At 52.2% G+C, this 115,343-nt stretch carries 117 protein-coding genes (2 of these 117 cut by a window edge); 14 read left to right on the forward strand and 103 right to left on the reverse strand.

Annotated elements, in window-relative coordinates; all coding sequences use genetic code 11:
- From purH to rlmN, 69 genes are all read right to left on the reverse strand, one after another.
- Positions 1 to 1,537, reverse strand: partial view of a bifunctional phosphoribosylaminoimidazolecarboxamide formyltransferase/IMP cyclohydrolase gene (gene purH / locus HPY52_05970; GenBank protein NPV79808.1) — the 5' portion only. Its footprint begins 41 nt before the window's first position; 1,537 of the gene's 1,578 nt are visible here — the first part of the coding sequence; it begins with the start codon at positions 1,535 to 1,537; the stop codon falls past the left edge of the window.
- Between the two features lie 5 nt (positions 1,538 to 1,542).
- The gene (locus tag HPY52_05975) at positions 1,543 to 2,181 is read right to left on the reverse strand and encodes a phosphoribosylglycinamide formyltransferase (GenBank protein ID NPV79809.1); all 639 of its coding nucleotides are present in this window, start codon (positions 2,179 to 2,181) and stop codon (positions 1,543 to 1,545) included.
- Positions 2,174 to 3,196, reverse strand: coding sequence for a phosphoribosylformylglycinamidine cyclo-ligase (locus HPY52_05980; protein ID NPV79810.1), 1,023 nt, complete (start codon positions 3,194 to 3,196; stop codon positions 2,174 to 2,176). Before HPY52_05980 ends, HPY52_05975 begins: the two co-directional genes overlap by 8 nt.
- Positions 3,197 to 3,231: 35 nt before the next feature.
- Positions 3,232 to 4,635 (reverse strand): amidophosphoribosyltransferase, encoded by a 1,404-nt coding sequence (locus HPY52_05985; GenBank protein ID NPV79811.1) that lies wholly within the window; start codon positions 4,633 to 4,635, stop codon positions 3,232 to 3,234.
- Positions 4,613 to 6,934 (reverse strand): phosphoribosylformylglycinamidine synthase subunit PurL, encoded by a 2,322-nt coding sequence (gene purL / locus HPY52_05990; protein ID NPV79812.1) that lies wholly within the window; start codon positions 6,932 to 6,934, stop codon positions 4,613 to 4,615. The genes HPY52_05985 and purL overlap by 23 nt, the downstream gene beginning before the upstream one ends.
- 51 nt (positions 6,935 to 6,985) lie before the next feature.
- Complete coding sequence (purQ, locus tag HPY52_05995) at positions 6,986 to 7,675, reverse strand: phosphoribosylformylglycinamidine synthase subunit PurQ (protein ID NPV79813.1); 690 nt, start codon at positions 7,673 to 7,675, stop codon at positions 6,986 to 6,988.
- Positions 7,676 to 7,708: 33 nt separating this feature from the next.
- A complete protein-coding gene (purS, locus tag HPY52_06000; protein NPV79814.1) occupies positions 7,709 to 7,960 on the reverse strand; it encodes a phosphoribosylformylglycinamidine synthase subunit PurS in 252 nt (83 codons plus the stop codon).
- Positions 7,944 to 8,687 carry a phosphoribosylaminoimidazolesuccinocarboxamide synthase gene (locus HPY52_06005; GenBank protein NPV79815.1) on the reverse strand — a complete coding sequence of 248 codons (744 nt, stop codon included), beginning with the start codon at positions 8,685 to 8,687 and terminating at the stop codon, positions 7,944 to 7,946. The genes purS and HPY52_06005 overlap by 17 nt, the downstream gene beginning before the upstream one ends.
- A 68-nt stretch (positions 8,688 to 8,755) precedes the next feature.
- The gene (locus HPY52_06010; GenBank protein ID NPV79816.1) at positions 8,756 to 10,054 is read right to left on the reverse strand and encodes an adenylosuccinate lyase; all 1,299 of its coding nucleotides are present in this window, start codon (positions 10,052 to 10,054) and stop codon (positions 8,756 to 8,758) included.
- Positions 10,055 to 10,264: 210 nt separating this feature from the next.
- Positions 10,265 to 10,771, reverse strand: a complete 507-nt coding sequence (purE, locus tag HPY52_06015; protein ID NPV79817.1) for a 5-(carboxyamino)imidazole ribonucleotide mutase — start codon at positions 10,769 to 10,771, stop codon at positions 10,265 to 10,267.
- Between the two features lie 26 nt (positions 10,772 to 10,797).
- Positions 10,798 to 11,400 carry an orotate phosphoribosyltransferase gene (locus tag HPY52_06020; GenBank protein ID NPV79818.1) on the reverse strand — a complete coding sequence of 201 codons (603 nt, stop codon included), beginning with the start codon at positions 11,398 to 11,400 and terminating at the stop codon, positions 10,798 to 10,800.
- A gap of 261 nt (positions 11,401 to 11,661) precedes the next feature.
- Complete coding sequence (gene pyrF / locus HPY52_06025; protein NPV79819.1) at positions 11,662 to 12,405, reverse strand: orotidine-5'-phosphate decarboxylase; 744 nt, start codon at positions 12,403 to 12,405, stop codon at positions 11,662 to 11,664.
- Positions 12,378 to 14,177: a dihydroorotate dehydrogenase gene (locus HPY52_06030; protein ID NPV79820.1), complete on the reverse strand. Its 1,800-nt coding sequence runs from the start codon at positions 14,175 to 14,177 to the stop codon at positions 12,378 to 12,380. The genes pyrF and HPY52_06030 overlap by 28 nt, the downstream gene beginning before the upstream one ends.
- A 63-nt stretch (positions 14,178 to 14,240) precedes the next feature.
- Positions 14,241 to 15,518: a dihydroorotase gene (locus tag HPY52_06035; protein ID NPV79821.1), complete on the reverse strand. Its 1,278-nt coding sequence runs from the start codon at positions 15,516 to 15,518 to the stop codon at positions 14,241 to 14,243.
- Positions 15,502 to 16,443, reverse strand: a complete 942-nt coding sequence (locus HPY52_06040; protein NPV79822.1) for an aspartate carbamoyltransferase catalytic subunit — start codon at positions 16,441 to 16,443, stop codon at positions 15,502 to 15,504. Before HPY52_06040 ends, HPY52_06035 begins: the two co-directional genes overlap by 17 nt.
- A 188-nt stretch (positions 16,444 to 16,631) precedes the next feature.
- Positions 16,632 to 17,216, reverse strand: coding sequence for a bifunctional pyr operon transcriptional regulator/uracil phosphoribosyltransferase PyrR (gene pyrR / locus HPY52_06045; protein ID NPV79823.1), 585 nt, complete (start codon positions 17,214 to 17,216; stop codon positions 16,632 to 16,634).
- A 27-nt stretch (positions 17,217 to 17,243) separates the two neighbouring features.
- Complete coding sequence (gene plsY / locus HPY52_06050) at positions 17,244 to 17,849, reverse strand: glycerol-3-phosphate 1-O-acyltransferase PlsY (GenBank protein NPV79824.1); 606 nt, start codon at positions 17,847 to 17,849, stop codon at positions 17,244 to 17,246.
- Positions 17,846 to 18,811 carry an RluA family pseudouridine synthase gene (locus tag HPY52_06055; protein ID NPV79825.1) on the reverse strand — a complete coding sequence of 322 codons (966 nt, stop codon included), beginning with the start codon at positions 18,809 to 18,811 and terminating at the stop codon, positions 17,846 to 17,848. Before HPY52_06055 ends, plsY begins: the two co-directional genes overlap by 4 nt.
- Before the next feature lie 64 nt (positions 18,812 to 18,875).
- Complete coding sequence (lgt, locus tag HPY52_06060) at positions 18,876 to 19,646, reverse strand: prolipoprotein diacylglyceryl transferase (protein NPV79826.1); 771 nt, start codon at positions 19,644 to 19,646, stop codon at positions 18,876 to 18,878.
- 66 nt (positions 19,647 to 19,712) lie between these two features.
- The gene (gene lspA / locus HPY52_06065; protein NPV79827.1) at positions 19,713 to 20,177 is read right to left on the reverse strand and encodes a signal peptidase II; all 465 of its coding nucleotides are present in this window, start codon (positions 20,175 to 20,177) and stop codon (positions 19,713 to 19,715) included.
- 133 nt (positions 20,178 to 20,310) lie between these two features.
- Entirely contained in the window at positions 20,311 to 20,988 is a 678-nt protein-coding gene (locus HPY52_06070; GenBank protein NPV79828.1) for a conjugal transfer protein TraR, read from the reverse strand.
- 70 nt (positions 20,989 to 21,058) lie between these two features.
- Entirely contained in the window at positions 21,059 to 21,358 is a 300-nt protein-coding gene (locus HPY52_06075) for a hypothetical protein (GenBank protein ID NPV79829.1), read from the reverse strand.
- A gap of 152 nt (positions 21,359 to 21,510) precedes the next feature.
- A complete protein-coding gene (locus HPY52_06080; GenBank protein NPV79830.1) occupies positions 21,511 to 21,810 on the reverse strand; it encodes a hypothetical protein in 300 nt (99 codons plus the stop codon).
- Between the two features lie 5 nt (positions 21,811 to 21,815).
- A complete protein-coding gene (locus HPY52_06085) occupies positions 21,816 to 22,292 on the reverse strand; it encodes a cell division protein SepF (GenBank protein ID NPV79831.1) in 477 nt (158 codons plus the stop codon).
- A gap of 14 nt (positions 22,293 to 22,306) precedes the next feature.
- Positions 22,307 to 22,999 (reverse strand): YggS family pyridoxal phosphate-dependent enzyme, encoded by a 693-nt coding sequence (locus HPY52_06090; GenBank protein ID NPV79832.1) that lies wholly within the window; start codon positions 22,997 to 22,999, stop codon positions 22,307 to 22,309.
- A 19-nt stretch (positions 23,000 to 23,018) separates the two neighbouring features.
- A complete protein-coding gene (locus HPY52_06095; GenBank protein ID NPV79833.1) occupies positions 23,019 to 24,236 on the reverse strand; it encodes a hypothetical protein in 1,218 nt (405 codons plus the stop codon).
- Between the two features lie 102 nt (positions 24,237 to 24,338).
- Positions 24,339 to 24,809, reverse strand: coding sequence for a transcriptional repressor NrdR (nrdR, locus tag HPY52_06100; protein NPV79834.1), 471 nt, complete (start codon positions 24,807 to 24,809; stop codon positions 24,339 to 24,341).
- Positions 24,810 to 24,980: 171 nt separating this feature from the next.
- Complete coding sequence (locus HPY52_06105; protein ID NPV79835.1) at positions 24,981 to 25,247, reverse strand: YlmC/YmxH family sporulation protein; 267 nt, start codon at positions 25,245 to 25,247, stop codon at positions 24,981 to 24,983.
- Positions 25,248 to 25,312: 65 nt separating this feature from the next.
- Positions 25,313 to 26,029, reverse strand: a complete 717-nt coding sequence (gene spoIIR / locus HPY52_06110; GenBank protein NPV79836.1) for a stage II sporulation protein R — start codon at positions 26,027 to 26,029, stop codon at positions 25,313 to 25,315.
- A gap of 34 nt (positions 26,030 to 26,063) precedes the next feature.
- On the reverse strand, positions 26,064 to 26,837 hold the full coding sequence (sigG, locus tag HPY52_06115; protein NPV79837.1) for an RNA polymerase sporulation sigma factor SigG: 774 nt from the start codon (positions 26,835 to 26,837) through the stop codon (positions 26,064 to 26,066).
- Between the two features lie 169 nt (positions 26,838 to 27,006).
- Complete coding sequence (sigE, locus tag HPY52_06120; GenBank protein ID NPV79838.1) at positions 27,007 to 27,708, reverse strand: RNA polymerase sporulation sigma factor SigE; 702 nt, start codon at positions 27,706 to 27,708, stop codon at positions 27,007 to 27,009.
- A 109-nt stretch (positions 27,709 to 27,817) separates the two neighbouring features.
- Entirely contained in the window at positions 27,818 to 28,702 is an 885-nt protein-coding gene (locus tag HPY52_06125; protein NPV79839.1) for a sigma-E processing peptidase SpoIIGA, read from the reverse strand.
- Between the two features lie 186 nt (positions 28,703 to 28,888).
- The gene (gene ftsZ, locus HPY52_06130; protein NPV79840.1) at positions 28,889 to 29,929 is read right to left on the reverse strand and encodes a cell division protein FtsZ; all 1,041 of its coding nucleotides are present in this window, start codon (positions 29,927 to 29,929) and stop codon (positions 28,889 to 28,891) included.
- Between the two features lie 26 nt (positions 29,930 to 29,955).
- Entirely contained in the window at positions 29,956 to 31,236 is a 1,281-nt protein-coding gene (gene ftsA, locus HPY52_06135) for a cell division protein FtsA (protein ID NPV79841.1), read from the reverse strand.
- A 51-nt stretch (positions 31,237 to 31,287) separates the two neighbouring features.
- A complete protein-coding gene (locus tag HPY52_06140; protein ID NPV79842.1) occupies positions 31,288 to 31,632 on the reverse strand; it encodes a small basic family protein in 345 nt (114 codons plus the stop codon).
- Positions 31,629 to 32,309 (reverse strand): DUF881 domain-containing protein, encoded by a 681-nt coding sequence (locus HPY52_06145; protein NPV79843.1) that lies wholly within the window; start codon positions 32,307 to 32,309, stop codon positions 31,629 to 31,631. The genes HPY52_06140 and HPY52_06145 overlap by 4 nt, the downstream gene beginning before the upstream one ends.
- 148 nt (positions 32,310 to 32,457) lie before the next feature.
- On the reverse strand, positions 32,458 to 33,156 hold the full coding sequence (locus HPY52_06150; protein ID NPV79844.1) for an FtsQ-type POTRA domain-containing protein: 699 nt from the start codon (positions 33,154 to 33,156) through the stop codon (positions 32,458 to 32,460).
- Complete coding sequence (gene murA / locus HPY52_06155) at positions 33,153 to 34,403, reverse strand: UDP-N-acetylglucosamine 1-carboxyvinyltransferase (GenBank protein ID NPV79845.1); 1,251 nt, start codon at positions 34,401 to 34,403, stop codon at positions 33,153 to 33,155. The genes HPY52_06150 and murA overlap by 4 nt, the downstream gene beginning before the upstream one ends.
- Positions 34,404 to 34,422: 19 nt before the next feature.
- Positions 34,423 to 35,283, reverse strand: a complete 861-nt coding sequence (murB, locus tag HPY52_06160) for a UDP-N-acetylmuramate dehydrogenase (protein ID NPV79846.1) — start codon at positions 35,281 to 35,283, stop codon at positions 34,423 to 34,425.
- Between the two features lie 58 nt (positions 35,284 to 35,341).
- A complete protein-coding gene (locus HPY52_06165) occupies positions 35,342 to 36,745 on the reverse strand; it encodes a UDP-N-acetylmuramate--L-alanine ligase (protein NPV79847.1) in 1,404 nt (467 codons plus the stop codon).
- A 90-nt stretch (positions 36,746 to 36,835) separates the two neighbouring features.
- Complete coding sequence (murG, locus tag HPY52_06170) at positions 36,836 to 37,996, reverse strand: undecaprenyldiphospho-muramoylpentapeptide beta-N-acetylglucosaminyltransferase (GenBank protein NPV79848.1); 1,161 nt, start codon at positions 37,994 to 37,996, stop codon at positions 36,836 to 36,838.
- Positions 37,993 to 39,063: a stage V sporulation protein E gene (spoVE, locus tag HPY52_06175; protein NPV79849.1), complete on the reverse strand. Its 1,071-nt coding sequence runs from the start codon at positions 39,061 to 39,063 to the stop codon at positions 37,993 to 37,995. Before spoVE ends, murG begins: the two co-directional genes overlap by 4 nt.
- Before the next feature lie 65 nt (positions 39,064 to 39,128).
- The gene (locus tag HPY52_06180; protein ID NPV79850.1) at positions 39,129 to 40,103 is read right to left on the reverse strand and encodes a phospho-N-acetylmuramoyl-pentapeptide-transferase; all 975 of its coding nucleotides are present in this window, start codon (positions 40,101 to 40,103) and stop codon (positions 39,129 to 39,131) included.
- The gene (locus HPY52_06185; GenBank protein NPV79851.1) at positions 40,090 to 41,550 is read right to left on the reverse strand and encodes a UDP-N-acetylmuramoyl-tripeptide--D-alanyl-D-alanine ligase; all 1,461 of its coding nucleotides are present in this window, start codon (positions 41,548 to 41,550) and stop codon (positions 40,090 to 40,092) included. The genes HPY52_06180 and HPY52_06185 overlap by 14 nt, the downstream gene beginning before the upstream one ends.
- A gap of 63 nt (positions 41,551 to 41,613) precedes the next feature.
- Entirely contained in the window at positions 41,614 to 43,107 is a 1,494-nt protein-coding gene (locus HPY52_06190; GenBank protein ID NPV79852.1) for a UDP-N-acetylmuramoyl-L-alanyl-D-glutamate--2,6-diaminopimelate ligase, read from the reverse strand.
- Positions 43,108 to 43,121: 14 nt separating this feature from the next.
- Positions 43,122 to 45,218, reverse strand: coding sequence for a stage V sporulation protein D (locus HPY52_06195; GenBank protein NPV79853.1), 2,097 nt, complete (start codon positions 45,216 to 45,218; stop codon positions 43,122 to 43,124).
- 76 nt (positions 45,219 to 45,294) lie between these two features.
- The gene (locus tag HPY52_06200; protein ID NPV79854.1) at positions 45,295 to 45,810 is read right to left on the reverse strand and encodes a hypothetical protein; all 516 of its coding nucleotides are present in this window, start codon (positions 45,808 to 45,810) and stop codon (positions 45,295 to 45,297) included.
- A 2-nt stretch (positions 45,811 to 45,812) separates the two neighbouring features.
- A complete protein-coding gene (gene rsmH, locus HPY52_06205; protein NPV79855.1) occupies positions 45,813 to 46,733 on the reverse strand; it encodes a 16S rRNA (cytosine(1402)-N(4))-methyltransferase RsmH in 921 nt (306 codons plus the stop codon).
- A gap of 17 nt (positions 46,734 to 46,750) precedes the next feature.
- On the reverse strand, positions 46,751 to 47,179 hold the full coding sequence (gene mraZ, locus HPY52_06210; GenBank protein ID NPV79856.1) for a division/cell wall cluster transcriptional repressor MraZ: 429 nt from the start codon (positions 47,177 to 47,179) through the stop codon (positions 46,751 to 46,753).
- Positions 47,180 to 47,425: 246 nt separating this feature from the next.
- On the reverse strand, positions 47,426 to 47,986 hold the full coding sequence (locus HPY52_06215) for a GNAT family N-acetyltransferase (GenBank protein ID NPV79857.1): 561 nt from the start codon (positions 47,984 to 47,986) through the stop codon (positions 47,426 to 47,428).
- Positions 47,987 to 48,133: 147 nt separating this feature from the next.
- Positions 48,134 to 48,394 (reverse strand): stage V sporulation protein S, encoded by a 261-nt coding sequence (locus tag HPY52_06220; protein ID NPV79858.1) that lies wholly within the window; start codon positions 48,392 to 48,394, stop codon positions 48,134 to 48,136.
- A gap of 74 nt (positions 48,395 to 48,468) precedes the next feature.
- The gene (locus HPY52_06225) at positions 48,469 to 49,254 is read right to left on the reverse strand and encodes a TIGR00282 family metallophosphoesterase (GenBank protein ID NPV79859.1); all 786 of its coding nucleotides are present in this window, start codon (positions 49,252 to 49,254) and stop codon (positions 48,469 to 48,471) included.
- Between the two features lie 31 nt (positions 49,255 to 49,285).
- A complete protein-coding gene (locus HPY52_06230; protein NPV79860.1) occupies positions 49,286 to 49,792 on the reverse strand; it encodes a hypothetical protein in 507 nt (168 codons plus the stop codon).
- A gap of 130 nt (positions 49,793 to 49,922) precedes the next feature.
- Positions 49,923 to 51,503, reverse strand: a complete 1,581-nt coding sequence (gene rny, locus HPY52_06235; protein ID NPV79861.1) for a ribonuclease Y — start codon at positions 51,501 to 51,503, stop codon at positions 49,923 to 49,925.
- A 110-nt stretch (positions 51,504 to 51,613) separates the two neighbouring features.
- On the reverse strand, positions 51,614 to 52,132 hold the full coding sequence (locus tag HPY52_06240; GenBank protein NPV79862.1) for a regulatory protein RecX: 519 nt from the start codon (positions 52,130 to 52,132) through the stop codon (positions 51,614 to 51,616).
- A 66-nt stretch (positions 52,133 to 52,198) separates the two neighbouring features.
- The gene (gene recA, locus HPY52_06245; GenBank protein ID NPV79863.1) at positions 52,199 to 53,257 is read right to left on the reverse strand and encodes a recombinase RecA; all 1,059 of its coding nucleotides are present in this window, start codon (positions 53,255 to 53,257) and stop codon (positions 52,199 to 52,201) included.
- 186 nt (positions 53,258 to 53,443) lie between these two features.
- Positions 53,444 to 54,028, reverse strand: a complete 585-nt coding sequence (gene thpR / locus HPY52_06250; GenBank protein NPV79864.1) for an RNA 2',3'-cyclic phosphodiesterase — start codon at positions 54,026 to 54,028, stop codon at positions 53,444 to 53,446.
- A 66-nt stretch (positions 54,029 to 54,094) separates the two neighbouring features.
- Complete coding sequence (locus HPY52_06255) at positions 54,095 to 55,540, reverse strand: hypothetical protein (protein NPV79865.1); 1,446 nt, start codon at positions 55,538 to 55,540, stop codon at positions 54,095 to 54,097.
- Positions 55,541 to 55,542: 2 nt separating this feature from the next.
- Positions 55,543 to 56,811 (reverse strand): competence/damage-inducible protein A, encoded by a 1,269-nt coding sequence (locus HPY52_06260; protein NPV79866.1) that lies wholly within the window; start codon positions 56,809 to 56,811, stop codon positions 55,543 to 55,545.
- 90 nt (positions 56,812 to 56,901) lie between these two features.
- On the reverse strand, positions 56,902 to 58,401 hold the full coding sequence (locus tag HPY52_06265; protein ID NPV79867.1) for an AAA family ATPase: 1,500 nt from the start codon (positions 58,399 to 58,401) through the stop codon (positions 56,902 to 56,904).
- Positions 58,398 to 58,991: a hypothetical protein gene (locus HPY52_06270; protein ID NPV79868.1), complete on the reverse strand. Its 594-nt coding sequence runs from the start codon at positions 58,989 to 58,991 to the stop codon at positions 58,398 to 58,400. The genes HPY52_06265 and HPY52_06270 overlap by 4 nt, the downstream gene beginning before the upstream one ends.
- A 135-nt stretch (positions 58,992 to 59,126) precedes the next feature.
- Positions 59,127 to 59,870 (reverse strand): ribulose-phosphate 3-epimerase, encoded by a 744-nt coding sequence (locus tag HPY52_06275; GenBank protein ID NPV79869.1) that lies wholly within the window; start codon positions 59,868 to 59,870, stop codon positions 59,127 to 59,129.
- Positions 59,821 to 60,735, reverse strand: a complete 915-nt coding sequence (gene rsgA, locus HPY52_06280; GenBank protein NPV79870.1) for a ribosome small subunit-dependent GTPase A — start codon at positions 60,733 to 60,735, stop codon at positions 59,821 to 59,823. The genes HPY52_06275 and rsgA overlap by 50 nt, the downstream gene beginning before the upstream one ends.
- 15 nt (positions 60,736 to 60,750) lie before the next feature.
- Positions 60,751 to 62,688: a Stk1 family PASTA domain-containing Ser/Thr kinase gene (gene pknB / locus HPY52_06285; protein NPV79871.1), complete on the reverse strand. Its 1,938-nt coding sequence runs from the start codon at positions 62,686 to 62,688 to the stop codon at positions 60,751 to 60,753.
- Positions 62,689 to 62,744: 56 nt separating this feature from the next.
- Complete coding sequence (locus tag HPY52_06290) at positions 62,745 to 65,447, reverse strand: FtsW/RodA/SpoVE family cell cycle protein (protein ID NPV79872.1); 2,703 nt, start codon at positions 65,445 to 65,447, stop codon at positions 62,745 to 62,747.
- Positions 65,448 to 65,479: 32 nt separating this feature from the next.
- Entirely contained in the window at positions 65,480 to 66,178 is a 699-nt protein-coding gene (locus HPY52_06295) for a Stp1/IreP family PP2C-type Ser/Thr phosphatase (protein ID NPV79873.1), read from the reverse strand.
- A 5-nt stretch (positions 66,179 to 66,183) separates the two neighbouring features.
- Positions 66,184 to 66,669, reverse strand: coding sequence for an FHA domain-containing protein (locus HPY52_06300; protein NPV79874.1), 486 nt, complete (start codon positions 66,667 to 66,669; stop codon positions 66,184 to 66,186).
- Complete coding sequence (locus HPY52_06305; GenBank protein ID NPV79875.1) at positions 66,670 to 67,488, reverse strand: DUF3662 and FHA domain-containing protein; 819 nt, start codon at positions 67,486 to 67,488, stop codon at positions 66,670 to 66,672.
- On the reverse strand, positions 67,485 to 68,606 hold the full coding sequence (rlmN, locus tag HPY52_06310) for a 23S rRNA (adenine(2503)-C(2))-methyltransferase RlmN (GenBank protein ID NPV79876.1): 1,122 nt from the start codon (positions 68,604 to 68,606) through the stop codon (positions 67,485 to 67,487). Before rlmN ends, HPY52_06305 begins: the two co-directional genes overlap by 4 nt.
- Positions 68,607 to 68,753: 147 nt before the next feature.
- Between rlmN and HPY52_06315 the strand changes: the two genes are divergently transcribed.
- Complete coding sequence (locus HPY52_06315) at positions 68,754 to 69,380, forward strand: histidine phosphatase family protein (GenBank protein NPV79877.1); 627 nt, start codon at positions 68,754 to 68,756, stop codon at positions 69,378 to 69,380.
- Positions 69,381 to 69,571: 191 nt separating this feature from the next.
- Here the strand turns inward: HPY52_06315 and HPY52_06320 are convergent, their stop codons facing one another.
- The 10 genes from HPY52_06320 to HPY52_06365 all read right to left on the reverse strand — a co-directional run bounded on the left by HPY52_06320 (position 69,572) and on the right by HPY52_06365 (position 79,591).
- Positions 69,572 to 71,056, reverse strand: a complete 1,485-nt coding sequence (locus tag HPY52_06320) for a hypothetical protein (protein NPV79878.1) — start codon at positions 71,054 to 71,056, stop codon at positions 69,572 to 69,574.
- Positions 71,057 to 71,072: 16 nt separating this feature from the next.
- On the reverse strand, positions 71,073 to 73,178 hold the full coding sequence (locus tag HPY52_06325; GenBank protein ID NPV79879.1) for a cellulosome anchor protein: 2,106 nt from the start codon (positions 73,176 to 73,178) through the stop codon (positions 71,073 to 71,075).
- Positions 73,179 to 73,197: 19 nt separating this feature from the next.
- On the reverse strand, positions 73,198 to 74,283 hold the full coding sequence (locus tag HPY52_06330) for a TonB family protein (protein ID NPV79880.1): 1,086 nt from the start codon (positions 74,281 to 74,283) through the stop codon (positions 73,198 to 73,200).
- Positions 74,284 to 74,289: 6 nt separating this feature from the next.
- Positions 74,290 to 74,700: a biopolymer transporter ExbD gene (locus tag HPY52_06335; protein NPV79881.1), complete on the reverse strand. Its 411-nt coding sequence runs from the start codon at positions 74,698 to 74,700 to the stop codon at positions 74,290 to 74,292.
- Entirely contained in the window at positions 74,660 to 75,322 is a 663-nt protein-coding gene (locus HPY52_06340; GenBank protein ID NPV79882.1) for a MotA/TolQ/ExbB proton channel family protein, read from the reverse strand. The genes HPY52_06335 and HPY52_06340 overlap by 41 nt, the downstream gene beginning before the upstream one ends.
- Positions 75,323 to 75,476: 154 nt before the next feature.
- Entirely contained in the window at positions 75,477 to 76,820 is a 1,344-nt protein-coding gene (rimO, locus tag HPY52_06345) for a 30S ribosomal protein S12 methylthiotransferase RimO (protein NPV79883.1), read from the reverse strand.
- Positions 76,817 to 77,821 carry a diacylglycerol kinase family lipid kinase gene (locus HPY52_06350; GenBank protein NPV79884.1) on the reverse strand — a complete coding sequence of 335 codons (1,005 nt, stop codon included), beginning with the start codon at positions 77,819 to 77,821 and terminating at the stop codon, positions 76,817 to 76,819. The genes rimO and HPY52_06350 overlap by 4 nt, the downstream gene beginning before the upstream one ends.
- Positions 77,822 to 77,857: 36 nt before the next feature.
- On the reverse strand, positions 77,858 to 78,580 hold the full coding sequence (locus HPY52_06355; protein NPV79885.1) for an HAD family hydrolase: 723 nt from the start codon (positions 78,578 to 78,580) through the stop codon (positions 77,858 to 77,860).
- A gap of 30 nt (positions 78,581 to 78,610) precedes the next feature.
- Positions 78,611 to 79,114: a metallophosphoesterase family protein gene (locus HPY52_06360; GenBank protein ID NPV79886.1), complete on the reverse strand. Its 504-nt coding sequence runs from the start codon at positions 79,112 to 79,114 to the stop codon at positions 78,611 to 78,613.
- Between the two features lie 102 nt (positions 79,115 to 79,216).
- Positions 79,217 to 79,591, reverse strand: a complete 375-nt coding sequence (locus tag HPY52_06365; protein ID NPV79887.1) for a hypothetical protein — start codon at positions 79,589 to 79,591, stop codon at positions 79,217 to 79,219.
- A gap of 112 nt (positions 79,592 to 79,703) precedes the next feature.
- Here HPY52_06365 and HPY52_06370 point away from each other — a divergent pair, with 112 nt between their 5' ends.
- From HPY52_06370 to HPY52_06410, 9 genes are all read left to right on the forward strand, one after another.
- On the forward strand, positions 79,704 to 80,075 hold the full coding sequence (locus HPY52_06370; GenBank protein NPV79888.1) for a hypothetical protein: 372 nt from the start codon (positions 79,704 to 79,706) through the stop codon (positions 80,073 to 80,075).
- 7 nt (positions 80,076 to 80,082) lie between these two features.
- Complete coding sequence (locus tag HPY52_06375; protein NPV79889.1) at positions 80,083 to 80,739, forward strand: F0F1 ATP synthase subunit A; 657 nt, start codon at positions 80,083 to 80,085, stop codon at positions 80,737 to 80,739.
- A 101-nt stretch (positions 80,740 to 80,840) separates the two neighbouring features.
- On the forward strand, positions 80,841 to 81,110 hold the full coding sequence (gene atpE, locus HPY52_06380) for an ATP synthase F0 subunit C (protein NPV79890.1): 270 nt from the start codon (positions 80,841 to 80,843) through the stop codon (positions 81,108 to 81,110).
- A gap of 11 nt (positions 81,111 to 81,121) precedes the next feature.
- On the forward strand, positions 81,122 to 81,628 hold the full coding sequence (gene atpF, locus HPY52_06385; GenBank protein ID NPV79891.1) for a F0F1 ATP synthase subunit B: 507 nt from the start codon (positions 81,122 to 81,124) through the stop codon (positions 81,626 to 81,628).
- Complete coding sequence (gene atpH / locus HPY52_06390) at positions 81,625 to 82,182, forward strand: ATP synthase F1 subunit delta (GenBank protein NPV79892.1); 558 nt, start codon at positions 81,625 to 81,627, stop codon at positions 82,180 to 82,182. The genes atpF and atpH overlap by 4 nt, the downstream gene beginning before the upstream one ends.
- A gap of 12 nt (positions 82,183 to 82,194) precedes the next feature.
- Positions 82,195 to 83,793 (forward strand): F0F1 ATP synthase subunit alpha, encoded by a 1,599-nt coding sequence (locus tag HPY52_06395; protein ID NPV79893.1) that lies wholly within the window; start codon positions 82,195 to 82,197, stop codon positions 83,791 to 83,793.
- 825 nt (positions 83,794 to 84,618) lie between these two features.
- A complete protein-coding gene (gene atpG, locus HPY52_06400) occupies positions 84,619 to 85,572 on the forward strand; it encodes an ATP synthase F1 subunit gamma (protein NPV79894.1) in 954 nt (317 codons plus the stop codon).
- Positions 85,573 to 85,583: 11 nt separating this feature from the next.
- Positions 85,584 to 87,029: a F0F1 ATP synthase subunit beta gene (gene atpD, locus HPY52_06405; GenBank protein NPV79895.1), complete on the forward strand. Its 1,446-nt coding sequence runs from the start codon at positions 85,584 to 85,586 to the stop codon at positions 87,027 to 87,029.
- An 11-nt stretch (positions 87,030 to 87,040) separates the two neighbouring features.
- Positions 87,041 to 87,301 carry a F0F1 ATP synthase subunit epsilon gene (locus tag HPY52_06410; protein ID NPV79896.1) on the forward strand — a complete coding sequence of 87 codons (261 nt, stop codon included), beginning with the start codon at positions 87,041 to 87,043 and terminating at the stop codon, positions 87,299 to 87,301.
- Here the strand turns inward: HPY52_06410 and HPY52_06415 are convergent.
- The 20 genes from HPY52_06415 to HPY52_06510 form a co-directional block, all read right to left on the reverse strand.
- Positions 87,279 to 88,979: a diguanylate cyclase gene (locus HPY52_06415; protein ID NPV79897.1), complete on the reverse strand. Its 1,701-nt coding sequence runs from the start codon at positions 88,977 to 88,979 to the stop codon at positions 87,279 to 87,281. The genes HPY52_06410 and HPY52_06415 overlap by 23 nt on opposite strands.
- A 257-nt stretch (positions 88,980 to 89,236) precedes the next feature.
- Complete coding sequence (locus HPY52_06420) at positions 89,237 to 89,515, reverse strand: HU family DNA-binding protein (GenBank protein NPV79898.1); 279 nt, start codon at positions 89,513 to 89,515, stop codon at positions 89,237 to 89,239.
- A 171-nt stretch (positions 89,516 to 89,686) separates the two neighbouring features.
- Positions 89,687 to 90,691 carry a helix-turn-helix domain-containing protein gene (locus tag HPY52_06425; protein ID NPV79899.1) on the reverse strand — a complete coding sequence of 335 codons (1,005 nt, stop codon included), beginning with the start codon at positions 90,689 to 90,691 and terminating at the stop codon, positions 89,687 to 89,689.
- Between the two features lie 36 nt (positions 90,692 to 90,727).
- Positions 90,728 to 93,115 carry a DNA translocase FtsK gene (locus tag HPY52_06430; GenBank protein NPV79900.1) on the reverse strand — a complete coding sequence of 796 codons (2,388 nt, stop codon included), beginning with the start codon at positions 93,113 to 93,115 and terminating at the stop codon, positions 90,728 to 90,730.
- A 61-nt stretch (positions 93,116 to 93,176) separates the two neighbouring features.
- Positions 93,177 to 94,007 carry an undecaprenyl-diphosphate phosphatase gene (locus HPY52_06435; protein ID NPV79901.1) on the reverse strand — a complete coding sequence of 277 codons (831 nt, stop codon included), beginning with the start codon at positions 94,005 to 94,007 and terminating at the stop codon, positions 93,177 to 93,179.
- 30 nt (positions 94,008 to 94,037) lie between these two features.
- On the reverse strand, positions 94,038 to 94,964 hold the full coding sequence (locus HPY52_06440; protein NPV79902.1) for a Na/Pi cotransporter family protein: 927 nt from the start codon (positions 94,962 to 94,964) through the stop codon (positions 94,038 to 94,040).
- A 79-nt stretch (positions 94,965 to 95,043) separates the two neighbouring features.
- Entirely contained in the window at positions 95,044 to 95,280 is a 237-nt protein-coding gene (locus tag HPY52_06445) for a hypothetical protein (protein NPV79903.1), read from the reverse strand.
- On the reverse strand, positions 95,277 to 96,017 hold the full coding sequence (locus HPY52_06450) for a translocation-enhancing protein TepA (protein ID NPV79904.1): 741 nt from the start codon (positions 96,015 to 96,017) through the stop codon (positions 95,277 to 95,279). The genes HPY52_06445 and HPY52_06450 overlap by 4 nt, the downstream gene beginning before the upstream one ends.
- Positions 96,018 to 96,187: 170 nt before the next feature.
- Positions 96,188 to 97,888 (reverse strand): ribonuclease J, encoded by a 1,701-nt coding sequence (locus HPY52_06455; GenBank protein ID NPV79905.1) that lies wholly within the window; start codon positions 97,886 to 97,888, stop codon positions 96,188 to 96,190.
- Positions 97,889 to 97,987: 99 nt separating this feature from the next.
- Positions 97,988 to 98,878, reverse strand: a complete 891-nt coding sequence (gene dapA, locus HPY52_06460) for a 4-hydroxy-tetrahydrodipicolinate synthase (GenBank protein NPV79906.1) — start codon at positions 98,876 to 98,878, stop codon at positions 97,988 to 97,990.
- A gap of 37 nt (positions 98,879 to 98,915) precedes the next feature.
- Positions 98,916 to 100,148, reverse strand: a complete 1,233-nt coding sequence (gene dapG, locus HPY52_06465; GenBank protein ID NPV79907.1) for an aspartate kinase — start codon at positions 100,146 to 100,148, stop codon at positions 98,916 to 98,918.
- A 43-nt stretch (positions 100,149 to 100,191) separates the two neighbouring features.
- Positions 100,192 to 101,226, reverse strand: a complete 1,035-nt coding sequence (locus tag HPY52_06470; protein ID NPV79908.1) for an aspartate-semialdehyde dehydrogenase — start codon at positions 101,224 to 101,226, stop codon at positions 100,192 to 100,194.
- Positions 101,227 to 101,273: 47 nt separating this feature from the next.
- Entirely contained in the window at positions 101,274 to 101,867 is a 594-nt protein-coding gene (locus tag HPY52_06475) for a dipicolinate synthase subunit B (protein NPV79909.1), read from the reverse strand.
- Positions 101,868 to 101,897: 30 nt separating this feature from the next.
- Positions 101,898 to 102,791, reverse strand: coding sequence for a dipicolinate synthase subunit DpsA (dpsA, locus tag HPY52_06480; GenBank protein NPV79910.1), 894 nt, complete (start codon positions 102,789 to 102,791; stop codon positions 101,898 to 101,900).
- Between the two features lie 106 nt (positions 102,792 to 102,897).
- Entirely contained in the window at positions 102,898 to 103,707 is an 810-nt protein-coding gene (locus HPY52_06485) for a 4-hydroxy-tetrahydrodipicolinate reductase (protein NPV79911.1), read from the reverse strand.
- A gap of 96 nt (positions 103,708 to 103,803) precedes the next feature.
- Entirely contained in the window at positions 103,804 to 104,262 is a 459-nt protein-coding gene (locus tag HPY52_06490) for a hypothetical protein (protein NPV79912.1), read from the reverse strand.
- Positions 104,263 to 104,300: 38 nt separating this feature from the next.
- Positions 104,301 to 104,567 (reverse strand): YlmC/YmxH family sporulation protein, encoded by a 267-nt coding sequence (locus tag HPY52_06495; protein NPV79913.1) that lies wholly within the window; start codon positions 104,565 to 104,567, stop codon positions 104,301 to 104,303.
- Positions 104,554 to 104,820 (reverse strand): Spo0E family sporulation regulatory protein-aspartic acid phosphatase, encoded by a 267-nt coding sequence (locus HPY52_06500; protein NPV79914.1) that lies wholly within the window; start codon positions 104,818 to 104,820, stop codon positions 104,554 to 104,556. The genes HPY52_06495 and HPY52_06500 overlap by 14 nt, the downstream gene beginning before the upstream one ends.
- A complete protein-coding gene (gene dut / locus HPY52_06505; protein ID NPV79915.1) occupies positions 104,784 to 105,296 on the reverse strand; it encodes a dUTP diphosphatase in 513 nt (170 codons plus the stop codon). The genes HPY52_06500 and dut overlap by 37 nt, the downstream gene beginning before the upstream one ends.
- Before the next feature lie 17 nt (positions 105,297 to 105,313).
- Complete coding sequence (locus tag HPY52_06510) at positions 105,314 to 106,576, reverse strand: insulinase family protein (GenBank protein ID NPV79916.1); 1,263 nt, start codon at positions 106,574 to 106,576, stop codon at positions 105,314 to 105,316.
- A gap of 277 nt (positions 106,577 to 106,853) precedes the next feature.
- Here HPY52_06510 and HPY52_06515 point away from each other — a divergent pair, with 277 nt between their 5' ends.
- Positions 106,854 to 108,287 (forward strand): SH3 domain-containing protein, encoded by a 1,434-nt coding sequence (locus HPY52_06515; GenBank protein NPV79917.1) that lies wholly within the window; start codon positions 106,854 to 106,856, stop codon positions 108,285 to 108,287.
- A 36-nt stretch (positions 108,288 to 108,323) separates the two neighbouring features.
- Here HPY52_06515 and HPY52_06520 read toward each other — a convergent pair whose 3' ends face one another.
- Positions 108,324 to 109,367 carry a polysaccharide deacetylase family protein gene (locus HPY52_06520; protein ID NPV79918.1) on the reverse strand — a complete coding sequence of 348 codons (1,044 nt, stop codon included), beginning with the start codon at positions 109,365 to 109,367 and terminating at the stop codon, positions 108,324 to 108,326.
- A complete protein-coding gene (locus HPY52_06525) occupies positions 109,333 to 110,175 on the reverse strand; it encodes a polysaccharide deacetylase family protein (protein NPV79919.1) in 843 nt (280 codons plus the stop codon). The genes HPY52_06520 and HPY52_06525 overlap by 35 nt, the downstream gene beginning before the upstream one ends.
- Before the next feature lie 243 nt (positions 110,176 to 110,418).
- Between HPY52_06525 and HPY52_06530 the strand changes: the two genes are divergently transcribed.
- On the forward strand, positions 110,419 to 111,480 hold the full coding sequence (locus HPY52_06530) for a uroporphyrinogen-III decarboxylase-like protein (protein NPV79920.1): 1,062 nt from the start codon (positions 110,419 to 110,421) through the stop codon (positions 111,478 to 111,480).
- A gap of 138 nt (positions 111,481 to 111,618) precedes the next feature.
- Positions 111,619 to 112,767 carry an aldo/keto reductase gene (locus HPY52_06535; protein ID NPV79921.1) on the forward strand — a complete coding sequence of 383 codons (1,149 nt, stop codon included), beginning with the start codon at positions 111,619 to 111,621 and terminating at the stop codon, positions 112,765 to 112,767.
- Positions 112,768 to 112,799: 32 nt separating this feature from the next.
- On the opposite strand, the gene HPY52_06540 is transcribed toward HPY52_06535, so the two are convergent.
- Both HPY52_06540 and HPY52_06545 read right to left on the reverse strand, forming a co-directional pair.
- Positions 112,800 to 113,885 (reverse strand): ABC transporter permease, encoded by a 1,086-nt coding sequence (locus HPY52_06540; protein NPV79922.1) that lies wholly within the window; start codon positions 113,883 to 113,885, stop codon positions 112,800 to 112,802.
- Complete coding sequence (locus HPY52_06545) at positions 113,882 to 114,796, reverse strand: ABC transporter ATP-binding protein (protein NPV79923.1); 915 nt, start codon at positions 114,794 to 114,796, stop codon at positions 113,882 to 113,884. The genes HPY52_06540 and HPY52_06545 overlap by 4 nt, the downstream gene beginning before the upstream one ends.
- A 166-nt stretch (positions 114,797 to 114,962) precedes the next feature.
- Between HPY52_06545 and HPY52_06550 the strand changes: the two genes are divergently transcribed.
- A protein-coding gene (locus HPY52_06550; GenBank protein NPV79924.1) for a nucleotidyltransferase domain-containing protein crosses the window boundary here: on the forward strand, positions 114,963 to 115,343 show its 5' portion. The gene runs 96 nt beyond the window's last position; 381 of the gene's 477 nt are visible here — the first part of the coding sequence; its start codon is at positions 114,963 to 114,965; its stop codon lies off the right edge, out of view.

Here is a 115,343-nt window from a genome sequence, read left to right on the forward strand (position 1 = left end):
TCTTGTGTTCTTCGCACGCCTGGATGGAATCCTCATCCCGGATAGAACCTCCGGGCTGCACGATGACCGAAATGCCCGCCTCAGCCGCTGCATCCACCGTATCTCTCATCGGCAAAAAGCCATCAGAAGCCAGCACAGCGCCCCTTGCCTCATCCCCGGCCTGCGCTATAGCGATCCTGGCTGACCCTACCCTGTTCATTTGGCCGGCTCCAACGCCCAAAGTCGCCTGGTCGCGCACAAGGACTATGGCATTGGACTTGACGTGCTTAACCACCTTCCATGCAAATACAATATCTTTCCACTGGTCTTCAGAGGGAGATAAAGAGGTCACGACCTTCCACCCTGAAGAGTCATCCCCGCCTATGACATCTGTATCCTGCACCAAGATTCCCCACGGAGTCCTCTTGTAATCCAGGCTGCGCCGCAAAGAAGCATTGCTGACTCCGGCGGCAGGAAGCGGGGATTTGATGACACGAAGATTGCGCTTCTTGGCGAGGACCTTCAAAGCCTCCTCATGAAAATCAGGGGCGACGACAACCTCAAGGAATGTTTCCGTCAGAGCCTCAGCCGTTTTTGCGTCGATCGGCACATTAAACCCGACTATGCCCCCGAAACTCGAGACGGGATCAGCGGCATAGGCGCGTCTGTAAGCATCATATGAAGACTTCTCGATAGCCGCGCCGCATGGATTCATATGCTTTACAATTACACACGCCGGTTCATCAAATTCTGCCACAAGTTCATAGCAGGCCCCGCAATCGGCGATGTTATTGAAAGAAAGTTCCTTCCCCTGGAGCTTCTCCATCGGAAGAAATGCGCTGCGATCCGGTCCCACAGGAACGTAAAAAGATGCACGCTGGTGAGGGTTCTCGCCATACCTGAGGTCCAGGTTCTTTTCCAGGAAGACGTCCAGCATCTCAGGAAGACCCCCCGCGCCTGAATCCTCCTCCGCCAACCCGGCAAAATATCGCTCTATCACTGCATCATAGCGCGCCACATGCAAAAACGCCTCATAGGCCAGGCCACGTCTGGTCTTCAATGAAAGCTCCCCATTGCCAGCCCTGAGTTCTTCGAGGACTCTTTGATACTGGCCGGGTGAAGTGACACATCCTACATCGGCGAAATTCTTGGCAGCCGCCCGTATCAAGGTAGGTCCCCCTATATCGATATTCTCAATAGCATCAGCTTCTTCAACATCAGGCTCTGAAATCACCTGCTCAAATGGGTATAAGTTGACCACCACAAGATCTATAGGCCTTATCCCTAATTCCTCCAGGGTTCTCATATGATCCGATCGCGAGCGTATGGCAAGGATGCCAGCCAAAACGCCTGGATGCAAAGTCTTGACCCTTCCATCGAGGATCTCCCTGAAATGTGTGACATCCTCCACCGGCGTCACTTGGATATTGTTATCCCGCAGCACCCTCTGGGTTCCGCCTGTAGCGACGATCTCAAAGCCTATTTCACAAAGGCCCCTCGCGAACTCTACGAGTCCGGACTTATCAGAGACACTCATGATTGCCAGCTTCTTGCCCATTCAAATCACCTCATTATCCTTACTCTCCGGCCTTCCACCCGCACCCTACCTTCGATGACCAGCTGGATCGCCTTAGAATAAATTGCATGTTCATGCTGGAGTATCCGGGCGCTCAGCGTTTCAGGCGTGTCATCCTCGAGGACCTCGCAGCATTCCTGGAGTATGATGGGCCCGGAGTCCACCCCTTCGTCCACAAAATGCACCGTGCACCCGGATACCTTTACGCCATAATTCAGAGCCTGTGCCTGCGCGTTTATTCCAGGGAAGGCAGGAAGAAGAGCCGGGTGGATGTTCAAGATGCGTTGAGGAAATCTACTCACAAATTCCTTTGAAAGAATTCGCATATAGCCCGCCAGAATCACAAGATCAACATCCCGCGCAAGAAGGGCGGACAATATGGCCTTTTCATGTTCCTCTCGAGATGGGAAATCGCGAGGCGAAATAACGATAGCCTCGACTCCCCGTTCTCTGGCCCGGTCGATGGCCGGGGCCTGCTTCTTATCGCTGATCACGATAGCTACCTGAGCTTGAAGCTCTCCCCTATCTATAGCATCCATGATGGCCACAAGGTTGGATCCCCTTCCGGACACAAGCACACCCAGGCGCGCCTTGCCGCCCTGCGCCCATGAACCTTCTCTACACAATGCTGATCCCCCGCTCTCCGGCAATGACCTCTCCAATCAAGAAAGCATCTTCCCCCATGGAACGAAGGTGCGCCATGATCACCTCGGCTTCGTCGCGCGGCACGATCAGGACCATGCCGATCCCGAGATTGAAAGTCTTTACCATTTCCTTGTCGGGAATCCTACCTATCTTCTGGATGAAAGCAAATATAGGATGTTCAGGCCATGTGCCACGCCTGATCCTGGCATGAACGCCTTCTCTGAGAGCCCGGGGGATATTCTCGATGAATCCGCCGCCGCTTATGTTGGCTATCCCATGAATCTCGTGGGAGTCCACCAGCGTGGTTATTGCCCTGGCATAAACCTTCGTCGGTTTCAAGAGCTCTTCACCCAGGGAGGAACCCAATTCCGGAATATGATCGTCAACGCTCAGCCGTCCAATATCAAAAAGGACCTTGCGTACCAGAGAAAAGCCACTGCTCTGAAGCCCGGTGGATGCGATTCCAATGATCGAATCCCCCGGCTCGACACGTGACCCGTCTATGAAGCGGTCTCTCTCCACTACGCCAACAGCGAAGCCAGCTAAATCATATTCCCCATCAGGATAAAACCCTGGCATCTCAGCAGTCTCCCCGCCTATCAAGGCGCATCCTGCTTGCCTGCAGCCCTCCGCAACCCCCGAGATGACCTCTTCAGCGACTTCCGGAACAAGACGGCCAGTCGCGAAGTAGTCGAGGAAGAAGAGCGGGGCGGCCCCATGGCAAATGATGTCATTGACGCAATAAGCCACGACATCGATCCCCACTGTATCATGTTTCCCCATCATAAATGCGATCTTGAGCTTGGTGCCCACCCCGTCGGAGCCAGAAACCAGGACGGGATTTTTGAACTTGCCCGCAGGGAAAAGGAATCCAGCGCCGAACCCTCCTACCCCTGCCAGGACCTCAGAGCCATATGTGGCCTCAGACAACCTTTTGATTCTCCGGACAGTCTCGTATCCGGCCTCGATATCTACGCCTGCAGCCTTATAATTCATTCCCTCTGCAGCGGAATCATCTCTCATAGATGAAGTCATTTCAACGCGCCTCCCTCGGTGTCAGGTAGCCTGGTGGGGTATTCCCCGGTAAGGCAGGCAAGACAGAATTCCTCTCTCGGACCCACAACGGATAGGAGGCCATCTACACTCAGATAGCTCAGCCGGTCAGCCCCGATCAGCTGCGCGATCCGGCCCGTGTCATATTGCGCTGCAATGAGTTCGCGCCGGTCCGGTGTATCGATGCCATAGAAACACGGGTATTTGATTGGCGGAGAAGCCACATACATTATGACCTCCCTGGCGCCCGCTGCGCGAAGCATGGATAGTGCCTTGGCGCTGGTAGTGCCTCTGACAATGGAATCATCGACAACAACTACCCTCTTGGATCTCACTAGATCAGCGATGGGGTTCAGTTTAATCTTGACCCCCAGCTCCCGCAGTTCCTGAGTCGGCTGGATGAAAGTCCTTCCGATGTACCTGTTGCGGGAAAGCCCTGTATCATATGAAATACCCGACTCCTCGGCAAAGCCTATGGCTGCGGATATGCCCGAATCAGGAGCCGCAATCACCATATCAGCTTCGCACGGCGATTCCTTTGCCAGGGTCTCACCTAGCTTTTTCCTGACAAGATGAACATTCTTACCACCTATGACGCTATCTGTTCTGGCGAAATATATGAATTCAAAGATGCACATGGCACGGCGAGTTGAGGGCAGAGCTTGGATGAAATTGATGTGGCCATCGCGAAAGGCGGCCATCTCTCCCGGAGCCAGTTCCTTGACATAGCTTGCTCCTACCGCATCGAGGGCGCAGGTCTCAGATGCAAAGAAATATGCATCCTGATTTTCCCCCACGACCAGCGGTCTCATTCCGAGAGGGTCTCTCAGGGAGACCACGGCTTCAGGGGAAAGAACCACCAGTGAATACGCGCCTTCGATAGCCTTCGTCGCATGAAGGACAGCCTCTTCCAGTCTGTCCATCCCTGACCGGGCTGCCAGATGGAGAAAGAATTCGCTGTCACTGGAGGATTGAAATACAACCCCTTCCCTTTCCAGCGAAGACTTGAGATACTGAGTATTCACAAGATTGCCATTGTGCGCGACAGCTATCTTCCCCAGCCGGGATGTCCCAACGATTGGCTGCGCATTTTCGATCTGGCTGTCCCCTGTTGTCGAATACCTCACATGGCCAATGGCCAGATGACCCTTGAGTTCGTCAAATTCCCTTTCCCTGAATACCTCGGAGACCAGTCCCATGCCTTTGCGATACGTAAGGATATCGCCATTCGATGACGCGATGCCGCAACTCTCCTGCCCCCGGTGCTGCAGAGCGTACAACCCGAGATAAGCATAAGATGCAGCAGGCACGTCCTGGGATTTTCCAGCTACTGCAAAGACACCACATTCTTCACGGGGTTTATCCACGTCCGTCACCGCCATTCACATCGCCATCATCATCGAACAAGCCAGGAATAGTCCCCTCCCAGGCCTCGCGCAGTTCATCCACGGATATCTTCAGGGATTTGTGAGATCCACCTGAGACGACATCGATGACGAGCGGATCATCCTCCCCTGACACTTTCCCCGCCACTCTCACAGGAACACCGGCATTTCGCGCCTGTTCCTCGAACCAACCCTGATCCGCAGGGCTCAGTGTCACAATAGCCCTAGACTGAGTTTCCCCAAAGAGGATGAAATCGGCTCTCCCTTTTTCCTCGAGGATAATCCGGGCGCCCCGATCTCCCTGAATACAGCATTCTGCGATGGCAACTGCCAGGCCACCCTCGGCACAATCGTGGGCGGATTTCACTTTCCCATCCCGGATAGCTGATCTTATCAGAGCCTGAACCTTCGCCTCAATAGACGGAATGGCTGCCGGAGGCAGGCCTCTCACTTCCCCTGTGACCATCTCGAGGTACTCACTGCCCCCGATTTCCCCGCCTTCTTCTGCCCCACTGCCTGGAGTTTCCCATGCTGAGTTTTCCCCGGCGAACGGAATTAGGCCAGACGCCATGGGTCCCACGAGAAATATGATGTCACCCTCATCTTTGAAAGCAGAGGAGGCGATACGCCTGACATCTTCGACCTCTCCAACCATGCCAACGGCTGGCGACGGGAAGACGGCGCGCTTGCCCCCGTCACATTCATTGTAAAAACTTACATTGCCGCTGACCACAGGAATTCCTAAAGATTCCGCCACATGAGCAAGTCCCCTGATGCTTTCTTGAAATTGCCAGTAGACCTCGGGGCGTTCCGGATTTCCGAAGTTGAGGCAATCAGTGATGGCGATGGGCTCCGCGCCCACCATGGAAAGATTGCGGGAGGCTTCCAGAACCGCCTGCATGGCTCCTCTCCGTGGATCCAGGAAACAATATCGCGAATTACAATCTATGGTTACCGCAACCCCGTATTCCGTCCCAGCCGCGTCGCCCGAATCCTTGATCCTGAGCACCGCCGCGTCCGCCGCGCCGGGAGATGCCACTGTATCAGTGCCAACGAGATAGTCGTATTGTTCATAAACCCATCGCTTACTGGCAATGTTTGGCCGGCCCATGAGCCTCTTGAGGGCTTCTCCGAGGTCATCGGGCGCCGGAATCTTCGAGGTGTCGAGATACTGGATCTCATCCATATATGCAGGCCTCTCCGCAGGTGGGTCATACACGGGCGGGGAAACCAGCGGGTCAACCGGAATATCAGCAACCTGCGCGCCTTTTTCCAGCAACCTCAGCCGGCCATCGGCGGTTACCTTACCAACAACCGCCGCATCCAGCCCCCATCTCTCAAAACACTCCATGATGGCCTGCACCTTTTCTTGTTCGGCGACAATAAGCATTCTCTCCTGGGATTCGGAAAGCATGATTTCATATGGAGTCATGCCTTCCTCTCTTTTTGGCACTAGATCCAGATCAATGATCATGCCAGTCCCTGACCTGCCTGCCATCTCCGAAGCCGAGCTTGTAAGCCCCGCAGCTCCCATGTCCTGAATGCCCACTATGAGGCCCCTGGCGATAACCTCGAGGCAGGCCTCGATAAGGAGTTTCCCGGTAAATGGATCTCCTATTTGCACAGAAGGGCGATCTTTCTGGCTATCCTCGCTGAGCCCGAGGGAAGCGAAAGCCGCGCCCCTGATCCCGTCCCTTCCTGTCTTTGATCCAACCACCATCACAACATTGCCTGGATCGCCTGTCACGCCTCTTGCCATACTATGCGGGTCAGGGATGACCCCGACGCACATGACATTTACCAGGGGGTTGCCCCTGAAGGATTCATTGAAGAAGACCTCACCTGCTACTGTGGGAACGCCAACGCAATTGCCATAAAAAGATATGCCCGATACCACCCCATCCATCAGGTACCGCACGATCCCGTCATCAGCCGGGCCAAATCGTAGAGAATCCAAAAAGCAGATGGGCCTTGCGCCCATTGTGAGAATGTCCCGGAGTATTCCGCCTATCCCCGTCGCAGCGCCTTGAAATGGTTCTACTGCCGATGGGTGGTTGTGGCTCTCGACCTTCAGCGCCACCCCGGTCCCATTTCCCAGCAACACAACCCCGGCATTCTCTCCAGGCCCTTGAAATACGCGTTCTGACCTCGATGGCAGTAAGCGGAGATATTTCTTGGAATGTTTATAGCCACAATGCTCAGACCACATCGCGCTGAATATGCCAAGCTCTGTCTCATTGGGCTCTCGCCCCAGGATCTCCAGAATTCTTTCATATTCAGACAAACGAAGCCCCATTTGTTTCCACAACTCTTCCCCGGCCTGTCTCAATGGATCCTACCCCCAAACTTATACGCCGCATAATGACGCCAGAGAGCGGAAAAGAACAAGCCCGGAGACGCCCCCCAGGATATCTTGCGTCGCTCTTTCTGGATGCGGCATCATGCCAAGCACGTTACCTTGTTCATTGCATATACCCGCGATATTTCCCAAAGACCCGTTTGGATTTGCACTATCACAAACCTCTCCATGGGCATCGCAATAGCGAAAGACGATCTGACCACTCTCTTCGAGTTTCTTCATCGTATCTGGGTCTGCATAGAAATTACCCTGGCCATGAGCTATCGGAAGCTCTATGACTTCACCCATCTTGTAACCACGGCTAAATGGAGTTGAATTATTCTCTACCCTCAGGTGAACCCTCTTAGAGATGAATCTCAAGCCCCTATTGGGCAGCATAGCCCCGGGCAGAAGTCCCGCTTCAAGCAGTATCTGAAATCCGTTGCATATGCCAAGCACGAGCCCGCCCTTTTTGGCGAAGCTGATCACTTCCTCTACTATCGGAGAAAACCTGGCTATGGCCCCTGCCCTAAGGTAATCTCCATAAGAAAAACCTCCTGGCAGGATCACGCAGTCGATCCCGGAGAGATCTCTGGCCTGATGCCAGAGGAAAGTTGCCTCTAGCCCCGCCAGCTTCGCCGCAAATAGGCAGTCGCGGTCACAATTTGATCCAGGAAATACTACAACACCGCATTTCACACGAACCCACCCCGATGCTTTACCAACCCAAAGTCAGGCTGGCATAATCTCGGCCTCATAGTCTTCGATTACAGGATTAGCCAGCAGGCGTTCACAGGCTTCTACCACAAGCCTTCTCGCATCGTCCTCCGTATCAGCGACAAGACGAATCTCCATAAATTTTCCATAGGACAAACCGGTGATCTCCTTGTACCCAAGCCTTCGCAATCCCGCCTCGATGGCCTTTCCCTGGGGATCAAGTATCCCCTTCTTTAGAACCACCTTTACCTTAGCGCGCCATTCCATGTGCTGATTCCACCCGCCTCATAACTTCCTGGTAGGCCAGCTCTACATTCCCCATATCACGCCTGAAGCGATCCTTGTCAAGCCGGTCGTGAGAATCAATGTCCCAGAGCCGGCAGGTATCAGGGGATATCTCGTCAGCCAGCAAGATCATATTTGATTCACCCTCAGGCGAATCATAAGGTACGCCAAATTCTAATTTGAAATCTACCAGCAGCAGTCTCGCAGCCTCAAAGAACCTCAGAAGATATTCATTGATCTTGAGGCTCAAATCCTCGAGGACCGCGATCTGCTCTAGAGTCGCAGCTTTCAAAGCCGCAAGATGATAGTTGTTTACCAGAGGATCTCCGAGGGCATCTGATTTGTAATAAGTCTCAAAAACCGGCTGACCGAGCGCCTCTCCCTCGGCAAGACCAAGCCGTTTTGCCAGACTGCCGGCAACAATGTTCCTCACTACAGCTTCTACAGGGAGTATACGAAGCCGCCTCACCAGCATATCCTGCGGTCCAAGGCGAGAGACAAAATGGGTCTTGATGCCATGGGTGGATAGAAATTCGAAAGCCTTTGCGGAGATAGCATTGCATACCTCGCCCTTACCCTGGATGGTCCCCTTCTTTTTGCCATCGAAAGCGGTCACGTCGTCCTTGAACTCAACGATGACAAGACTGGGGTCATTGGTCTCATATATAATCTTCGCTTTTCCTTCATAAATAGGTCTGATCTTTTCCATATTTCGCAGGGAAACCCCTCGAGCGCCCTCCTTCATCCCACATAATCCAAACACAACTTAAGTCCCAGTCAGCCTGAGATTCCCAGGCGCTGGAATATTCCATCGACCTTATATAGCAGGTCCTCGTACGAGAAACATTCTGCAAGCTCATCAGGCTTGAGATATGCCTGGATTTCAGGATCCGCCGATATGAGTTCTTTAAAAGGCCTGCGCGCATCCTGAGCCTCGAGCGCACAGCGCTGCACAATGGCGTACGCGTCTTCCCTGGGCAGACCCTTTTCCACGAGCTTGAGCAGCACCCTCTCCGAGTAGATGATCCCACCGCTGGCGTCAAGATTTTCAAGCATTCTGTCCTCGCGGACTACCAGATCGGTCATGATTGCCGTGAAGCGACGAAGCATATAGTCAATCAGGGTAGTGCTATCAGGCAGGATGACCCTTTCCACTGATGAATGGCTTATATCCCTCTCATGCCACAGGGCCATGTCCTCAAATGCCGAAAGCGCATACCCCCTGACAAGTCTCGAAAGCCCGGAAATGCGCTCACATAGTATTGGATTTCTCTTGTGGGGCATTGCCGACGACCCTTTCTGGCCCTTTCGGAAAGGCTCCTGGAGCTCCCCGATTTCGGTCCTCTGCAGGCCCCGAATTTCTACAGCGAACCTCTCAAGGGAACCAGCAAGAATGGCGAGGCTTGAAAGGAATTCGGCATGGCGGTCACGTTGCAAGATCTGAGTTGATATGGGTGCCGGGTTGAGGCCAAGTTTCTCACATACATATTTTTCTACACGCGGGTCGATATTAGCATATGTCCCCACGGCCCCGGAGATTTTCCCATAGTTTATAGCCTCCCGGGCATGCTCCACTCTTTCTAGATCCCGGCGAAGCTCTGAGATCCACACCGCAAATTTGAATCCCAGAGTAATGGGTTCCGCATGAATCCCATGGGTACGCCCTATCATGAGCGTATGTTGATATTGCCTAGCCTTCTGTTCCATAACGTCGAGGAGCTTCCTCATGTCCGCCAGGATCACATCACATGCCTCCCGGAGAATCAGGGACAATGCAGTGTCAACCACATCTGAGGAAGTCATGCCAAGATGGATGAACCTCGACTCCTCTCCCACGTTCTCTGCAACGCACGTGAGGAAAGCGATAACATCATGGTGTGTCATTTCCTCGATTTCTTGGATCCTCTTGATGTCAAACCTGGCCTTTTCCCTGATCCGGGGCGGGACATCCCTGGGGACTCGCCCCAATTCAGCCCATGCCTCAACGGCCAGGAGCTCTATCTCGAGCCATTTCGAAAACCGATTCTCGTCGCTCCAGATGCGACGCATTTCAGGATAACTGTATCTTTCGATCAACTATGGTCCCCCCAAGATTGGCCAAAAGCGAAAATGAGGGTGCCCGAAGGAACCTGATGGGAGAGGCAGGTGCAAACCTTTCCGGGGAGGCGGTTTGCGCTCCGGGCACCAGGCGGAAAATGTTCGCCTTTTGGACTCCTTCTGACCTGATTTTATCAATAAAGAAGCCGAATGTCAATAAAAATCCGAACGCTTTTCACATCTTATTTACTATCGTTCGGGAGAATGCCCCTTCAAGACATCGACTGCTTTTAGACGCTCCAAGCGCTCCGTCTGAGCCTTCCGCATCTCTGCTAGCCTGGCTGCTATGTCAGCATCCTTTAACGCGAGAATCTCGCAGGCAAGGATCGCGGCATTGCGAGCGGCATCTATGCCGACGGCGGCTACAGGGACACCAGGAGGCATTTGCGAGATGGATAGAAGGGCATCAAATCCGGCTAGAGCGCCTGCCTTGATGGGCACACCGATGACAGGCAAGGTTGTCCATGCGGCCATGACGCCTGGAAGATGTGCGGAAAGTCCGGCGCCGGCGATGATCACCTCTATTCCTCTATCTTTGGCGGTAGATGCATATTCCTTGGCGAGCTCAGGCGATCTATGAGCCGAAATGACCCTGGCCTCCCATTCCACCCCAACCTGATCCAGGACATCAGCCGCCTCGCGCATGATTTCCTTATCACTTTCACTTCCAAATATGATCCCAACCCTTGTCGTCATTCAACACACCTCCCATAGACCAGATATTATGATCCTTGGATGGGAGAACTTCCAGGATGCAAAAGTGGGACCCCAGCTTCACAGAGGGGACATTCGCCAGGCGCATATGTCTTGAGTGACAGACGAATCAAAGGCTCATACCTTGGCTCGAACGATACCGATCCGCCGCTTCTGTCAACCAGGACACCGACCCCTACCAGTCGCCCTCCGTGACGTCTGACCACATCGACCACTTGCGCGCAAGACCCGCCGGTGGTGACCACATCCTCAACCACCAGGACATTCTCCCCCGGGGTTATATGAAAGCCACGGCGGAGCTCCCTGCCATCTCCTTCCCTCTCTGCAAAGATCGCCCGGGCCTCCGGCAGATGTCGGGCTACTTCATATGCCACTATGATCCCACCGGTAGTGGGTCCTATCACGCAGGTGATTCCTTCATCCCGGAACTTGTCCGCGAGTCGCCTGCATAATCTCTCTGTATAGAAAGGCCTCTCGAGCACCCTGAATTTCTCTATATATGCATCACTATGAAGCCCCGATGAGAGTAGAAAATGCCCCTTCTGATACGCGCCAACCTCACCCAGAATTTGCATAACATCCTCTTCATACGTGACTCTTTTTCCCTCCATAGTAATCCTCCTTCTAGCTCCAGGCCTTATTCGTAAGTTTCATCTTGCCCGACACGGCCCTTTGGGTGTGGGTGGTATCGTCCCAGCGACTTTGATCCGAGGCTCTTAGATCTGGGGTAGGATACTCCGATCGGCGGCATTGATCCGAGGCCTTATAGCCTGAGGGCCGAGGATCACTGAGCAGCCTCTCAGCAAGGCTGCGTCCGCCGAGAGGAGTATCCACTCCCCAGGACTGTCGCGTCCGATGGGACGATACCACCATCACCCGCAAGGCCGCATCCGATGGGAGGAGATCTCCTCAATGATGCTCTGGCACGCCGCCCTGGGATCACTGGCCATAGTTATGGGCCTGCCCACCACCAAGAAGTCTGCCCCGGCAAGCACCGCATCACCCGGGGTAGCAAACCTCTTCTGATCAGCTGATTCGGTTCCGCCGGGCCTGATCCCAGGAGTCACGATCAGAAATGACGGATCCAGGATCCCCCTTAGATTTTGGGCCTCTCGAGGGGAGGCCACCACCCCATCGAGCCCCGAGGAGGCGGAGAGCTTAGCCAGGTTCACCACCTGATCATCTAGGGAACGAGCGACACCGAGTTCAACGGACAGAACATCCTGCTCAATACTTGTCAAAACAGTAACTCCCAGCAGCTTCGGAGGAGGAAATTCCCCTACACGACAAGATCTGCGTGCCGCGTCCGCCGCTGCCCTCATCATGGCGCTGCCGCCGCTAGCGTGGATCGTGAGCATGAAAGGCTGAAGAGCACAAAGAGTCATGACGGTCTTCGCTACAGTGTTGGGTATATCATGTAACTTCAAATCCAAAAACACCCTGGCTCCGAGACCCTGTATCCTCCTCACGACCTCTGGGCCTCCGCTGGAAAAAAGCTCAAGCCCCACTTTGAAAAAAGGCGTAAACTCTATCAGCTGTTCCACCAGCTTCTCGGCTTCTGCTGAATTACCGCAGTCCAGAGCCACTATCAACCCTGGCGCCTTTCTTTCCTCCATACAAATCCCACCATATCGTTTATTGATGCGAATCCCTTGGATAGCATGTATTCCTGAATTCCGCGGACGATATCCACGGCGCATCCCGGGGCTACGAACAACCCCGTTCCCACGCTGACGGCCGTAGCCCCCGCCAGCATGAATTCAACTGCATCTTTGCCGCATACGATGCCGCCCATGCCAATTATCGGAATCTTTACCGAGTTGAACACATCTCCCACCATTTTAACCGCAAGAGGCCTTATAGCAGGGCCAGAGAGGCCTCCAGTCTTATTGGCAAGGGAAAAAGACTGGCGGTCTATGTCCACGGATGTTCCAATGAAGGTATTGACCAGCGAGATTCCATCCGCCCCACCCATCTCGGCCGCCCGCGCTATTCCCGCTATATCACTCACATTTGGAGAGAGTTTTACGATGAGGAGTTTTGAGGTTCTCCTCCTGGCGAGGCGCGTCAGATGATAGACGCTTTCGGGATCCCTACCGAAGGCAAGTCCACCCGCTGCCACATTCGGACAAGAGACATTCAACTCGAAGCCGGTCACGGAAGGTTCGGCATCGAGCCTATCCAGCATGATGGAAAAATCATCATAAGTCTCGCCCGCCAGGTTCACGATGACAGGCACGCCAGTCCTGGCAAGGAAGGGAAGGTGATCTCTTACGAAACCGTCCAGCCCGGGGTTTTCGAGGCCGATAGAATTCAACATTCCTGATGGGGTCTCCATCACCCTGGGGGGCGGATTGCCCGCTTTTGGATCGAGGGTTATTCCCTTGGTCACTATCGCTCCTAACTCGGAGATATCAAAGGTCTCCGCGTATTCTTCACCAAATCCGAAGGCCCCAGAGGAAACCATAACCGGATTCTTCAGAATGATCGGCCCCAGTCTGACCCTGAGGTCCGGGGGCTGGCACGCTTCACTCCGGGACGCACTTCGGCCATGATTGTCGCCTGCATCGGCGAAATCCTGTTGAAAGGACTGCCCACCTACATCGATGAGATCCTGAAGCTGAAATACTGGCCCATCTTTGCATACACGGCGAGGCCCATGCTTGGTGAAGCACGTACACCCACGGCAGGCGCCGATGCCGCAGGCCATACGCTCCTCCAGGGAGACCTGACAGGGGAAAGACCCCGCCATCATCAAAGGGTTCAACGCCGCTATCATCGGCAGTGGACCGCAGGCAAAGACATGTTTCCAGGGCCGCTTTATAAGGCGAGCTACCACATCTGTGGCCCTGCCAGTCTCCCCCTCACTCCCATCTTCCGTTACAGCTATCGCTTTGAACCCGAGGGTTTCCAGCTTATTGCTGCCCAACAGGAGGCTCCCGGTCCGCGCGCCAATGACCGCGGTTCCCCATATCCCGCGCCGTGACAACTCCTCGGCCAGAAACAGCAGGGGAGCTACGCCAGTGCCGCCAGCCACCAGCAACACAGGCCCAGATACTCCATCGATGGTGAAACCGTTTCCCAGGGGACCCATGACATCAAGGAAATCCCCAGGCTTTCTTTCGGCAAGATAGCGGGTGCCCAAACCTCTTATCTGATAGATGATGTCAAAATACCCATTTCGTTGATTTGCGCCGGCGATGCTAAATGGCCGCCTCAGAAGAGGATCTGACGGGGCTTGCCAAAAGTCCGGCACTTTTGCCGAACACAAAATATGCACGAATTGCCCCGGCCTTGCGCTACTTGAGATCTTTTCAGATTCCAGTGTCATCTGAAAAAGTCCCGGCGCAACGGGAAAGCTGCGTATGATCTTTACTGGGTCTGCCATCAAAGCGCCATCACCGCCCTAATGTAAACTCGCCCTCATGATTGCCCGGACGGCACAGCAGGTTTATGCCGGAAATACTATCCTTCCTCCAACTATGGTATAGCAGACTTTCCCCCGGACCTTCCTGCCTTGGAATGGGGAGTTCCTTGACATGGAACGAAAATCGCTGACATCTATAGTAAATTCTCTATCCAGATCGACCACAGTAATGTCTGCATCGGCTCCCGGCCCGATCCATCCCTTGTTCTCGAGTCCGAGGATCCTGGCGGGCGCATATGACATGAGGCGCCCCAGGGCCACAAGTGATATTTCTCCTCTATGGATAAGCTCAGTTACGGCGAGCGGGACCGCTGTCTCAAGCCCTATGATGCCGAATGGCGCGAGATCGAATTCTACTTCCTTTTCCTCCAAGGTATGAGGCGCATGATCAGTAGCGATCACATCAACCGTGCCATCTGCTATGGCCGCCCTTAAGGCCGCCACATCTCCTTCCGTCCTGAGAGGCGGGTTCATCTTAGTATTGGTATCATAATCCCTGACGGCTTCCTCTGTCAAAGTGAAATGATGCGGAGTGACTTCACAGGTCACTTTGACGCCGCGTCCCTTGGCCTCTCTTATCAGCTCGATTGAACGCGCTGTAGATACATGGGCTATATGAATTCGTCCACCAGTCATCTCCGCCAGTATGAGATTCCGCGATACGGCTATCTCTTCACTGGCCGCGGGAATGCCGCGCAATCCCAGTTCAATGGAGAGAGCACCCTCATTCATCGCGCCGCCTGAGGAAAGATCGTTATCTTCAGCATGGGAGATAAATGGCATATTGAACATCCTCGAATATTCCAGGACTCTCCGCACGACCTTTGAGCTAGATATGGGAAAGCCATCATCAGATAAGGCGACGGCCCCTGCCCGGAATAGCTCCCCGATCTCGGAGAGCTCTTCCCCTTGCATGCCGCGCGTTGCCGCGCCGATAGGAAATATGTTCGCCAGACCGCAAGCACTGCCCCTGACTTTTATAAACTCTATGAGAGGGGCGCAGTCTAGGGGAGGATCTGTATTGGGCATGCATGCAATAGATGTGAATCCTCCAGACACGGCAGCCGCGCTGCCAGTCTCAATGGTCTCTTCGTCCTCCCGGCCGGGTTCCCTGAGGTGGACATGCATATCAATGAACCCGGGGAAGATGACAAGCCCCGCGACATCTAGCGTTTCAGCCCCATCCATCACTAGATCATGCCCCACCTCGATGATTTTGCCATCTTCTATAGCTATGTCGGCTATGTCATCAGATCCGCTCCGAGGATCTACGACCTTACCACCCTTAAGAAGTAATTTCACGTGGATCACCCCCGCCAGAAAGGAGATATAATAATGCCATCCTCACAGCCACTCCATTTGTCACCTGTTCCCGTATGACAGATTGAGGACTGGATGCCACTTCCTCTGTTATCTCAACGCCCAGGTTTGCGGGCCCGGGATGCATGAGCATGGCATCTTCCCGAGCAAGCTTGAGCCTTGTTGAATTCATCCCCCACAGCGCCGAATATTCCCTGAGGCTTGGCAAAAGTCCGCCCTGCTGGCGCTCCTTCTGTATCCTGAGCACATTTATGACATCCGCCCCCTGAAGGGCTTTATCCAGGTCATACTGCACCTCTGCGCCCATATGCTCAATATCAGGCGGCATGAGCGTCGGCGGTCCAGATAGGACGACCCTTGCTCCCAATTTGACCAGTCCCCAAATATCCGACTTTGCCACCCTGCTGTGCAAAATATCCCCTATAATCACCGCCTTGAGCCCTTCTATTCGCCCCTTATGCCTCCTTATTGTAAAAAGGTCCAGAAAGGCTTGGGTCGGATGCTCGTGCATACCATCACCGGCATTGATCACAGAAGCTTTTACTGTACGAGCCACGAAATGCGGGGCGCCAGCCATCTGATGCCTCATGACGATTACATCTGCAGCCAGGGATTCCAGGGTCCTGACCGTATCTTTCAAGCTCTCGCCTTTGGCTACACTACTAGCAGATACTGTGATATTTATCACGTCAGCGCTCATCCACTTGCCTGCCAGTTCAAAGGATGTCCTCGTCCGGGTGCTCGGCTCGTAAAAGAGATTTACCATTGTCTTTCCCCTCAATGTCGGAAGCTTCTTGATTTCGCGAGCAAAGATCTCCCGGCACGGTTCGGCAGTATCCAGGACGAGCTCGATCTCCTCTCTGGAGAGCTCCCGGATGCCAAGCAAATCCTTATGTCTCCACATCATACTCTCACCTTGCTTTCGAATTCCAGTCTATGAGCCAGCCCCATTCTGATACTTGCACGGAATCAAGACGCCGGGTCATCCAAGACGCCGTACACCAAAAGCTCCCTGCCGGCACAGGCCGACAAGGAGCGAACTCTTTGGTTCTTCCCTTGCCAGCCTCTCTGGACTGATTTAAAGGGTCTCTATTTTTACCTGGATCTTGATCCATCATCTTTAGCTCCTGTATCATCCTCTAGCTCCTGTATTATCACCTTGTCTTCCCCATCGATTTCCCTCACCTTGACGCTGATTACCTCCCTTTGGGAAGTGGGGACATTCTTCCCCACGAAGTCGGCCCGAATAGGCAATTCTCTATGCCCTCTATCAATAAGTACAGCTAGCTGAATCCGCTGAGGCCGGCCCAGATCCATGAGGGCATCGAGCGCTGCCCGCGCTGTTCTCCCGGTATACAAAACATCATCAACCAGGACTATTCTCTTGTGGGTGACGTTGAATGGTATCTCGGTCTTGTGAACAACAGGCTGGACAGAGATCAGGCTGAGATCATCCCGGTAGAGAGTTATGTCCAGAACCCCCACAGGAACATCTTGACCCTCGATCTCCTTAATGGCCGCCGCAAGCCTTCGAGCCAAAGGGAACCCCCTTGTCCTGATGCCTACCAATGCAAGGCCCTGTGTGCCTTTGTTTCGCTCTATGATCTCATGAGCCATGCGCACACAAGCGCGTCGCATAGTATCCTCATCCATTATCTGAGCTTTTTCTATGAGGGTCATATTTATCCTCCCCTCGGCCATAAGACCCTAGTTTGTAGGCTTCTTACTCGCTGTCTTCTCTCCCAGACGATGCTCAGTGCCAGCGTGAATCCTCTGGATATTCTTCCAGTGTCGGATGACGATAAAGGCCCCGGCCACCACCGAAAAGACTATTATGGCGGCGGGGAGGTGAAGAGCATATGAGATGAATGGGGCCAGCGCTGCAGCTGATACCGATCCCAGGGACACATACCTCGTCGCTGCCACCACAAACACGAAGACCAGTATGACCGCTACTGTTAGAGCTGGAGATAGCATCAAGGCAACCCCGAGGGAGGTCGCTACCCCCTTGCCACCTTTAAATCCGAGAAATATCGACCAGTTATGCCCCGCTATAGCCGCAAGCCCTGCCAACATTACGGCCCATTGATTCACCAGGATTCTCTTTGCCAGGAACATGGCCAGCAGCCCCTTTCCTACGTCTCCCACCAGCACCACGACGGCCGCCGGGATTCCCAGCACCCTGAGGACATTGGTGGCCCCGATGTTGCCGCTGCCATAACGACGCACATCCTTGCCCAGGACCTTACTTGCCAGCACACCGAACGGTATCGACCCCAGAAGATACCCAAGGCATAGAACCAGTAGAGTCATAACGTCCCAGACTCCTCCTTACCAGCTCGCGCTCTCAAAAGAGAAACAATTGTCATCATATCATCCGGAAGGCCAGATTCAAAGCTCACAGGCTCGCGAGTCCTTGGATGGTAAAATGAAAGCGACTTGGCATGAAGAGCCTGGCCCTGTATGTCTAGATCTCTCGTCTTCCCGCCATACAGAGGATCTCCGACGATCGGATGGCCGATGGACGCAAGATGAACCCTTATCTGGTGTGTACGCCCTGTCGCGGGATGGATCTCCAGGAACGAATATCCAGGGAATATCTCGATTGTCTTGTACCCCGTAATCGCAGGTCTCCCCTTCCCATCGGAAATAATAGCCATTTTCTTTCGATGAACCGGATGTCTGCCGATAGGCGCATTAATGACCCCGCTCCGGGGATGTACAACCCCGCGTACCAGCGCAACGTATACCTTTTTTACTTCCCTCGCTTTAAATTGACGGGCAAGCTCGAGATGGCTCATGTCGTTCTTTGCTATAACCATCACCCCTGAGGTATCCTTATCCAACCTGTGGACTATCCCCGGGCGGAGGACCCCCCCAATGCCCGATAAATCCTTGCAATGGCCAAGCAGGGCATTTACGAGGGTTCCTGAAGGCTTGCCGGCGCCGGGATGGACCGTCATCCCCCTTGGCTTATTTATGACTATTATGTCTCCATCTTCGTAAAGCACATCCAATGCGGTCTTCTCAGCCTCGACCTTGAGCGGCTCTGGCTCCGGGATTCTCCCGGATATCAAGTCCCCAGCCCGCACCCTGTAGCTGGGACGCCTGGAAACGCCATTGACGAATATCTGCCCATCATCTATCAGCTTCCGGATGAAAGATCTTGACAGATCGCCATAATCTGAGGAAAGACGTTCCGTCAGAAAGACATCAAGCCTCTCTCCATCATACTGGCCGACATTTATCTCAAAAGATCTGCCCTTAGTTATCATGAATATCAATATCCTTCGAATTCGCCCGAAAATGCTCCCCGCCGTGAGCAGCTGATGCCGAGGACTATCTGCCCTGCGCAGGTAATTTCTCTTCCGGCTTCGCAGCCTGATTGCTCAAGATTGATATGCAGAGGAATGAACCCAACGCCAGGACGATACTTACCACTTGCGTTATGGACAATGGTCCCAGGAATCTCGGCACATCTCTGAAGATCTCCACCACAAACCGAAGTATGGAGTAGAGGAATACATAGAAAAACATGAGATATCCGGGAAAATGACGTGACTTTCTGGAGATCATCAGGATCGCGAAGATCATGAGACTGCCGATGGCTGCATATATCTGCGTCGGGTGACGAAGGGATTGGTCATAGGCGGCGCACTTGAGCGCCCACGGGAGATTGGTTGTAACTCCAAAGCAGCATCCATTTAGAAAGCAGCCTATGCGGGCGATGGAATAACCCAATGCAACGCTGGGCGCAGCGATATCAGCAATCTCCCAAGCCGAGACCTTGTGCCTCCTGCAATACCAGATGCCCACTAGAATAGCAGTGAATAGTCCTCCATGAAAGGACAGGCCCCCATCCCTGAGCCTTAAGATCTCCATAGGTTCACTTAGGTAAACAGGAAGATCCAAGAGCACATATACGATCCGCGCCCCAACGATCCCGGCAATGCAGCTGTATAGGGCTATATCGATTATAGCCTCGATGCTGATCCCCCGTCTCTTGGCCTGGATAATGCCAAAGATTGTGCCGACGACAAAGGCGACTGCGACAAAGAAACCATATGAATATACCGGCGCACTGCCAATATGAAACAGAATCGGCCTCAAATCAATTCCCCCAATTCGTGCATCGTGGCAATCATATCATACCGGGTGGCAATCATATCATATTAATCACTGCCGCCTCGAAGCTATGACCACGCCATACAGAATCAGCCCTGCTCCAAAAACTATCGCCACATCCGCGAAATTGAAGATAGGCCATACGCGAAAATCTATGAAATCAATGACCCTGCCTATCCGGATACGATCGATGAGGTTTCCGAGAGCCCCAGCCAGCACGCCGACGGCCCCGATCAGGAAAGATCCGTTCGTGAGGACCAACCGGCTCGTCAGGAGGACAAGAGCGGCGGCAATCAAGACCGTAATGATGAGCGCCAATCCATTGCTGCCAGCAAAGAGCCCGAAAGCTACGCCTGAGTTCTTCACATAAGTGAGATGAAGCACACCTCTGACAATTGGAATCGATTCCCCTGGCATAAGCTTGGCCATGACCCAGGCCTTAGTCATCTGATCCACAGCGATGATCAGGAGCCCAAATGGAAAATATCTTACAGCGCTGGACGCCAGTGCGCTCATGAGACTCCCCTGACTCTCATCATTTATGTGTCGTTTCATGCCCTCCTTATCTTAACACATAAGAACGCGACAGTCACCAGGTAGGGCTAAATGGACACATGGCTCCCGCTCCCCCTATGCGCCGAGAAAGATTTTACTTCGACCTTAGCCTATGCCGGTGCCTGTAGATATCAGGAAGCGGCGGGATTTCCTCACCTTCCTCATCGCCTTCAATGATAAGGTCAGTCTCTTCTGCCGCCCCCCGGAGTTCATCGCCTTCTATATAGCTATTCCCTATATCATCAGGACCACCAAGGTCCTGCGGCGTGTTGGAGGTGCCGTAGCGGGCGACATCCTGCCATATATCCTCCCCGTCAATCCCAGGCGTACGCCCATCCATGAAATGCCGATCATAGGACACTAGGGCGGATTCCTCTATCGGTCTATTGAATCTATCTGGCACGGAGATTTCCTGCTCTCTCGCGCATCCGGCACAGAGAGCTACATATGGCATGATCTTCAGCCTCTCCTCCTCGATTTCCCCGCCACAATGCTCACAAACACCATATGTGCCCTTCTCGATTCGTTCCAGGGCATCATTTACACGCTTGATCAATCCAGCAAGGTCAGCCCTTGTCCCGACATCCCTCTCGCGTTCAGCAACATTCGAGCCCTCATCCGCCGGATGATTATCATAGCTGGAAAGCTCTCCAATCGCGTCTTTTGCCGCTATTCCGAGCCCTGTATCGTTTATCGAGTCTATCATCTCCTGAAGTCGAGCCTTTTCCTCAATGAGGGCGGCCTTGAAACCGGATAGTTTATCTTTATCCATGCGCTTTCACCCCTGCAGCAACTCCCGTAATGCCACCCCGGGGCGTGAAAAGAAATCATCGTAATAGACATCAACGGAGGTGGAGCTGCACTATGCCAACTATCTCAGCGATGAATTTCCCGATCACCGGGAGATTCCACTTCACAACCAGGGTCATCAGGTAAAGAAACAAAGCGGCGAGTACCGTGGCACCCACGCCAATGCCGAAACCTCGAGCAAGCCCACCCAGTAGATTGGCGTAAATGATCCTCCTGGGATTTCTCAGGAACTCCACGTATTCCGCAATGCTGGCCTTTTCCAGACGTGATGATAGTTCATTTATCCGGATTATCAATGTCTCAACAGTTCCCTGGTCAAGTTCCTTCTTCATGCGCAAAGACGCCGGCACTGAAGTGCCTCGTTATGCCTCCTAACCCGGGGTCCGATATTCCTTTGACTTAAATAGTCTTTCCAGAAATCGCCCCCTGGTATCCTTGCGTATCTCTGGCGTCAGGCGGGGAAAGCGCTATATTTTGGGATCTATTATAGATTCCCAATATCTTCCGGATGGCACTGGGATCTTGAAACCACTATGCCCAGACGCCCTTTCTTGGTCTGGCCCGTTACTTCCTCGAGCTTCACTAGTGTCCTGCGCCCTTTTGCGGTGATAGTATCTCCAAGTTTCACCGGCTTTGATGGGTCCGTCACTGGCACGGAATTTACGCGCACTCTTTCTGCCTTTATTTCCTCAGCTATCTTAGACCTCGATGTCGAGAAACCAAGCGCTGCCACTGCATCGAGGCGCAAGCTGGCCACCGTTCCCCTTATAATGACTGGATCCATAGATATCATCCCCTAAAAGGAGGTTTTGGCGAGAAAAATGGTGTCTCATCCTCGGCCTTATCATCGATCTCGCCAGTTACCTCGAAATTGTTTGGGGTAAATAGAAAGATGCCGTCCCCTATCCTCTGCATAGCGCCATCAATGGCATAAGTCACTCCGCTCGCCACATCGAGAATGCGCCTCGCGACATCCTTGCCCAACGCTGAAACATTCACAATTACCGGACGCCTGCTCTTGAGATTATTCGCTATCTCCTGCACATCATCAAAAGCCTTTGGCTCGGAGATGACTAGCCTCGCCTGCCTAGCGGACCGGAGTGATACCAGCTTCCTGGATGATTTCGACTCGGGAAGATCCGCCAAGAACTCATCCTCATCGGCAGTCTCCACTGGTTCGTCCACTGTTTCCTCCTTTGATTCTGCCGTCTCTCCCGCATCGCCAAATCCCATGAAATCGAGGACTCTATCGACAAAGCCCTTCATTTTTGATCCCTCCGCTATGTTGTATCCCCTGAAAAGATCGCCCTGCCAATTCTCACCATATTCGCCCCTTCTGAAATAGCGACTTCAAAATCATGACTCATTCCCATTGAGAGGTACTTCATCGAAATCCAGGGGAATTTCGTCTCACGCGCTTTATGAAAAAGATCCCGGGCCATAGCAAAATATGGCCTTGCTGCTTCAGGGTCGCCGAAATACGGAGCCATGGCCATAAGCCCTTCGATTTCAATGTGATCATAATGCGCGGCCTGTTCCAAAAACGCGAGAACTTCTTCACGCGGGAAGCCAAATTTCGTGGCTTCGTGAGATACCTTGACTTCAACAAAGGCCTTGACCTTTTTCCCGAGCTTCGCAGCAGTGATATTGAGGGCCTCGGCAAGCCTTACGCTATCAAGGGATTGAATCACATCAAACAGTTCGATGGCGCGTTTCACCTTATTAGTTTGTAGATGCCCTATCATGTGCCAACTGACGCCGGACCCAAGCGTTGTTATCTTCGGGTATGCCTCCTGCACCCTGTTCTCTCCCAGAATATCCACGCCGCAGGCCACAACCTCCCTGATGGAGGCCACATCCGCATTTTTCGTGACCACTACAAGGGCGACATCGCCGACCGGGAAGCGAGAATTTTGCCGGGCTTTCTCTATTCGTTCTCTCACTTTCATAAAGTTTTCTCTGATTCTTGACATTTTTCTCCCCCTGATGAGATCATTTCCCCATACCATTCAGCATCCAGGGATTACAAATCACCCTGGAGCCTTCAGGAACCCCATTCAGGATCACGTACTCCCCATCACTGGCCCCTGGCGATACTTTACGCTCGACCGCCCTTTCCCCACGAATTAAATATACATAATGATCCAGCCCCTTCTGGAATACCGCTTCGACAGGCACTGCGACACCCTGAAAGATCCCTTTGACTAATTCCAGCCTCACCACGCGCTTATTATGAACCTCCGGCAGGAAAGCATCGATTCTCAGCGCGGCCGCCACCTGGCCGGAAGGGTTCCGGATTATCCTGGCCGGCCAACGAGACTGGCCAAATTCCGGAAATCTGACCCATACCTTTCCATTCTCACCTCTGTCTATACTCAAATCTGCCAAGGGTATAGCAGTCATCCCCACAGTTTGTATGATCTTGAAGATCTCCTGCCCAGCATCTACTGCCTGTCCATCTATGACTCGCATAGTCTTACTGCCCGAGCGCAGCCAAGATTCAATCTCCTGGGTCTTGCCGCCAGCGAGGATTTTACCTGTCATGCCTTCCATACCGTCAAAGGTGAAAGAAACTATCCCGGGGCTGTCGGACATGATCACCGAAGATACGAGTCCTAACATCTTTTCTTTTGAGTCTTTTTCCTTCTCCAGGCCCCTCGCGATTTTCCTGGCCTTGGCCTCTTCAACGGCCAGCCTTTGGGTGAGCTCGTCGATTCCCTCTTCGATCCGCCTGAGGGATTTCTCGAAAGACCGCGCTCCCCAGATATTACGTTCGGCCCTACGCTGCCTGAGCTTTCTTTCAAGATCCTTCTTTTCCATTTGCAGCGCCAGAATCTGATCTTTTATCCTCTCTATATTGATAGTTGAGACTAGCGTAAAATCGTCAAGAGTCCGCTTTGCCTCGATATATTCGCCCTCGACCCGAGATTGCGCCGGGTCATTCACGATCTGGGCAACAGGTGTGCCTACACGCACAGCTGTTCCTTCGGGCACGATCTTTTCAAGATGCCCCTGAATAGGCGCGATAAAGACCTTCTCGTCCGCTGAAACAAAGGCATCGAAAGTCTCCGAAACTTCGATCACGCGCCTCTCGCATGTGGCGAGCTTGACTGCCTCCGGGACCAGCGTAGATTTCGTGCCGGTATATAGTGACCAGAATATTACTACGGCCCCCAGTAGGATAGCCCATGAGAAAACACTAGATAACACCTTTTTGCTGCGCCGCGGAGTTACCATCTTCCTGCGGCGATGCAGCCTCAAAGGACGGAGATTCCTTGCTCCTATTTCCCTCACGCTCCCACATAGAAGAAATCAATTCTGGTCATTCGGCCTTTCCTTCAACAGCCGCTGCAACTCCTCGAGAAATCTATCAATATCTTTGAACTGCCTGTAGACCGAAGCAAATCTTACATAGGCCACCTCATCTAGTGATCGAAGCCTGTCCATGACCAGTTCACCGATTTCCTGACTTCTCACCTCTCCTTCTAGCTTTCCTCTGAGTTCCCTTTCAACTTCATCCACCAACGATTCAAGCTGCCTGAGGGAGACAGCCCGTTTCTCACAAGCCTTGATGAGCCCGCCCATGATCTTGGCGCGGTCAAAAGGTTCACGCCGGCCATCTTTTTTGACAACGATCAGCGGAATTTCCTCGATGACCTCATATGTAGTAAAACGGCGCTCACATCTTATACACTCCCTCCGGCGCCTGATGGCGGTTCCATCATCGGTGGCCCTGGAGTCGATTACCTTACTGTCAGGAGCGCCACAATAGGGACATTTCATGGTGCGCTTCGCCTTCAATCACGATTGGCCAAATTAGAAACAGGCCGCTGCCAACATGATGATTTCGATGGTCACGGCACGGCTGTCTACTTAAAGTATAAAGATTTGCCGCTGACAGCGCAACAACTCGGGCGGGCATAAAGTTGGCTGATAAGAGGCATATTATGATAGCTAGTCTACGAGAACGCCGCGGGGGTCCACAAGCTCATTCATCTCTACCAATATCACGTCCAACCCTATCTTCTTAATCCTTTCCCATGGGATGACATAATCTTTATACTTGCCAAGAGCCCTCAAAAACCTTCCGGGAGCAGGCACCATGATCGCCTTTATCCTCCCGGTCTCGAGATCAATCTCCAGGTCAGTGATCGGCCCAAGCCTTCGACCATCAATGGTATTGACCACATCTCTCACCCGGAGCTCCGATGTTTTGACAATCATAGGTTCACCCCCGTGCAGCTCACACAGACATTATATGCTGCAGGGGTCGGCTGTGTTACCCATCACTTATTATGTTTAACACTTGATATCACTAGGTCATGATAGAACAATGTAAGTGGGCTCATGAACCGGCTGAGGTTCTTGCTTGAAAAAATAAGGAGATTCTCTCGGGGCTGAAGGCCGGATGTGTTTACCATCGTCCCGAACCGCAGTTTGAGATCTTCAAGGTTGAGTTCGGGGCTGGCTCCGATCCTCATGCTTCCGGAATTCGCAGCTGTCTTCTTATCGCCATTTCTGTCCACAAAGCAAAGGGGTGGAAACAGAATGCACCACCAATTGGCGCCCTGCCCTTTTCCCAGAACGATGCGGAGGGCATCATAATCACCCTCAGGTAAAAAGACATCTCCATAGGCCTTCGCAGGAAAATGCATCCTGCCTATTTCAGCACTTACAGGGTATTTGTCTCCCTGTTCATTCACTACCTGTGCAGCAGCCTGTGAGAATTCCTCGAGATGCTGCTGCAAAACCCTTTGAGCCTGCTCCTTGCTGCTTATTTCATCGAACAGATCATATGCCTTCTCCAGGACAGCATCCCGCACTTTCAGTTTCACCTCTTGATCGTGGGGAAGATTGCTATTGGCGACTACATGAAGACGGATGAGATTGTCCCAGGTGTAGGCACAGTCCGATGCGCTATTCGTTCCCGGACGGTATGTCAATATAATCAACGTCAAGGTTATGAAAAGAATTAGTGCAGCCGTGACTACTCTGATTTTCACGCCGACCTACCTCCATAGATGATTGCGCAGCCACCTACATACACTTGCGCATATGTTTCAGAGCCGCTTTCTCGAGCCTCGAGACCTGGGCTTGCGATATTCCGATCTCTTCAGCTACCTCCATCTGTGTCTTGCCTTCAAAGAATCTGAGTCTCAATATGTTCTTTTCCCGCTCCGACAGTTTTTCCATTGCTTCTCGAATGGCAATTCCTTCAAGCCAGTTGTTGTCCTGATTCTTCTCATCTTTCACCTGATCCATCACGAAAATCGGATCACCCCCATCATGATAGATAGGTTCAAAGAGAGAAATGGGATCCTGGATGGCATCCAGGGCATAGACCACTTCTTCCTCTGGGAGTCCTAGCTCATTTGCGATCTCATTTACCGACGGTTCCCTAGAATTTCTTGTAACCAACTGATCTCGTACCTGCAGCGCCTTGTAAGCCGTGTCCCTCAGAGACCTGCTGACCCTGATGGAATTATTATCCCTGAGATACCGTCTTATCTCGCCTATTATCATCGGAACGGCATAGGTAGAGAACTTGACATTTTGATTAAGATCAAAATTGTCAATCGCCTTTATGAGACCGATGCACCCTACCTGAAAGAGGTCATCCACATATTCTCCTCTGTTGTTGAACCTCTGGATGACGCTCAGCACAAGCCGGAGATTGCCATAAATCAGCTTGTCCCTGGCAGAAGTATCCCCTTTCTGGGCTCTGGCCAGTAATTCCCTCATTTTTTGGCTGGATAATACTGGAAGCCTTGAAGTATTAACACCGCAAATCTCTACTTTGCTGACCAGCATATTGGATCCCCTCCGGCCATTTCCAAAATCTCTCATTCATATTACAAGTATTGCCTTTGAGAACCCTTTTTATACTTTACAGCTGTAGAGAATAGGAGTGAATCGCGTGGGGAGGCTTCCCAACTGAGGATGAGGAAGGAAAGCGGGGAAGGCGGGCAGAAGATGGGCCCTATTCTGCTCGTCTTATCTCCCGCCGCAGCTTTCGAATAATTCTCTTCTCAAGGCGAGATATGTATGATTGAGATATTCCAAGGAGATCGGCTACCTCCTTCTGCGTCTTTTCAACTCCGTCACCAAGACCAAACCTGAGCTCCACTATCTTCTGTTCGCGCCCTGTGAGTCTCTTCATGGCAGTATTGAGCAAAGACTTCTCGAGCTCTTCCTCCAGCCTTCTATAAACTATATCGTTATCAGTCCCCATCACATCGGAAAGCAAGAGTTCATTTCCGTCCCAATCGACGTTGAGTGGTTCATCAAAAGATACTTCTGAGCGTATCCTAGAATTTCTTCTGAGATACATCAAGATCTCATTTTCTATACAGCGCGACGCATAAGTGGCGAGCTTGATCCGCTTTCTCGGGTCGAAGGTGTTTACCGCCTTGATGAGGCCAATTGTCCCAATGGAAACAAGATCTTCAACCCCGATGCCTGTATTCTCAAATTTACGCGCAATATATACAACCAGGCGCAAATTGCGCTCTATCAATTCTCCTCTGACACGCTTATCCCCGACAGCAAGGCGCCCCAGGAGCGCAACCTCCTCGTCAGGAGAAAGCGGCGGTGGCAGTGCCTCACTCGAGCCAATATATAGGATTATCGGCCTAGGCGCCAGTCCGCACCGCATGGCGAAAATGGTCAATCTCAGTCGCATCGAGGGACCGATCTTCTTCACACGTTTTTTAATTCGCGAAAGGCTACGCGTAACCCATGCATAGACACGATATGCTGAATACATTTTGATCTCCCCCCGACAATTCATGTCATGACGCTGACTCAAGCACCTCGGGGTGCAGCAACGCAGAAAAGCCCCCTTCAGATGACAGAGAACGCGTATGGATTCCGATCACTACATTACGGTTTACCATGCCTCTCCTTCCCTCTAGCAGTTTGACACTGTCGGCGCGGAACCCGACTAGCATCCCCTTTTCCTTGCCAATAGAAGAAAACGGTATCAAACGAAATCTAGATGACCATCCTGAAGAAAGGATGCACTCGGAGGCCGTTCCCAGGTCACCAGACTCAAAGGCCATAAAGGCTCTCCGTATCGCGTCCGGCAGGATATACACTATCGCCTGATATTCCAGGATTATCACAGGCGCCCCAGTGATAGGGTCACGCAGCCGGTTACCTGTATCAATTAAAGCGTTGACAGATATCTTTTGTTCGCCAAACCATATTTCTATGGGGACAAAGAAAAGCCAGTCCCGAATCCGTCGGTGGACCAGACCCCACCCTAACTCCGCTACGATGAGGATGGTCCCCAGCGCTCCTATGAACGCGGGTATGCTAGCTCCGCCGGTCAGATATGAAACGGCCATCCCACCTCCGCCGCCGATGATACTGACTACATAGACATAAGCGCATGCCACGCAGAAGCGATCGATCCCCATGTAGCCGAGGCTGATCCACGTTGCGGGAATTATGGTCACAAGAGCCAGGATAGCAGCAGGAGGTATTCCGATGATGTCCATAAAGATCAGAGAAAGCAATATCACATCTACTATAGACGCGAAAAGTGAGCCCAGCAGGAGAGAACCGCATTTGGTTTTGAGTCCTAAGATCCCCGAGCTCGCCCACAGGACTAAATAGTGCATGATGAAGCTCAACCCGCCGCTAATAGAAATATCAGAGAAGAATGCCGGCACTCTACCGCCCCCAGTTGACACCGACTTCCTCTCTTAATTATACGGGTCGGCATACGCGAAATATGTCATTCGCTGAAGAGAGCCAGGACTTCAAATTCAAACAAAAAGAGAGGCATGGATGCCTCTCCTCGCTATAATTCGATTATTCGGACTAACCTGCCGGATACCGGACTCGAGGCCTATCTTCTATCTACGACCTCGCCTCAAGAAGGCCGGGATCTCAAGATCATCCGTGGCAAAAGGCTTTATCTGAACCTCCTCGAGCCCGATATCATCGCTCCTTCGCTCCTCAAATCCCGTGGCTATCACGGTAACTCGGACTTCATCGCGAAGACTCTCATCTATCATAGCCCCAAAGATTATATTGGCATCAGGGTCGGCCGCCTCTGCCACTATTTGCGCAGCGTCATTGACCTCGAACAGCCCGAGATTCGACCCGCCGGTGATATTCAGAAGAACACCCTTGGCGCCCTCTATCGACGCCTCGAGGAGCGGACTCGATATAGCTGCACGGGCCGCCTGCACTGCGCGATCGTCGCCGCTTGCGACTCCAATGCCCATGATGGCAGAACCTGCATTGCTCATGATAGTGCGAACATCAGCAAAGTCCACGTTGATCAGGCCGGGTACAGTTATAAGGTCAGAGATTCCCTGCACTCCCTGACGCAGAACATCATCGGCAATTCTGAAAGCTTCGAGCATCGATGTCTTTTTCTCCACTACCTGAAGAAGGCGATCGTTAGGGATCGTTATCAATGCATCAACCTTATCGTGCATATTGTCATACCCCTTCTGCGCTTGAGCCATACGCCGCCGTCCTTCAAACGAAAAGGGTTTGGTCACCACGCCTACCGTGAGACAGCCGATCTCCCTTGCAATAGCCGCGATCACTGGCGCAGCCCCGGTGCCCGTTCCCCCGCCAAGGCCCGCCGTGAGAAAGATCATATCAGCGCCTTCCATGGCACGCTTAAGGACTTCCTTCGATTCCTCCGCAGCCTCTTGACCTATCTCGGGATTCGATCCAGCACCCAGGCCCTTCGTACGTTTCTCTCCTATTTGTATCTTCGTCGGAGCTTTGGAAAGAGTAAGAGCCTGGGCGTCTGTATTGACTGCTATGAATTCTACTCCTGTCAATTCCGACTCTATCATTCGATTTACTGCATTGGACCCTCCACCGCCGACGCCAATAACCTTTATGTTTGTGAACTGTTCCATCTGTAATTCCATATCGAACACGACCCTACCCCTCCCGATCAAAAAAGCTCCTTGAGCCAATCAAGGAATTGATCGAAGATATTCCCCGCCCTGGCGCGAGCCAGGGGCCCGGTATTATTGCCTGCATGCATGCGGGCGCCATATTTGGCAACCCCGATCCCCCCTGCAAGAGAAGGATCCGACGCTAAATCAGAAAAGCCTATGACATTTCTGGGAGTGCCCAATCTCACCGGCAGGTGGAACACCTCTTGGATCAGTTCCAGCGCGCCGGGCGTATTCACGACGCCGCCCACCGCCAACACTCCACATGGGACCATACCACGGACTATGAAGGAATGCACTTGCTGTTCAGCCATTTCCACCAATTCCCTGAGCCTGGCTTCAATGATATAAGAGAGCATCTCGCCCTTTCCGGCCGGCTGCTGCCTGCCCCTACCTTTGGGAATAAAGTCGCTTCTACCATGATCTGGCTCATTCACGACCAGAGACGAATCAATGATCCTTTGCCTGGCAGACGCTATCTCCTCTTGCGCCCGACGATATTCGCGCTTGAGCCGCTCTGCATCCGCCAAAGGGATACGGAGCCCGACAGCTAGATCGCTTGTGATATTCTGACCGCCGGCAGGAATCACGGATTGATGCAGGAGACGCCCGTCACCCAGCACAGCCACGTGGGTAGCGCCCCCGCCTATATCCAGAATGATTACACCGGCATCCTTTTCCTCAGGATCCAAGATCGCTTCGCCGGTGGCCATTATCTGGAGCACCTTCCCATAAACCTCAAGCCCGGCCAGCTCAACGCTCTTCTGGATATTCTGCGCCATAGTGAGCATTCCCGTGATGATCTGGACCTCCACCTCGAGTCTGGTGCCCTTCATCCCGACAGGTTCCCTTATTCCTCTACATCCATCGATTATGTATTCTGAAGGCAAGATATGTAAAATCTCACGATCCGGCGGCACCAAAGAAAGCTTTGCCGCATGCAATACCCTCTCCACGTCCCTGGAGCTGATCTCATGGTTATCATGGGTAATGGCTATCATGCCATGGCTGTCCTGGCATGTCACATGCAAAGAAGGAACGCCCACATAGACGCCTTCGATATCGACGCCTGACATGCGCTCAGCTAGCTCCACAGCTTCGGAGATTGCCTGAGCGGCAGATGCCAGCTCTACCACGATGCCCTTCTTGACGCCTTTGGAAGGGGCGACACCGATGCCGATGATTTCCGCGTCTCCTGTCTGCCCTGACTCGATTATAACAACTGCAGTCTTCGTGGTTCCGATATCCAGTCCCGCCATTATTTCCCTGCCAGGCAAATCAAGCCCCCCCTGGCCAGACTCACATCAAAGACTACATTCAACAAGGCCTTATGATTTCCTTCTGCTGCCCTCCAGGAGGTGTCTCCTTATGTAGCCCACATTAGTGAATATTCGAATGCTGAATGCCACCGTTGCCCCCAGAAGCAGGTCAACACCCAGCTTATCGCCAGCATATGTCAACAGCGCGGCAAGGAATGTATTAGTAAAAAAACCGCTAAGAAATATAACTCCATCAAATGTCCCCTCTTGCCCGGATCTTATGCCGCCGAAAATCGAATCCAGAGCCGCAAGGATGGCTATGGCCATATAATCAGCATAGCCAGTGGGAAGTTGGACGGGGGTAAATATGCCGATGATGATACCAATAATGAGACCCAGAACCGCAAGGATCATTGAACCTCGCCCCCTGGACTAACAGGTTTCGCATACTTGAAATAAAGACTTCCGTTGTAACCCGGGACAGTGATACTAGCTGATTGCGTTATCTTGACTTGGATACCCCAGGCCTTGAGAGTGTCAATTATGCCATCTCGCATATGAAGCGCGCTATCTAGGGTCTTCGGGTCTCCAATGGCCATTATCAAATAAGGGGGCCCGATACGAGTATTGTTTACTGATATGGTAGGCCCGGCACAGCGGATCTCACTGGTCGCGATGAGTCTCTGGCCATTGACCGAAATCGCCTCGGCCCCTGCTGCAAAGAGTTCATTTGTCACCTTCAGGATATCTTCGTCGTGGACAAGGAAAAGATCGGCGCCTTCCCCGGGCTGAGCCTGTTTCCTGCTATCATCCAGGGTTACGATGACGCCCGGTCCCGTCACTTTCACAAGCCCCGCCACCATTTCCACCCTTGCCAACTCCTGGCGGACCGTCTCGACCGCATGCTCACCTTCCCAGGATTTGACCAGCTGCTGTCTCAGGACAGCTACCTCGTTCTCCAACGCCTCTCGCTGCGATTCGGCCTTTCTCAGCATATCGGTCAAATCCTCGAGCCGCCTTGTAGGGACCATACTGGTCTCGATATATTCCTGGGTGCGAATCTGTGCAACAAGCAAGACTCCTAAGACTATGCAAACAATGGCGACATATAACTGCCATTTTTTAGCGCCCACTCCCGGTACCCTCCCCAAAGAAAGAGAGATTGCTCACTTGAACTAATTATATCGTTCCAGGAGCTTTTGTCGAGGGGAAATGAAGGGGAAGATATGAGGCCCGAGCCTATCTCTCCCTTACCACCGGCCTATCTGTGGCTCTAAGGTCTATCAACCTCACGCTCCGCCCTTCTTCATGTATCTTCGACAAAAGCGCCTCAAAAATGACGGCCTTCCGTTTCATCTCCGAAGCCGGGGCCAAGCCGAATATTGCCCGGACGCCTTCAGGAAGTATCACTTCCACCCCACCGGCATCGGTCACACAGACCTGCGAGATTCTCGAACGAAATGAAGGAGTAAAAGAATCGAGCAAGGACAACGCCTCCTTGTCTCCATGAAATCTGATTTGCGCGCCAACCCTGGCGCTTTCCACATTCACTCCTGCCAGAATAGGCATGGTGGCAAGCTTCACGGTGCTGGATACGCCTAGGACCACGCCATCAGAAGCGATTTCAAGATAATATCCACCATGAGGGACCATTAGCAACGGGTAGCGCTCCTTGATGGTGACCAGAATAGTAGAAGGAAGCTTCCTCCTCACGCTGGCGCTGGAAATGCGAGGGTTTTTCATCAAAAGAGAGGCTACTTTGCTAGGGCTCACTTCAAGGATATTCTGCCCCATTTTCAGCGAGGAATCCAGGATCACTTCCTCTCGGGATAGAAAGCTTGTCCCATTCACTTGTATCTTTGAAATATTGAATAATGGAGAACGGAGAAAACTGAACAAGGCAAGAACGCCCAGGGAAATGATGGTAAGCCTTATCATGCCACTCTTACGATCTTTGCGCCTAGAGATGCCAGTTTCTCTGCCATACGTTCGTATCCGCGTTCGATGTGCCATATATTACTCACCCTCGTCACGCCATCAGCTGCAAGGCCTGCTAACACAAGAGCAGCGCCTCCGCGCAGGTCTGGGGCCTCCACATCCGCCCCGAGAAGCTTGCTTTTGCCATGTATTATCGCAACCCGGCCCTCGAGCTTTATGTCAGCACCCATCCGCCTGAGCTCTTCAATATATCTGAACCTGTTTGGGAAGATATTTTCCGTGATGATGCTCGTTCCCTGGGCAAACGATAGGAGGGCCGACATCTGGGGCTGCATGTCAGTAGGGAAACCAGGGTATGGTAGAGATCGGATGCTTATGGCCTTTATGGGTCCCCTTGCCATCACCCTCATCCTTGAATCTTCTTCTATTATTTCGACCCCTGCTTCCCTGAGCTTTGATGTTACCGCGTTTACATGCTCTGGTATGACATTTTCAACCCAGGCATCTCCGCCGGTGATGGCAACAGCAACCACCATTGTACCCGCTTCGATCCGGTCCGGAATCGGCTGGTACTCTGTTCCAATAAGCCGTTTTACACCATGGATCTTGATAGTATCGGTTCCCGCCCCCTGCACCTTCGCTCCCATTTTATTGAGGAAGTTCTGCTGGTCGACGATCTCCGGCTCGCGGGCGGCGTTACGTATTATGGTGGTACCTTCTGCAAGACATGCTGCCATCATAATGTTCTCCGTGGCGCCAACACTGGGGAAATCTAAGTGGATCTCGGCGCCGGTAAGCTTGCTGGCAGACGCGCAGATGAATCCTCTCTCATCATTAATGTTCGCTCCAAGTGCCCGAAACCCTTTCAGGTGAAGATCTATAGGACGGGGTCCGATATCACAGCCGCCGGGCTGTAAAACCCTGGCTCTGCCGAGACGAGCTAGGAGTGGCCCTAATACCTGGATCGAGGCCCTCATCTCACGCACGAGATTCTCTGGAGCCTCCCATGACGATAGCGCCGAGGGATCGACTATGATTGTATCACTGCCTTTGTATTCTACCTTGGCCCCCAAACCACGCAGCACTCCTATCATAGTCTTGACATCTGTTATATCAGGCATGTTCGAGATCATCGACGGGCTCTCAGCAAGAAGAGAAGCAGCCATCAATTTGAGCGCCGAATTCTTGGCGCTGCTCACCCTGACCGCGCCATGAAGTGGAGCGCCCCCAGAAATTTCATATCGCATTTGATATTCGCACCTCCGGTCAAGTCCCTGGAACTCTCAATTTGGGCCCAACCAATCTGATCTCCGGCTGCAATGTCACACCAAAGCGCTTTCGCACGGTTTCTATGGCGAAAGACATTAATTCCAGGACATCTTGACAGGTGGCATTCCCCAGATTGACTATGAAGTTGGCATGTTTCTCTGAAATCTGAGCACCGCCTATTCTGAAACCCTTGAGACCAGCCCAATCGATATACCTTCCGGCGCCGCCCTCGGTCGGGTTTTTAAAGACGCAGCCAGCGCTCGGATACTCGATAGGCTGCTTCTCGCGCCTGATATCAGAGAGCCGTTTCATCTCCGCTTCGATTTCTTCCCTGATCCCTTTTTCCATCTGGAAGGTAGCTGATATGATCGTCTCATCGCTGTCCTGAAAACGGCTTCCTTTTGTGCGAAATCCAATGGAAGCGCGGTCCAGGATCAAGAAGTCACCTTTGGATGTGAGAACTTCGCATGAGATAACCACATCTTGCATGAATTTCCCATAGGCCCCTGCATTCATAGAGATAGCCCCGCCAACGCTTCCGGGAATCCCTGAGGCAAACTCGAGCCCTGTCAGCGAATGCTCTGCCGCGATCCTACACAAATGAGGAAGGCCGACGCCAGCCTGAGCAATGATGCGAGTCCCCTGTACCTCGATACCATTCAAGAGGCCGCCAGTCCTTATGACGGCGCCCCTGATCCCATCATCAGAGACCAGCAGGTTCGTGCCATTCCCAAGAACCATGAAAGGCATACTAATGCTACTGAGATACAGGATACACTTCTGGAGGTCGGCGACATCCTTGGGTTCGATGAATAGATCCGCGGGGCCTCCGATGCGGAATGATGTATGATCGGACATGGGCTCTGATGTGATGACTTTGCCCCTGATCAATTTTCGTAGTTCCTGGGCTGCTGTTTCAAATTCCACTATGATTCCCCCGGACAGAGAATCGGTTCCTTTTTAGCATCTCAGCTAGACGAAGGCCCGCCTTCCATATATCTCCAGCACCCATGGTTACTACCAGATCTCCGGGTTTTACAATCTGAAGAATTTTTGAGATCAGATCTGAAAAATTTGGAGAAAAAAAGACCTCCCGCTTCTCATATTCGCGTACGGCCTGAGCCAATCGTTCCCCCGATACCCCGGGTATTGGAGATTCTCCCGTGCCGTCACTATAGATCTCGGTTATGAAGATCTTATCTGCATCCGAAAAAGCTCGAGCAAACTGGTACATCAAAAGCCCGGTCCTTGTGTAACGTTGGGGCTGGAAAACGGCCAAGATCCGGCGATTGGCGCCATGTCTCAGAGCTGCCAGGGTAGCCATGATCTCCGTAGGATGATGAGCATAGTCGTCTACTATCATCACACCCCCAACTTCATCGATGAGCTGACATCTGCGCTTCGCTGCGCGGAAACCCTCAAGAGAGGATGCCACCTTTTTGAAATCGATGCCCAATTCCATCGAAACCGCTATACATGCCAGGGCGTTAGATATATTATGCAATCCAGGCACATTGAGTGACACCGATCCAAGTTCCTGGCTTCCTCTCCTTACAGAGAACCTGGACCCAAATCCAAGGGTGGATATGGAATCCGCCGTGAACTCGACCGGCTGCTTCAAGCCAAAAGAGACGATTCGCCGTGGGAGATCCTGCATGATCTCCCTCAACCTCGCATCGTCTGCGCACAGGACTGCACATCCATCCTGCGGTAGATTCAACAGGAACGTCCTAAATGCCTGTATGAGGGTCTCCACATTCCCGTAATAATCAAGATGATCGTTATCGACATTCGTTACCACCGCTATTGTAGGATACATCTTCAGGAAAGATCCGTAGGCCTCATCTGCTTCAACAACCATATAGCGACTTTTGCCGAAACGGGCTCCTATACCGAGGTTGCTGATTTCTGCGCCGATCAATGTGGTAGGGTCAAGTCCTGCATCTATCAAGACCGTGGCGATCATGGCGGTGGTAGTCGTCTTGCCATGGCTGCCAGTCACTGCTATCGAGAATCTGTCCTTCATGAGAGATCCCAGAAATTCCGCGCGGGACACGACTGGAATGCCGAGTTCCTTTGCCCTCACCACCTCCACATTGCCCTGGGAGACCGCATTGGTCACCACGACCAGATCAGCGTCACCGATGTTTCCTGCATTATGCCCTACTGCCACTTTTGCGCCGAGTTTACCCAATTGCTGCAACCTGGGTGAATCCTTCATGTCCGACCCGGTAACCTCATACCCCATTTCAAGAAGGATCCGGGCCAGAGAACTCATCCCGTATCCACCTATTCCAACAAAGTGAATCTTTCTGTGCACGCGGCTCTCCCCTTCCCCTAAAACTAATGGAAACCGCCTCATGCCTTATGACCTGATTTTATGTTCAGGCCCCGGTCGGTATATCTCATCCTATGATCCCTTTTTCTGATGTGTGCTAGAAGACCGGGCGCGGCTTGTCCTGGAAATGATTTTCTCCACAGCATCCACTATCTGCCACACCGAATCCGGCCTGCCTATAGCCTTGCTGGCCGAGGCCATCCGGGAGAGCCTGGAGGGGTCCATAAAGAGGGAGACAATGGTTGATGCCAGGACCTCCCCTGAAAGCCTCTCCTGAGGGATTACGATAGCCGCCCCAGCCTTTTCGAGAACCTGGGCATTACGTTCTTGATGAGCGCCAGGCGCTCCTGCAAGCGGTATCAGTATAGCCGGAAGTCCCCGGGCAGTCACCTCTGCGACACTGCCCCCGGCGCGCATCACCACCAAATCCGCTGCGGCAAATGCAGATGGTATATCATACAAATACGGCGTCAGTACAATATCTCCACCAGGTCCTGCATTTATTCCCTTTTCCTGAAGCACTCCCTTCACCCGTTCAAAGTCCCTAGGCCCGGTTTGGTGGATTATCTGTATCCGGGGGATCTTGAGGATGTCAGGGTAAGCATCACATATGGCATTATTTATTGCTGCCGCGCCAAGGCTGCCTCCATAGACGAGGATCGTGGGGCGATCGGGTTTGAGGCCCAAAGATGATGCCCCATCTCCACGTTTCCGCAGGATGATCTCGGGCCTCACCGGGTTCCCAACCACAAGGACCTTGCGCGGATCAGGGAAATAGCTTTTGGACTCCTCGAAGCTCGCGAACACCACCTTCGCGATACGCGATAAAACTCTGTTGGTAAATCCAGGCACTACATTCTGTTCCTGTATCACAACAGGAATTGACAACACCCTGGCTACCGGCAGCACCGGGCCACAGATATACCCTCCGGTGCCGATCACTATATCTGGGCGAAATCTCAAGAGAAGGCTTACGGCGCTTATTAAGCCCAGGGATGCCTTTCCCAGGGCCGCCAGAGACTTCGCCGACACACGGCGTTCAAGCCCCATCATATCTATAGTGGTTATCTCAAATCCTTCTCTTGTCACGAGATCCCTGTCCGGCCCCCTGCGGGAACCGATGAAGTGTATCTCGGCATCTGGATGGCGAGATTTGATGGCTTTAGCGATGGTGAGAGCCGGGTATACATGCCCCCCGGTCCCCCCACCAGCAAATAGTATTCGCAAGGTCATGACCTTCCCCTCACATATCGCGAGATATTGAGCAGAATTCCTATCGAAGACAGGGTCACTACCAGTGATGATCCCCCAAAGCTTATAAGGGGAAGAGGTATCCCGGTGATCGGAAGTATCCCGGAGACTACCCCGATATTTATCACCGCCTGGAGGACCACCATCGATGTAATGGCTGTAGCCAGGAGGCTGGCAAAAGGATCTGATGTAGCCAGGGCGACCCTGAACCCTCGCCAGGCGAAAATGAAAAACAGAATTACAACTGTCGCTGCGCCGACAAAGCCTAATTCCTCCCCGAGCACGGCAAAGATAAAGTCGGTATGCTGTTCAGGCAGGTATAGAAACTTCTGCCTGCTACGTCCAAGGCCAAGACCGAATATTCCACCAGATCCCAAGGCAAGCAGTGATTGGATGATATGAAAACCTGATCTCAAGGGATCATCCCATGGATGAAGGAAGGCCAGAAATCTCCTCCTCCGATAGTCTTCGGCGAAGACAGCCGCGATAAATGCTGGAATCCCCACAATCCCAAGCCCGATCAGGTGACTTGTGCGTGCTCCGGCGACGAACAGCATGACCAGAGTGACTCCGGCGATGGAGGTGGCAGTTCCAAGGTCTGGTTCGAGCATTATCAGTCCGAAGACGATTCCAAGGAGCAACAGCACAGGGACTACCCCTTTGAGAAAGCTCTTTACTTCTTCGGGATCTCGGGAAAGATAAGATGATAAAAAAACCATCATGCCTACCTTTGCCAGTTCCGATGGCTGGAAAGTGAAGATCCCCCTCACCCCTAACCAGCGTCTCGATCCACTGATCATCAGGCCGACTCCGGGAATGAGCACCACTATCAAGAGAACCAATGTCACCACCAGTATAGGGGCGGCGAACCTCCTAAGAAGCCGGTAATCAATATGCATCATGAATATCATGGCGATTACCCCGATCACCGACCAGAGTAACTGGCGCTTCAGGAAATAATAAGAGTCACGATAGTATTCATAGGCCCTCACCGAACTTGCGGAAAAAACCATGACTACACCGATTCCCAGGAGGATAAGAGTAACCATGAAGAGTGTCAAATCGGGCGCAGCGCCAGGCGCGGCCACCCTATTCCGATGTCGCCTCACTCATCTCACCTCCCAAGGCCTTTCGTTGCAATGATCCCGAGGACGGCAAAAACTGCGGATATGATCCAAAAACGAACCACCACCTTCGGCTCGAGCCATCCCGATAGTTCAAAGTGGTGATGAATGGGGCTCATCTTGAAGATCCTTCTGCCTTTCGTCACCTTAAAGAATGCAACCTGAATCATGACAGATAGGGCTTCAAGCACAAAGACGCCCCCCACAATAGCTAGCGCCAATTCTGTTTTCGAGAGAAGCGCGATGGCCCCAAAGGCGCCTCCCAATGCCAGAGATCCCGTGTCACCCATGAATACCTGAGCTGGATGGGCATTGAACCATGAAAAGCCCAGGCAAGCCCCCGCGATACTGGCAGCAAACGCGGCGAGGCCTGTGTATCCCAAGGAATGGCATATTACCACGTAGGCCAGAGCTGCTATCGCAGAAGTGCCTGCAGCCAGTCCATCCAGACCATCTGTAAGATTCACGGCATTTGACGATCCTACGACTGCAAAAATGGCAAGAGGAATATAAAACCATCCGAGATCTATAGTCTGATTGATAAATGGTATCCAAATGGCAGAGCCAAGCTCAGGTCTGGAAAGACAGTAGAGAGAGAGTATGCCTGCCAGGAACACCTGGCTCGCCAGTTTCGCCCGTGCCCTGAGTCCCAGGGAACGATGGGTAATGATAGCAAGGAAATCATCCGCCAGACCAATTATGCCAAATCCCAGAGTAATAAAGAGAGCCCAGAGCACGGATGTATCATCACGCGCCACAGCCAAAATGGCGGCAGCGATGCTGAATAGAATTATGACCCCGCCCATAGTAGGGATCCCTGATTTCTTCAGATGCTCTTTGGGGCCGTCAAGTCTTACATTCTGGCCAAATTTGAGTATAGTAAGCCTCCTGATGACAGGAGGCCCCAGAAGTAGACTGATGATGAAAGCAATCGAGGCCGAGATGAGAGCCTTATCCAATCTCATCGCCGCCCTTCAGATACCGTATTACGCTATCCGCTACCTCGTCTAGATGGAGCTTCCGTGATGCCTTTACAAGGACTACATCCCCGGGCTCCAGGATCCTGATAAGCATCGACGCAGCATCAGACGGCACATCGAAGGAATAGGCATTCCCAGAGAAAGCAGGAAATTCGCCAGACTTCATCGCGTCCGTATACCCCTGGGCCATTCCGCGCCCTCGCTCCCCAACTGTTATGAGCACATCCACCCGCAGCTCGGCCGCCAGACGTCCTGCCTCAATGTGGGCCATTTCGCTTGCCGCGCCAAGCTCGAGCATGTCCCCCAAGACCGCGATCCTCCTCCTGCCCTTCCCAAACTCCGCTTGAGTTTTCAGGGCAGCCTCCAGCGACGCGGGGCTCGAATTATATGCGTCATTAATGATCATGATGTTCCGAGGAAGCTCGGTGATCTCCATCCTCATCTTGCTAGGAAGGAAATTCATGAGCCCCTCCTCGACCTCCTGAGCGCCAAACCCTAGGGCAAAGGCTGCAGCTGCCGCTGCTAACGCATTCACAACATTGTGGACTCCCGGCATAGGTATTCTAAACCTCCCGGACCAGAGAGGAGTGACAAATGTGGCTATGCTCCCCGCCTTCCCCGCGCTTTGAACATCCTTCGCTCTTATATCAGCCATTTCACTCATTCCATAAGACAGGACCCTCGCTGCCGTGCGATTTCGCATGGCAAGGACCCTGGGGTCATCGGCATTTAGTATGGCAAATCCATCGTGGGGCAAGGATTCCACAAGCTCTGATTTCGCCCTTGCGATATTCTCTATGCTTCCAAGGAGTTCTAAATGCGTCAAACCGACATTAGTCACAACCCCAACCTTGGGGCATGCGATCTCCGCCAGCGCCCGGATTTCACCAAGTCCCCGCATTCCCATCTCCACCACGCAGCAATCCGTTGCCCTATCGAGACGAAGGAGTGTGAGAGGCAGCCCGATTTCATTGTTGAAATTGGCCTCGTTCTTGATCACGTTGAATCTTGTGCCGAGAATGGCTGCGATCATGTCCTTCGTCGTGGTCTTTCCAGTGCTTCCCGTAACGCCGATAGTGAGGATATCAAGCTGTTTCCTTATATATTGGGCCAGAAGCTGAAGAGCCTTAAGAGTATCCGAGACCCGAATCATACATGGGCCGGCCGTAGAAGCCCCCACCCCGATATATTGACCCATTCCGGGGATATCCTGAAGCTCGCGGGAGATTACTGCCCCAGAAGCTCCCCTTTGGAGCGCGCTATGGACATAATCATGCCCATCATGCTTCTCACCGCGAAGGGCAAAGAAAAGATCCCCACATCTCAGCGTACGAGAATCTATGGAGACACCCTTGATTTGCCCCTCCATATCTCCAGATATGAGCCTACCATTGACTGCATCCAGCAGCTGCGAAATAGTGATCTCCAGCATAGCACGTGAGCTGCCTCAAACCCTTCCTGTATCTTCCCAGGTTCGCGGGTCATCCAGCGGAACTCAGACCCTCCCCTCCTGCAATATCTCTCTGGCAACCAATCGATCATCAAAGTCAATGGTGCGATCCCGGAAGATCTGGTAGGTTTCATGTCCTTTACCGGCGATGATAACCGTATCCCGGGCCGCTGCCAGGCCGATGGCCCTCCGGATGGCTTCTTTCCTATCCAGGATGATCTCATAATCTTCAGGGCTCTTTCCTGCAGAGACTACGCCAATCTCTATCTCTTTCGCAATTGCCTCCGGGTTCTCGCTTCGGGGGTTGTCTGAGGTTATGACAATATGATCCGCCAGGCGGGACGCTATTGCTCCCATTATTGGGCGCTTCCCCCTATCACGGTCCCCCCCGCAGCCAAAGACGACGATTACCTTTCCTCTCGTAAACTCCCTGGCCGATCTCAAGATATTCTCCAATCCATCAGGAGTATGAGCATAATCAACTATCACGGTGAAATCCTGGCCGTTATCCACTGTTTCGAAACGACCGGGAACGCCGGCAGCCCCGTGGAGACCCTTTTCTATATCAGCCAACGGGATTCCCAATGTGACCCCCGATGCCACCGCGGCAAGGGAATTATAGACATTGAAACGCCCGGCCAGTTTCATATCTATCTGTACCTGGCCCTGAGCCGTCTTTGCCTTATAGGATAGCCCATGCATGGACAATCTCACATCTTCAGCCACCACATCCGCTGATCTTTCCAGGCCATATGTCACCACAGGAACGGTCGCGCGCTTCATGATAGTATCACTGTTAGGATCATCGACATTGACGATAGCATATTTCTTTCCGGACTTGCTGCCCTCCTGGGTTCCGAGATCTTGAAAGAACCTGGCCTTAGCATCGAGATAATTCTCGAATGTGCCATGGAAGTCCAGATGATCTTGAGTGATGTTGGTGAAGACGCCGATATCGAAGTCCAGGCCTCGTATTCGCTCCAGGACTATTGAATGCGAGGAAACCTCCATCACAGCATGGCTGATCCCGAGATCCAGCATCCGCCGGAGAAGGGCCTGGAGGTCTGAAGACTCCGGTGTCGTATGGATGGCCTTTTCTACTCTATCTCCCAGCATATTGTGTATGGTGCCTATCAATCCAGTGGGGTGGCCACCTGCTTCAATAATGGCTTTGATAAGATGCGTGGTAGTAGTCTTGCCATTGGTCCCGGTAACACCGATGAGTTTCATTTTGCTAGAAGGATTATCCCAAAAGGACGCAGATAGATCAGCCAGGGCCTTCCGGGAATCCCCGACCTTGACCACCGTGACTGATTCGGGGACTGAAACGTCCCGCTGGACCGCTACTGCAACCGCCCCCCGGCCTACCGCCTGGTCGACAAAATCATGCCCATCACGCTTTTCCCCGGGGATGGCCACAAATAGGTAGCCCTGCTCGACTCTACGTGAATCATATGTTATTCCCTGGATGGGCACATCCTTGTCCCCGGATACATGGACCACATCTGCATTCCCCAGTATCTCATGCAAGAGTTTCATAGTCACGACGCTTCTCAATCTCCTTCCTGAAAATATGCGCGTATCGTCGATTTTCGGGGAACCATGACCCCAGGGACAGGATCTTGTCGTTGGCACCAGCCGGCACCCTCAGGCTGGACCCGGAGATCAGAGCTACCGGCAACAATTATGGCTGAACGCATGTCGAGCCCCTTGAGATCCGGCACCTTGACCTCCTGGTTCTCCTTATCATTATATGGTAGAGCGTCATTGAAATAAAGAATGATACAGGTTTTTTCTGCCACCTTCACTCCAGGTTTGGGAACTTGCTCTGCCACTATCTCTCCTTCGCCTTCCGTGCGCACGAGGAATCCTTTAGAGGTAAGGACCTCCTTGGCTTCATTGAAGGTCAATCCGCGCACATTGGGCACCTCAACTTGCTCCTGTTCTTTCCCTTCATCTTCTTTGACGATCGCCGCTGGAACCTTCAAATATCTCAGGGAGTCCTCGACTATGCTCTTGAAAACAGGGGCAGCTATTACACCGCCATAGGATATTCCACAATCGGGTTCATCGAGGACCACCAACACGGCTATTCTCGGGTCGTCCACCGGAGCGAATCCCAGGAACGATGATATTCTTTTTTCACCATAGCGCCCCGCCTCAGGCTTCTCCGCCGTCCCAGTCTTGCCTGCCACCCTGTAACCCTTAATCTGCGCACGGGTGCCAGACCCATTTACTACCACCGACTCCAATATCACCGAGAGTTCCTTAGCGGTCTCCGGACTTATAACCTGGCGAACGGGCACAGGCTGAAATTCCTTTACCAGATCTCCATTCGAATCTACTATCTTTTGAACCAAATACGGCCGCATGAGCATCCCGTTGTTAGCAATGGTGCACAGCGCGCTTAGCAATTGAAGAGGTGTTACAGAAATGCCCTGGCCAAAGGAAATATTTGCAATCTCTACAAGACCTACCTTCTTTTCCTGTTGTAGCATACCCGAAGCTTCGCCGGGAAAATCCACATTCGTTCTCTCTCCGAATCCAAAAGCGCGAATATACTGGTAAAATTTCTCCTTCCCCAGCTTAAGTCCTATGCTGGCAAATACGGGGTTGCAGGAGTTCTCAGTGGCTTCGACGAAAGTCTGGCTTCCATGGCCACCAGCCAGCCAACACCTGACATACCTATCTTCCACCTTTATGTAACCTGGATCGAAAAACGGCGTTTCGGGACGGACCACTCCCTCATTAAGGGCCGCAGCTGCCGTTACGATCTTGAATGTAGAGCCGGGCTCATATGCATCAGTCAAGGCTATATTACGGCGATTGACTGCCGGGTAATCAGAGTATCTATTGGGGTCATATGTGGGCCTGCTGGCCATTGCTAGGATTCCGCCGGTCTTGGGATCCATCGCAATGATTATGCCTCTCTTTGACTTTGTTTCCTTCATGGCCCTATCCAATTCACGCTCGGTTATATATTGTATGACTTCATCTATCGTCAGGTAAATATCACAACCATCAACTGGAGGAACAAATCTATGGATCCCTCCGGGGATTTCTCGGCCAGTGGCATCGCGTTCAGCCTCTATCTCGCCTCTCTTCCCCGAGAGGTATCTGTCATATTCCAATTCCAGCCCTTCCAGGCCCTGGTTATCAATGCCTGCAATACCCAGGACATGGGCGCACAGGCTTCCTTTGGGGTAAAATCGCTGCCCCTTTTCTGTAAATCCAATGCCCGGAAGCTCTAGTTGTTTCACTGCATGAGCCTTGTCCTCATCTACCTTACGTTCAATCCAGACGGTAGCCTGTTTCCGGGTGAGCTTATCGAGGATCTCCGCCCGTGGTAGCCCAAGGGCTCTTGAGAGAGCCTCAGCTGCGGCATCGGGATTCTTCACCTCTGCAGGCACCGCATATATGGAATCAGCGCTGACGCTGACCGCCAGCTCGCGTCCGTGACGGTCGCGAATAGTCCCTCTCCGCGCGTCAACAGGCACAGGGTAAAGCCTTTGGTCGAGGGCAAGGCCCTTGAAATGGTCATATTGTATGACCTGTACATAAAACAGACGTCCCTCCAATATCGCCATGAAAAGGACGACCCCTAGAAATAAATAGGCTGTACGCCTTCGCATCAACAAGGTCGTGTACATGATAACCCCACCCACTTCGAGAGTCCATGAGGGCGGAAGATTCTCCATAGGTCAATGCTCCGCCGCGCTCCCGGCATCAAAACCATCTGGCGACAAAGACCGACATGAGGCCCAGGATCGAATCTCTGGATGAGGAGCCGAGAACCGTCAAAAGGTGGGCGACCAGCGGTCTCTGGTTCTTTCTCGCCTCGCTGGCAATGGCTGTATTTCCATTTGACGGTGGGGAGATCACGATGTATTCAACCTTATCTGGATCAATCATGCCGAGCCGAGCGCGAGCCTCTCTTTCGACCCGCTCGAGAGAAGATAATTGAGATGCTAGAAACCTTAAACGCTCATGTTCTGTCCTGACTTCATGGAGCTTTCTCTCCACCTGGGCAAGACGATACCCTTCCACGATAGTTGCCGCTTCTATGGATAAGAAGGATAGAGCAAGGGCCGCGCATAGCCCAATGGCGACTCCTCGTACGACCATAGGATTGAGTCTGATACTGGTTGCGGGCTTTGCCCGTCTTAGACCACCTTCAGTTCGACGAATCGGTTGCTGCACCATATCCAGAGTTCTCAGCTGAGCAGCATTAGCCCTACCCATAATTATTCCTCCTCAAAAGCTGGTAGAACCCTTTCCGCAACCCTTAGCCTGGCGCTGCGAGCCCTGGGGTTCTGGCTTGACTCGTCCGGACTCGGGGTCACAGGCTTCTTAGTAATGGGAGACAAGAGGGGTTCTGCAAGAAATGCTCTCTTCACGATCCTATCTTCAAGAGAATGATACGAGATCACTACAATACGTCCACCCGGGAACAATAGGCCAGGCGCTGATTTCAGAGTCTCCTCCAAAGCCCCGAGTTCGTCATTTACCGCGATTCTGAGAGCCTGGAAGGTGCGTCTTGCCGGATGAGGACCTCTCCTCCGATATGCCGCCGGGATGGCCGCCTTGATGATGTCTACCAACTGCCCTGTGGTCGAAATCTCATGAAACCTGCGCTTCTCCACGATGAACCTCGCTATACGACGCGCAAATCTCTCCTCCCCGTATTTATCTATGATCCTTGCCAGCTCTTCCTCCGGAAGGCTGTTCACTAAGTCCCTGGCAGTCACAGACGCCTCTTGATTCATTCGCATGTCCAGAGGTGCGTCAGTGCTGAAAGAAAAGCCTCTATCAGGCTTGTCCACTTGATGAGATGAGATACCCAGGTCCATCAATATCCCATTTACATATTTGAACCCGAGTTGCTCAAGTATCGAAGGCAGACGCCTGAAATCCCCATGGATGAGCCGCGCTCTGCCGCCAAACTGAGCCAGGGATTCAGTCGCCGCCTCTATTGCCTCCCTATCTCGATCGATGCCAACCAGAATCGTATCTTCAGGGGTTGCACGAAGAATCGCCTCTGAATGACCGCCCCCGCCTACCGTGCAATCAACATAGACTTCATTTGCCCCATGCGTCCTCTTGCCGAAGACCAGAAAGTCCAGGACCTCATTTGTCATGACCGGGATATGATACAATTGCCTCAGCCACCCTTTATGTCAAATCAACCCGGGCTTACCAGGTGTTCAGCTATCTCCTCGTAGGATGCCTCAGCACGCTTAGAATACTCATCCCAGATCGGCGCGCTCCAGATTTCTATCCTTGATGAGACTCCAATTATAACCACTTCCCGATCAAGCTTCGCATATTCTCGCAGGTGTGCCGGGATCATGATCCTGCCCTGCTTGTCCAGCTCACACTCCGAAGCGCCTGCGAAGAACAAACGGCTGTAAGCCCTAGCATCACCCTTTGACAGCGGAAGCAAGGCCAGCTCCTGGCTCCTCTTTTCCCACTCCTGAATGGGAAATAGGAAGAGACATTGATCGAGGCCTTTGGTGACCACCGAGTGCTGCCCCAGCTCGTCCCTAAAGCGAGAGGGAATGATGACTCGCCCCTTTTCATCTATGGCATGTTGGTATGATCCTATAAACACATTATCGGCCCCAATCCACCACAATGCCCCACTTTGCTCCACTATGACAATTTTTCTCTTCTATAAAGATCCTGCAATTCCTTCTTTCTGTGACCAAAGAAATAGAAATAATCGCGAGGTCCATTCCGGCAGATTGCTCCATGCCGGGCGTACACGACTAAGGCAGGAGCCTGGGGCTCCTGCCTATAATCCGAGCAGACCATATTCTACGTAGACCCACATGCTGCCGTCGCCATAGTCGCAATCTTATTGGCCCACGGCAGCCTGGATGGGGCCTTTTCGCCTTGGACGGCCTGATCTCTGGGATACTCGCCTCTCTATCGACATGAGATATACGGTCTTTGTGCCAGAATCGAAACTGCGGCTTACAAAACCTTCCTTTGCAAAACCACAGCTTTCGTAACATTTGATGGCTCTTATATTATCTCTATAGACCCTAAGGTAGATGCGCTTGAGTCCAAGCTCATTAAACGCAAATGCAACCAGAGCAGACACAGCATCGCGACCATAGCCTTGATTCCAGTAATCCTTATTCGCGATCCTGATGATCAACTCGGCCTCCCCAGCCCTCCAGCTGATCTCGGCTAGGCCGATATCCCCAATCATCTGGCCGTCCTTCGTCCAGACACCAAAAATCTTGCTATTCCGACCATTGATCATTCGCCTATACCATTCATCATGGGTAAAATGCCCTTTCGAATCCCAACCGATCAGACCCTTTATCTCCTCGTCCTCGTTCCACGCGGTGACTATCTTGATATCTTCCTCGGTGAGGGGGCGTAGCGCCACCTTTGCTCCAGAAATCAATTCCGTGACACCTCTTCCTCCAGAGCAACCCACCTCACATCCCTGGTTAAGACTAATTCGCCAACAGAGCCATATCACCTTTATGTAATTCTATCCGGTTTCGGGAGAAGAGCCCAACATGATCAACAAGAAATACGCTTGTCAACGCTAGCGCGGCTGGACAATGAGCTTTATGGCGGTCCTCTCCTCACCATCGATCTCGACGTCTGTGAAAGCAGGTATCATGACCAAATCAACACCGCTAGGCGCCACAAATCCCCGGGCAATGGCCACGGCTTTCACGGCCTGATTGAGGGCACCCGCTCCAATCGCCTGGATTTCCGCGCTACCCCTTTCCCGAACGACACCTGCAAGCGCACCGGCTACCGAATTTGGATTTGACTTCGCTGATACCTTTAGGACATCCATTCTTCAGCAAGCCTCCTTTATCTATCCGACATTCTCTGGCATGTGTTGCTCCCCGCGTGATCCCGCCGAATCATCTAATCATCCAGAACCTGATTTATCCTGGTTATATTGATCGCCTGGCCTGTTTCGTCACAGGCATCGATGATGACTCCCCCGAGGACCACCGGCCCCTGCGCCACCTCGAATTTGACAGGGAGCTGGGACGTGAATCTTTCGATCACAAGCTCCTTCTTGAACCCGATTATCGAATCCCGAGGCCCCGTCATCCCCACATCTGTTATGTACGCTGTCCCGTTAGCAAGTATCCTCTCGTCCGAAGTTTGAATATGGGTGTGGGTACCAATAACGGCCGTGACCTTACCATCGAGAAACCACCCCATCGCTGCTTTCTCAGAAGTGGCCTCTGCGTGGAAATCCACCACGATCACCCGGCATAGAGGAGAAAGCCTCTCAAGGATTTCCCCTGCGACACGGAAGGGAGAGTCAAGGGGATCCATAAAAGTTCTTCCGGCCAGGTTGATGATACCTACGTCCCTTCCATCCTGTAGATGGAATACGCAGTCCCCGCGACCGGGAGCCCCAGGTGGATAATTGGCTGGTCGAAGGACCCTAGGATCTGATTCAAGAAATCCCGTGAACTCCTTCTTCTTCCATACATGATTCCCGGTAGTTAGTATATGAACGCCAGCCTTGAACATTTCCTCCGCCGTCTCTGCCGTAAGCCCCATTCCTCCTGCCGCATTTTCACCATTTACAGCCACAAAATCTATTTCATGTTCTGTGATGAGTCGCGGCAAGATTTTCGCAAGGGCTCTCCTGCCTGGCCTGCCTATAACGTCGCCTATAAAAAGAATTCTCACTCAACAAAACACCGCCTGCGAAATAAACTCGCTACCTGCGTCCCTGTGCGAGTTTATTGAAGATCACGACCCGCCCTTCCTCTCTAAACCCTATGAGCTTGGCCCCTTCCCTCGATTCTCTCAGATCATCCAACATATTTGCGATCATTTCGTCCTGCGCCATCCGTTCCTCTTCCATCAACGCAGCCTCATGGTCTACCACGAGGTTCCTGGCGAGGACTTCATTGGCCAGGTCAATTATCAGGGAGATCTCATCGTGGGTGAGTGTCATGACGTCCCGTCGTATCGTAATGAGACAGAAATTGCCGGCCTCAGTTTTATCTACTTCAAACTGGGAAGGCTCTATATCGATGAGAGATTGATAGCTGGAAAGGCTTTCACGAAGCTTCTTCTCAAATGCATCAAGAAGCTCTTTGAACGACCTCTCTTTTTCAGGCTTACCGGCATGTTTTCTGATTATGAGAGTGAACTTGAGACACCTGCCGCGGGGATCGAATCTCACCGTTGCAATCTCGGGGTAGCGAACCAAAATGGACATGAGCAAGTTAACACTGGTTTGTGCCCGATCATCTAGTTCATGCCTCGGCCATCCCATTGCTGCATCCCCTTTCTAGCACCCGATGCCGCTGGCCGGGGTTTACCCCCCGCCAGCGAGATCAGGCTTCCCATTACTTTGCCCAGTCCACTGCACGTGTTTCTCGTATGACTGTGACCTTGATCTGTCCAGGATATTCTAAATCCTCCTCCACTTTCTTGACAATATTCTTAGCGAGCCGTATGATGCCGAGGTCATCAACCTTCTCGGGTTTCACGATGATTCTTACTTCTCTACCCGCTTGAATAGCATACGCCTTTTCGACACCATCAAATGAGTCCGCTATTCTCTCAAGTTTCTCAAGGCGCTTTATATAAGCATCAAGAGTCTCACGCCGCGCTCCCGGCCTCGCGGCCGAGATAGCATCGGCTGCCTGAACCAAGACCGCTTCAACAGTCCTTGGCTCCTCATCTCCGTGGTGAGCGCAGATAGCATGAATGACCTCGGGACTCTCCTTATATTTCCTTGCCAGTTCAGCGCCTATCTGCACATGCGGGCCTTCGACATCATGGTCCACGGCCTTTCCGATATCATGCAGCAACCCTGCCCTTTTTGCCAGCGCTATATCCGCGCCCAGCTCGGCAGCCATTACCGACGCAAGATTCGCGACCTCCATAGAATGCATGAGCACATTCTGTCCATAACTGGTCCTGTACCTAAGCCTTCCGAGAAGCTTAATGAGTTCAGGATGGAGGCCGATCACCCCGGTTTCGACCGCGGCCCGTTCACCCTCTTCCTTTATTGTATTCTCAACTTCCTTCTGGGCCTTTTCCACCATTTCCTCTATCCGTGCCGGGTGGATCCGGCCGTCGCTCACCAGTTTTTCGAGGGCGATACGGGCGACCTCTCTTCTCACAGGATCAAATCCCGAGAGAATTACAGCTTCAGGGGTGTCGTCGATGATGACATCTATGCCAGTCAATGTCTCCAAGGTCCGGATATTTCTTCCTTCACGCCCTATGATTCGGCCCTTCATCTCGTCATTCGGTAAGGCCACCACGGATGCAGTAGCCTCAGCCACTTGTTCCGCCGCAGACTTCTGAATGGCGAGCGAGATCACCTCTCGAGCGCGCTTATCAGCTTCCTCCCTCGCGCTCGCTTCGATCTCCCTGATCATCATGGCAGCCTCATGTCGGACTTCATTCTCTATCTCCTTCAACAAGAGCTCTCGGGCCTGCTCAGAGGAAAGTCCGGAGATTCTTTCTAATTCGGCCCTCTGCCTGGCAAGGAGTTCGTCCAGCTCCTGCCGCGAGCGGTCAAGTTCCTGAGATCTGCGATTGATGCTCTCTTCCTTTTTTTCAATAGCATCCGATTTTCGATCGAGCTGTTCCTCCTTCTGCAGAAGCCGCCGCTCGATCCTTTGCAGCTCAATTCTTCTATCCCGAATCTCCCGGTCAAGCTCAGCCCTGATCTTGTGACTTTCTTCCTTAGCTTCAAGCGTAGCCTCACGGATCCTCGCCTCAGCAGCCCTTTCCGCCTCTTCAACTATCTTCTTGGCGGCCGTCTCTGCTGACGCAATCTTCGCCTCGGCGCTAAGTTTACGTAGAAAATAACCGATAGCAATACCGGCAATGAACAAAAAAATCATGCCTACGCCGATCCCAATTACATTAATACTCTCTCCACCTCCAATCCCCTTGAAAGGGCTCAACATATGCCGATGAAGATGTCCTCTTGAGGATCCATCAATATTCGGCTGAAATCTCTCAAAATCGGCCAGAATCGCCGATTCAAGCCCGCTACTGTCGAGCCTCAAGGCAGATTTTACTTGTTTCCACTATCAGTGTCAAGCAAACTCGAAAAGATCTCATTTGTGACCTTCTCAATGGTCGGAAATTCGAAACCTCGCCGGGCTAGGCAGGAAATGAGACGCCTTCTCGCGGTTTCAGGATCCAGGCCTCGATATGCCTTGGAGCGTCCAGCAGCTACATGGCGTGCGAGTTCAAACTCATCTACCGTGGAAAACACCTCTTCGAGAACCTCATCAACCAGAGACGGTTTGATCCCCTTTTTTATGAGCTCAAATCGAATGAGGGCCCTACCATATCCTTTCAATTCCACCCTTTCAAGGGCCCAGTCACGAGCAAATTGCATATCATTTAGGTAGCCCAGCTCCTTGAGTCGCGCCAGCACCGATGCCACAACGCTATCGGCGAAACCGAGCCTCAAAAGACGATCTTTGAGCTCCTCTTCGGTGCGAGCACGCATGGTAAGGAGTCTAAGCGCCTTTGACATACACTTGGACCTGGAACGCGCCTCTGCCTCCCCTGAGACCTGTGGCAATACTTCGCCTCCTACCATTCGATCATCTATGGATAACGTTTCTGCAAAAACCCGCGGAATCCTCTATCATTCGGCCTTGCCGTCACCTGTCTCCGCATCTTTGCCGCTTTCAGCAGCCGCGGTCGATCCCGGACGGGCGGGAAGGCCAAGGCTCTGCCTTATCCTGCTCTCGATCTCATCCCTGATCTGTATGTTTTCCTTAAGGAATTGCCTGGCATTCTCACGACCTTGCCCTAGCCTCACATCACCATATGAATACCATGTCCCGGCTCGCGAGACGACATTGTAAGCTTCCCCAAGGTCGAGTATGTCCCCTTCCTTGGAGATCCCTTCTCCATAAAGTATATCGAATTCCGCTTCCTTGAATGGGGGCGCGATTTTATTCTTGACAACTTTGGCCTTGGTCCGGCTCCCTATGGTATCCCCACCCTGCTTCAAGACTTCGACCCTCCGTATTTCGAGCCTTATAGTGGCATAGAATTTGAGCGCTCGGCCTCCGGGCGTGGTCTCGGGGTTACCGAACATCACCCCGACCTTCTCACGCAATTGGTTTATGAATACAGCCGATGTCTTGGATTTGGAAATAGCGCCCGTAAGCTTCCTCAAAGCCTGGGACATGAGCCTTGCCTGCAGGCCTACATGTGCGTCCCCCATCTCCCCCTCTATCTCAGCCCGGGGCGCCAGTGCCGCCACAGAATCCACCACCACGACATCAACCGAACCGCTCCTCACCAAAGCCTCAGCGATTTCAAGGGCCTGCTCTCCTGTGTCCGGCTGCGAAATCAGAAGGTTATCTACATCAACCCCAAGTTTGCGAGCATATACCGGATCGAGGGCATGTTCAGCATCGATGAATGCCGCTATCCCGCCCAATTTCTGGGCCTCCGCTATTATATGAAGCGCCACCGTCGTCTTACCTGAGGATTCGGGTCCGTAAATCTCCACGACTCTTCCTCTGGGAACCCCTCCGACCCCAAGGGCGATGTCCAGAGCAAGGGACCCTGTAGGGATCACCTCCACGGCCAGTCTCGCGTTGGCCTCCCCTAGACGCATTATGGAACCCTTGCCAAACTGGCGCTCGATTTGAGAGATCGCCATTTCTAGAGCTTTCTGTTTTTCCATCAATGTCCACCCGGGTAGGACGCCCTACCTCAAAGCGGCCCTCCTCCCTTCATTTCCCCATCTATCTCCATTGCATATGAAGATTTATACAGAAATATTTTACCATAGAACACTTGTTCCCGCAATTAAACCCAGATGTCGGACGTCGTAAAGCCAAAATAGACGGATATGGGGCCGCCTGGCCCGCCCTCACTTGCCTTGTTTTGTAAGCCGAACGCATTCTAGCACTGTATAGACAGGCCCGCTCCTCTTGAGATCGCTCCGCATGAGGCAGATTTCGGACACCCTGGTGATGCCCACCTCGACGCTGGCAAGGCGTTGAATGGTCTCCGCCAGACCGCGGAGGCCATGGTCTGACTTTACCCTCCCAAGGGTCAGATGAGGGACAAAGACCTTCCCTTCTTTCGGTATACCATATGATGCCGACATCTCTTCAATCTCGCGAGCCAATGCCCTCAGTTTTTCCTTACCATTACCTGTACCCAGCCATATGACTCTCGGCCGGCTTACACTGGGGAATGCCCCAAGCCCTGAGATGGCCAGATCAAAAGACGAAGCGGACTCGGCGACCCCCATGATCCCTTCCCTGATATTCGCGATAATACCCTCATCGATCTCCCCGAGGAATTTGAGTGTAAAGTGAAGGTTCTCCGGATCGATCCATTTTACCCCTGCACTGTCGCTCTCGGCCTTCAAAGTATCCTGGATCTCCCTGATCCTCGGCACCAGCGCCTGATCAATGCCACAAGCAATAAAACTTCGTACGAATCCCAAAGGCATCATCCTTCCTTTATGATATATCATTCGACGTCAGGAAGAATTTCCCTTCAAACTCATTCATCAAAAGTGCTTTTCTCTCTGTATATCTCCGGCAATTATCCTGCGTTCCAGGGTAAGCCCTCCTGTCTGCTGGGAGACTGTTATGGTGTCAACGGCTATCAGCCTCACCTGTTCTGGAGAACTAGAAGAGTCACGGGACCTTGAAAAATGCAGCAGCGCCAGAGTCATAGGAACGCCGCCTGTCTTTTCCAGTCCCCTGATGCCTGCTCCTCCTGTGGATCCAGCGTCTATGAGTATGCTATTCCTTCTTTCCTGGACTCTGAGTCTATGATCATGGCCATATAGAATCACCGGCGCCCTCCCGATCAAAGCCTCAGCTTGCCGGGGGTCGTGAACGGCAATAATATCAGGCGCCTTTTGCAGTCGACTCATTATACTCATAGCTTTCTCATTCGAAGCCATGATTTCCTCGTCAGTTGAAGCATCCATCGTGACCCTAGAAGCCCCCGGATCGTCTATTCCGAATATAGTGATCCCATTAATGGAAAGAAATCTCCCGCCAGCCAGGCGTACATTGGGGTGGACCGCCATGGCCTCCAGCACAGAGGGCGAATCATGGTTCCCGCCCACGAAAACATAAGGAACCGAGAGCGCCGAAACCGGAGACATGAGTCTTGCTTCCAGATATGTCCCATAATCAGTGAAATCGCCAGTATCTACCACAATATCAACCTTGAAACTTTTTACGATTTGATCTAGGAAGTTCACGGCCTCGGCGTTATTGTGCAGATCCGAAATATGAAGGACCCTTATGAATTTCCCTTCAGCTGTAATCGGCTGCAAAGCCTCGATCTGCCCGAAGATCTTGCTGGAATTATCTGCAATGGCCATTATGCTATCTTTTAGTTCTCCTACCTTGCCAACACTTTTATCTAGCACGCCGAGCATCCACGGGGCAGCTTCTATCACTCCTGTATACCTGGCCTGTTCAAAGGACTTCGCGTCGAAGGTGACATATGTTCCCACCATGAGGGAAACGGCGAATAATATGCCAGCCAGGGATCCGCCGATTATCCGGCGCACTCTGGCAGGTCTGATAAAGATATATACAAACGCCGCCCCCCCTAAACCACCAAGCATCAAAACCAAGAGACAGAGCCGGTAGAGCATGCTAGTCGCAGCTTCCTGTATGATGCTGGAGAAGGCGAGATTCTCGCCGGAAGACATAGCCACAAGTCGACTTATAGCATCCGGATCTATGCCGTCTAATCGTAGTAAGATAGCCAGGGGGAATTTATGAGTTGGAGCAGTGGCTGACCCCAGAGGGGGCAGGGCTAGAGTAGTGCCAGGGCGACCAATGCCCACTCTTATGCTGAAGTTAAGCCCTGCCACCTGGTAGCTGAATTTGCCCCAGATTCCGATGAAGACTGAAGCGCCTATGATGGCTACCAGAATATAGATAAAAGGCAACAGGTGAACTGGAGGGAACCTCCCATGCGACCTCATTCTCACACTCCCCGAATCCTGACATTCCTTGACAACCAGATACGTAAGAGATTTAGGGCAGCCCGCGCTGATCTTTCCTTTATGGTCTCACGGTCTCCAACAAGGAAAAATCTCGATGACATGGCATCATTTCGCGAAGTCAAGGCGACGAACACAAGGCCAACGGGTTTCCCCGGGGTCGCGCCTGAAGGGCCTGCTATCCCTGTGGTGGCGATACCCACATCAGCCGAAGATGCCCTCATGACACCCCTCGCCATAGCCAGGGCACACTCCCGGCTGACAGCCCCATACTTGGCTATGATCTCATGAGGCACCCCTAATATCTCCTCTTTCGCCGAATTACTGTAACTTACCACGCCGAGCAAGAAAGCCTGTGATACACCAGGGACATTGGTCAACCTGTGAGATATCAACCCGCCCGTGCACGATTCTGCTACTGCCACCTTGATGTTGTTCCTTATTGCGAGCTCCGCGACAACTGCCTCGAGAGTCTCATCGTCCACCCCCATCACCGCGTCCCCCAGGCGCCTCCGGATCTCCTGCTCAATAGGCTCGATCAGGGCCTGAGCCTCCCTCTGATCAGAGGCCCTGGCCGTCAGTCTGAGACGCACCTCCCCGGGATAAGCCAGAGGGGCTATCGTAGGGTTTGTCTGTTTCTGGATCAGATCCATGATTTCATTTTCTACTGCCGATTCCCCTATCCCAGTGATCTTCAATGTCCTAGAATATATAATTCCAGCCTCGCCGCGCTCCGCCAGCCTTTGCTTGAGATATGGAACCACAGACTGCTCAAACATCGTCTTCATCTCACTAGGAACTCCGGGAAGCAGAATGACCGCCTTCTGTCCATCCTCAAACAAAACGCCAGGCGCTGTCCCCACGGGATTGGGAATGGGACGCGCTCCCTTGGGCAATTCGGCCTGACGCAGGTTATTGGGTGTCATAGCCCTCCCCATCCTGGCAAAGCGGTCCTGGATCTCCTTTGCCAGCGATTGATCAAGCACGAGTTCCCTGCCGGTAACCCTCGATAGCGCTTCCTTAGTGATATCATCGCCGGTGGGTCCGAGCCCGCCAGTGACGATGACCACATCCGACCGTGCCATGACAGTCCGCAAAACCTCTGTGATCCGTCCCAGGTTGTCACCTACCGAAGACTTGAAGTATAGATTGACTCCCAGCTCTGATAGACGCGTTCCGATGTAAGCGGAATTCGTGTCAATTACATGGCCCAGCAAGAGTTCGGTGCCCACGGTGATAATTTCTGCATTCATATGATTATGCGCCTCCTGTTTCTTGAGGAACAACTGTCCTTGGCGCTTTTGATTCTTCATTTCAAAGCGGTATCCTGCATGCCGCAGTCTTCAACAACTGCTTATAGAGGCAAGTTCCGCTCTCACATCATCGCCTTCAAGTCTCTCACTTTCTAGCAGCTGATGCGCGAGTCTCTCGACTGCAGGCCACGATCTTATCAGGATCTGTTTCGCCCTCTGGTCGAGGTCTGCGATCATCTCACTTACTACCTCGTGCTGCAGCTTCTGAGGGACATCCTTGAAACCGACGATTCCCAGAGGGGACATTCCTGCCGATATGATCTCCTTTGCTATATTTAGGGCATGTTCATAGTCGCCTTTTGCCCCAGTGCTTCTCTCCCCAAAGGCTATTTCCTCACATACGGCGCCTGCGAGAGCTATGACGATTTGATTCTCAAGCTCACATTTGGTGTAAAGGTATCTATCGTCCTGCTGCGCTTGACGCATATAGCCCATCGCGTTTCCCCTGGGTGTTACAGTGACTGATTTCACAGAACCTGCCTGCAGGGTTTCGCTCACTACTGCATGGCCTATTTCATGGTAGCTAACGCGCTCCAACTCCGCCTGCGCTGGACGCCGGTCGAGTTTCTCTCCCAGCATGACCTTTTCAAGGGCCTCCTTGAACTCCTCCCTGCCGATCTCATCCTTGCCTTGACGCATAGCTAGAATCGCAGCCTCGTTTGTAAGGCTTTCAAGGTGAGCCCCAGAAAACCCAAAGGTTTCACGGGCGATATCCTCCAGATTCACATCCGCCGCAAGGGGTTTACCCCTGGTATGAATATTCAATATGGAAAGCCTGCCGTCTTTATCTGGAAGATCCGCTTTCACTACCCTATCGAATCGACCGGGGCGAAGTAAAGCAGGGTCAAGCAGATCGACCCGATTCGTGGCGCCAATGACGAGTATCCTTACCCTGTCATCAATGGTAAGCCCATCCATCTCCACCAGGAGTTGATTCAACGTCTGATCATACTCGAGGTGGCTGCTATGCTGACCACGCTTCCCGCCAAGGATCTCTATTTCATCTATGAATATGACCGCGCTGGTCTTGTGTTTCGCCTCGGCCATAGATCTCGCCTTGGCGAAGAGCTGCCGGACTCTTTGGGCCCCAACTCCTGCGTACATCTCAATGAATTCGGAGCCCGAGGCAGAAATGAATACGGAACCCATGAAACCCGCGGCAGCCTTGGCAAGGAGGGTTTTGCCCGTGCCCGGGGGTCCTGTAAGAAGGATCCCCTTGAGGGGCCGTATCCCCAGATGCTTCACCTTGTCTATATTCCTTACAAACTCCAGCGCTTCTAGCAGCTCCCTTTTTGCAACCTCCTGCCCGCCGATATCATCAAATGAAACCAGAGGGCAGTCCTTCATTTCATCTCCTGAATTCACTACCTTGAACCTCTTCCCTATAGCTCCTCCGAGCTGCATGTGCAAAAGCAAGACCGCTGCTCCGGCCAATACCAGCAATGGAACGATGTTGATCCCGCCCCAGGCTAGAAATGCCAACAACCCGAGAGCGCAACCTATGCCTATTTCACGACCATATCTTTTCACCAAAGGCTAGAACCTCCCTTTTGCCCGGGGGAGGCGCCCACCGGAGGGCCCGACTGGCGCGCTGGCGCCAGGTACGAATATCGAGGCACCACCTGGTAAAGATGATGTCCGTCCTTTTCAAGCTGAACATACACGTTGTCTCTATCAACAGATACACCGAATTTCTGGATCCCATGACGTTCAGCCGTGGCTGTAAGCCTGGCGTTCATCATGGTGAAATCGCCCTGCATGATGGCTTCTTCTATCGCGAAATGCATCTCATGGTATACATTCATAAGCAAAGCGTCGCGATTGTCTGCGATTGAAAGCTCTACAGACCTTCCACCAGAAATCGCTTGAAGCCCATCCATCAGATCCCTGTAAGCCGCGCCAAGGTCTTCGCCCTCCTTGAGCTTGACACTTATATCGATCTTCCCTCCGGTCTCAGAGATCTTGTAATCTGCCACGTGTGGATTCGCCTCCAGGAAACCACGTAAGGGGCGATCCACCTTGACCATATAATTGAGATTAGACGCCGCCACCAGCAGCGTGAAGGTCAAGGCGAAGGCCAGCACGATTATTGAAATGTCGAGTCCTTTGATCTTCCTCACGGCGTACACCCCGACGAGAACATTTGCCCAGCTAAAGGGCACTTTTTACAGTAAAATTATAACATAAGGCCCCCCGATACGCGAGGGGCCTGACCGATCCAAAACACTCCAGATAGTGTAGGGGATCCCATTAGTCTATAATATGATGGAAAGGGCTCTCTCACCCGCTTGCCGAAGTTCCTCTACTGCTTTGCGGGGATCAGCAGCCCCAAAAACGGATGTGCCGGCAACCAATATCCTGGCCCCGGCCTTTACCACGGCAGGCGCGGTTCCCATCGCGATCCCACCATCTACTTCTATCAAAGCAGGCGATCCCACGCGCGCGAGCATTTTCTTTACATCACAAATCTTGGGCACCATGGATTCAATGAATCTCTGACCGCCAAATCCAGGTTCCACCGTCATAACAAGCACGACGTCCACCAGGTCGAGAACATGTTGAATAGCACACGCCGGCGTAGCCGGATTCAGCGCGACACCTGCTTTCATGCCTTTCTGCTTGATGCCCTCTAGCAAACGATAGAGATGATCAGTGGCCTCAGCGTGGACAGTGAGGATATCGCTTCCCGCCTCAGCAAAGGCCTCTATGTAATTTTCTGGTTGTTCGATCATAAGATGAACATCCATAACCATGGGTTTAGGGATCACGCGCCTCAAGGAAGCGACCACTGGCGGCCCTATGGTGATATTGGGCACAAATCGCCCATCCATGACATCCACATGTATCATATCAGCTGATGAGACCTTCTCGATTTCCGAAGCCAGCATCGCGAAATTGGCCGACAAGATGGAAGGAGCAATCTTGACATGGTTGGAAGTAAAGATCCTGTCATTCAAGAACGTTGCGGCCCCCCTTTCCTTTGTCATACTTCTTTTCATATCCGATCGCAGAGATCTCCTCGAGGAACTGGATATAATGGTCGTATCGTGAACGGGCTATCTCCCCGGATTGCAGCGCCGCCCTCACCGCGCAATCGGGTTCCCGGTAATGCAGGCACCCCAGAAATCTACAAAGCCCTTCATATCTTAGAAATTCCGGAAAGTAGAACCTCAGTTCCTCTTTTTCGATTCCGTCAAGAGAGAGCTTGCTGAACCCCGGGGTATCCACTAAAAAGCCCCCCGCCTGAAGAGCAAGCAGCTGAGCGTGTCTTGTGGTATGCCGGCCTCTTCCCAGCTTTTCGCTGATCTCACCAGTCTCGAGGGTGAGGCCTGGTTCTATGGCATTCGCCAGCGCAGACTTCCCGACCCCGGAAGGACCCGCAAAGACCGAAATCTTACCCTTAAGAAAAGATCTTAATCTCTTAACCCCTTTTCCCGTCATGGCACTGGTCACCAGAGCGGTATAACCAGCCTTTCGATATGGGCGGGCTATCTTCCGGCCCATATACTCAGATACAAGATCAGCCTTGTTGAAACAAAGAATCGCCCCGACCCCTTCCCTACCGACCACCACCAAAAGCCGGTCCAGAAGGTTCAAATCGGGTTCGGGCTGGGTCAGGGCACAGACTATAACCGCCTGGTCTACATTGGCTACCCTTGGACGGATGAGCTCAGACTTTCTTGGGAGGACCGTCTCGATCACGCCGACGCCAGGCCTTACCTCTTCCCCTTGAACACGATCTCCGACCGTCACGATGGTATCATCTTTGCGCAATCGGCCCCGCAATGAGCATACAAATTGGCCAGATTCGGACTGGACTGTATAGTATCCTGATGTAGCCTTGATTACGATACCTTCAAACATACAAGCCCTGCCTGATCACCCCTGCGGGTGGATTTCCTCATCCTTGAATAATACGCCATCAATGAATACCTTGACGTGGATGTTGTCACCATATCCTACTACATGCTGCTCAACTCGTTCGCCAGGCGACGCAAAGGATCTGAAAACCTCGCGTTCCCCGTAGAAATCATCTACCTTTATCACTACCTCTTGCGAGGATTTTCCCTGGGGAACCGTAACTGTTACCCAGGTCACTGTCGGGGTGGTGGCCGCATCCCGTCCTTGGGTCGCAAACCCTGGTGTCGTCCCCTGAGGCCTTGAGACAACAAGATCTACACTGCTCTGCGGCTGGACCATGCTTCCTGACTCAGGGTATTGCTGCACTACCTCACCGTCCGGCCTTCCTGCGTCCGCCTTGCTCAACTCAGAGCCTACCACGAGTCCCGCAGCCTCGATAGCCTTTTTGGCCGAATCTATATTCATCCCCACGACATTAGGCACCTGGACGCCGGGGGGCATCGGCCCTTTACTTATCACTATATCGACGGGCAACCCCCTTTCCAAACGCTGACCAGGATCCGGCACCTGCCCAATGATAGCGCCCGCCTGCATATCAGGGCTATAATCCTCGGTTTTCGTTCCCATAGCTAACCCCGCCCTTTCTAGGGCCAGCTGGGCTTCACGCACAGTGAGACCAACCAGATCAGGGACAGAGACCATCTCTTTACCTTGACTTACGATCACCCTCACCTTGGTATTGATCTTTACCTTTGTCCCAGCCTTCGGGCTCTGGGAAATGATATGGTTAACCTCGACTTTATCATCATACCTGGTATCGGCCACTTCGAGCGCGAGTTGACTCTGCGGCAATAAGAGCCTTGCCTCATCCAGATTCTTGCCGGTTATATCCGGCACTTCAGTCTCGGGGACATATAGTATGGAAGGAAGCTTGAGAAGTCCAAAAACAGTCCCTGAGACCAGGATAAGAAAGAAGGTGACCACAGCAACAGCAAGGCCGCCACGTCTCCTTGGCCTGGCCACCTGATCAGGTCTCTTGACGGCCGTGCTTCCGGACTCCAGACTTTCCCGCCACCTGCGCAGGTCTTCTCCTGTCATGATAGCTGTCGGGGCTTCATCATCTATCGAAGCAATATCAGGAGGAGTGGCAAATGGATCAAGGGCTCGTGCCATATCCTCAGCTGTCTTGAATCTCTTGGATGGATCCTTCTCCAACGCCCGCATCACCACTCGTTCCAACCCTTCAGGGACATCAGGGTTCAAGGTACGGGGTGGGACAGGCTTTTCCTGGATATGCTGAATAGCCACTGCAATAGGGCTATCTCCCCGGAAGGGCACACGCCCGCAAAGCATTTCATAGAGGACGATCCCGAGGGAATAGATGTCTGATTGTGGTGAAACTTGTCCCCCCCTAGCCTGCTCGGGAGAAAAGTAGCTTACTGTCCCTATTACAGTGCCCGTTTCCGTAATCGTGTTGGTGCTTGCAGCATGCGCTATGCCGAAGTCAGCGACCTTGACCATGCCATCCTGAGTTACAAGGATGTTATGGGGTTTGACATCACGATGAACGATATTGTTTCTATGGGCATGTTCCAGCGCATGACAGATCTCCCGGGCAATCCAGGCGGCATAACCGGGAGGGATGCATCCCTCCCGCTTTATGATCTCTTTCAAGGTGGCGCCCTTCACATATTCCATCACAATATAATGCTTATCCCCATCCCGTCCAACGTCATAGATATTGACCACATTTGGATGGGACAGGCTTGCAGCCGCCCTGCCCTCACGCCGAAAACGTTCCACAAACTCTTCGTCACAAGCAAATTGCGGCCTTAATATCTTGAGTGCGACAATGCGATTGAGAACCGAACACCTAGCTTTATAAACCTCGGCCATACCTCCTTCGCCGAGTTTCTCTAATATTGTATATCTCCCTCCTAAGATCTGACCAACCACATCCAGTCACCATCCTTATGCCACGCAGGGGTCCTTGTATCTTCATGCGTGGGGGTCTATGACTTTTCTAGGATGCCAACCTGCTCAAGCCAGTATTTCATCAATTCTCTAGCTATTGGGGCTGCCACGAGCCCACCTGAGCCCCCATTCTCCACCACAACGGACACCGCAATCTGTGGGTCACGGGCAGGCGCAAAACCGATGAACCAGGCATGGGGCGGACCTGCTGGATTCTGTGCCGTTCCGGTTTTGCCAGCCACCTCGATACCTGGAATCGCGGCTAGCCTCCCTGTACCTTTCGAAACCACATCAACCATCATATCACGAATCACCCCGGTAGCGGTAATGGAAGATACCCGCCTGAAATGAGGCCCAATCTTCGCAGCCGAACCAGGCCGGCGTCCGTGTGGCACTATATCCATGATTATTCTAGGTTCTGGCATCATCCCACCCATTGAGATAGCCGCGGCCACCTGAGCCATAAACAGTGGGGTCACCAGTGTCTCTCCCTGCCCTATGCCGCTCTCGGCTATGAGACTCCTGGACATGGCCTTCTCCAAAGGGAACCTGGGAGCTGATGCCGGTATTTCTAGAGTTGGCTTCATATGGAAACCCCATGCTTTCATGGCCTCTTTGAGCGTTGCCTCACCGCATATCTCGGCGATCTCTACAAACGCGACATTGCATGAGCGGGCCAGGGCCATATCCAGGGTTACCTTTCCATGCCCCTTGCCGTTCCCGCCGGGACCAGGGCAAGATATGACCTGCCCGTCAATCATGATGCTTCCGTTACATTCAAAGGTATCATCAGCCCTGATCTTGCCTGCATCAAGAGCTGCTATCGCGATAATGGGCTTTAAAGCTGAACCAGGTGGATAGAGCCCTTGAGTAGCCCTATTCAGCAAGGCCCTCCTTGGGTCGCTCGCGAGCTCATTCCAGGTTTCATCAAGCCTGCATGGATCAAAACCAGGCTCGCTCACACAAGCAAGTATATCCCCTGTGGCTGGAAAAATGGCCACTATTGCGCCTGGCCTGCCCCGGAGCAGTCTCTCACCTAATTTTTGGAGACCGAGGTCGATGGTGAGAAGAACATCTTTTCCTCGATGCGGCGGCTGGATCAGAAAATCATCCAGGCCGAGAAGCTCCTTGTTATATGCGGCCTCTATGCCGCTTTTCCCATACCTCGAATGACTATATCCAATGACCTGCGCAAGAGACTCGGGCACGGTATATCTCCTGATAGGTTTATCTCCTATGACCTCTGAAAACGCAAGGATCTCCCCCCGGCGCGCAAGGATCGAACCCCTTATGATCCTTTCTTCCGCGCGCGCCATTCTAGGGTTCTGTGGATCCGCGGCTAGATAGCGGAAACCTGCGCCAGCATAATAGGCCATCACGACAGCGACTATGGCAAGTCCACCTGCAGTGAAACCCAAAAACCTCCGGCATGCCTCTTGTATCCCGGGACGGTCGTATCCAGCTTGTTCAACTGCCCCGCTACCCACGCCCCCAATCCTCGCCAAGATTCCCAGCGCCCCGAAGCATGTTACCATGGAGCTTCCGCCATAGCTGATGAAGGGAGTCGTAACTCCTGTCATAGGAATGATCCTGAAAACCCCGCCCAATATGATGAGTGTCTGCAGGGAAAATAAGACGCTTATCCCCCCGGCCAAAAGGGCCCCAAATTCGTCAGAGGAGTTCATCGCCCGGCCAATTCCTTCGGCTGCAAGATAGAAGTATGCCATTAATACCGGAGCTCCCACGATGATGCCAAACTCCTCTAGCAGCGCAGAGAATATGAAGTCCGTCTCCACTGCCGGTATGGCACGGGGCAGTCCCGCTCCTGGTCCAACTCCTGTGATGCCTCCGGCAGCGATAGCATAGAGTGATTGAATCATCTGGTAACCGGCTCCCTTGGGGTCTCTCCAGGGATTCAGCCAGACGAGAACACGGTTTCGCACGTGCCCAAAGAGGAGATAGCTCAAAACTCCTCCACAGGCTATCAAAAACAGGCCCAGCGCCAAATAAGATGATCTGCCGCTGGCAAGGTAGAGCATCGAAAGATAGACAGCGAATAGCAACAGGGCCGTGCCGAGGTCGCGTTGGAACATAAGGAGCAAAAGGGAGATTCCCCATATGAGAAACATGGGTCCCACATACCCAATCTCTGGCACGAGAACCCCCATTATCCGGCGAGTAGGCGCAGATAAAAGCCTTCGCGCCTCTGTCAGATACCCGGCTAAGAATATTACCATCAGGGGTTTGGCAGGTTCCGATGGCTCAAGGCTCACCCCGAAGAGCTGGACCCAGGACTTAGCGCCTCCTATTTCGCGTCCGAAAAGAGGGCCAAGCGCCAAGAGAATGCAAGCAGCCACTCCTATGACATACCGGTATTGCTGCAGCCACGTATAGTCTCTTGCCACGCTGGCAACGATGAAGAATACGGCCAGACCGAGGGATATCCATGATAATTGACGCCATATGAGATCCGGCCTCAATCGATATATCTCAAATAAGCTGATACCACAGAGAAATATGGCGATAGGCAGCAGCGCCTTATCCCTTACCTTGAGCACCTTTTCCTCGATGCTAAGGGCTATAAGGGATGCCAAGGCAAATATGACCGGTATTGTCCAGTGCCAGCCATCCCCCGTGGCCCCCTGGGCTATCTTTACGCAGATAAAACCTATTGTTCCGGGGAGTATGCACAGTCCTGCCAGATTCCATCCGGCAACCTTCCCATTAGACCATAGACCCAACTTCAAGACCCCCGCGCCATCGCATATGCGGTTCAAACTCGGGCTATAACTACCGTGATATTATCATGGCCTCCCCTTTCATTGGCGAGATCTACGAGAAAATCCGCAAGTTCTTGTGGATCCTCGATTCTCTTCAGAGCGCCCAGGATTTCTCCGTCAGAGACCATGCCCGTAAGCCCATCGGTGCAGAGAATTACTCGATCATCTTTCCCGATTTCCACTTTTAAGAGGTCCGGGATCAAGACGGGCTCCACCCCAAGGGCCTTTGTAATGATATTACGATGAGGATGAAATCTTGCCTCCTCTTCTGTAAGGCTTCCGCTCCTCACAAGCTCCGCGACGATTGAGTGATCATCTGTGACCCTCTTCAAAACCCCATGAGATTCAATGTAGGCGCGGCTATCACCCACATGTCCCAAGTAAATGTAACCGTCCGTCAGCGCAGCTGCTGTGAGAGTGGTTCCCATTCCCCGCCTTTGAGGGTTACTGAGAGATAGCTCATAAACTTTAGCATTTGCATAATGAATGGCCTCATTCAGCCATCCTTCCGGATCACCAGACCAGACTGGCAGCCTGTCTTTCATCGTCTGGCAAGCTATCTGGCTTGCCACCTCCCCAGCCTGATGCCCCCCCATGCCATCAGCGACCACCAGCAAGGATTCACTTACAAAATATGAATCTTCATTTACTTCCCTTACCCGGCCTATGTCGGAGCGCACGCCCAGTTTCATGGCACTCACTCCTTGAGTTCAAGCATTGTATCCCCTATCAGCAATTGATCGCCTGGTTTGAGAATGGTTCTGCGCCTGAGTCTGCGACCATTGACCAGCGTGCCATTCTTGCTGCCATTATCCTCTATGAAGAATTTCCTACCTTTTCGGTAAAGAATGGCATGCCGCCATGACGCGAAAATATCTTTGATTACTATGTCACAGTCCGGCGCCCTACCTATGACCATCCTGTCTGCCAAGAAAAACGTTGCGCCGGCTGGAGGATCTCCAGAGGTGCTTATTACAACGATCCTGGGCCCGGATTCCTCCCCGGCTATCCCCTCCCTGCCGGCTCCGCGCCATGTTCGTATGTGATCGGAAGCATTCTCTGAATGGAAATGGACTGACGTTCCCGTCACGCCAGCCATCACCTCGCGGGCGAGCCGCCACAAAAATGCGTATATTACGGCAATCAAGAGGAAGCGCCACGCTACCATCAGAAGGGCTAGCATTCATGATCCCTCCTGGCGCCCAACTCCATTCCTGAATTCAAGCAAGACCCCGCCGAGTTTGATGGAATCCCCCGGGCTTAGAACATGCTCGCCCACTCGTCGTTCATTGACAAATGTGCCATTCATGCTGTTGAGGTCCCGCAAGATGAAAGCCCCTTGTCTATGCAGGATTTCCGCGTGTTCCCGCGAGACGCCAGGGTCAGGTATGACTATGTCATTGGATCTAGAACGTCCCAGGCTGACTCGATCTTCGCTGAGCGGATACTGGCTGCCTGAGAGTTCGCCAGACATTATAATCAAGTAGGGACTATCTTCCCTTATTGCCTGCCCGGGCTGTGCGGGTGGCACACGGTTGAATTCCTTTGTGATCTCTCCCGACCTGGATGTAGCTCCATCTGCATCCACGGGCCCCCCATCTGGATACGCCCCGATCTCGAGGAGAGTTGCATCTTCCACATACGCAGGCTCTACCTTTATCTCACCGGCCTTCAGGGAGCTTTCCTCAATAAAGGAAATCTCCCGGGGCCCCACAAATGAATAGCCTCGCCTTTTTGCCTGCATTTCGATGTACGAGCAAAGCTCACGCGAGACAGTGCGCTCAAGGGGTCTGATTTTCTCGACACTGTGAGGGTGCATCATCACCTTGTAGCAATTTGGAACATATATCCTTGATACACTGACCCGTTTTTCATCTTCCATAGCTCTCATTATGTGCCGCGCAATCTCGATAGGATGTGTGCTATAACGATCCCCGCTGTAGAAGAGCTTCCTCATGGCTTCCTCAATGCCTCGTTCTATTTTCTTGAAGAAACCACTCATTGCAATTCCTTCCCCGGCATATTATGGCTCCCATACGAGACACCGGCATGTTCACCGGCATCTACGGAATAAAATCTACGCCGTAGCTGCCCGCATGCAGCATCGATGTCCTCTCCAAGGGCGCGTCTGACCGTGACATTGATTCCGCTGGCTCTCAACACCTGGGCAAATGCCCTGATTCGTTCGGGACTGGACCTTTCAGGTTCCCCTCCATTTACCGGATTCACAGGTATAAGATTCACATGGCACAGCATACCAGATAAAAGCGCGGCGAGTTCACGCGCGTGGTTTAGGCCATCATTTAGCCCTCTCATGAGGGAGTATTCGAAAGTCACCCGCCTCCCGGATGCGGCTATGTATTCCTTACACGCTTCAAGGAGCAGCGCTATTGGATATCGCCTGTTTATAGGCATTATCTCATCACGAATATCATCAGATGGAGCATGGAGCGATACTGAAAGGGTAATCGGGAGTCCCTCTCTGGCCAGTTTATTGATCCCCGGCACGATTCCGCAAGTAGATATGGTCATGCGCCTGAAACCAATGTCTAATCCCATCGGCTCGTTCATGAGCTTCAAAAACCTCAAGACATTATCGTAATTATCCAAGGGCTCACCCGAACCCATCATCACGATATTGCGAACCCGGCCTCCGATTTCTCGTACATCTTTGTCTATGATACCCATAAGATCCACCATCTCTCCAGCACGGAGGTTTCTCACAAAACCGGACATCCCGCTGGCACACATTCTACAGGCCATCTTGCACCCAATCTGACTAGAGATACATGCCGTGATGCCATACTCATATTTCATTCGAGCGGCTTCCACCGCATTCCCATCATCAAAGCCAACAAGGTACTTAACCGTACCGTCCCTAGATTCCTGCTTTGCTAGCACACGTGCGGGTCGAACATCGACCAGACTCGAAAGCTCCTCTCTGAGGTCCAGGGGCAGATCGGTCATCGAGTAAAATGAAGTCTCATGGTTTCTGTGGATCCACCTGAAGACCTGACGTCCTCTATAACGTGGCAACCCCAGCCGGTCAAAGAGATCTTCTAGCTCACCCGGGAAGAGCCCCATAAAATCCACCGACCTGAGATCAAAATCCTGTTGCATTCTTGTCCCCTCTCGCAAGCCTGCTCCCTCGGGCACAGGATGGCTTATGCCATTCGATTCATACATATGAATTATACCCTAAATCTCGCCCAAGGAGGAATAATGTACAATGCAAAGAACCTTTCTGGAGAAGGGAGAGAAGAATCAATGAGGACATCCCTTTTTTTAGTAAGACATGCGGAAACAGAATGGAATAAGTCTAACAGATATCAGGGACACCTGGACATCGAGCTCTCCCAGAAGGGCAAGGAGCAAGCGAAGCAACTGGCTCTTCATCTGGCGCATGCCAGATTTGATGCGATCTATGCTAGTGACCTTGCGAGAGCCAGTGATACTGCGCGTGCTATAGCTGAAGTCCAGCGACTGAACGTTTTCTATTCCCCCGAATTGAGGGAGATAAATGTGGGAGCCTGGGCGGGACTGACGCGAGAAGAAATCGTGGCCAGGGATCCGGAAGCTTTCAAGCGATGGCTTTCGGATAGCACCGACGTTCCCTTCCCCGGAGGCGAATCGTATACCATGGTCCAGGCACGAGTGATGCCATTCATACACAAGATCATTCAGGCGCATCAGGGTAGTCGGATCCTCGTGGTGAGCCATTCCGGCCCCCTCAAAGTGATCATCCTGAGCCTCCTGGGCCTTAGTCTTGATCTGAGGAAGATCATCTACCTGGGAAATGCCAGCATAAGTATGATATCCATCACTGATGGCAACCCTCGCCTGGAGCTCCTCAACGCGAATGGATGCAAGGAACTGATCGCTTCAGAGCGGTGACTTGCCGGGGTGCGACGGTATCCCTTCCGCCGGACGCAGCATGACCGGGGTATGGATACTCCTCCCGGCGGACGCAGCCTTGCTGCGAGGCTGCTCAGTGATCCTCGGCCCTCAGGTTATATGGCCTCGGATCAATGCCGCCGATCGGAGTATCTTAACCCCGGATCTGCCGACCACGGATCAATGCCATCCTAAAGCGCGATGCCTAGAAGCGCTACCACCGCTAGGAGGATTTTGAGGAGTCCATTTTCTTTGCGAAGCCCTTGGATATCTTTAGCTACGCCGGCCTTGTATGTCTCAAAATCCGAGGAAAGCTGCCCAAGCTTGGCGTCTATGGCACCATCGGCAGAGATCCTGGCAGCGCGTTCATTCGCTATAACATCTTGCAGGCTCTTCTCAAATCCAGCAACTTGGTTTCCGATTGCATCCATCCTGCTATTCAAGTCTGCAATCTTTTGGCTCAGCTGAGTGATGCTCTCATTTGCGCTGGCTAGCTCTTTATCTAATCTTTCGCCTAGAGCGCGAGACTCGCTAGCTGTGTCGGAAAGGCCCTTTTCCAGCGCATCGACTCGACCGGACACCCCGGAAAGGTCCTGTTTGGCATTGGCTAGATCCTGGGTGACGGCCTTGAGATCTTGAGCGGTAGACTCAAGCTTGGCGGAGAGGTCGGCAAGCTGCGTGCCATGAGCATCTTGTTTTGCCTTGATGTCATCCTGCTTTGTCCTGATATCGTCTATCTGGGATGAGAGAGCGTCTGCGCGTCCAGAAAGCTCATCGACCTTCGTCGTAAGATCCCTTATGGCGGTCTCTGCCTGATTGGCCCGGTTCGCCAACTCCTTCGCGGTTTCCTCCGTTTGATCAGCCCGGCTCGCCAGAGCCTTCGACTCCTTATCCAGGCTGACTACAGCGCCCTGGAGATTATCTACTCTTGCCTGCGTCTCAGTGGATTTAGACTCCAAGGCATCGACGCGCCCAGTCAGACTGTTCAAGCCATCATCTAGCTGGCCTGTCTGTTCTGAAAGCTTATCCACCCGGCTGGAAAGATCAGCCTGGCCCCGGGACAACTCAGCGGACTTTGCCGCCAAAGCCCTCAGTTGATCCTCATGAGAAACATCTGCAGCGGCCATCTTGCTTTCCAGAGCGGCTATCCTCTCCTCTGCACCGGTCTTTGTGGCCTTCAACTCTTCCCTCAAAGCCTGCAGATCTTTGACTATCTTTTGAGCTTGCTTCTGTGCCTCTTGCGCATCATAGGTAGCCTTCAGGACATCCTCCTTCATGACACTCAGTACTTTGTTCTGGGACTCAATCTGTTTATCCATATTTTCAAGCTGAGTCCCCATTGATACAAGTTCCTGACGAAATTCAGATGAAAGCTGCCTTAGAAGCTGGACATCGCCGGTGGACGCGGCAACCTTGCCGCTGGCAATCTCATTTAACATCCGCGCGATTACTACGGCCAGGGTATAGCGGTCCACTGGCTTGTTCCCCTGGAATGTCCCATCCTGATATAAAGATATGTACCCTTTGTCCACCAGTAGCTTGACGCTTGAATATGCCCAATGATCTGGCGGGACATCCTTGATTTGTTCAGCCATGGCCATAGATCCTGCTAGAAATATTGTCAGCGAAATGATCAACCACATGAATATGTGCTTATGCCTTGTAAATGCTCCCACAAAAACACTCCTCCCTTCATTTTGATACCATCACGACTCCATTTATGGCTCGCACAGGCACTTCACGCCCGTCAGCATTCAGTATGCGCGCATTGCTGATGGTAATGGTGGCCTTACCCACTGTCCTGGCAAGGAAATTGATACATGCAAAGGTTCCGAAGACGTCTGCCGGCGCAGAGAGACGCCCCCCAATTGCATGCACCTGCCCGGGGACTTCAGATATGGTCCCGCCTCTCCACTCAGAGAGTTTGTCACCCTCGACGAATACCGTGCCCCTGGACACGCTGATCATCTGCAGGATATCCGGGTCATAGGCTATATCAAGCGTCCCCTTGAGGAAGTTCTTCACATTAGTGATCCGTATGTAGACAGGGAAGAAACTGCCTGCCTTGACAGGATTCTCGGGCGGCATCACTTCGATCCTGGGCTCGAGCCGTGGCACTGCTATCCTGTAATCCATGAAGACTCCTTCTGTATTGTACGCCTCCACCTTTACCCCGCACTCAGCAAAAGAACCAGAATCTCTGGGTTCAAGCTGCCACACTACCTTGTAGGACTGCTGGGGGTCCAATGGCCCAAGGAACCTTGAGGCTTTCTCATGGGGAGCCGGACCCAGGAGTGCCCCCCAGGACATCCTCGCCTGGACCCCATATGCTGTAGACCCGCCCACATTCTTGATGGTAGCGTAAATCTTGAATGGATCAGGGGAAAGCCGCTGATCGACAATCGATAGTTCTCTGGGGCCGCTCAAGGTGACCTGGAATTTCGGGGCCTCAAGAATGCGCACCTCTCTCGTAACCTGGTTCGGTTCAGCATTTTCGGCCTCTACCCTGACAGAATACGAAAGAGTCTCTCCCGGCCTTCCTTTCGGGACCACATCCCAGACTACCTGAGACAATTCTCCCACCTTGAGAATCCCTAGGTCGCGGACCGGGGATTGTCCGGATTTCAAGCTGAGTCCCTCTGGTAGAGTTATGCTGACTCGTGTGCCAATGGCATCACCCTTCCCTGAATTTTCCACATAACATACAACAGGGAATGTTTTGGGCTGATCTTTGCCCACAGCCACCTCTGCAGGGGAACTTACCCCAAGAGAGAGATCCCCTGGCGATATACTTATCCCGCCAAGGCCATAGAGAGTGACATATTCACGTGACTCTCCGGGCGCAAGAGGTTTCGGATCCCAGAATAGAGCTATGGCACTATCCGGTTCATATTCTCCTTTCCTGATGAATTCCCGTCCGGGAGAAAAGTCGAAATCCCAGACCCCATCGGCAAGGCTCCCCCAATTAGATAGATAGACTCTGTCAGGAGGCGTGGCTCCTTGGCCAGATAATGTTCCCTGGCTTGTTACGCTTGGGGCGCTAAGTGAATCAAAGGCCTGCCAAAATTCAGGAATATCCGAGACTGTATATGCCGTGTCAGAAATTATGGCATCGCCCCTCACGCGGAAAGGAGCGCCGTCATTTGCGCCCAACATGGTATCCAACAGGATACGGACCCCTATCTCCCTGGGACTTGTCCCCTCATTAGTCACTACATACCGAATCTCTGCAGTATCAAAAAGCCCCGTGGTGCTGCTCCGGACTATCCTGAGGGATTGGATCGCCTCGATATCCTTACTGTCGCCCAGTCTACAAATGCTAACAATTTCCTTGCCGTCGACTATATGGGGCCGTGATATCATATCACCATATAAGCCCTTCTCGCCCGCACGCTTTTTTGTGGCTCCTCCATAACAATAATCTTTACCATCGATCCGGATGGTGGTGAATGAGGTCCATGGGACCGGTCTGCCATATATTAAAGGCTTATTGTCATCCTCTGATTTTGTGGGATCCCCGCCTGTTGTATCAAGGGCAAACCTGCACGTGGCATCATCGGTATTATTGACGAACACACGAACATAGTCGTTTGAAAGGGAAACCAGTTCCCCGCCCTGAGCGCCGGCGCCACCAGAAAAGGCATCCAGCAAGATGAATATGAAAACGAGGATAATCAAGGCCCATTTGGCTCCAGATCGCCCTCCCCTGCAGTTCCTTCCCCGGGGCCGCGATTTTGTGAGCAGGTTATCGAACCAGGCCAGATCCCCTGAGTTTAAACATATACTTGCAGCCAGCATAAGCGGAATCCTCCGTCAGTCATTCCGAGACGAGGGTTATGCCCCCAAATTGAACTGTTACCTTTTCCTTATCGAAACTGAATGCGACCCGGAGTCGGTAGGGAACTCCTATCCCCTTGAAAGACCAGCTTCCCTGCATCGTCCTGAGTGCTATAGTATCAATCCGCGCATCGCCAGACGAACTCGCTATCTTGACCCCCAGTAATTTGCCGTTTTGATCTATCTCGGCAAGAGCCTCGACAACTCCCCCCACACCTTCATTTTGTGCGTCCTTTGGGTAGACTGGACGGACGCGGGATATTGCAAGCCCCTCACCAGTGCCGAAATCAGCGACATCAAGGCCCCTCCCGGCCGCATCTTCTTTGCCATTGCCTGCCCCCGGAGTTGTGTTCCCATTAGCGCCGGCTTTGCCGATCCCAGAACTCGCGCCCGGGCTGCCGTTTGCCGAGCCACCCTTCGCGCCGACACCAGCGCCTCCTTGTCCGGCGCCAGCTCCCGATGCGGCGGCAGGCTTCCCTCCACCCTCAGCAGGGCCGCTCGCTATGGTCTCCTCTCCGCCAGGGCTTGTCAGCACCTCAGGCTGCTGAACACGTTGTCCCGAAACCTGCCGCTCCACTGGAGCCTTCGCTGCTACAGGCGCAGGCCCGGCCTTATGTCTTCCTTCACCCTCAAATTTCGGTTCAGGCTGTGACTCGCGCTGTGTTTCAACCCTCGGGCTTGGCTCTGGTTCTGGTTCCTGTTTCATCACCGGCTCTTGTCCCGCTGCCTGATCCATCTTCTGTTTGGATTCAGGTTTCGGAACCGGCTCTTGGGATGGCGCCGCTGGTCCGGCAACCTTCTCCCTTTTCACTACAACAGTCGTAGAACCTTTTGAGCCTGATTTTTCAGCTACCCGCGAACCTTTGACTGAAACCGCCGGCAAAGAAGATTCCGGGCTCGCCTCGGCCAGGATGGCCTCCACAGTCGCCCCATACTCCACCGGATAAATATCCACAGGTGCCCTGAATCCGACCGGCGCCAAGAATATCACCAATATATGGAGGATTATGGAGACAGCTGTAGAGATACCCATCCGCCGGCCATATCCTGACTGCAGAGATCTCATCTTCCATCACCTCGCAGGCCGTCGATCGGCGGCCAGGGCGATACGAGAAGCTCCAACGTCGCGGGCAGTGTCCATGACTGCTATGATATCCTCATACAATACCTGGCGGTCAGCGCGAATTATGACTGTCTCACCCGGGTCTCGTGAAACATGCTCCTTGATCTGATCCCTAAGCTCGGGAATGGTAGTCCTCCTGCCATTGAAATATAGACGCCCGGTCCGGTCTATGCTGACTATCATCTGACCTGCCCTATATGGCGCTGCAGTAACCGCTCTGGGAAGATTGATCTGCAGGCCCGTGGGAGCGGTCTTGAAACTGGTAAAAAGTATGAAGAAGACGATGAGAAAAGTCATGACATCCATCAACGGTATGAGATTAATGGCCGGCAGCCTGCGCTTGCTTCGTTGAAACCTCAACAGGCCTCACCTCACCTGACAGGAGATTCACCAGTTCTGACGCAAAATCGCTCATGTCCCTCGCTCGTCGATCTATCATCCCGGAGATCCAGGTATGAAGAAGGACGGTCGGAGCTGCTATCATGAGACCGGCCGCTGTCGTTATCAAAGCTTCTGCGATCCCTGCGCTCAGGGCAGCAGGTTCAAGTAGATGAGCCTGAGTCGAAAGGACTTTGAATGAATCTATTATGCCAAGGACAGTTCCGAGGATTCCGAAGAGCGGGGCCACCGCGGCAATGGCTTCAAGCCACGACAGCCCGCGTTCCATCAAGTATATCTCCCTTTCTCCAGCGGAACGCAGCTGCTCCTCGATTTCTGATCTGGGTTTGCCATACATCATCAAGCCGGTGGTCATGAGAGCACCCATCTGGCCCCTGAACTGCTCGACTGCCGCTATTGCGTCACCGATCTTTCCATGCTCAAGGGCGATCGTCACTGCCCTCAGGGCACGATCTGGATCTGATCTTGTGCGAATTAAGTAGTAGAGTCTTTCGAGAGTGATAGCAACGGCGAAAATAGAGCATAAAAGCAGCGGGACCATCATGGGTCCACCCATAATCAAAATATCCACCATATTATACATAGCATGATGCCGCAAAGGTACATGCCCCCACCTGCATGGCGACAACCGGAGCCGAATGGGGCAGCGGCCTATCTCCCCCCTCATTGACTTTCTTCGACACCCTGTCCCAAGTTCCTGCAAAAATACCAAGCTTAATAGCCAGTGGTAAACTTTTCTAATCTATGACCTCGCCTATGAGGTCATAATCACTTGAGTCGATGATCTTCACTGTCCGGAAGGTGCCTGGAGCCAGGGTCGCATCGCCGATGAATATGGAGCCGTCGATTTCAGGAGCCTCTTTCTGGGAGCGCCCGCGAGACACAAGTTCACTTTCCTCGGACAAGCCTTCGATAAGAACCCTCGTCACCTCTCCGATCCTTTCCCTGAGCCTCTCCCGCGAGATTCTCTGCTGCAGGAGCATGGCCTGGTGATACCTGTCTTCCGCTACATCTTGAGGCACCTTACCCGGAAGGTTTTCGGCAGGACTCCCCTCCTCTTCAGAATAGACAAAAATGCCAACGCGGTCCAACCTCATGTCCTCCAGGAAATGAAGCAGATTGTCGAAAGCTTCCTTGATCTCCCCGGGAAACCCTACAATGAAGGTACTTCTTATGCATACCCCTGGAATCTGCTCCCTCAGCCTCTGAATGAGTTCACGGGCATCTCGGCATGTATTGCGCCGTCCCATGAGCCTCAAAATGCCGTCATCCGCATGTTGCAAAGGCACATCAAAATATTTGCAGACCTTCGGCTCACTGGCTACCACTGAAATGAGCTCATCAGTTATGCGAGTTGGATAGGTATAAAGAAATCTCACCCATTCCACACCATTGATGGAGGCGAGATCCCGCAAAAGCTCCGCCAGTGCCCACCGGCCATATAGGTCTTCGCCGTAACGGGTAGTATCCTGAGCCACAAGCACTAATTCTTTGACTCCATTCGAGACGAGCCGTTGGGCTTCCATTACAATAGATTCGATGGCCCTGCTACGAAATCGTCCTCTTATGGAGGGAATGACACAATAAGAGCAGCGATTATCGCAGCCCTCAGCGATCTTGATGTAAGCAGTGTATGGAGGGGTCAACAAAAGACGCGGTGTCTCATGCCCATAAATATAACGAGGCTCGGGGATCTGGATGGGCTTCTCTACCCGGCCCTGCTCAAGGATCTCTCTTATGACGCGGACTATCGCCGGAATCTGGTCCGGCCCTAGGAAAGCGTCCACCTCCGGCATCTCTTTCGCCAGCTCATCGGCATAACGCTGCGGCAGGCACCCGGTCATTATAAGGGCTTTGAGTTTTCCTGCATTTTTGAGCTCCGCGAGTTTTAATGTCTCGCCGATTGATTCCTCCTTCGCAGGCAAGATGAACCCGCAAGTATTGACTATAGCGATATCAGCCTCTTCTCCCTCCGGAACTATCTCAAATCCTGCCTCCTTGAGCATACCCAGCATTACCTCTGAATCAACCAGATTTTTGGCGCATCCGAGGGAGACGAGTCCGATTCTTACTGCGCTCAAAGGGTTCCAATCCTTCCAAGAATGGTGGCCCGGGCCGCGGTGGAGGCGATCCCGCGCGGGCGATCAAAGGTGACCCCACAGCCGATCCCGGACCATGCAGCATCATCTTGAAACGCAATCCTTGCCCCGGGACCGGATATCACCGCAAGGGCTTGTTTCTTGATTTGGAAATGAAATCTTGAGGTCGAGGCTATCTCTCCGTCCATATGGAGATATATCGGACGATCGGCTTCTATCATGACCTCGCTGGCCCTATAGATCTTCACCTTCGGCACTTTGACGTGGGTCCCAGTGAAGACCTTGGGAAGGGCGAAAAGCGTCTCCAATGATCTCATCTTTTCTATAACACACACCTCGAACATCCCGTCATCCATGATGGCATCCGGCGTAATCTTCATACCGCCCCCATACGTAGGGGCATTGGTCACGGCAACCAGGAGGGATTCCAGGGATAACTCCTTATGATCAAGTTTGACTTTTATGCGGGGAGCCTTATATGTGAAAAGAACCCTTAGCAATGCAAGGACATAAACCACAGGGCCACGAAGGAGCGGAATGCTCTGGTTGGCCTGCCGCGCAACTGTGGCATCAAAGCCCACTCCAACAGAACTCACGAAAAATCGATCCAATACCCTTCCAACATCCAGGTGCGCTATGCGGCCTGTCATGAGCAGTTGGCACGCTTTTGCGGGGTCGCGCGGGATATCGAGGCCTATGGAGAAATCATTGCCTGTCCCACAAGGAATGACTCCAAGGATCACATTAGATCCAATGATGCCATTGGCCACTTCGTTGACTGTGCCGTCTCCCCCCGCTGCCACAACAACATCATAGCCAGATGATACAGCCTCAGAAGCAAGCCTGGTGGCATCGCCAGGGCCACGGGTAAGCCTGAGATCAAAAGAGACCTTGAGATCAGACAGGGTCTTCCGGACAACTGGCATTACCCGCCTTGCCCGCCCTCTGCCTGCTCTCGGGTTAAGTATGACCAGAAATTTCACTTCACGCACCTCCATTATGAATCAAAAGGGCTATATTCATCTGGCTGCGGAGGCGAAAAAGCCAGGAGGCGAGGAGGTCAATAAACATTTGATGAACGAAGCAAGTTCAGCGAAGGTCCCGGAATGATCAGGCTTATGGGATTCATCGCATCGGCCTCTGAGACAATCGGTAACAAGGTAAGTTTTGATTCCGAGGGCTCCGGCGCTCAAATCCTCTTCAGCATCATTTCCCACCATGAGACATTCACCCGGCGACCTCATGATTTTGTCGAGGATCTCCTGATAATATTCCTTATTAGGCTTGCAGAAGTGCATCGTCTCATAGGAAGTTATGAGTTTGTAATCAAAGTCAGCAAGCCCGCCCCAACTGAGACGCTCCCGTATGGCAGACAGCGGAAACACCGGATTTGTGGCAATAACCACATCAAGCCCGTGGCGAAAGATATCCTCCATCACCTGGCGGGCTTCGGGCACCGGCCTGACATAAGAAGAGAGCTGTCGAAATTCATTTTTGTAGAAATCATCAAAAATAGGCATAAGACTCTCTTCGGGAATGCCAATTTTGGGGAAGAAATCCTCGACGAAGACTTGCTTATTTGTCTTGCCCGGATCCAGGCTTTTCACCATGGCGTCTGTGGAGGAGATCAGCTGTTTTATGAATCTCCTGGGCTCGACGAGGCTCGAGACCCTCATAGCCAGGAGCTCCATGTATTTGCCAAGGAAATAATCTCTGTCGTAATTTAGCAATGTCCCGTCCAAATCAAAAAGAATCGCCTTGATCAGCAGAGATCACCCTCTCTTCAGGTAAAAGATGCGCGCTTCTATATCAGCAGTGGCATCATTATCATCAAGGTAGAGTATCGCATAAGACGGCCTTTCAGTCCAGGGACTCTCCACACAAGACCCCGGGTTAAGGAGCAACGTCTTGCCCTTGTACCCCGTATACGCGCGATGGGTATGGCCAAAGATCACGCAATCAGCTCCAGGGAAGCTGTTTTCCGCCAGTCTCATAGTCTCCTCAGGGCTCCCATCACCATGCATAATGGCAATCGTCTTGCCTTTCAGCTTTATTTCCTTGGTGGGAGTCAATTTCTCGCGAACTTCAGGAGGATCCATGTTCCCATATACTGCCTCCACCGGAGCGATTGTCGCAAGCCGATCAAGCACCTCTAGTTGAGTCAAATCTCCGGCATGTATAATCAGATCCACCCCCTCAAATCCCGAGAGCACTTCTTGGGGAATTTCCTTCGCTCTCACAGGGATATGAGTATCCGAGAGCACCCCTATCTTCATTTTTTACATTCCCTCCCAAACTTACTGCTTTCAACTATTATGCCCATTATCTTACATTCTGTTTCATCGCGAATCGCTCCTCAACCATGAACGACGCGCACCTTACTCAACTAGGGTCACCCGAAGCCTGCTTCCATCCTTGACTTGCCGTAGAACCCCAAGGTCCCCGATTATCTTACCAAAAACGCTGACAGCGCTCGCGGGCCGTATCTCATTCCCGCGGCTTGCCGGTGTCGGTCCGAAGAACAGGCACATTGCAGATCCGGGCGGCCAGTAGCCTACATCCCCTCTCTCAACCACCTCACGTCCATTCTCTAGGTCCAGCCGTACAGGGATCCTAAAGTAAATCTCATCCCCCCAGGTATTGGCTGTAGCAGTAAATGGTGCCGCCTGCGCGACCGCTTTTGCGGTTTTTGTGTCATTCAACTCTATAATTATGCGATTTTCTCCAGCAATAACCGCAATCTTCTGGGACATATTCCTACCCCCTATGCAGGATGTTCAAAAGTTTCTATTTCAACACTTTCAGGCTACTTCCTGTCATAATGTCACCCATATGGTCAAAAAATAGAATGAGTGAGGCGAGTAAGTGATGGAATTCATGTCCACGGTGATATTCATCGCGAAAAGAGCTGCCATGCTTGCCGGTCTCGGATCGCTCATCGCCACCATCTCGGGGTCATGGCAATTCGCGATAGGACTATCGGCGGGGGCGCTTGCTAGCGTCCTCAATCTCGCGCTCCTGGGCATGAGTATCTCAAGAGCGATCCAGATGCCGCCCCCTGCTATCGCTAGATTCATGGGGTGGCGATATTTCCCGAGGTATTTTGCCATGGGCGTCGTCTTGTACTTAGCCCTCAAGATGGGGATGCCCTATCTTTTGGGAACCCTTACAGGACTTTATCTGGTGAAATTCATCATCCTCATGATGGGCGTGTTTGGATATAGGGGCGGGTGGTAATAGGGCGATGTGGAAGATGTTAAATGAGCTCCTCCGCATCATCATAGCTAACCATACGATATTGGTCACATGGACAATAATGATATTGCTCATCTCGGTCTTGGGCATTGCAGCGCGCTATGTGCTGACAAAGCCAGTAGATGCTCCACCTGATAGGCTTCAGAATACCATCGAGTTCCTGGTGGAGGGTGTGAGATCCTTTGTAGAAGCCTCGATGGGGCCTGATAGCGCCGGGTTCGTCCACTACATAGGGAGTCTCGCAGCCTTTCTCGTGGTAGCCAACCTGACAGGTCTAATAGGAGTGCGGCCTCCCACGGCTGATCTCAATCTGACTCTCGCCCTGGCCACGCTGACATTCGTGAATATACAATACTTCGGAATCAAAACAAAGGGCATGACCGGCTACATTCGGGGTTTTTTTGAACCCATACCCCTCATGCTGCCGCTGAATATCATAAGCTCATTGGCGCTGCCTTTCTCCATGGCCTTCCGCCTTTTCGGCAACCTGATGGGCGGGACGATGATCATGGGACTTATATATTCCATTATACCACTGTTTGCGCCAGTGCTGCCGCACATGTACTTTGACATATTTGCGGGATTGATGCAGACATTTATTTTCACCATGCTTACAATGGCTTTCATCTCCGATGCCAGGGGTTGAGTCGGCTGTCATGGACCTTGGCCGCCGCCATTCCCACACGGAACTCGACATCGGGCAATGATGAGAAGCGAATAGACATTCTGAGATGGGAGGCAAACAATATGGATCCATCAATCACCCCCAGAGCGATCCTCCTGGCAGCATCAGCTATAGGAGCTGGCCTTGCGGTCTTGACCGGATTTGGGACCGGGATCGGCCAGGGATTTGCTGCAGGCAAGGGGGCCGAAGCAGTAGCGAGGCAACCTGAGGCCCAAGGAGAGATAATAAGGACGATGCTTCTCGGCGCCGCCGTGGCAGAGACCACCGGCATATATGGCCTGGTCATAGCGTTGTTGTTGCTCTTCGCAAACCCATTGCTCAGGCTTTTATAGGAGGAGTCGGGATGCAGTCTCAACAGGCGATCTCTCTTTTCCAGTTGCCAATCTATGTCTCTTCGCTCCTAAATTTCATCATCCTTTATCTTGTATTGAGAAAGATCTTCTTCAAGCCTGTCATGAATTACCTAGATCGGCGTCGTCAGCATGTGGCTTCTGATCTCGAAAGCGCCAATGAGAAGCTTCAAAAGGCCCGGGAGATCGAAAAGAATTTGATCGCCAAGGTTGAACAGGCTGAAAGACAAGCCCGGGATGTGATTGCGGAGTCGAAGAGGCGGGCCGGAGAGATAAGGGATCAGAATGTGAAACAGGCAAAACATGAAGCGGATATCATACTTCGCCGTGCTCATGAAGAGGCAAAGGCAGAGGTTGATGAAGCGCGCCAGGAAATGGTGAATGTCGCCACGGAGATAGCATCGGCTCTTACTAGCCGCCTGTTGCGAAAGGAGATAACCACAGAAATCGACCAGCGATTGATAGATGAAGTAATATCCAGGATTGAAGGGCCAAGATGACGAGAGCGCGGGAAGCATTCATATGGGCCCAGGCACTGATAGACGTGACCGGAGCCATCGAGGACGTAGATAGAATAGGGGAAGATATCTCCTTCGTCGTAAAGGCCTTGGAGAAATACCGAGGGCTAGAGGGAGTTCTGGCGTACCCCAGCATCGATGCCAGGTCTAAGGTCATGTTCGTCAGAGAATTCATCAAGGAGGCCCTAGGACAAGATATCGACCCCGTAATCGTCTCCCTTCTGGAGCTCCTCATTCAACGCCGAAAGATAGGACTCCTGAAAGACATAATGAAGGCATATGATGCCGCCATCATAGAGCGTAAGGGGTTCGTCCCTGCAACGGTCATTTCAGCCAGGGGGCTGACTATGAGACAAATCGAAAGATTACGGGGTGTCTTGGAGGGTCGCTTGGGAAGGAAAGTAGAGATTAATGTCAGACAGGATCCAGAGATAATCGGGGGCATCAGGGTGGTCGCAGGAGATACCGTGATAGATGGAACCATCTCCTCCATCATCCGGCGAATATTCAGCTTTCAGACGAATTCAGCCAGGTAGAGGATGTGAGAAATGGCCTCGAATATTGGGGAACTTTCATCATTGATCAAGCAGAGATTGAACCTAGATGAGAATGTGCTGGAGACCTATGAAGCTGGATGGGTGATCGAGGCCGGAGACGGTATCGCCAGCGCTTATGGGCTAATGAGGGCCATGGTCGGGGAACTGGTGGAGATTGGAGAAAGAGCCACAGGTATGGTCCTCAATCTTGAAGAGGATCGCATAGGGATCGTTCTTCTTTCCTCAGACACTCAAGTAAAAGAAGGAGATCCAGTCAGGAGCACCGGGCGCACCGTTTCTGTTCCAGTCGGAGATAGCATCATCGGGCGTGTAATCGATCCTCTCGGCCGTCCCGTAGATGGCAAGGGACCAATCAACACAACAAGATATCGGCCTATTGAGGCCCCTGCTCCGGGAATAATCCACCGGGAACCTGTACATACTCCACTGCTAACCGGCATCAAAGCCATCGATGCCATGGTTCCCATCGGCAAAGGGCAGAGGGAATTGATAATCGGCGATAGACAAACGGGTAAAACGGCGATTGCGGTGGATACCATCATAGCACAAAAGGGCCAGGGGGTCATTTGTATCTATGTGGCAATAGGCCAGAAGACATCTACGATAGCGCAGATTGTCAGGACTCTGGAGGATAATGGAGCCATGGATCACACGATCATTGTGGCCGCTCCCGCCAGTGAGCTTGCTCCAATGCAGTATATTGCGCCTTACGCTGGCTGCGCCATTGGCGAGGAATTCATGTATAATGGCAAGGATGCCCTTATCATATATGACGACCTGTCAAAGCACGCCATAGCCTATAGAGCCACATCACTACTGCTGCGTCGTCCTCCCGGGCGCGAAGCATTTCCTGGCGACATTTTCTATATACATTCCAGGCTCCTCGAGAGATCGGCCAAGCTTTCCCCGGAATTGGGAGGTGGCTCTCTTACCGCCCTGCCCATAGTGGAAACTCTAGCTGGCGATGTATCAGCCTATATTCCCACAAATATCATCTCCATTACTGATGGGCAGATCTATCTTGACAGCGAGATCTTCTTTTCGGGGATAAGACCCGCCATCAATGTAGGGCTTTCCGTCTCACGTGTGGGCGGCGATGCCCAGATACCTGCGATGAAGAAAGTTGCAGGCAGGCTAAGGCTCGACCTGGCACAATATCGTGATCTCGCCACATTCGCCAGGTTCGGCACAGAGTTGGATGAGGCCACAAAGAAACGTTTGGAGAGAGGCAAACGTATAGTAGAAGTCCTGAAGCAACCTCAGTACCAACCGCTCCCGGTAGCAGAGCAGGTAGCCATCATATTCGCAGTAATCCGCGGATATCTAGATGACGTCGATGTAGAGTGGATCGAGGATTTTGAGCACGAGTTTCTACAATATATGCGAAGAAACAATGCTGATCTCCTGCATGATATAGAAGTTGCAGGTGAATTAGATGAATCATTGGAGGATCGCCTGAAAAAGGCCATAGAGGAATTCAAACCGAAATTTCTAGCAATAGCGAAAACCAGGGAGCCTGCCGGGCCGCAGGTTGCCTCCCGCATTCAGCCGCAGGGGGATGTGGAACGGCAGGTAATTCAAGGGGCCTAAGCGTGGCTAGGTGATGGTGATACTGTCCCGTCGGACGCGACAGTCCTGGGGAGTGGATACTCCTCTCGGCGGACGCAGCGTGATCGTGGAATGGGTGCTCCTCGCCATCGGACGCGGCCCTGCTGCGGGGCCGCTCAGTGGTCCTCGACCCTCGAGTAATAAGGTCTCGGACCAATGCCGATGGGAGGAGCACCCTAACCCCGAGTCCATCAGCCTTGGATCAAAGCCGCTGGGCTGGTATCACCCATCCCCGAATAGCTGCTTCCTTGGTTGCAGTAGAGCCTCGGACCAATTCTTGGGCAATTAAAGTGGTGGGACGGATTCTGGGCAGGTTCCGCGTGGAAGTGACCAGAAATTCGTCAGCTCCCTCGCCGAGGTGGCCATACTATCGTCAGATTAGGGAGATTCCGGAAAATTCTGGGCCTGAATTCTCCCCAGGTGACGAGAATTTAGGCAGATTTTGCTCAAGGGTGGTCAGAATTTGACCAGCTTCTGGCCCAGAGTGGCGAATTTCCTGTCATCTTGCCGTCAAGTTGGAAAATTATAGGCTATGATTATCCATAATAAGGAAGTCTATAGGGCATTTTGGACGAAGGTGACGGTATTTTAGTCAGCTTAAGCGTGAAGGTGGCAACAGCCTAGGCAGGCTCTGCTCTAAGGTGGCGAAAATCTGGGCACCTCAGTCCCAAGGTGAAGAACTCGAGGATAGAATCATCCGACGATCTGCATAGTCGGGAGAATTGCCGGGGAATGGGATAATAGATGCAACATCATACCGCATGTTCTAAGTTTGAGTTTGCCCATTTACAAAAGGAGTGGCTATATATGGAAGAATTGAGGGAAATAAGGAGAAGGCTCGCGGTAATTGAAGCGACCGGTGATGTCACCAAAGCGATGAGGATAATATCGGCCACAAGGCTGAAGAGAATCCAGGAATATGTTGGCAAAACAGATGAATATGCACAGGGTTTCAGGGAGATTGCGAGCAGGATGGCGCCGGCTGTCGGTATTCGCAGAGAGGCCGGCGCGGATGGAAAGACCGGGACGAAAGTCGGGGATGGTTTCGCGATGGAAAATGAGGAAACCTGCTATATTGTCATATCTTCTGATAAAGGCCTGGCAGGAGGTTACAACATAAATCTGATAGAAGCGCTAGATCAGCATTATCGGCAAAGGGCCCGATCCGATCCCCGAAACTTGGACAAGGCTCCCCTGGTCATCCCGGTTGGAATCAAAGGCGCGAGAATTTTGAGACATAAGGGGTGGAGAATAATGCAGGACAGCATTGATGTGCAGGAAATCCCGGGTATTGCCGATGCTGAGAAAGCTGCCCGTAAAGTATATGATGCCTATACGACTGGTGAGATATCTGAGGTTTTCCTTGCTTATACACGCTTCGTGTCCGCGGGGCGCCGTATCCCAACCATAGAGAGACTGCTGCCCATGAGCGCGATATGTGATCAGGGAGCAATGAACGGTGGAGAAGATAAGGCAGATGAACAGCCCCGTGAATCCCCCGCTCCTGTTATGCTATTTGAGCCGGATCCAGAGCAACTTTCAAAGGAGGTCCTCCCCGAATATCTTACCGCGATTCTATTCTCGGCCATGATAAACGCCAGAGCCAGCGAATTCGCAGCGCGAGTCGAGGCCATGGAGGGGGCAAACGACAATGCGAAAAAATTGGCCAAACAACTCTCATTCCTCTATAACCGTGCCCGCCAGGCCGAAATCACACAGGAGATCGGCGAAATCATCGCCGGAGCAGCGAGTCTGAGGTAAGGGGATGTAAGATGAACGAACTCGTAGAAGAGCTTTCAGAGGGAAAGGTAATTCGGGTCTTTGGGCCAGTTGTTGATGTGGAATTCCCGCCTGGGAAATTGCCATCCATATACACAGCCCTGGAAGTCATGGGAGATGAACGCAAGATCCCGAAAGTGGGCCCGCCGGATGAGCCTGTGGGCTCGCCAGTCTCTTGCGTGCTGGAGGTCATGCATCACATAGGAGATAACAGGGTGAGGACGATCTCCCTCTCCTCTACAGAAGGGCTGGTGAGAGGAATGAAGGTTGTGAATACCGGCGAGCCACTCAAAGTGCCAGTAGGCCCAGGCACCTTAGGTCGGGTCTTCGATGTCCTGGGTAAGCCCATCGATGGGCAGGACTACCCCCGAAACGTCACATTGAGGTCCATCCACCGTCCGTCCCCCGGGTTCACTCAGCAAGGTGAGGCCAACCAGATCCTCGAGACAGGAATCAAGGTAGTGGACTTGCTTGCTCCTTACTCGAGGGGAGGAAAGATCGGCCTTTTCGGCGGTGCTGGAGTCGGGAAGACAGTGCTCATTATGGAGCTCATCCGGAATATGGTCGTGGAGCATAAAGGGATCTGTGTATTTGCAGGCATTGGGGAGCGGACCCGTGAAGGCAATGATCTCTGGCTAGAGATGAAAAGAACGGGGGTATTGGAACGCACCTGCCTTGTATTCGGGCAGATGAACGAATCCCCGGGGGCCCGGTTCAGGGTAGGTCTTGCGGCCCTAACCATGTCGGAATATTTCCGAGATGATGAAGGCCAGGACGTCCTCCTCTTCATAGACAATATTTTCCGCTATATCCAGGCTGGAGGCGAGGTATCGGCCCTTCTCGGGCGGATGCCAGCCGCTGTAGGATACCAGCCCACGCTGGCCATGGAGGTCGGAATGCTCCAGGAAAGAATCACATCGACCAGGAAAGGGGCCATAACCTCTGTGCAGGCTGTTTTTGTCCCGGCTGACGACATCACAGATCCAGCTCCTGCCACCACCTTCGCGCACCTAGATGCCACAACTGTGCTATCCCGGGAAGTCGCAGAACTCGGCTTTTATCCTGCTGTGGATCCGCTGGATTCGACATCCCGGATGCTTGATCCCAAGATAATAGGAGATGAACACTACAATACGACAAGGGATGTTCAGAAAATACTTCAAAGGTACCGTGAACTCAAGGATATAATCGCCATCTTGGGAATGGAAGAGCTATCGGAGGAAGATAAATTGGTAGTAGCGCGCGCCCGAAAGATACAACGATTCCTCACGCAACCGCTTTTCGTGGCAGAGGCTTTTACCGGCCAAAAAGGGGTATATGTCCCAAGATCGGAGACTGTGAGAGGATTCAGAGAGATAATAAGCGGGAACATGGACAATGTGCCGGAGCAAGCATTCTACATGACAGGAACCATAGATGATGTATTAAAAGCCAGGTGATTTAGAGAAGCATGGCACGACAAACATTCGATTTCAAAGTGATTACTCCTAGCGGGACCGTCCTTTCCAGGAAACCTGAAATAGTGGTATTACCTGGAGCGGAGGGGGACTTCGCCCTCATGCATGGCCATGTGCCCATGATCGCAAAGCTTAAAAGCGGTAAGGCGCTGATTCTTCATGATAGGCAAAAGGAGAGCATCGTGATTGCCTCAGGGTTTGTGATGATGCGGCAGGATCAGGCTATTGTCTTCACGAGAGAGATGAATCTTTAAGGCTCTGGATCCTATCTGAAATGGCAGAAACGCCGCGGCTGCGATTGCCGCCCTCCTGCTTGCCGGCGTACATGGCCATATCTGCAAATTCAATCAGATCGCGCTTTGTCTTTGCATCGTCCGGGAATGTGCTAACTCCCAGGCTTACAGTTATCTTCCCCCCGGAACGCTTATCTGAGATCGGGAAAATACAGCGCTCGATCCGCTTACGTATCTTTTCGGCAACTACCATTGCGCTGGTCGAATCCGCCTCGAGCAGGATGACTACAAATTCCTCTCCGCCATAGCGTGCCACGATATCGGTGTTCCTTACCGCCCGCTTGATCTCCCGGGCAACCATCTTGAGCACCCCGTCCCCTGCCTGGTGACCATAGGAGTCATTATATTTCTTGAAATCATCGATATCAATCATCACCAGCGATAGATAACGGGCGTACCTTATGGCCCTTTCAATTTCATAGTCAAGTCTCTCCTGGAAATAACGGTGATTGTAAAGGCCGGTGACCGGATCCGTTATGGCCAGCTGCTCCGCCATCTTATGCAGTCTGGTCACCTCCGCCAACTGTTCGTCCAGCTTCTGATTTACCAGCCTGAGCTCCTCTTCCCGCTCCTGGAGCCTGGTATTCTTCTCTTTGAGCTCAGTGTACAACCGGGCATTTTCGATGGCAATAGCCGCTTGAATCCCAATTGTAGAAACGAGGCGCAGCTCATTTTCTGTATAAACAGTGGAATAGCTTTGGACCGAGAGGGCGCCAATAACCTTGCCACCAAAAACGAGCGGGACGACAATCACCGAACGAGGAAGCCTTTCCGTATCGCCGGTGAGCTTTGCCTCTTCGGGAAGCTGGCTCTGGTCAGCAAGAAGGTCAGGAATGAAAATGACCTGGTTCGAGAATATGACCTTCCCGGTGAACCCCGCATTCTCGCCCGGCGATACCCTAAAGCTGGGAATCCTTTTCCCGTTGTCAATTAAGATCTCGAAGCTTATTTCATTTGTTTCATGGTTGTATAGCGCGATAAAGAATCCCGAGGCATCCATAAGCTGGGAGATTTCCCTATAGATAACATTCAGGACCTCCGCCAGATCCAAAGTCGATGTAGTTGCAAGGCCAATCTGATAGAGGCTCGCCATTTCCCCGGCCATCCGGCGGGCCTCTTCTGTCTGTCTTACGAGCTCTCGCTCGAGTTGTTTCTGCCGGGTAATATCCCTCACTATGCCCTGGATGGCATAGGGTGGACCTCCCTGATGTATCAAAGTGGGATTCACTTGAAGCCAGCGTTCCCGGCCGTCCTTGCCCGCCACGCAAATATCATAGATCCGGAGGCCCGGCTCTTCTCTCAACCTTCCGCCGTCTTCACCCGGTTCTTCTGAGGCAGCTGCCTCATAAAGCATCGGTGGCACCAGGTCCTTGAAGCATTTTCCGATAAGCTCCTCCCTAGAAAAGCCAATCATTTCGGCCAGGTGCTCATTTACGAAAGAAAGCCTGCCGTCGAACGTCATGATGAAAACGCCGTCGCGTGCCTCCTCAACAAGTCGGCGATACTGCCTCTCTGACTCTTGTAGCTGATTCATCCTGGCACGGATATCCCGCTTGATCACCTGGTCCCATATGATCATCAGGAGTATTACAAAGAATGCCAGTCCCAGAGCAAGTGAGAACCCAGAAGTGAGTACCATTGCCCCGCCCCCGTAAGAATCTATCTTTCTCCGCCCGGAACCCAGCTGCAAAAATACATTGTTAAATATTTCTACGCTCAGGGCGTTGTTCCTGCATCATTTCATAAAATCCAGTGACAGGAATGTGAGGATACAAGATAAATAGATAATAACAAACCACCGGATGCAGTCCAGCATGTCCGGTGGCGTAATTAGATGATGGGGGCAGGCGCCCCCTCTATTCCCTTGATTGCAGAACAACAGGCTTGTCCAATGGTTTATTTCTTGCTGACACTATCTTTAAGGGACTTGCCTGCTTTGAAGACCGGAACAGTTGACGCCGCGATCTTGATCTCTTCCCCAGTCTGAGGATTCCTGCCGACTCGAGGCGCACGGTTCTTCACTGCGAAGGTTCCGAACCCGACTAGCTGCACCTTGTCTCCCGCCGCTAGAGCCTCCCCGATGGTATCAAAAACAGCCGTGACAACGGTTTCGACATCCTTCTTTTTCAAATCTACCTTTTCTGCAACGGAGGATACGAGGTCTGCCTTGTTCACATGTTTCCCTCCTTTCGCATTCATATTAGCTAGATCTGGAAACCTGAAACCGGCATAGTGACGCGGATTCAGCCATATCGACTAAAGGTATTCGCGAAACCCCCGATAAATCCTGCAAAGGCAAGACCCCAATGTAAAAAAATCACGATTTTTGGTCGATGGTACACTATCTTAGTTGGAGCCATTTGCCATCGGAAATCTCAGATCAATCACGTCGCCCCTACCGCCCGGGCTACCGATACTTTTACCATTGTATTCAACATCGACACCACCAGCATTTCCAAAGCGTATAACCATCTCTTCATTGGCGCCCCAGGTAACTTCTTCACCCGGATTCAAGGCTTTTTCATAGATAACTCTGCCATCGGCCTTCACCCTGATCCAGCACCTCTCTCTGGCATGTATCTTCACAGAGATCGGCAGAGCCTTCTCAGTCGCAGAAGAAGGCGGCAATTGCTGACTCTCAGGTTTCGCTGGCTGACCGGGCGCGAGTTGCGACGCCGACTGCTCTGCTCGCTGTTCAGGAGCTGCCTTCCCTATTGATGTCGACTCCCCCGCTGGCGCCGCCTGCCCCATAGGCGCCTGGCCCGATGGTGTTGCCAGGCCGCCTTGATGCTCCTGCTTCGATGGCGGCTGTTCCGGCGTCCCCGGTTCGACAACCGGGGGTTTCACCGGCGATTTTGCAGGCGAGGGCGACAGCTCAGACATGTCAGGAGCTCCCGTCGAGATTTGATCAGACGGCGGAGCTGATACCCCTCGTGTGAAAGGATATAGCGTCTTCCAGGCATAGACCCCCCCAATGATCAGGATAATGAGGGAAAAGATAGCCATAAGGAGACGCTCGCGATGCACTCTGCGGTAGAACCTTTGCTTCGATCTCCCGTCATTCAACGGCCTGGAAGGGCTGCGCCCTTTGGCGGCACTTCCGGCTCTCTCATCATTATGCCCCCTAGACAGCTTATATTGTTCCATCATCTGTACTCGGTCAAGACCAAGGAAGTCGGCATAGCTTCCGATGAAGCCCTTTGCGTACACATCACCAGGGAGCTTGTCAAACTGCTCTTCCTCTATCGCTTTCAGATAATATTCTCTGATTTTTGTTGCCTGTGCCACATCCTTCAAAGATAAACCCCTGGACTCTCTCGTTTGTCGCAGGAGTTCTCCAAGACCTTCCATGACGCTACCACGTCCCCATCCTTAGTTTTCCATATTTTACTGTCGTCTCATCCCCTGCCCAAATCTGTCAGGGCCGACAAGCACTTTTCTTGGTTTACTTCCTTGAGGAGGGCCAACTATTCCCCTCAACTCCATAGCCTCGATCAAGCTAGCCGCGCGATTGTATCCTATGCGCAGCCGGCGCTGAAGTCGAGAAATGGAGGCTTCTTGTGTCTCCATGACGACCCTCACGGCCTCGTCGAAGAGGTCATCCTCTGCGCCCCTCGAATCTTCTGATTCCTGGGATGGGGCAACACTCTCCGCTTCATATTTCGGAGTTCCTTGGCCTCTCACATAATTGACCAGTAGCTCCACCTCAGCGTCAGAAACATAGGCGCCCTGTACTCTGATAGGTTTCGGCGCCCCCACCGGGAAAAAGAGCATATCTCCCCTCCCGAGGAGCCTCTCCGCCCCTCCGCTATCAAGAATCACCCGTGAATCTATCTGAGAAGGAACAGCAAAAGCTATACGTGACGGGATATTCATCTTTATTACTCCGGTGATCACATCAGCTGACGGGCGCTGAGTCGCCACAACAAGGTGAATACCGGCGGCCCTTGCCATGAAGGCAAGCTGGCACACTACATCTTCTACTTCTTTCTGCGCCACCATCATGAGATCGCCGAGTTCATCAATGATCACCACTATATATGGGAGCGGCAGCGCCTCCTGATCTTTCAACTTGCCTTTGAGGCAGGCCTCATTGTATTTCTCGATATTGCGCACGCCCGCCTCTTCCAGGAGTTTATATCTCCTATCCATCTCGCCGGCCACCCACCGTAAATAGCCCGCAGCTTCCTTCGTGTCGGTGACGACAGGGGCGAGAAGGTGGGGCACCTCATCAAAAGTTGTGAGTTCGACACGCTTTGGATCTATCATGAGAAGCTTGACTTCATCTGGTGTCTTTGTAAAGAGTATGGTGGAAATCAATGTATTAAGACACACGCTCTTGCCCGACCCTGTAGCGCCCGCGACCAAGAGGTGGAGCATGCTCACCAGATCCCCCACCACCGGGGTCCCGGCAATATCCTTGCCGATCACTATGGGGATCTTGCGCTCTTTTGCCCTGAATTCCTGTGATTCCAGCACTTCGCGCAGGTAAACGGTGGCAATTTCCTTGTTGGGCACCTCAATCCCCACCGCTGATTTCCCGGGAATGGGAGCTTCGACTCTAACCCCCACCGCCGCCAGGGCCAAGGCTATATCATCAGACAGGTTCACGATCCTGCTAACTTTGACACCGGGACCTGGCTGGATTTCAAAACGAGTTACCACAGGTCCCCTGCTCACTTGCAGCACCTTTGCCTGAACTCCAAAGCTGAGGAGGGTCTCCTCCAGCAGTCGCGCCCGGTCCAGAACACTTTGAGAATCCTTCAGGGCAACAGATCTTTTCGCGGTGACCCGTCTCAGGATAGATATGGGAGGCAGTGTGTAAGATGCAACGGGATCTTCGACAATAGGGATAGACTGATGAACAGCGACAGATTCCCCGGGCTTCTGGGCAGCGGCCATATCTCCGCGGGCCATAGCCCTGCCCTGTCCCTTACCCTTGCCTATTTGTCCCGCCACTTGTGCCGCATCTTGAGGTTCCACAGAAAAGACAGGGGCATCCCCGGCAAGAGGGAATTCATGGCCTGCATCAATGATGATGGGTATCTTGCTGGCAGCCGCTTCCCGAGTTGAGGCCGCTTCAGTGCTTTCCCCCTGTCCAGAGGTAACTCCTTGGGCTCTTTGAGAAGAGATCTCTCTCCGAGATTTCTTATGGAAAAAGGAGATCAGAGCTGACGATCCCCTCAAAAGCCAGCGCAGCAGAGCAACAAGCCCCGCAGCAAGATATCTTGTCCACCTCAAGCACATCCGTCCCAAGGCTAGAAGCGAAACATCCAGAGCCGCTGCGGCTCCTATCCATCCGAAGAGCAAAAGAAGGATCAACGCGCCGACTTCCCCGAACGCAGGCGCTAAAAATGACGATAATAGGCCTCCTAAAAGTCCCCCGGAGGGCTCGGGCACACCCCAGCTTCGCAATATAGCTCTGACTGAGGCAAGATCAAGTATGCTCAAAATGGAGAACATAATAACTATGAGTCCTACAATTCTGGGCGCAATACGATGTCTTGTGGTAATGCTCAAGACTCCCGCCGTGAGAACCATGAGAGGGATAAGAGCAGCCCCCGTCCCTGATAGAAACCGCAAAGATGCAGCGATTGCAATACCAGCCCGGCCGACGAAAAATGCACGTTCATGCGCTTGATAGAAGATAGTGATGAACGCCATGATACCAATGGCAATGAGAGCTATCCCCGCCAGGTCGGAAATTCCAGGATTGGAGCCCCCCTGAACACTCCTATCGTTTCTGATGGACCCTCTTTTAGCATGACCTGCCACCACAATACCCTCCCATAATATACTTCTCCTGTCTTTTCCCACATCCTTCTCATGAGGGGCATTATTGCGCGATAAACCGCCCGAATATGATGAGCCCGCCCACAATCCAACAGTAAATGGCAAGTAAGGAGAATCTCCTTTTCCGGAAAGCCAATAGCACCATCCTGATGGCGATATATCCGGAGACTGCGGCAGATATCACACCGATAACCATAGGTGCCACCAGCCCGCCCCCGACCCCTGTCCCCAAGAGGTCTTTCAACTCGAGCAGCGCCGCCCCGATGATCACCGGAATCGACAAGATGAAGGAGTATCTAGCGGCTTCTTCCTTCCTCAGTCCCAGCAAAAGGGAAGTCCCTATCGTTGCGCCGGAACGCGATATTCCGGGGAACGCCGCGATCCCCTGAGCTATACCGACGATAAATGCGCTGATCGCGGGGAACCGGCTGATCGAAGCACGCTCACTTCCGAAGCGTTCGCTTACGAGTAGGAAAGTGCCAGTTATGAGAAGCGCCCACCCCACGGTGCCAACGGAGGAGAAAGTCGCCTCCACAAGGGGTTTCAAAATGAGAGCCAGTATAACCGTGGGGATACAGGATATGATGAGCAGGAAGAACATTCGCCTGTATCCCGCTACAGTATACCGTGATTCCTGCGTCCGGCCAAGGGATCGGGGAGCAAAGAAAGCCGCGATGAGACGTCCTAGATCCTCCCGATAAGCGATTAATACGGCAACAACCGTTCCTAAATGTAACATCACATCAAATAACAGAGGCGCCTCATAAGCGCCCAAGATGCTTCTAAAAATAACCAGATGGCCCGAACTGCTCACAGGCAGAAATTCGGTAAGCCCCTGGACGATACCGAGAATTAGAGCTTGAAAGCCGGTCACGCGCATCACCTCCGTCATCAAATTCTATCACTAATGATGGAATAAGGCGAGAAGCATGGTGACCATTTTGACGAATTGATTCATGAATAGAAGCACCAGGATGCCGGATATCAGGTTGAAGAGGAGGTGGGCTCCGGCTGCCTGTCGGCCTAGATCTGGAGACAATTTAGATACAATGCATGTAAATTTTTCTAGGAATGGAAAAAGAAAGAGCACCCCTACTGCATTGAATATGAGATTAGCCACAGCTACGGCCTTACCTGCGGCCGTTGAGCGAACGCTGGCGATCAACCCTGTGACGCACGTCCCGATATTGCTCCCCAGGATTACCGGTATTGCCTCAGAAAGGCCCAAAATACCGCTATCACAGAGTGCCACTACAGCCGACGTCACAGCGCTCGAGCTTTGAACCGCCGCAGTGACCAGCGTCCCAGCCAGGATACCAAGGGAAGGATTGCGGCCAAAGCTCGCAAGCAAGGAAACGAACCTTGCGTCAGCTGCTAACGGCTCGAGGACCTGAGTCATCGTCTCAATACCCAGGAATATGGCGCCAAATCCAGAGAGAGAAAATCCTATGGCACGAAATGGCCTCACCAGCAAGAATACAAGTCCCAGGGTAACCAATGGCACTCCAAGCGTTCCGAGATCCAGCGCGGCAATCTGGGCAGTCAGAGTGGTTCCAATGTTGGATCCCACGATTATGCTGAAAGCCTGGCTAAGGCTCATTATCCCAGCGTCCACCATAGCGATCATGGCCACGGTTACTGCGCTCGAACTCTGGAGTATGGCAGTGGCCAGGAAACCGATGACTGCGCCTATCGTGGCGTTTGGGATCCGACGTCCTATCAATTCCTGTCCTCTATGGCCAAACCACGATGAAAGACCTGACTTTACAAGCTCGATACCTCCCAGCAACATGAAGAAACCACAAAACAACCAGCATATAAGGCAACGCATCGTCCTTCTCCTGGTCCCCTCTCATGACGATTCCACTGCAATATATGCTGGCAATGCGGCGCCTATTATCCATTTAACGCTACCATAAGAAGGAGCGAGGACTAAGCGGCATTTCGAGAACCATACCGGGCTGGATGTCCTGGCGAAGATATGCGAATGGATCAGTGGAGAGGATCCTCTCTATTTTCACTTTACTAGGAGAAATTGGGGAGACCTGCATCTTAAAGCCTCCATAGTCCAGCTCCAGGAGATCCTTGCCGACATCCTCAAGACCATTGAGAACATCTTCTAATGGCACGACGGTATAAAGTATCATTGCAGCCTCATATCCTCTCTCTTGTCAACATCCTCCCCGGCCGGGGGGACGCCAATCTCTTCTTGAGTCTCGACGATATTCCCAACTTTCCTTCTTCGATGTTCAGCGATCATATCTCTCAACTTTTTAAGAGCCAGGCTCAGCCCTCCTACATCATCCATAAGGCCGACATCAACTGCATCTTTCCCGACCAAAACCGTTCCAACATCCCTCACTAGCTCCCCGGTCCGCAGCATGAGCTCACGGAACTTTTCCTCGGTTATCCTCGAATGGGAACATACGAATTTGATGACGCGATCCTGCATCTTGTCTAGATACTCATATGTCTGAGGAACCCCAATCACCAGCCCCGAAAGCCGCAATGGGTGAATAGTCATAGTAGCTGTATTGGCGATGATGGAATAATCGCAACTGACAGCGACCGGGACAGCTATTGAATGACCTCCGCCTAGGACCAAAGACACTGTAGGCTTTGACAGGCTCTCCAGCATTTCGGCGATGGCAAGCCCTGCCTCCACATCGCCCCCGACCGTATTGAGTATAACAAGGAGGCCCTCAATGGCGGGATTTTGTTCGACAGCTACAAGCTGCGGAAGAATATGTTCGTATTTTGTGGTCTTGTTCTGTGGGGGGAGCATGATATGACCTTCGATTTGGCCCACGATGGTGAGACAATGAATGTTATTTTCGGGCTGATGCGGTACCTTCATTTCCCCAAACTGCTGTATCGACTGCATCTGTCCTGACAATGAGCCAGGCGAGGTTCCTGGCGGAGAACCTGGTCTGGCCGGCGGGGTAGATGAAGGGATTTCCATCGGCATACAAAGTAACACTCCTGTTCATTCAGCATTTGGCATTCAGGAGTAGTATGTGAGGGAAGGGCCAAAACATGCAAAGAGGATGCTTCTTACACTTCCATCACAATGGGAAGGATCATGGGCCTCCTCTTCATTTTTTCAAATATGAATTGGCGCAGGGAGTCCCGGATATAGCGTTTTATTGTCTCCCACTCAGTAACGCCCTGATCTTCGCATCGCTTCACAACTTCTTTTACGGTCGACCGGGCATCTTCAAGCAGCCTCTCTGATTCCTTGACATAGACAAATCCTCGGGAAACGACATCAGGTCCAGCGACTATGGCCCCTGTTTGTTTGTCTATGGTAACTACCACGATCAGGATCCCGTCCTCGGCAAGCTGTTTCCTGTCACGAAGAACCACATTGCCGACATCGCCTATCCCGAGCCCATCTACGAGGACTTTGCCAGCCGTGACCTTTCCTCCGACACGGGCCCATGACTGCCCGAATTCAAGGACATCGCCGATGTCAGGGATAAATATGTGTTCCTCAGGGAGGCCTACCTGCCTCGCCAGCCTGGCGTGTTTCACCAGATGCCGATATTCTCCATGAACGGGGATGAAGTACTTCGGCATCACGAGATTTAGCATGAGTTTCAATTCTTCCTGGCTTGCGTGCCCGGAGACGTGCACCCCCGAAAACGCTTCATAGATCACATCTGCACCCTGCCGGAAAAGATGATTTATAGTCCGGCCGATGAATTTCTCATTTCCTGGAATGGGAGACGCAGAGATTATGACAGTATCTCCTGGCATGATACCGATTTTCTTGTGCTCGGCCATAGCCATTCTGGTGAGCGCGGACATAGGCTCGCCCTGGCTGCCGGTTGTTATAATGACGAGCTGTCCAGGGGGCACACGATCCACAGCGTCAAGCTCTATCATCATTCCATCGGGCATCTCCAAGTAGCCGAGATCTAGCGCGATCCCGACCACATTTTCCATGCTCCTGCCTACAAAAGCCACCTTGCGATCGAACTTCCAGGCAGAGTCTATGATTTGCTGTATCCTGTAAATATTGGAAGCAAAGGTGGCGACAAGGATCCTCCCTTGAGCGCGGCGAAAAGTCTCCTCAAATGCCTCCCCTACTTCCCTCTCGGACAATGTATAACCTGGACGTTCCGCATTGGTGCTGTCCGAAAGGAGCAGCAAGACACCCTTCTGTCCATATTCGGCAAATTTGCTAAAATCCATTGGCTCCTGGCCAATGGGAGTCTGGTCAGCCTTGAAATCACTTGTATGTATTATTATCCCTGCAGGGCATGTTATTGCAAGAGCGACTACATCAGCTATACTATGGGTCACATGAATGAACTCAACTGTGAAAGGCCCAAGCTCCACCCTATCTCCCGCTCTTATGCAAACAGGCGGTATGGCAGGCTCTATGCCCTGCTCTTTCAGTTTCCCTTCCACAAGCCCTAGCGTGAGCCTTGTTCCATAGATTGGAACATCAATCTGCTGAAGCACATAAGGGACGGCTCCAATATGATCTTCATGGCCATGAGTCAGGATCATCGCAAGTATCCTGTTCTTATTTTCCAGCAGATAGGAAATGTCAGGGATCACCACATCTATCCCCAGCATCTCCTCCTCGGGGAACATGAGCCCTGCATCTATGACCAGTATCTTGCGGTCATATTCAATGGCCATCATGTTCTTGCCTATTTCCCCAATGCCCCCCAGAGGAATGACATTTACTTTGTTTTCTTTTGGCACGTCTGGTGCACCGCCTCCTACACGAAAACCATCCATTGGGCGCGGACATCTCATACATGATATCCGCGCCCCATTGCTGCGATCCCGAAATCCCGGCGCCACTTCGACATATTCACGGCGGCGCTGGTCGAAAGCCTAAGCGCTTATTATCCCGGCCTCCACAAGAGCGGATTTGATGGCACTTGCCTCAGCGTCATTCGGGGGTATCATCGGCAGACGATACCCTCCCACATCAAACCCGGAGAGCTTGAGGGCAAACTTGACGGGAATGGGGTTCGTGGTCACAAAAAGAGCCTTGAAGACGGGATAAAGCCTGGCGTTGATTCGCCATGCTTCCTGAATCTTACCAGCGAAATATGCATCGACCATCTGTCTGATCTCATTCCCGACTATATGGGATGCCACGCTCACCACTCCCGAACCCCCTATTGAAAGGATTGGGAGTGTAAGGCTGTCGTCCCCGCTGTATATCTCAAAGCTCTCAGGAGTCTTGCGTCTTACCTCTGTTGCCTGATCAAGATTTCCCGTGGAGTCCTTCACCGCGACTATATTTGGAATCGAAGCAAGTCTGGCCAAGGTGCCAGCAGTCATGTTCACTCCAGTCCTACCAGGAATGTTATATATCATGATCGGCAAAGAAGTCTCACTAGCAATTGCGGAAAAATGCTGGAAAAGACCTTCCTGCGGTGGTTTATTATAATACGGAACCACCACAAGGGCACCGTGAACACCCAGTTTCTCGGCGGCTCTTGTGAGCTCAATGGATGCCTGAGTAGAATTTGTTCCTGTGCCCGCGATCACCTTAGCTTTATCCCCAACGGCATCTAACACAGCACTGAATAACTTGAGCTTCTCTTCTTTCGTTAAGGTAGGAGATTCGCCGGTGGTGCCTGCGACCAGGACGGCCGCGGACCCATTCTCTACCAGCCTTTGAGCGAGTTTGCCTGCCTTATTATAGTCAACCTCCAAATCGGCCCCGAAGGGGGTTACCATAGCTGTCACAACCGGTCCGAAACGTGATTGCACAAATCCACCTCCCAAACTCAAACCTCTGGTAAGCCTCCTAACTGCCCCCAAGGTGAAACTTACTGTGAAGATTCCTCACAGCCCTCTGCATATCCTCCTTTTTCACCAGGCATGATATGCTCGTATGAGAATCCGATGTCTGGAATATCGGAATCCCATCGCCGTTCAAAGCTTCTACCACCCGCTCCATCACGCCAGGCACGCCGCGCATCCCCGCTCCGACCACAGATACTTTGGCGCACGACCTCATGGTCGTCACCTGGACGCCGGAAAGTTCCAGGGCAGAAATGACCGCGAGCGCGCTATCTAGCCTGTCATCCTTTACAGTAACCACGATCATTTCAGGAAATACATTTATCAGGTCCACGCTAACTCCTGCATCAGCCAGGGCCTTGAAGATAGAGCGAGCTATGCCCGAGCTATTCACATCAACTGATGCTGCGACCTTGATCTGCGCGAGATCGGTGATACTGGTAACCCCTGTCACGACTCGATCTCCATAGATCCTGGTGGAGGGAAACCCCCTGACTTCACTGATCACGGTCCCAGGCGAATCCGAGGAGGCGCATAGAATCTTCATAGGGATGCCTCCCTGCATTGCTATCTCAACGGCCCTCGGGTGGATCACCTTAGCCCCGAGATGGGCTAGTTCAGCCACTTCACGATAAGTTATCGATTTGAGAGGCCTCGCATCAGGCACAAGCCTGGGATCAGCAGTCATAATACCTTCCACATCAGTATAGATCTCGATCATCTCTGCATGTAAGGCGACACCCAGGGCTGCGGCCGTGGTATCACTCCCTCCCCGACCCAAAGTCGTTATTTCATGTGATTTGGTAATGCCTTGGAATCCCGCGACCACCACTATATAACCCTCATTTAGATGCTTCAAGACCTGATCCGGACGGACCTCGATAATGGAGGTATTGCCAAATTCCTCATCGGTGATGATGCCAGCCTGGGCTCCCGTCAAGGCAATGGCGGGGTATCCCTTTGCCTTGAGGGTTAAAGCCATGATCACACTGGATATAACCTCCCCACAAGAAATCAGGAGGTCCTGATGCCTCGCATCTGCATCAGGACTAACCTCCCTTATCAGGTTGAGCAATGTATCTGTTGCATATGGCTCTCCTGCACGCCCCATGGCCGAGACGACTACGACAGGCGAGTATCCCTGTCTCTTGGCCTCGATGACACGCTCCGCTGCCTTTGCTCTGAGGGCGGGGGTGGAGACTGACGTGCCACCAAATTTCTGAACAATAATCCTCACCTTTACCACCTCATGAGGTAATTCCAGGAAGCGGCAGGCACACTTAGACAAGGCTCCATTCGATGGCTCTCTCCGCTATTTGAATTGCATTTAGAGCTGCGCCCTTACGAATCTGGTCTCCGACCACCCACAGGTTAAGTCCTGAAGGCAAGGAATTATCCTCACGGATACGCCCGACGTATACCTCATCTTTGCCAGATAGATCCAATGGCATTGGATAGACCATTTCCTCCGGCACATCCATTACTTTGACTCCAGGCGCCGAAGAGAGCACCTCAATAGTCTCTTCTCTGGTCAAGCGTCTTTCAAGTTCGAGGTTTACTGATTCGGAATGGCATCTCATGACGGGGACCCTCACCGTTGTGGCAGTGATCTTGATGTCCTGCCGGTGAAGAATCTTCCGTGTCTCATGAACCATCTTCCATTCCTCTTTGGTATAATACATTTCTCCAAAGACATCTATCTGCGGTATTAGATTGAAAGCTATCTGAAAATGCTTTGGGGCGCTCGCATAGGGAAGAATGGCTGGCTCCACTGCCTCGCCGGCAAGGTATTTCCGCGATTCCTCAAGAAGCTCCTGCATAGCTCTAGCCCCTGCTCCTGACGCCGCTTGATAGGTGGAGACCACGATGCGCTTTATTCTCGCGCGGTCATCTATAGGCTTCAGCGCGACAACCATGATAATCGTGGAGCAGTTCGGATTTGCGATTATTCCTTTATGTAGCCTGATATCCTCTGGATTTACCTCCGGCACCACTAAAGGCACATCAGGGTCCATCCTGAAGGCACTGGTATTATCTATCACAAGAGCCCCGGATTCCACCGCGCGCGGAGCCAAGTCTTTGCTCACCTGCCCACCTGCGCTGAAAAACGCCACATCTATCCCTTTAAAACTCTCTCCAGTAGCTCTTTCAACCTTACATGCGGTTCCCTTGAAACCCAGTGATTTGCCAGCCGACCGCTCTGAAGATAGTAATCTGATCTCTTTGACCGGAAAGTTGCGTTCCTCGAGTATTGAAAGTAACTCCCTGCCCACTGCGCCTGTAGCGCCTACTATTGCTACATTAAATCCGTTCATAAAGGTCCCCTTTCAGACGGCCTACCCATTTTCATATTAACATAACCCTATCTAGTTCTCTTGTCAACAAGCAATGGCTGTAGCTGCACCCCCTCAAGGGCGGCCAGTATGGCATCAGGTATCAAGTCCATCTTTGAAATTAGGGAATTAGGCTTTTTGTCGGGGTCATCCTGGCCAAATGGAACAAAATATATGTTCTTTGTGTTGAGCAGGATGCCCAGATTCTTTGCATTATTACTCAGGGCGTCATTTGTGGAGATGCCGATGACTACAGGCCTGCCGTTTCTAAGATGCGCCTTCACGGCCATAGTCACGGGCCCGTCGGTTATGGCCATGGCAAGCTTCGCTAGTGTGTTTCCGGTGCAGGGCGCAACAACGAGGACATCAAGGATGGCGCACGGGCCTATAGGCTCAACCTCCTGTATGGTGCAAATCGGTTCCCGGCCTGTGATCTCTTCGAGTCTCTTTACCAATTCGGCGGCCTTTCCAAATCTTGTATTACACATAGCCGCGTTATGGGATAGAATCGGATATACCTCGGCCCCTTGTTTTACCAAAACCTCGACCTGCGGAAGGACTTCCGGTATGGTGCAAAACGAACCTGTAAGCGCAAATCCTATTGTTTTGCCACTGAGGCGCATAATCCATACCTCCAATTTCCCGTTTGGTCATCAGGGACGAGAGAGCGTCCTGCGAATTAGATCAGGCACTGTCTTAACGAGAATCTGACCTGCCGTTTTGGGAGCCACTTTCCCGGGCAGCCCAAGGGCAAGTATCGCCCTTATTCCGAGTTTGGCAGCAGCGTCAAAATCTGTGCCTCCCGGATGAGAAGCGAGGTCTATAATAATACTGCCGGGTTTCATATGCTTCAGGACATCCTCTGTGAGAACCACATAAGGGATTGTGTTGAATACAGCATCTGCGAGATTCATATATTCCTTGATGCTGGAAAGAGGTATTGCAATGGCGCCCATCTCATCTGCCCTTGCCAGCTGTGCTGGGTTTCTGGCGATAACGTAGGTATGGGCCCCTAGAGCCAGGAGAACCCGGGCCATTGTCTGCCCCACCCGTCCGAAACCGGTGACAAAGGAATATGACCCGTGGATCGTGATAGGCAATTCCTCCATGGCGATCTGAATTGCGCCTTCAGCTGTAGGCACCGAATTGGCGATAGCTATCTCATCCACCTCGGCGACCTCTACCAACCTCACCCCATGCTTGTTCGCGAGATTCTTGAGCCTGGGGCGCGCGACCCCTATGAAAACCGGAGCATTCGTTCCTATAGCCTCCAGCAGCTCCTCGGTAATGTAGATTGTCGCATTGGGGTCCATGGTCCTGACCTTGCCCCCAACATCAAGACCGCCCATTCCCACCACGATCACATTTGCGCTCTGTATGGCATCCCAGATATTGTCAGATCGTTTGGCATTAGAGAGTTCCGGTAAAGGAGGAAAACCGTAGGTAATAACTGAGGCTCCCTGAGCAATGAATTCTCTTATAAGCTCGATTTCCCGATAATCACCTCCCAGTACAAAAATAGTCAACCCTTCTAAGCCGTAAGCCATTTCCCTCCCCTCCCCTTAACCTACTGAACTGCAACAGTAGTATATTCTGGGGAGGGAAGACTGGTGATTAACTCAGGCTCGAAGGGCTGGACCAAAAAATGAGAGTCTACAAGCCCATGAGTTTATCCAGGCCAACGACCAGCCCCTTCAGGGTTCGTGCCTTCCGGACGGCCAGCATGACCCCAGGCATGAAAGATTCACGATTGATGGAATCATGCCTTATGGTCAGAGTCTGACCTTGACCGCCAAATATCACTTCCTGATGGGCTACAAGACCTGGTAGGCGAACACTGTGAATTCTATATCCCTTTACTGTTGTCCCCCTTGCAGGGTTATTCTCAGCAGTATCACCTTCTTCTGCCCTCGTGGCAAAGCCAGCTTCTTCTCGAGCCCGGCCCATCATCTCGGCGGTCCTGATGGCCGTCCCAGAAGGGGCGTCAATCTTGGCCTCATGATGAAGTTCGATGATCTCAGCCACCTCCAGATACCGGGAGGCCATCTCGCAAAACTTCATCATGAGAACTGCCCCAATCGCGAAGTTCGGGGCGATCACCGCGCCTATCCCGCTTTTATCACACAATGCCGCAATTTCATCTATCTTTTGCTGCGGTATGCCTGTTGTGCCGATAACCGGGGAGACACCCCTCTCAATCGCGCAACGGGCATTTGATACAGCGCCTTCCGCTCTTGTGAAATCTACAAGGACATGGGGCCGAAGGCGAGATATCACCTCTTCCAAATCACGCGCTACCCTTATGATGGTGGGCACCCCGCGCAGCTCAATGGTGACATCGCGCGGCACGGCATCTACCCCGCCCACCAATTCCATATCATCCTGGTTTCCCACAGCGCGCATGACTTCGGTGCCCATCTTGCCACAGGCCCCTGAGACCAAAACCTTTATCTTCTCCACCATCTCAGCTCTCCCCTCAAACCCACGCAAGGGTCACAAAATCCCCATATACGCTGGATATTATAACATTTAGCGAATCCAGATGCCGCCCGTCTTATCCTAATGGACCTCTACATCGCTCGCCCCTTCTGACCTAAATATATTGGCAGCATCATTGGCCTTGGCATCATCAGTCTTGACGACTCCGAGGATTCCGCCCTGTTTCACGCGCTCCTCATAATATCCACCGCGGTCATCGGGAATTCCCAGGTCAACCAGCCCACCTACCAGGCCCCCTGTTACTGCGCCGCTTAGCGCAGCGGCTAGCGGACCTGCCGCGACTATCGGCCCTATGCCAGGGATCGCAAGGGCACCAAGACCAGCCAAGAGCCCGGCTCCTCCACCTATGGCCCCACCGGTCACCGTGCCCTCCATTATGCTGCCCCCGCCTCTTGCTCCTCCATCATCTTTAGAGACGATCGATATCTCGTCATCTCCGAATCCTTTGGCCCTCAAGGCACGAATAGCTTTCTCCGCTTGATCGGCAGAATTGAAGACTCCTATAACTGACGCCATGATTTAGATTCCTCCTTTGGGGTCTGAAACTAGTATGTAGTCTACCCCAAAGGCGCATTGCCATATTCCGATTCGGGCATTTCCACCAGGACAATCTCAGGCCCGATAGTCTTGACTCTGGACCAAGGTATCATCAGATCAGGTTCTCGCCATAGAGGCAAAAGACCGCGGCGTCGCCCCGGTATCACAATGGATACTACCCGGCCGGTTTCTGTATCGATCTCGACCTCCGGGTCAGTTATCATCCCCAAGCTGCGAGCTTGGCCAACCTCGATTATCTCCTTTCCAGCAAGCTCACTTATCCTCATTGTGACGACCTCCGTACGCATGCCGGCGGGGATTGACTCTTTCGCATTCCTCGAGTTTTTCCCTCACGCGCAAATATTGGATTACAAGACTATCTAACTGGCTGCTGACATGCCGGGTCCTGTCGCCATCGAAGCGCCCGCCATCTTCCTGGATGGATAAATATAACTCTTGCCTGAGCGCCTCTATCCGAACCTTGAGGGAATTCAGCCGCCCATCTATGTCTTGCAGCAATTCATCAGCTGATGCTCGCATAAGCCTCCCCCCGGCATTCCCGTATGGCCAAAGCCTCCTTCACCGCGATCAGTCTCCGGGATCTCAGATATCTCTTTGAACTCTGCGCGGATCACCCTGGAAAACACAATTTGAGCGATTCTGTCACCTCTATGTATAGTAAATGCCTCAGGCCCAAGGTTTATGAGCACCACATGAACAACACCCCGATAATCCGCATCGATGGTCCCCGGGCTGTTGAGCAGGGTCACTCCATACCTTGCGGCAAGGCCGCTCCTGGGTCGCACCTGTCCCTCATATCCCGGGGGAATTATAAGCCTGAGTCCAGTGGAAATCATTCGATATTCACCAGGACCCAGCGTGACTTCACCATCGACAGCGGCCGGAAGATCCAATCCCGACGCCATGGATGTCATATATTGAGGAAGGGGAATATCACATGCTCCCGGTTCTCGAACAAATCCAATCTCCACTTTTTCTCGCCCAAATTCATTCATGGCACATCACCCTTGGGTCAGGAATATAAGGAATCAAGCAATCTCTTCTGAGATTTTTTTACATCTGGACCTATGATCGCTAGAGAGAGCTGATCAAACCCCGCGATTTTGCGAATGATGCGCATTATATCATCCATCTGGACTCGGTCGACTGCACCGATTACCTCCTCAGGAGTATAAAGCCTGTCATCGAACATCTCCATTTTGGCGAGCCGGCTCATCCTATTGCTGGTGCTTTCAAGAGACAGTAAAAGACTCCCTTTTAACTGCTCCCTGGCCCTGGAGAGTTCCTCCGGCGACGGTCCATTTGTCCTGAAGTCCTGGATGATCTCTTTGATAAGGGCCAAGACCGTCTCTGCGTTGTAGGGGCTGGCTGCCGCATATATCACGAAAACGCCCGTATTCTCGTAGGATGCATGATAAGAATATGTGGAATAAACAAGCCCACGCTCTTCTCTGAGTTCCTGAAACAACCTCGAGCTCATCCCCCCGCCCAGGATGGCATCAGTGAGATACAGAGCGTACCTATCAGGATGGTTCCAGGGCAATCCCGGAAGGCCAATGCATATATGGATTTGCTCCGTATCCTTGTCACGGAATATATGGCGAAAGGCCATTTCATGATCAGTTTGGAAAGTCTCGCCAGCGCCGCGAGGAAGATCATGGAAATATGTTTCTGCCAGCTTCACTATCTTCTCATGAGGTACGTTACCTGCCGAGGATATTATCAGCCTCTCTGAACCATAAAATCGGGACATGTATGAGATTATATCATCCCTGCTCAGGCTGCCGACGGTATCCTTTGTGCCAAGGATGTTCAGCCCTAGAGACCGGTCCCCGTAAACGGCTCTTGCCAATTCATCCTGGACCAGTTCATCAGGTGAATCCTCATACATCTTGATTTCCTCGATCACTACCCCCTTCTCCTTCTCGATTTCGACAGGATCAAAGAGAGAATGGAGGAACATGTCCGCAAGGACATCAACAGCCAGCGGGAGATGTTGGTCCAAGACTTTGGCATAAAAACAGGTATATTCCTTGCTTGTGAAGGCATTGAGCTGGCCCCCAACTGCATCGATCTCTTCTGCGATTTCCCGGGCTGATCTATGTTCGGTGCCCTTAAAGAGCATGTGCTCTATGAAATGACCTATTCCATTATTTTCCGATGTCTCACCGCTTGACCCAGTTTTCACCCAGAGGCCAATAGTGGCTGATCTGACATATGGGACAAATTCCGACAGAACGCGAACCCCGTTATTCAAGATGCTTCTCTCGTACACATCATTCGCTCCCTGACTCTTATTCTTATTAGCAAGATCCCTGACAATATAAATATCGCCATTCATCGGGAGCATATCATTCATTTTATTCTCCTCTGCTCGACAAACTCCTCTTACAGTTTTCGACATCATTCACTTTTCCAGCTAAATCCTGCGACACATAAAATTACATAAAGGAATCATCTGGCTTGTTGCGAATTGGTACATAGCAGCTCATGTGTCAGCAGTCGCCTTGCTATAATATCCAATAATCTCTGAAACATCAAGGAGGAGCTACATGGATCCCAAAGTCGGAGCAACGATCTTCACCCTGCTTTTATATGTCTTATCATCCCATTCGCCTCAGAGCCCTCCGCAGGATCATCCGGCGATAAATGAAGAGACCCCTATATCGCAACATGTGGGACAGGGGGGCGTAAAACCGGGTCATGATGACAGGACCAATGAGCAGTCTCCCGGTAAAAACAATCCAGGTTCGGCTCCAGCGGAATTCCCCCCAGGATCGACGCTCTGGACGAGAGAAGAGGCAAACTTGCGCTCCGGCCCCGGGACTGCTTATAAGCGGATAGGCAAATTACATAAAGGCGCCAAGGTCTTTGCCTTAACGACCCATGGCAGCTGGCACCAGGTAAAACTCATAAACGGACAGATTGGGTGGGTGTCGGCTTCTCTGGTCTCACCATCCGCCAATGGATCAAAGCCTGGCGGCATGACTCAGGAGGATAAGACTCCCCCGGAGGGAACCAATGGCAAGCCCGAGATAATTGCCTATTTTGCGCAAAACCATGCCGGCGACACTGCTCCCATAATATCACTTGGCCATGCAAAGAGCATCCTCGATGGTGTGGTGATGTTTTCATATTTCCTGGATGAAAACGGTAATCTTATAAGCAGCAATAACGACCAGGTGGTAAGGCAGCTGAGGTCAAATGGAATTGAGACTTATGCCCTTATTCATAATTACCGCTCATCGCAATTCGACCAAGGGGTGGCTCATTCTGTGCTAAGGTCAGAGGAGCTCAGGTTGAAGGCAATAAGAAACATAATGGATATACTTGAACAGGGGCATTTTGATGGAATCAATGTGGACCTTGAAAACGTGCACCCTGGAGATCGATCGTATTACACCCGCTTTATTCAGGAACTCTCAACGGTATTGAGACCTCGCGGGAAGAAGGTTACCATCTCAGTGCCCGCCAAATCCAGAGACCTTCCCGGCACTGCCTGGTTCGGCGCTTTCGATTATTATTCGCTGGGGAAGATCGCCGACAAAGTCATGATCATGGCATATGACGAACACAGCCCTGTGAGTGGGCCTGGGCCGGTGGCGTCAATCAACTGGGTGCGCGAGGTTATACGATATGCCATGACCCAGATGCCAAAATCCAAAATCTATCTTGGTATCCCAGCATATGGCTATGATTGGCCACTTTACTGGGGAGGTTCAGTAGAGGCGGTATCCTATCGCCAGGCAGTGAGTAGAGCGGCGCGTAGTGGAGTAGAACCGCAGTGGGACGAAAGCTCTGCCTCATGCTATTATCGCTACAGCATCCCCGCCGGGCAGCATGAAGTGTGGTTTGAAAATGGGACAAGCCTGGCTGCCAAGGTGAGGCTTGTCAAACAATATGGCCTAGCAGGAATTGCTGTATGGCGACTTGGGTATGAGGAGAAGGAATTTTGGCAGATCATAAACCAGGAACTCAGGCGGTAGCGCAGCGCCGGGCCGCCTGAGCCATGGCAGTCCACATTATGAATCCGATTCCTGCCCCCTTTCCATCCTCAGGAGATCTGAAATTGTCACAATTGCATAGCCTGCCTTGCGTATCTCGCCGATCAGCTTTCTCAAAGAAGAGGTGGTTACAGCTGTAGGATGCATGAGAATTATGGCCCCGGGCGTGAGTTTCGTGATCACCCGGCTCATAAGTTTATCTTCGGGGGGCGATTTCCAATCAACTGTATCGATGGTCCATAGAATAGTCCTATATCCGAGGCTCCCTGCGGCTGCTAAGACCTCTTTATCTACCTCCCCATAGGGTGGGGCGAAAAGTCGTGATGCTCTCCCTGCTACTTCCAGTAGAAGTTCCTCATTCTTCAATATAAGATCCTTTACCTCATCAATGCTCAAATCTTTGACATGAAGATGCCTGAGCCCATGGTTTGCGATTTCATGTCCTTCAGATGCTACCTTGCGAGTCAAGTCCGGGAAAAGATTGACCCAATTTCCATCAAAGAAAAATGTGGCTTTGATATTCTCCTCTCGCATAGTCTCCAGCATCTTATCAAGGAATTCTTCACCCCAGGCCACATTGATTCCAAATGCAACAGCTTTATCTTTGATATCGACCTTTCTGATCGCTTCAAAGTTGGATCGTGTTATAGCCGGCAGCACCTGATGGGTTATGAGATTCAGTTTGCTGCCTGGTTTTGCGGACATCAATGCTTCTACAGTCGCTTCCTTATCCACCTCGACCCCAGCTTCTTCAGGGATGAGCTCGCCTGTCTCGCTATAGATCATCGCATCCTTAGGCAAGCGTTTCTCCTTCTCGGCAAGGGCGGCGACGGTCTCCTCTACTTCCTTTTTCAAGAATCCGCTCATATCCAGGCCTTCAAGGGTCACACCCGGCTTGACTCCGTATATCGCTCGTCTTACATCATCGAGAGACATAAAGGTAAAGGCTGTAAAGACCATGACGAAAAACACCAGGAAATTCAAGAAGATGGAATCGCGGTGCAACACCAGTACCTTGAGCCTGGGTTTACCTTTGAGGCGCCTGTTTAATTTTCTTCTCATCGCTCACGGTTCCCCTCCCCTGCTCTGGCCTCTGAACAGGACGCTGCTCGCCTGTATGAGGGTGAATATAATATTCTCCCTTGATGAGGAGTTCGGAAATAGGCACTATTTCATAACCCTGTTCCTTTAGCATAGGTATCAGCGTTTCCACTGCCTCGGCGGTATGAGTTCCATTGTTATGCATCAAGATGATGGCGCCGTTGTGTATCTTGCCCATGATACGGTCCACAATGGCCTGAGCGGATAGATCCTGCCAATCGAGAGAATCTACACTCCATTGGATGGTTTCATATCCGCATTCCTTTGCGACCTCTATGACCTTATTGCTATATTCACCAAAGGGAGGTCTGAAAAGGCGCGAGTCTTTGCCAGTGAGCGATTTTATGATGTCATGGGCACGCATCAACTCTTCGCGGATCTGTTCCCTAGATAGGGCATTCAGATGGGGATGCGAATACGTATGATTACCGATTTCATGGCCTTCACTCGCTATCTTCTTCACGTAATCCGGATATTTCTCTAGCCAATATCCCCCCAGGAAGAACGTCGTCTTGATCCCATGCTTTTGTAGAATGGCCAGGATCTTATCGGTATAATCGGTCCCCCACATGGCGTCGAAGGATAGAGACACTTTCTTGTCATTGCGGGCTACAGAATATATGGGGACCAGCCTTTCGGACATGGTGGACATTACCATGCGGCAGGCGCCCACAAGGAGGTCGCCAGCGAACCGCGCCGCGATCGCGAGCAACAGGAAGATCAGCAGCAGGCGCCATCCACGCTTTATATAAAAAACAGACACCGCCATCGCCTCCCAAAGGTCCTCGATAATTTCTATGCAAGATGCATGGCGGACATTCTATCCTCTTTTTCCTCTTTTCAACTGTCTTCCCAATGAAATAAATGTAGGTTATAATGATTACGATTTTGGAGTCAACCACCGCAAAAATGAGTCCCGCCACGCCAGGACATTTTCGTCCTTTTTATCCCACCAAGCTGGCAATTAAAGATGAGGAATGCGCTAATACTGGTAAAGAGAGGATGATTCACCTTGCGCAAGGAGACCATGACACCGCGGGAAAGATGGCTCGCTGTGCTTACCCGCCAAAAGCCTGATCGTGTACCGATGGATTATTGGGCTACAGATGAAGCTACGAATAAGTTGATGAAGTATCTGGGATGTTCGGAGAGAAGAGAGCTTTACGAGCGCCTTCATATTGATCGCCCCGTGGTCGTCGGCCCAAAGTATGTAGGCCCGCCTGTAGCTGAAAACACCGACATCTATGGTTGTCGATACAAGGATGTGCCATATGGAACAGGCATCTACCGGGAATGCATCCATCACCCTCTGGCTGAATACAAAACTGTGGACGAAATAGAGCATAATTACATATGGCCAACTCCTGACTGGTATGATTATTCAGTGATCCCCGATCAGGTAAAGGGCAATGAAGAATATCCCATCCAAGGGGGAGGCTCTGAACCATTCTTGATATATAAGAACTTGCGCGGAGATGAACAGGCTTTCATAGATCTAGTTCTAAACCCGGAGATCGTCCATTACTGCCTGGATAAGCTCTTTGATTTCTGCTATCAAAACACACTTCGCATTTATGAACAGGTCCCCGGAAAGGTGATGATAAGCTACATCGCCGAAGATATGGGCGCGGAGAATGACCTCATGTATTCGCCATCCCAGATACGTGAATTCTTCATACCGAGGATGAAACGGATGATCGATCTTGCCCATCAGGCTGGCGCCTTCGCGTTCCATCATAATGATGGAGCGATTCGCAAGATCATTCCTGATATGATCGAGGCGGGAATAGATGTCCTCAATCCAATTCAATGGCGCTCGAAAGGAATGGATCGAGAGTCTTTGAAGCGGGAGTTTGGCGATAAGCTTATCTTCCATGGCGGCGTAGATAACCAATATACCCTGGCCTTTGGTTCTGTCGATGAGGTGCGTCAGGAGGTGCTAGACAACCTCCGGATCCTCGGGGAGGGAGGCGGATATATCCTGGCCCCATGCCATAATATTCAAGCCGTCAGCCCGCCAGAGAATATCGTGGCAATGTACGAGACTGGGTATGAATACGGCTGGGTATCCTGATCTGGATAGGCCGTTTAGCATACCTTGACAAGCAAGGTAGCTTTCGCTAGTCTAAAGACAATTCCGGGCAAGGATCAAGCGCCGGTCAATTTGTCCACGTTATAAAAAGATGTCCATGCACATAAAGGGGGAAGAAACATGCAATACAGGAGATTTGGACATCATGATCTCAAGGTATCCGCGCTGGGATTTGGATGCATGAGACTTCCGGTCCTAGATGGGGATTCCAGCAAGATCAATGAACCTGAAGCCATCAGAATGATTCGCTATGCCATTGATCATGGGGTGAATTATATCGATACTGCCTATGGTTACCATGGAGGCAACAGCGAGATCCTCGTTGGCAAAGCCCTGTCAGACGGATTCCGCGAGAAAGTCAATCTTGCCACCAAATGCCCGGTCTGGCTGTGTAACACCCGTGCCGATTTCGACAAGTATTTAAATGAGCAGCTCAAGAAATTACGCACAGATCACCTGGATATATACTTACTGCATTCTCTAAATAAGAGCCACTGGGAAAAGATAAAGAAGATCGGCGTTTTCGAGTTTCTCGACCATGCCCTTCGGGATGGAAGAATTAAGTACGCTGGATTCTCCTTCCATGATGAACTTCCAGTATTCAAAGAAATCGTTGATGCATACGATTGGAGCATGTGCCAGATCCAGTATAATTATCTGGATGAGGACTACCAGGCCGGCACTGAGGGGCTGAAGTATGCCGCGTCCAAAGGCATGGCAGTGGTGGTTATGGAGCCGCTCCGTGGCGGAAAGCTAACCAATAACGTCCCGAAAGAGGTGCAGGCGGTTTGGGATACGAGTAAAACAAAGAGGACTCCCGCTGAATGGGCATTGCGGTGGGTATGGAATCATCCTGAGGTTTCCGTTGTTTTGAGTGGCATGAGCACCATGGACCAGGTGGTAGAGAACGTGAGAACTGCTGAAGATGCCCTTCCCAATTCCTTGACAGAAACAGAGCTGAACCTGGTCGCTAGGGCGCGCGATATCTATAATGGGAAAACCAAAATCACTTGTACAGGATGCGGCTACTGTATGCCTTGCCCCAATAATGTCAATATTCCCCATATCTTCTCGTTGTATAATGACGCCTTCATATATGGAACAGTGCAGGAGTCGGCGCGAGCGTACAATTCGCTCAAGAAATCGAACTCTGACGCGTCGCAATGCGTCGAATGCGGCCAGTGCGAACAGGCCTGTCCGCAGAATCTGCCAGTTCCAGAGCTTTTGAAGGAGGTACATGAATTCCTCGAGGCCCAGTTTGGGAAGTAGCAGACGCGGCGGTGGGAGTGGCCACGGACAGGTCATTCCCACTTCCAAAGCCTTGCCGCCAGCACCAGGCTCACGATGCTCCAGCCGGCAAGTATCATAAGATCGGTAAAAATACTGTAGGCTGGTGGAGCCCCCACCATCACCTGGCGTAGCAGATCTCCAAGGTATGTCAAAGGCATAGCGGTGATCACGGGCCGCAAGAAGGAAGGCATGATCTCCATAGGGAAAAAGATACCCGAGAGAAACATCATAGGGAATTGGATGAGTTGGATTATCCCTTGCCCGCTTTCCTCCGTCCTGACCGAGGATACGAGCATATACCCGAGACTCACAAAGGTTACTGCTCCCAGGAATACTACTCCGAGGATAGAATACCATTCTCCCACCACGTTCACCTTGAATACCGCCTGGCCTATGGCTACTATGGCAAGTGTCTGCATCACAGCCATGAGTATCCTTAGAAGCACCTCGGCTGCAACCAATAACCCCCTGGGAAGTGGAGTCGCGCCAAGACTCTTGAGGATCTTTTGTTCTCTCAGGCTCACAACACGGAGGGAACCGAAAAGGCCTAACTGCATGAGGGCCATGGCCAGAATGCCGGGAAGGAGAAAATCTATGTCCCGGAGCCCGGCATGCTGAATTGGCTGCGGCTCCACATCAAATATCCTGGGCCTGCCGGTGATATGCCTTTCGATCTCTCCCAGTATCTGACTTACTACCGGGAGTAAAACCTGACCTGTCGCCTGCTTGCTTTTATCATAGTATACTTTCAACTTCACCGTTTCCCCTGCCATGGCAGGCTGCAACGAAATGTCCGGTACATCAATCACCAGGGTCCTCTTTCCTTTCTTGAGCTCGCCAAGCTCCTCATCGCGGGTACCCTTATGTAAAGTAAACGCAGGCACGGCGCCGAAACCCATTGAGAGGGCCTGTACAAGGGGCCCTTCGGAACCGTAGGCAAGTCCTATGTCATAATGAATATCCCCGGCGGAAGAGAATATGGTTCCAAATAAGAGTACGAACAGGATGGGAAATCCAAAAAACCAGAACAGGTTCATTCTCTCGCGGACGATATCCTTCAGATTTGCTGAAAGAAGCTGCCAGAACGTATTCGTCATTCTCTGATCCTCCTCCCTGTGAGCTTCAGGAAGACATCCTCCAGGGTCGCTCGCCTTACAATCACATCGCCGGTCGTGCCTCCATTTGCCTCGGCAAGCTCCATAAGCCCGGAGATTGTGCGCGTAACATCACGGGTATACAAAGTAGCTTTGTCGCCGTCAAAACGAGCTCTCGTAACCCCGGGCAACGATTCAAATCCCTCATGAGCGGCAGTAATAGAATTGGAGAATTCTATAGCCTGCTCTTTAAAATGCTCTGCGATAAGGCTAGACGGTGAGCCACAGGCTATAACCTTTCCATGGTCCACAATGGCCACTGTATCGCACAGGTGTTCTGCTTCTTCCATATAGTGCGTCGTGAGAAAGACTGTCTTTCCTCGCTTCTTCATATTCCCGATTACATCCCAGAGACCCCGTCTTGCCTGAGGATCAAGTCCAGTTGTGGGTTCATCGAGAAAAACCAGCTCAGCATCATTGATCATGGCCAGAGCTACTGCAAGCCTTTGGACCTGGCCTCCCGACAAGGATTTCACTATAGTCCTCGTCTTGCCTGTCAGTCCTACCATCTCTATTACTTCATCTGGCGGCAGGTGTTTCTCATAGAAACTGGCAAATAGACATACGACTTCGCGCACCGTAAGCCTTGGATAAAGGCCATGGGTCTGCAACTGCACCCCGATCCTGGATTTTATCTCTTTTCCATCCCTTGCAGGATCCAACCCCAGGACAGATACTGTTCCAGCATCACGGTTCCGAAGGCCCACAAGTATCTCAACAGTCGTGGTTTTCCCGGCCCCGTTTGGACCCAACATACCAAAGACCTGTCCAGATTCCACCCGAAGATCAAGGCCATCTACGGCCCTCACATTTCTATATGACTTATATAACCCTGATACAAGAACCGCATCCAACCTGACCCACTCCTTCGCAAGTGGATACCTCCATCGCGCCCCGTCTATTATATCCTATGGTGGAATTCCCCAAAAGCCCTTTTTTGATCTTGATTATATAAGCGAAACCATTTATGATTATCCCTAAGGTAGGCATAAATGCCGTCGAGGCTCCACTATCAGATAGATGAAATGCCCCTCGTCGGCCAGGCCTATTTGCAGGGTGGCGGACGATAAAATGATTACCGAAAGGCGATTCCTATCACAAGAGGAAAAAGAGAAGATCATATCAAAGATCAAGGAATACCTACAACCCAGACACGAGATCAGCTTTGCATACCTTCACGGTTCTTTTGCTGGGTCAAAAACCTTTGCCGATGTAGACATAGCCATCTATCTTGACCCAGACACCGCCGGCCATCTCGATTATGAAGTCTCGCTGGAAGGTCTGCTGGAGAAGGTTGCTGGTGTACCTTTCGATGTCAGAGTAATCAACAATGCGCCCCCTTCTTTTTGCTACAACGTCCTCAGGAAAGGATATCCGATTCTGGTCCGAGACCAGAATGCA

Source organism: Bacillota bacterium (genome assembly GCA_013178415.1).
In the GTDB taxonomy this organism is placed as follows: Bacteria; Bacillota; SHA-98; order Ch115; family Ch115; genus Ch115.

Coding starts and splice junctions, on each gene's coding strand:
- HPY52_05980 (NPV79810.1), bottom strand. CDS start 3,196: ATGAATTATAAGGCTGCAGGCGTAGATATCGAGGCCGGATACGAGACT.
- HPY52_05985 (NPV79811.1), bottom strand. CDS start 4,635: ATGGCGGTGACGGACGTGGATAAACCCCGTGAAGAATGTGGTGTCTTT.
- purL (NPV79812.1), bottom strand. CDS start 6,934: ATGGGGCTTCGTTTGTCTGAATATGAAAGAATTCTGGAGATCCTGGGG.
- purS (NPV79814.1), bottom strand. CDS start 7,960: ATGGAATGGCGCGCTAAGGTAAAGGTGGTTCTAAAGAAGGGGATACTT.
- HPY52_06005 (NPV79815.1), bottom strand. CDS start 8,687: ATGGAAAAGATCAGACCTATTTATGAAGGAAAAGCGAAGATTATATAT.
- purE (NPV79817.1), bottom strand. CDS start 10,771: ATGACGACAAGGGTTGGGATCATATTTGGAAGTGAAAGTGATAAGGAA.
- HPY52_06020 (NPV79818.1), bottom strand. CDS start 11,400: ATGGAGGGAAAAAGAGTCACGTATGAAGAGGATGTTATGCAAATTCTG.
- pyrF (NPV79819.1), bottom strand. CDS start 12,405: ATGGAGGAAAGAAAGGCGCCAGGGTTGATAGTGGCTCTGGACTGCGGT.
- HPY52_06030 (NPV79820.1), bottom strand. CDS start 14,177: ATGGCAGACCCAGTAAAGATCATACGCAGCTTTCCCGTTGCGCCGGGA.
- HPY52_06040 (NPV79822.1), bottom strand. CDS start 16,443: ATGATGTGGAGACATAAGGATTTGCTTGGCATCCGGGAGCTCTCCAGA.
- pyrR (NPV79823.1), bottom strand. CDS start 17,216: ATGACCCTCATAGAAAAAGCTCAGATAATGGATGAGGATACTATGCGA.
- plsY (NPV79824.1), bottom strand. CDS start 17,849: ATGACTCTACTGGTTCTATGCCTTGGGTATCTTCTGGGGTCGATACCG.
- HPY52_06055 (NPV79825.1), bottom strand. CDS start 18,811: ATGATAACTAAGGGCAGATCTTTTGAGATAAATGTCGGCCAGTATGAT.
- lspA (NPV79827.1), bottom strand. CDS start 20,177: ATGAGCGCACTGGCGTCCAGCGCTGTAAGATATTTTCCATTTGGGCTC.
- HPY52_06070 (NPV79828.1), bottom strand. CDS start 20,988: ATGGATAAAGATAAACTATCCGGTTTCAAGGCCGCCCTCATTGAGGAA.
- HPY52_06075 (NPV79829.1), bottom strand. CDS start 21,358: ATGAAGAAGGAACTTGACCAGGGAACTGTTGAGACATTGATAATCCGG.
- HPY52_06080 (NPV79830.1), bottom strand. CDS start 21,810: ATGGATCCAGTCATTATAAGGGGAACGGTGGCCAGCTTGCGCCTCGAT.
- HPY52_06085 (NPV79831.1), bottom strand. CDS start 22,292: ATGAAGGGCTTTGTCGATAGAGTCCTCGATTTCATGGGATTTGGCGAT.
- HPY52_06090 (NPV79832.1), bottom strand. CDS start 22,999: ATGTCAAGAATCAGAGAAAACTTTATGAAAGTGAGAGAACGAATAGAG.
- nrdR (NPV79834.1), bottom strand. CDS start 24,809: ATGAAATGTCCCTATTGTGGCGCTCCTGACAGTAAGGTAATCGACTCC.
- sigG (NPV79837.1), bottom strand. CDS start 26,837: ATGCTGGTCAGCAAAGTAGAGATTTGCGGTGTTAATACTTCAAGGCTT.
- sigE (NPV79838.1), bottom strand. CDS start 27,708: ATGCGACTGAGATTGACCATTTTCGCCATGCGGTGCGGACTGGCGCCT.
- ftsZ (NPV79840.1), bottom strand. CDS start 29,929: ATGGAATTACAGATGGAACAGTTCACAAACATAAAGGTTATTGGCGTC.
- HPY52_06140 (NPV79842.1), bottom strand. CDS start 31,632: ATGATCCTTGCGGTTCTGGGTCTCATTATTGGTATCATCATCGGCATA.
- HPY52_06150 (NPV79844.1), bottom strand. CDS start 33,156: ATGATAAGGCTTACCATCATTTCCCTGGGCGTTCTTGCCTTGTTCAGT.
- murA (NPV79845.1), bottom strand. CDS start 34,403: ATGCGATATGAAATTTCTGGGGGCGCTCCACTTCATGGCGCGGTCAGG.
- murB (NPV79846.1), bottom strand. CDS start 35,283: ATGTCCGATCATACATCATTCCGCATCGGAGGCCCCGCGGATCTATTC.
- murG (NPV79848.1), bottom strand. CDS start 37,996: ATGACCTTGCGAATACTATTTGCTGGTGGGGGGACCGGGGGGCATGTA.
- spoVE (NPV79849.1), bottom strand. CDS start 39,063: ATGGTTACTCTTATCCTCCTGGGAATCGGTGTAGTCATGGTTTTTTCC.
- HPY52_06180 (NPV79850.1), bottom strand. CDS start 40,103: ATGAGATTGGATAAGGCTCTCATCTCGGCCTCGATTGCTTTCATCATC.
- HPY52_06185 (NPV79851.1), bottom strand. CDS start 41,550: ATGCTGGAGATCACTATTTCGCAGCTGCTGGATGCAGTCAATGGTAGG.
- HPY52_06190 (NPV79852.1), bottom strand. CDS start 43,107: ATGAAACTCTTGCATGAGATACTGGGGAATGCAGATGTGGTCCATGTA.
- HPY52_06195 (NPV79853.1), bottom strand. CDS start 45,218: ATGTACACGACCTTGTTGATGCGAAGGCGTACAGCCTATTTATTTCTA.
- HPY52_06200 (NPV79854.1), bottom strand. CDS start 45,810: ATGGGTAGGGCTAATGCTGCTCAGCTGAGAACTCTGGATATGGTGCAG.
- HPY52_06220 (NPV79858.1), bottom strand. CDS start 48,394: ATGGATGTCCTAAAGGTATCAGCGAAGTCAAATCCAAATTCGGTAGCC.
- HPY52_06230 (NPV79860.1), bottom strand. CDS start 49,792: ATGTCCATTTTGGTTCGCTACCCCGAGATTGCAACGGTGAGATTCGAT.
- rny (NPV79861.1), bottom strand. CDS start 51,503: ATGTTGAGCCCTTTCAAGGGGATTGGAGGTGGAGAGAGTATTAATGTA.
- HPY52_06255 (NPV79865.1), bottom strand. CDS start 55,540: ATGAGGTCGCATGGGAGGTTCCCTCCAGTTCACCTGTTGCCTTTTATC.
- HPY52_06260 (NPV79866.1), bottom strand. CDS start 56,811: ATGAATGCAGAAATTATCACCGTGGGCACCGAACTCTTGCTGGGCCAT.
- HPY52_06275 (NPV79869.1), bottom strand. CDS start 59,870: ATGAAAAGAAGTATGACAAAGGAAAGGGGGGCCGCAACGTTCTTGAAT.
- rsgA (NPV79870.1), bottom strand. CDS start 60,735: ATGTTTGAAGGTATCGTAATCAAGGCTACATCAGGATACTATACAGTC.
- HPY52_06295 (NPV79873.1), bottom strand. CDS start 66,178: ATGAAACTGGGCGTGCGCTCCGACATAGGCCGGGTAAGGGAAGTAAAT.
- HPY52_06300 (NPV79874.1), bottom strand. CDS start 66,669: ATGCTAGCCCTTCTGATGGTAGCGTGGCGCTTCCTCTTGATTGCCGTA.
- HPY52_06305 (NPV79875.1), bottom strand. CDS start 67,488: ATGAGTGGTTTCTTCAAGAAAATAGAACGAGGCATTGAGGAAGCCATG.
- rlmN (NPV79876.1), bottom strand. CDS start 68,606: ATGCAACAGGATTTTGATCTCAGGTCGGTGGATTTTATGGGGCTCTTC.
- HPY52_06315 (NPV79877.1), top strand. CDS start 68,754: ATGAGGACATCCCTTTTTTTAGTAAGACATGCGGAAACAGAATGGAAT.
- HPY52_06325 (NPV79879.1), bottom strand. CDS start 73,178: ATGCTGGCTGCAAGTATATGTTTAAACTCAGGGGATCTGGCCTGGTTC.
- HPY52_06330 (NPV79880.1), bottom strand. CDS start 74,283: ATGAGATCTCTGCAGTCAGGATATGGCCGGCGGATGGGTATCTCTACA.
- HPY52_06340 (NPV79882.1), bottom strand. CDS start 75,322: ATGTATAATATGGTGGATATTTTGATTATGGGTGGACCCATGATGGTC.
- HPY52_06360 (NPV79886.1), bottom strand. CDS start 79,114: ATGAAGATAGGGGTGCTCTCGGATACTCATATCCCTGTGAGAGCGAAG.
- HPY52_06365 (NPV79887.1), bottom strand. CDS start 79,591: ATGTCCCAGAAGATTGCGGTTATTGCTGGAGAAAATCGCATAATTATA.
- HPY52_06375 (NPV79889.1), top strand. CDS start 80,083: ATGTGGAAGATGTTAAATGAGCTCCTCCGCATCATCATAGCTAACCAT.
- atpE (NPV79890.1), top strand. CDS start 80,841: ATGGATCCATCAATCACCCCCAGAGCGATCCTCCTGGCAGCATCAGCT.
- atpF (NPV79891.1), top strand. CDS start 81,122: ATGCAGTCTCAACAGGCGATCTCTCTTTTCCAGTTGCCAATCTATGTC.
- atpH (NPV79892.1), top strand. CDS start 81,625: ATGACGAGAGCGCGGGAAGCATTCATATGGGCCCAGGCACTGATAGAC.
- HPY52_06395 (NPV79893.1), top strand. CDS start 82,195: ATGGCCTCGAATATTGGGGAACTTTCATCATTGATCAAGCAGAGATTG.
- atpG (NPV79894.1), top strand. CDS start 84,619: ATGGAAGAATTGAGGGAAATAAGGAGAAGGCTCGCGGTAATTGAAGCG.
- atpD (NPV79895.1), top strand. CDS start 85,584: ATGAACGAACTCGTAGAAGAGCTTTCAGAGGGAAAGGTAATTCGGGTC.
- HPY52_06410 (NPV79896.1), top strand. CDS start 87,041: ATGGCACGACAAACATTCGATTTCAAAGTGATTACTCCTAGCGGGACC.
- HPY52_06415 (NPV79897.1), bottom strand. CDS start 88,979: ATGGTACTCACTTCTGGGTTCTCACTTGCTCTGGGACTGGCATTCTTT.
- HPY52_06425 (NPV79899.1), bottom strand. CDS start 90,691: ATGGAAGGTCTTGGAGAACTCCTGCGACAAACGAGAGAGTCCAGGGGT.
- HPY52_06440 (NPV79902.1), bottom strand. CDS start 94,964: ATGCGTTGCCTTATATGCTGGTTGTTTTGTGGTTTCTTCATGTTGCTG.
- HPY52_06445 (NPV79903.1), bottom strand. CDS start 95,280: ATGATACTTTATACCGTCGTGCCATTAGAAGATGTTCTCAATGGTCTT.
- HPY52_06450 (NPV79904.1), bottom strand. CDS start 96,017: ATGCAGTCGATACAGCAGTTTGGGGAAATGAAGGTACCGCATCAGCCC.
- HPY52_06455 (NPV79905.1), bottom strand. CDS start 97,888: ATGGATGGTTTTCGTGTAGGAGGCGGTGCACCAGACGTGCCAAAAGAA.
- HPY52_06470 (NPV79908.1), bottom strand. CDS start 101,226: ATGAACGGATTTAATGTAGCAATAGTAGGCGCTACAGGCGCAGTGGGC.
- HPY52_06475 (NPV79909.1), bottom strand. CDS start 101,867: ATGCGCCTCAGTGGCAAAACAATAGGATTTGCGCTTACAGGTTCGTTT.
- dpsA (NPV79910.1), bottom strand. CDS start 102,791: ATGGCTTACGGCTTAGAAGGGTTGACTATTTTTGTACTGGGAGGTGAT.
- HPY52_06485 (NPV79911.1), bottom strand. CDS start 103,707: ATGGTGGAGAAGATAAAGGTTTTGGTCTCAGGGGCCTGTGGCAAGATG.
- HPY52_06495 (NPV79913.1), bottom strand. CDS start 104,567: ATGAGGATAAGTGAGCTTGCTGGAAAGGAGATAATCGAGGTTGGCCAA.
- HPY52_06500 (NPV79914.1), bottom strand. CDS start 104,820: ATGCGAGCATCAGCTGATGAATTGCTGCAAGACATAGATGGGCGGCTG.
- dut (NPV79915.1), bottom strand. CDS start 105,296: ATGAATGAATTTGGGCGAGAAAAAGTGGAGATTGGATTTGTTCGAGAA.
- HPY52_06515 (NPV79917.1), top strand. CDS start 106,854: ATGGATCCCAAAGTCGGAGCAACGATCTTCACCCTGCTTTTATATGTC.
- HPY52_06520 (NPV79918.1), bottom strand. CDS start 109,367: ATGAGAAGAAAATTAAACAGGCGCCTCAAAGGTAAACCCAGGCTCAAG.
- HPY52_06525 (NPV79919.1), bottom strand. CDS start 110,175: ATGGCGGTGTCTGTTTTTTATATAAAGCGTGGATGGCGCCTGCTGCTG.
- HPY52_06535 (NPV79921.1), top strand. CDS start 111,619: ATGCAATACAGGAGATTTGGACATCATGATCTCAAGGTATCCGCGCTG.
- HPY52_06540 (NPV79922.1), bottom strand. CDS start 113,885: ATGACGAATACGTTCTGGCAGCTTCTTTCAGCAAATCTGAAGGATATC.